This window comes from Celeribacter ethanolicus (assembly GCF_001550095.1).
Taxonomy (GTDB): domain Bacteria; phylum Pseudomonadota; class Alphaproteobacteria; order Rhodobacterales; family Rhodobacteraceae; genus Celeribacter; species Celeribacter ethanolicus.
Window position 1 is genome coordinate 1 of the sequence record NZ_LRUC01000020.1, and the last position, 115343, is coordinate 115343.

107 protein-coding genes and 1 riboswitch (1 of these 108 running past the window's edge) are annotated in these 115343 nt (G+C 61.9%); of the genes, 42 read left to right on the forward strand and 65 right to left on the reverse strand.

Annotated elements, in window-relative coordinates; all coding sequences use genetic code 11:
* The 3 genes from NH195_RS09410 to NH195_RS09420 all read left to right on the forward strand — a co-directional run.
* Positions 1-624 (forward strand): 3-oxoacid CoA-transferase subunit B (locus tag NH195_RS09410; protein ID WP_155846131.1); only part of this gene is annotated, 624 nt, incomplete at its 5' end.
* Positions 625-777: 153 nt separating this feature from the next.
* Positions 778-2130, forward strand: coding sequence for an FAD-binding oxidoreductase (locus tag NH195_RS09415; protein ID WP_066705905.1), 1353 nt, complete (start codon positions 778-780; stop codon positions 2128-2130).
* Between the two features lies 1 nt (position 2131).
* Complete coding sequence (locus NH195_RS09420) at positions 2132-2869, forward strand: SDR family oxidoreductase (RefSeq protein WP_066705907.1); 738 nt, start codon at positions 2132-2134, stop codon at positions 2867-2869.
* 24 nt (positions 2870-2893) lie between these two features.
* Here NH195_RS09420 and NH195_RS09425 read toward each other — a convergent pair whose 3' ends face one another.
* Positions 2894-3739: a lytic transglycosylase domain-containing protein gene (locus tag NH195_RS09425; protein ID WP_066706365.1), complete on the reverse strand. Its 846-nt coding sequence runs from the start codon at positions 3737-3739 to the stop codon at positions 2894-2896.
* 384 nt (positions 3740-4123) lie between these two features.
* Between NH195_RS09425 and NH195_RS09430 the strand changes: the two genes are divergently transcribed.
* The 11 genes from NH195_RS09430 (at position 4124) to NH195_RS09480 (ending at position 14852) form a co-directional block, all read left to right on the forward strand.
* A complete protein-coding gene (locus tag NH195_RS09430; RefSeq protein WP_066705909.1) occupies positions 4124-4366 on the forward strand; it encodes a Flp family type IVb pilin in 243 nt (80 codons plus the stop codon).
* Between the two features lie 281 nt (positions 4367-4647).
* Positions 4648-5490, forward strand: a complete 843-nt coding sequence (cpaB, locus tag NH195_RS09435) for a Flp pilus assembly protein CpaB (protein ID WP_066705912.1) — start codon at positions 4648-4650, stop codon at positions 5488-5490.
* A 257-nt stretch (positions 5491-5747) separates the two neighbouring features.
* On the forward strand, positions 5748-7118 hold the full coding sequence (locus NH195_RS09440; RefSeq protein WP_066705914.1) for a type II and III secretion system protein family protein: 1371 nt from the start codon (positions 5748-5750) through the stop codon (positions 7116-7118).
* Positions 7119-7124: 6 nt separating this feature from the next.
* Positions 7125-7778, forward strand: a complete 654-nt coding sequence (locus tag NH195_RS09445; protein WP_066705916.1) for an OmpA family protein — start codon at positions 7125-7127, stop codon at positions 7776-7778.
* Between the two features lie 201 nt (positions 7779-7979).
* Positions 7980-9233 (forward strand): CpaE/TadZ family protein, encoded by a 1254-nt coding sequence (locus NH195_RS09450; protein WP_066705918.1) that lies wholly within the window; start codon positions 7980-7982, stop codon positions 9231-9233.
* A 36-nt stretch (positions 9234-9269) separates the two neighbouring features.
* Positions 9270-10730: a TadA family conjugal transfer-associated ATPase gene (locus tag NH195_RS09455; protein WP_066705920.1), complete on the forward strand. Its 1461-nt coding sequence runs from the start codon at positions 9270-9272 to the stop codon at positions 10728-10730.
* A gap of 13 nt (positions 10731-10743) precedes the next feature.
* Positions 10744-11715 (forward strand): type II secretion system F family protein, encoded by a 972-nt coding sequence (locus NH195_RS09460; protein WP_198403450.1) that lies wholly within the window; start codon positions 10744-10746, stop codon positions 11713-11715.
* Positions 11716-11727: 12 nt separating this feature from the next.
* The gene (locus tag NH195_RS09465; protein WP_066705922.1) at positions 11728-12705 is read left to right on the forward strand and encodes a type II secretion system F family protein; all 978 of its coding nucleotides are present in this window, start codon (positions 11728-11730) and stop codon (positions 12703-12705) included.
* A gap of 68 nt (positions 12706-12773) precedes the next feature.
* A complete protein-coding gene (locus tag NH195_RS09470) occupies positions 12774-13361 on the forward strand; it encodes a tetratricopeptide repeat protein (protein WP_066705924.1) in 588 nt (195 codons plus the stop codon).
* 131 nt (positions 13362-13492) lie between these two features.
* Positions 13493-14353, forward strand: coding sequence for a tetratricopeptide repeat protein (locus tag NH195_RS09475; RefSeq protein WP_066705926.1), 861 nt, complete (start codon positions 13493-13495; stop codon positions 14351-14353).
* Between the two features lie 7 nt (positions 14354-14360).
* The gene (locus NH195_RS09480) at positions 14361-14852 is read left to right on the forward strand and encodes an A24 family peptidase (protein WP_066705928.1); all 492 of its coding nucleotides are present in this window, start codon (positions 14361-14363) and stop codon (positions 14850-14852) included.
* Positions 14853-14863: 11 nt separating this feature from the next.
* Here the strand turns inward: NH195_RS09480 and NH195_RS09485 are convergent, their stop codons facing one another.
* Positions 14864-16498 carry a DUF998 domain-containing protein gene (locus NH195_RS09485; RefSeq protein WP_066705930.1) on the reverse strand — a complete coding sequence of 545 codons (1635 nt, stop codon included), beginning with the start codon at positions 16496-16498 and terminating at the stop codon, positions 14864-14866.
* Between the two features lie 172 nt (positions 16499-16670).
* On the opposite strand from NH195_RS09485, the gene NH195_RS09490 reads away from it, so the two are divergent.
* On the forward strand, positions 16671-17978 hold the full coding sequence (locus NH195_RS09490; protein ID WP_420795665.1) for a P-loop NTPase family protein: 1308 nt from the start codon (positions 16671-16673) through the stop codon (positions 17976-17978).
* Between the two features lie 87 nt (positions 17979-18065).
* Here the strand turns inward: NH195_RS09490 and folD (NH195_RS09495) are convergent, their stop codons facing one another.
* The 14 genes from folD (NH195_RS09495) to NH195_RS09560 form a co-directional block, all read right to left on the reverse strand.
* Positions 18066-18968, reverse strand: coding sequence for a bifunctional methylenetetrahydrofolate dehydrogenase/methenyltetrahydrofolate cyclohydrolase FolD (gene folD, locus NH195_RS09495; protein ID WP_066705934.1), 903 nt, complete (start codon positions 18966-18968; stop codon positions 18066-18068).
* A gap of 3 nt (positions 18969-18971) precedes the next feature.
* The gene (locus NH195_RS09500; protein ID WP_066705936.1) at positions 18972-19283 is read right to left on the reverse strand and encodes a chorismate mutase; all 312 of its coding nucleotides are present in this window, start codon (positions 19281-19283) and stop codon (positions 18972-18974) included.
* A gap of 58 nt (positions 19284-19341) precedes the next feature.
* Positions 19342-20115 carry a methyltransferase gene (locus NH195_RS09505; protein ID WP_066705938.1) on the reverse strand — a complete coding sequence of 258 codons (774 nt, stop codon included), beginning with the start codon at positions 20113-20115 and terminating at the stop codon, positions 19342-19344.
* 69 nt (positions 20116-20184) lie between these two features.
* Positions 20185-22095: an ATP-dependent zinc metalloprotease FtsH gene (ftsH, locus tag NH195_RS09510; RefSeq protein WP_066705939.1), complete on the reverse strand. Its 1911-nt coding sequence runs from the start codon at positions 22093-22095 to the stop codon at positions 20185-20187.
* A gap of 89 nt (positions 22096-22184) precedes the next feature.
* Positions 22185-23444 carry a tRNA lysidine(34) synthetase TilS gene (gene tilS, locus NH195_RS09515; RefSeq protein ID WP_066705941.1) on the reverse strand — a complete coding sequence of 420 codons (1260 nt, stop codon included), beginning with the start codon at positions 23442-23444 and terminating at the stop codon, positions 22185-22187.
* A gap of 4 nt (positions 23445-23448) precedes the next feature.
* Complete coding sequence (ybgF, locus tag NH195_RS09520) at positions 23449-24285, reverse strand: tol-pal system protein YbgF (protein ID WP_066705943.1); 837 nt, start codon at positions 24283-24285, stop codon at positions 23449-23451.
* 20 nt (positions 24286-24305) lie between these two features.
* Positions 24306-24836: a peptidoglycan-associated lipoprotein Pal gene (gene pal, locus NH195_RS09525; RefSeq protein WP_066705945.1), complete on the reverse strand. Its 531-nt coding sequence runs from the start codon at positions 24834-24836 to the stop codon at positions 24306-24308.
* Positions 24837-25035: 199 nt separating this feature from the next.
* The gene (tolB, locus tag NH195_RS09530; RefSeq protein WP_081423861.1) at positions 25036-26373 is read right to left on the reverse strand and encodes a Tol-Pal system beta propeller repeat protein TolB; all 1338 of its coding nucleotides are present in this window, start codon (positions 26371-26373) and stop codon (positions 25036-25038) included.
* Positions 26370-27548, reverse strand: a complete 1179-nt coding sequence (locus NH195_RS09535) for a hypothetical protein (protein ID WP_066705947.1) — start codon at positions 27546-27548, stop codon at positions 26370-26372. The genes tolB and NH195_RS09535 overlap by 4 nt, the downstream gene beginning before the upstream one ends.
* Positions 27549-27560: 12 nt before the next feature.
* Positions 27561-28031 carry a protein TolR gene (gene tolR, locus NH195_RS09540; protein ID WP_066705949.1) on the reverse strand — a complete coding sequence of 157 codons (471 nt, stop codon included), beginning with the start codon at positions 28029-28031 and terminating at the stop codon, positions 27561-27563.
* Position 28032: 1 nt separating this feature from the next.
* Complete coding sequence (tolQ, locus tag NH195_RS09545) at positions 28033-28728, reverse strand: protein TolQ (protein WP_066705951.1); 696 nt, start codon at positions 28726-28728, stop codon at positions 28033-28035.
* A 135-nt stretch (positions 28729-28863) separates the two neighbouring features.
* Entirely contained in the window at positions 28864-29253 is a 390-nt protein-coding gene (gene ybgC, locus NH195_RS09550) for a tol-pal system-associated acyl-CoA thioesterase (RefSeq protein WP_066705953.1), read from the reverse strand.
* A 29-nt stretch (positions 29254-29282) separates the two neighbouring features.
* A complete protein-coding gene (thpR, locus tag NH195_RS09555) occupies positions 29283-29825 on the reverse strand; it encodes an RNA 2',3'-cyclic phosphodiesterase (RefSeq protein WP_066705955.1) in 543 nt (180 codons plus the stop codon).
* 7 nt (positions 29826-29832) lie between these two features.
* Positions 29833-30462 carry a hypothetical protein gene (locus NH195_RS09560; protein ID WP_066705957.1) on the reverse strand — a complete coding sequence of 210 codons (630 nt, stop codon included), beginning with the start codon at positions 30460-30462 and terminating at the stop codon, positions 29833-29835.
* A 100-nt stretch (positions 30463-30562) separates the two neighbouring features.
* Here NH195_RS09560 and aroQ point away from each other — a divergent pair, with 100 nt between their 5' ends.
* Positions 30563-31000, forward strand: a complete 438-nt coding sequence (gene aroQ, locus NH195_RS09565; RefSeq protein ID WP_066705959.1) for a type II 3-dehydroquinate dehydratase — start codon at positions 30563-30565, stop codon at positions 30998-31000.
* A 3-nt stretch (positions 31001-31003) separates the two neighbouring features.
* On the opposite strand, the gene NH195_RS09570 is transcribed toward aroQ, so the two are convergent.
* From NH195_RS09570 to NH195_RS09610, 9 genes are all read right to left on the reverse strand, one after another.
* Entirely contained in the window at positions 31004-31816 is an 813-nt protein-coding gene (locus NH195_RS09570; RefSeq protein ID WP_066705961.1) for a hypothetical protein, read from the reverse strand.
* A gap of 89 nt (positions 31817-31905) precedes the next feature.
* Entirely contained in the window at positions 31906-32934 is a 1029-nt protein-coding gene (ruvB, locus tag NH195_RS09575) for a Holliday junction branch migration DNA helicase RuvB (RefSeq protein ID WP_066705962.1), read from the reverse strand.
* Between the two features lie 3 nt (positions 32935-32937).
* The gene (gene ruvA / locus NH195_RS09580) at positions 32938-33618 is read right to left on the reverse strand and encodes a Holliday junction branch migration protein RuvA (RefSeq protein WP_066705964.1); all 681 of its coding nucleotides are present in this window, start codon (positions 33616-33618) and stop codon (positions 32938-32940) included.
* Positions 33615-34124 carry a crossover junction endodeoxyribonuclease RuvC gene (gene ruvC / locus NH195_RS09585; RefSeq protein WP_066705966.1) on the reverse strand — a complete coding sequence of 170 codons (510 nt, stop codon included), beginning with the start codon at positions 34122-34124 and terminating at the stop codon, positions 33615-33617. Before ruvC ends, ruvA begins: the two co-directional genes overlap by 4 nt.
* Positions 34125-34412: 288 nt before the next feature.
* Positions 34413-34802: a hypothetical protein gene (locus NH195_RS09590; protein WP_162265861.1), complete on the reverse strand. Its 390-nt coding sequence runs from the start codon at positions 34800-34802 to the stop codon at positions 34413-34415.
* Between the two features lie 64 nt (positions 34803-34866).
* A complete protein-coding gene (locus NH195_RS09595) occupies positions 34867-35739 on the reverse strand; it encodes a 50S ribosomal protein L11 methyltransferase (protein ID WP_066705969.1) in 873 nt (290 codons plus the stop codon).
* A 107-nt stretch (positions 35740-35846) separates the two neighbouring features.
* Positions 35847-36548: a peptide-methionine (S)-S-oxide reductase MsrA gene (gene msrA, locus NH195_RS09600; RefSeq protein WP_066705972.1), complete on the reverse strand. Its 702-nt coding sequence runs from the start codon at positions 36546-36548 to the stop codon at positions 35847-35849.
* 93 nt (positions 36549-36641) lie between these two features.
* Positions 36642-37883 (reverse strand): MFS transporter, encoded by a 1242-nt coding sequence (locus NH195_RS09605; RefSeq protein ID WP_066705974.1) that lies wholly within the window; start codon positions 37881-37883, stop codon positions 36642-36644.
* 71 nt (positions 37884-37954) lie between these two features.
* Positions 37955-38527: a hypothetical protein gene (locus NH195_RS09610; RefSeq protein WP_155846132.1), complete on the reverse strand. Its 573-nt coding sequence runs from the start codon at positions 38525-38527 to the stop codon at positions 37955-37957.
* Positions 38528-38775: 248 nt separating this feature from the next.
* Here NH195_RS09610 and NH195_RS09615 point away from each other — a divergent pair, with 248 nt between their 5' ends.
* Complete coding sequence (locus NH195_RS09615) at positions 38776-39837, forward strand: YeeE/YedE family protein (RefSeq protein WP_066705978.1); 1062 nt, start codon at positions 38776-38778, stop codon at positions 39835-39837.
* Positions 39838-39913: 76 nt separating this feature from the next.
* On the opposite strand, the gene NH195_RS09620 is transcribed toward NH195_RS09615, so the two are convergent.
* Positions 39914-42106 (reverse strand): primosomal protein N', encoded by a 2193-nt coding sequence (locus NH195_RS09620; RefSeq protein WP_066706374.1) that lies wholly within the window; start codon positions 42104-42106, stop codon positions 39914-39916.
* A gap of 119 nt (positions 42107-42225) precedes the next feature.
* Here NH195_RS09620 and fsa point away from each other — a divergent pair, with 119 nt between their 5' ends.
* The 4 genes from fsa to NH195_RS09640 all read left to right on the forward strand — a co-directional run bounded on the left by fsa (position 42226) and on the right by NH195_RS09640 (position 44975).
* A complete protein-coding gene (gene fsa / locus NH195_RS09625) occupies positions 42226-42879 on the forward strand; it encodes a fructose-6-phosphate aldolase (protein WP_066705980.1) in 654 nt (217 codons plus the stop codon).
* A 178-nt stretch (positions 42880-43057) separates the two neighbouring features.
* Positions 43058-43774, forward strand: a complete 717-nt coding sequence (locus NH195_RS09630) for a DUF484 family protein (RefSeq protein ID WP_066705982.1) — start codon at positions 43058-43060, stop codon at positions 43772-43774.
* Entirely contained in the window at positions 43771-44703 is a 933-nt protein-coding gene (locus NH195_RS09635) for a tyrosine recombinase XerC (protein WP_066705984.1), read from the forward strand. Before NH195_RS09630 ends, NH195_RS09635 begins: the two co-directional genes overlap by 4 nt.
* A gap of 77 nt (positions 44704-44780) precedes the next feature.
* Positions 44781-44975, forward strand: a complete 195-nt coding sequence (locus tag NH195_RS09640) for a hypothetical protein (protein WP_066705986.1) — start codon at positions 44781-44783, stop codon at positions 44973-44975.
* Positions 44976-45077: 102 nt separating this feature from the next.
* On the opposite strand, the gene ileS is transcribed toward NH195_RS09640, so the two are convergent.
* Both ileS and NH195_RS09650 read right to left on the reverse strand, forming a co-directional pair.
* Positions 45078-48014, reverse strand: a complete 2937-nt coding sequence (gene ileS / locus NH195_RS09645) for an isoleucine--tRNA ligase (protein WP_066705988.1) — start codon at positions 48012-48014, stop codon at positions 45078-45080.
* A 341-nt stretch (positions 48015-48355) separates the two neighbouring features.
* The gene (locus NH195_RS09650; RefSeq protein ID WP_066705990.1) at positions 48356-48535 is read right to left on the reverse strand and encodes a hypothetical protein; all 180 of its coding nucleotides are present in this window, start codon (positions 48533-48535) and stop codon (positions 48356-48358) included.
* Positions 48536-48824: 289 nt separating this feature from the next.
* On the opposite strand from NH195_RS09650, the gene NH195_RS09655 reads away from it, so the two are divergent.
* A complete protein-coding gene (locus NH195_RS09655; protein WP_066705995.1) occupies positions 48825-49244 on the forward strand; it encodes a group III truncated hemoglobin in 420 nt (139 codons plus the stop codon).
* Positions 49245-49680: 436 nt separating this feature from the next.
* Here NH195_RS09655 and NH195_RS09660 read toward each other — a convergent pair whose 3' ends face one another.
* Complete coding sequence (locus tag NH195_RS09660; RefSeq protein ID WP_066705997.1) at positions 49681-50688, reverse strand: YcjF family protein; 1008 nt, start codon at positions 50686-50688, stop codon at positions 49681-49683.
* The gene (locus NH195_RS09665; protein WP_066705999.1) at positions 50685-52088 is read right to left on the reverse strand and encodes a YcjX family GTP-binding protein; all 1404 of its coding nucleotides are present in this window, start codon (positions 52086-52088) and stop codon (positions 50685-50687) included. The genes NH195_RS09660 and NH195_RS09665 overlap by 4 nt, the downstream gene beginning before the upstream one ends.
* A 108-nt stretch (positions 52089-52196) precedes the next feature.
* Here NH195_RS09665 and truA point away from each other — a divergent pair, with 108 nt between their 5' ends.
* The 4 genes from truA to NH195_RS09680 all read left to right on the forward strand — a co-directional run bounded on the left by truA (position 52197) and on the right by NH195_RS09680 (position 55927).
* Positions 52197-52967 carry a tRNA pseudouridine(38-40) synthase TruA gene (gene truA / locus NH195_RS09670; protein ID WP_066706001.1) on the forward strand — a complete coding sequence of 257 codons (771 nt, stop codon included), beginning with the start codon at positions 52197-52199 and terminating at the stop codon, positions 52965-52967.
* A gap of 103 nt (positions 52968-53070) precedes the next feature.
* Positions 53071-53220 carry a hypothetical protein gene (locus NH195_RS21160; protein WP_155846133.1) on the forward strand — a complete coding sequence of 50 codons (150 nt, stop codon included), beginning with the start codon at positions 53071-53073 and terminating at the stop codon, positions 53218-53220.
* A 197-nt stretch (positions 53221-53417) separates the two neighbouring features.
* Complete coding sequence (locus NH195_RS09675) at positions 53418-55166, forward strand: sugar phosphorylase (RefSeq protein WP_066706003.1); 1749 nt, start codon at positions 53418-53420, stop codon at positions 55164-55166.
* Positions 55167-55267: 101 nt separating this feature from the next.
* On the forward strand, positions 55268-55927 hold the full coding sequence (locus NH195_RS09680; protein ID WP_066706008.1) for a TetR family transcriptional regulator: 660 nt from the start codon (positions 55268-55270) through the stop codon (positions 55925-55927).
* Here NH195_RS09680 and NH195_RS09685 read toward each other — a convergent pair.
* The 14 genes from NH195_RS09685 to NH195_RS09745 form a co-directional block, all read right to left on the reverse strand.
* Positions 55924-56238, reverse strand: a complete 315-nt coding sequence (locus NH195_RS09685) for a DMT family transporter (protein WP_066706010.1) — start codon at positions 56236-56238, stop codon at positions 55924-55926. The two genes, NH195_RS09680 and NH195_RS09685, sit on opposite strands and share 4 nt — an antisense overlap.
* A gap of 21 nt (positions 56239-56259) precedes the next feature.
* Positions 56260-57303 (reverse strand): heme-dependent oxidative N-demethylase family protein, encoded by a 1044-nt coding sequence (locus NH195_RS09690; protein ID WP_066706012.1) that lies wholly within the window; start codon positions 57301-57303, stop codon positions 56260-56262.
* A 12-nt stretch (positions 57304-57315) separates the two neighbouring features.
* A complete protein-coding gene (locus NH195_RS09695; protein WP_066706014.1) occupies positions 57316-58263 on the reverse strand; it encodes a PDR/VanB family oxidoreductase in 948 nt (315 codons plus the stop codon).
* Positions 58260-58853: a dimethylamine monooxygenase subunit DmmA family protein gene (locus NH195_RS09700; protein ID WP_066706016.1), complete on the reverse strand. Its 594-nt coding sequence runs from the start codon at positions 58851-58853 to the stop codon at positions 58260-58262. The genes NH195_RS09695 and NH195_RS09700 overlap by 4 nt, the downstream gene beginning before the upstream one ends.
* Before the next feature lie 80 nt (positions 58854-58933).
* Positions 58934-60067 (reverse strand): aminomethyl transferase family protein, encoded by a 1134-nt coding sequence (locus NH195_RS09705; RefSeq protein ID WP_066706018.1) that lies wholly within the window; start codon positions 60065-60067, stop codon positions 58934-58936.
* A gap of 107 nt (positions 60068-60174) precedes the next feature.
* Entirely contained in the window at positions 60175-60351 is a 177-nt protein-coding gene (locus NH195_RS21165; protein WP_155846134.1) for a hypothetical protein, read from the reverse strand.
* 21 nt (positions 60352-60372) lie between these two features.
* The gene (locus NH195_RS09710) at positions 60373-61752 is read right to left on the reverse strand and encodes an ammonium transporter (RefSeq protein ID WP_066706020.1); all 1380 of its coding nucleotides are present in this window, start codon (positions 61750-61752) and stop codon (positions 60373-60375) included.
* Between the two features lie 423 nt (positions 61753-62175).
* Complete coding sequence (locus NH195_RS09715) at positions 62176-62886, reverse strand: FadR/GntR family transcriptional regulator (protein WP_066706022.1); 711 nt, start codon at positions 62884-62886, stop codon at positions 62176-62178.
* Positions 62887-63128: 242 nt separating this feature from the next.
* On the reverse strand, positions 63129-64013 hold the full coding sequence (gene purU, locus NH195_RS09720) for a formyltetrahydrofolate deformylase (RefSeq protein WP_066706376.1): 885 nt from the start codon (positions 64011-64013) through the stop codon (positions 63129-63131).
* An 81-nt stretch (positions 64014-64094) separates the two neighbouring features.
* Positions 64095-65012, reverse strand: a complete 918-nt coding sequence (gene folD, locus NH195_RS09725; protein WP_066706024.1) for a bifunctional methylenetetrahydrofolate dehydrogenase/methenyltetrahydrofolate cyclohydrolase FolD — start codon at positions 65010-65012, stop codon at positions 64095-64097.
* 42 nt (positions 65013-65054) lie between these two features.
* Complete coding sequence (locus NH195_RS09730; RefSeq protein WP_066706026.1) at positions 65055-65612, reverse strand: sarcosine oxidase subunit gamma; 558 nt, start codon at positions 65610-65612, stop codon at positions 65055-65057.
* Positions 65605-68550, reverse strand: a complete 2946-nt coding sequence (locus NH195_RS09735; RefSeq protein WP_066706028.1) for a sarcosine oxidase subunit alpha family protein — start codon at positions 68548-68550, stop codon at positions 65605-65607. Before NH195_RS09735 ends, NH195_RS09730 begins: the two co-directional genes overlap by 8 nt.
* On the reverse strand, positions 68547-68828 hold the full coding sequence (locus tag NH195_RS09740) for a sarcosine oxidase subunit delta (protein ID WP_066706030.1): 282 nt from the start codon (positions 68826-68828) through the stop codon (positions 68547-68549). The genes NH195_RS09735 and NH195_RS09740 overlap by 4 nt, the downstream gene beginning before the upstream one ends.
* Positions 68829-68837: 9 nt before the next feature.
* Complete coding sequence (locus NH195_RS09745; protein ID WP_066706032.1) at positions 68838-70088, reverse strand: sarcosine oxidase subunit beta family protein; 1251 nt, start codon at positions 70086-70088, stop codon at positions 68838-68840.
* 120 nt (positions 70089-70208) lie between these two features.
* Between NH195_RS09745 and NH195_RS09750 the strand changes: the two genes are divergently transcribed.
* Complete coding sequence (locus tag NH195_RS09750) at positions 70209-71168, forward strand: GlxA family transcriptional regulator (protein WP_066706034.1); 960 nt, start codon at positions 70209-70211, stop codon at positions 71166-71168.
* Between the two features lie 57 nt (positions 71169-71225).
* On the opposite strand, the gene glnT is transcribed toward NH195_RS09750, so the two are convergent.
* The 6 genes from glnT to NH195_RS09780 form a co-directional block, all read right to left on the reverse strand.
* Positions 71226-72542 (reverse strand): type III glutamate--ammonia ligase, encoded by a 1317-nt coding sequence (gene glnT, locus NH195_RS09755; RefSeq protein ID WP_066706037.1) that lies wholly within the window; start codon positions 72540-72542, stop codon positions 71226-71228.
* Positions 72543-72601: 59 nt separating this feature from the next.
* Complete coding sequence (locus tag NH195_RS09760; RefSeq protein WP_066706040.1) at positions 72602-73927, reverse strand: FMN-binding glutamate synthase family protein; 1326 nt, start codon at positions 73925-73927, stop codon at positions 72602-72604.
* 11 nt (positions 73928-73938) lie between these two features.
* Complete coding sequence (locus NH195_RS09765) at positions 73939-74625, reverse strand: GltB/FmdC/FwdC-like GXGXG domain-containing protein (RefSeq protein WP_066706043.1); 687 nt, start codon at positions 74623-74625, stop codon at positions 73939-73941.
* A 4-nt stretch (positions 74626-74629) separates the two neighbouring features.
* Positions 74630-75520 (reverse strand): class II glutamine amidotransferase, encoded by an 891-nt coding sequence (locus tag NH195_RS09770; RefSeq protein ID WP_066706047.1) that lies wholly within the window; start codon positions 75518-75520, stop codon positions 74630-74632.
* Between the two features lie 205 nt (positions 75521-75725).
* On the reverse strand, positions 75726-76382 hold the full coding sequence (locus NH195_RS09775; protein ID WP_066706050.1) for a helix-turn-helix domain-containing protein: 657 nt from the start codon (positions 76380-76382) through the stop codon (positions 75726-75728).
* 23 nt (positions 76383-76405) lie between these two features.
* Entirely contained in the window at positions 76406-77692 is a 1287-nt protein-coding gene (locus NH195_RS09780) for an ABC transporter substrate-binding protein (protein ID WP_066706053.1), read from the reverse strand.
* Positions 77693-77873: 181 nt separating this feature from the next.
* Between NH195_RS09780 and NH195_RS09785 the strand changes: the two genes are divergently transcribed.
* Together NH195_RS09785 and NH195_RS09790 are read left to right on the forward strand one after the other, a co-directional pair.
* Entirely contained in the window at positions 77874-79217 is a 1344-nt protein-coding gene (locus tag NH195_RS09785; protein WP_066706056.1) for an NAD(P)-binding domain-containing protein, read from the forward strand.
* Positions 79218-79325: 108 nt separating this feature from the next.
* A complete protein-coding gene (locus tag NH195_RS09790) occupies positions 79326-81695 on the forward strand; it encodes a trimethylamine N-oxide demethylase (protein ID WP_420795666.1) in 2370 nt (789 codons plus the stop codon).
* A gap of 71 nt (positions 81696-81766) precedes the next feature.
* Here the strand turns inward: NH195_RS09790 and NH195_RS09795 are convergent, their stop codons facing one another.
* From NH195_RS09795 to NH195_RS09820, 6 genes are all read right to left on the reverse strand, one after another.
* Positions 81767-81970, reverse strand: a complete 204-nt coding sequence (locus NH195_RS09795; RefSeq protein WP_066706068.1) for a formate dehydrogenase subunit delta — start codon at positions 81968-81970, stop codon at positions 81767-81769.
* Positions 81967-82698, reverse strand: coding sequence for a formate dehydrogenase accessory sulfurtransferase FdhD (fdhD, locus tag NH195_RS09800; RefSeq protein ID WP_066706071.1), 732 nt, complete (start codon positions 82696-82698; stop codon positions 81967-81969). Before fdhD ends, NH195_RS09795 begins: the two co-directional genes overlap by 4 nt.
* The gene (gene fdhF / locus NH195_RS09805) at positions 82695-85619 is read right to left on the reverse strand and encodes a formate dehydrogenase subunit alpha (RefSeq protein ID WP_066706074.1); all 2925 of its coding nucleotides are present in this window, start codon (positions 85617-85619) and stop codon (positions 82695-82697) included. The genes fdhD and fdhF overlap by 4 nt, the downstream gene beginning before the upstream one ends.
* Positions 85616-87142, reverse strand: a complete 1527-nt coding sequence (locus NH195_RS09810; protein ID WP_066706077.1) for a formate dehydrogenase beta subunit — start codon at positions 87140-87142, stop codon at positions 85616-85618. Before NH195_RS09810 ends, fdhF begins: the two co-directional genes overlap by 4 nt.
* Complete coding sequence (locus tag NH195_RS09815) at positions 87139-87639, reverse strand: formate dehydrogenase subunit gamma (protein WP_066706080.1); 501 nt, start codon at positions 87637-87639, stop codon at positions 87139-87141. The genes NH195_RS09810 and NH195_RS09815 overlap by 4 nt, the downstream gene beginning before the upstream one ends.
* Before the next feature lie 102 nt (positions 87640-87741).
* Positions 87742-88629 carry a LysR family transcriptional regulator gene (locus NH195_RS09820; protein WP_066706379.1) on the reverse strand — a complete coding sequence of 296 codons (888 nt, stop codon included), beginning with the start codon at positions 88627-88629 and terminating at the stop codon, positions 87742-87744.
* A 139-nt stretch (positions 88630-88768) separates the two neighbouring features.
* Between NH195_RS09820 and NH195_RS09825 the strand changes: the two genes are divergently transcribed.
* The 6 genes from NH195_RS09825 (at position 88769) to NH195_RS09850 (ending at position 96645) form a co-directional block, all read left to right on the forward strand.
* Complete coding sequence (locus tag NH195_RS09825) at positions 88769-91129, forward strand: Tex family protein (RefSeq protein ID WP_066706083.1); 2361 nt, start codon at positions 88769-88771, stop codon at positions 91127-91129.
* 67 nt (positions 91130-91196) lie between these two features.
* Positions 91197-91405: riboswitch (cobalamin riboswitch) on the forward strand.
* A 126-nt stretch (positions 91406-91531) separates the two neighbouring features.
* A complete protein-coding gene (locus NH195_RS09830) occupies positions 91532-93388 on the forward strand; it encodes a TonB-dependent receptor plug domain-containing protein (RefSeq protein ID WP_066706086.1) in 1857 nt (618 codons plus the stop codon).
* Positions 93389-93412: 24 nt separating this feature from the next.
* Complete coding sequence (locus NH195_RS09835; RefSeq protein ID WP_066706382.1) at positions 93413-94237, forward strand: ABC transporter substrate-binding protein; 825 nt, start codon at positions 93413-93415, stop codon at positions 94235-94237.
* Positions 94234-95220: a FecCD family ABC transporter permease gene (locus NH195_RS09840; protein ID WP_066706088.1), complete on the forward strand. Its 987-nt coding sequence runs from the start codon at positions 94234-94236 to the stop codon at positions 95218-95220. Before NH195_RS09835 ends, NH195_RS09840 begins: the two co-directional genes overlap by 4 nt.
* The gene (locus NH195_RS09845; protein WP_066706092.1) at positions 95217-95954 is read left to right on the forward strand and encodes an ABC transporter ATP-binding protein; all 738 of its coding nucleotides are present in this window, start codon (positions 95217-95219) and stop codon (positions 95952-95954) included. Before NH195_RS09840 ends, NH195_RS09845 begins: the two co-directional genes overlap by 4 nt.
* A 1-nt stretch (position 95955) precedes the next feature.
* Entirely contained in the window at positions 95956-96645 is a 690-nt protein-coding gene (locus NH195_RS09850) for an adenosylcobinamide amidohydrolase (protein WP_066706095.1), read from the forward strand.
* A gap of 9 nt (positions 96646-96654) precedes the next feature.
* Here the strand turns inward: NH195_RS09850 and NH195_RS09855 are convergent, their stop codons facing one another.
* The 3 genes from NH195_RS09855 to NH195_RS09865 are packed head-to-tail and all read right to left on the reverse strand — an operon-like array spanning position 96655 to position 100625.
* Positions 96655-97713: a hypothetical protein gene (locus tag NH195_RS09855; RefSeq protein ID WP_066706098.1), complete on the reverse strand. Its 1059-nt coding sequence runs from the start codon at positions 97711-97713 to the stop codon at positions 96655-96657.
* A gap of 39 nt (positions 97714-97752) precedes the next feature.
* Positions 97753-99666 (reverse strand): TRAP transporter permease, encoded by a 1914-nt coding sequence (locus NH195_RS09860; RefSeq protein ID WP_066706101.1) that lies wholly within the window; start codon positions 99664-99666, stop codon positions 97753-97755.
* A 5-nt stretch (positions 99667-99671) separates the two neighbouring features.
* Positions 99672-100625 (reverse strand): TAXI family TRAP transporter solute-binding subunit, encoded by a 954-nt coding sequence (locus NH195_RS09865; protein WP_066706104.1) that lies wholly within the window; start codon positions 100623-100625, stop codon positions 99672-99674.
* Between the two features lie 184 nt (positions 100626-100809).
* Between NH195_RS09865 and NH195_RS09870 the strand changes: the two genes are divergently transcribed.
* Positions 100810-101904, forward strand: a complete 1095-nt coding sequence (locus NH195_RS09870; protein ID WP_066706107.1) for a thioesterase domain-containing protein — start codon at positions 100810-100812, stop codon at positions 101902-101904.
* Positions 101905-101914: 10 nt separating this feature from the next.
* Here the strand turns inward: NH195_RS09870 and NH195_RS09875 are convergent, their stop codons facing one another.
* The gene (locus tag NH195_RS09875; protein WP_066706110.1) at positions 101915-103396 is read right to left on the reverse strand and encodes a class I adenylate-forming enzyme family protein; all 1482 of its coding nucleotides are present in this window, start codon (positions 103394-103396) and stop codon (positions 101915-101917) included.
* A 255-nt stretch (positions 103397-103651) separates the two neighbouring features.
* On the opposite strand from NH195_RS09875, the gene NH195_RS09880 reads away from it, so the two are divergent.
* The 5 genes from NH195_RS09880 to NH195_RS09900 all read left to right on the forward strand — a co-directional run bounded on the left by NH195_RS09880 (position 103652) and on the right by NH195_RS09900 (position 108236).
* Positions 103652-104296, forward strand: a complete 645-nt coding sequence (locus NH195_RS09880) for a sulfotransferase family 2 domain-containing protein (protein WP_066706112.1) — start codon at positions 103652-103654, stop codon at positions 104294-104296.
* 198 nt (positions 104297-104494) lie between these two features.
* Complete coding sequence (locus NH195_RS09885) at positions 104495-105622, forward strand: glycosyltransferase (RefSeq protein WP_066706114.1); 1128 nt, start codon at positions 104495-104497, stop codon at positions 105620-105622.
* Positions 105623-105760: 138 nt separating this feature from the next.
* Positions 105761-106006 carry an acyl carrier protein gene (locus NH195_RS09890; RefSeq protein WP_066706116.1) on the forward strand — a complete coding sequence of 82 codons (246 nt, stop codon included), beginning with the start codon at positions 105761-105763 and terminating at the stop codon, positions 106004-106006.
* Positions 105994-106848, forward strand: coding sequence for a hypothetical protein (locus NH195_RS09895; protein WP_066706118.1), 855 nt, complete (start codon positions 105994-105996; stop codon positions 106846-106848). Before NH195_RS09890 ends, NH195_RS09895 begins: the two co-directional genes overlap by 13 nt.
* On the forward strand, positions 106845-108236 hold the full coding sequence (locus tag NH195_RS09900; RefSeq protein WP_066706120.1) for a class I adenylate-forming enzyme family protein: 1392 nt from the start codon (positions 106845-106847) through the stop codon (positions 108234-108236). The genes NH195_RS09895 and NH195_RS09900 overlap by 4 nt, the downstream gene beginning before the upstream one ends.
* 301 nt (positions 108237-108537) lie before the next feature.
* Here NH195_RS09900 and NH195_RS09905 read toward each other — a convergent pair whose 3' ends face one another.
* From NH195_RS09905 to NH195_RS09920, 4 genes are all read right to left on the reverse strand, one after another.
* Positions 108538-109644 carry a sensor histidine kinase gene (locus tag NH195_RS09905; RefSeq protein WP_081423866.1) on the reverse strand — a complete coding sequence of 369 codons (1107 nt, stop codon included), beginning with the start codon at positions 109642-109644 and terminating at the stop codon, positions 108538-108540.
* A gap of 175 nt (positions 109645-109819) precedes the next feature.
* The gene (locus NH195_RS09910; protein ID WP_066706125.1) at positions 109820-112660 is read right to left on the reverse strand and encodes a sensor histidine kinase; all 2841 of its coding nucleotides are present in this window, start codon (positions 112658-112660) and stop codon (positions 109820-109822) included.
* A 296-nt stretch (positions 112661-112956) separates the two neighbouring features.
* Positions 112957-113274 (reverse strand): Hpt domain-containing protein, encoded by a 318-nt coding sequence (locus NH195_RS09915; RefSeq protein ID WP_162265862.1) that lies wholly within the window; start codon positions 113272-113274, stop codon positions 112957-112959.
* Between the two features lie 100 nt (positions 113275-113374).
* The gene (locus NH195_RS09920) at positions 113375-114349 is read right to left on the reverse strand and encodes a response regulator (RefSeq protein WP_066706131.1); all 975 of its coding nucleotides are present in this window, start codon (positions 114347-114349) and stop codon (positions 113375-113377) included.
* A 159-nt stretch (positions 114350-114508) separates the two neighbouring features.
* Here NH195_RS09920 and NH195_RS09925 point away from each other — a divergent pair, with 159 nt between their 5' ends.
* Positions 114509-115006 (forward strand): response regulator, encoded by a 498-nt coding sequence (locus tag NH195_RS09925; RefSeq protein ID WP_238379739.1) that lies wholly within the window; start codon positions 114509-114511, stop codon positions 115004-115006.
* Positions 115007-115026: 20 nt separating this feature from the next.
* Here NH195_RS09925 and NH195_RS09930 read toward each other — a convergent pair whose 3' ends face one another.
* Positions 115027-115343, reverse strand: partial view of a LuxR C-terminal-related transcriptional regulator gene (locus NH195_RS09930; protein WP_066706133.1) — the 3' portion only. 250 nt of this gene lie beyond the right edge of the window; only the last 317 of its 567 coding nucleotides appear in the window; its start codon lies off the right edge, out of view; its stop codon occupies positions 115027-115029.

The following is a 115343-nucleotide window of genomic DNA, read 5'->3' on the forward strand; positions in this document are numbered from 1 at the left end:
TGGGACCGCAATCAAATGGCCGCGCGCGCGGCGCAGGAACTTCAGGACGGCACCTATGTGAACCTCGGGATCGGCATCCCTACACTGGTGCCAAATTTCATCCCCGAAGGCGTCTCCGTGACGCTTCAGTCGGAGAACGGCATGCTCGGCATGGGCCCGTTTCCCTATGAGGGCGACGAGGACCCGGACCTGATCAACGCCGGCAAGCAGACCATCACGGAACTGCCCAACACCGCCTATTTCGACAGTTCTTTCAGCTTCGGCATGATCCGGGGCGGCAAGATCGCCATGGCAATTTTGGGGGCGATGGAGGTCGACGAGAAGGGCGATCTGGCGAACTGGATGATCCCCGGCAAGCTGGTCAAAGGCATGGGCGGCGCAATGGATCTCGTGGCGGGCGTGGGCCGTGTGGTGGTGGTGATGGATCACACCAACAAACACGGCGAGAGCAAACTTCTGCACCAATGCACCCTGCCGCTCACCGGTCAGGGCGTGGTGGATCGGGTGATCACCAATCTCGGCGTGCTGGATGTGGTCGAGGGCGGGTTGAAGATCGTCGAACTGGCCGAAGGCGTGTCTGAGGCAGAGCTGCGCGCCGCGACCGAGGCGAAAATCGTCAACTGATCTGAGTCTTTTCACTGCACTCAAGACAAGACGCGGCTCCCGGACGGGGCCGCGTTTTCTTTTGCAAAGATTGTTCGGAAATCCGAAACAGCACCACACTATCGCCCCAATTGTTATGTATTCAGCGGAGAAATCAGACACAGTCACAAGACCATGATCACAGAGCAGCCCTCCCCCAAATCAGAGCCCCCGACGGTCTGGAACCCCCTCACCTATACTGGCTGGGGCCGGGCGCGTTCCGCCGCGGGTCAAATCGCCCGCCCCGAACGTCAATCCGTCCTCGCCAGCGCTGTCGCCCAACGCCCCGCGCCCGCCTTCGGCCTGCGCCGCTCCTATGGCGACGTGGCGCTGAACGATGGCGGCAATTCCTATGACATGACCCGGCTCGACCGGGTGTTGGAATTCGGCACGGACAGCGGTCTCGTCACCGTCGAGGCCGGGATGCCCATCGGCGATCTGGCGCGGCTCACGGCCCCCAAGGGCTGGCTCCCCGCCGTGATGCCCGGCACCGGCTTTGCCACCGTCGGCGGCTGTATCGCCAATGACGTGCATGGCAAGAACCACCACACGCAGGGCAGCTTCGGACAACACGTGACCGAGATCACGCTTTTGCAAGGCGAGACCTCGCGCACCATCACCCCGGACAGCGGTGCGATCTGGCTGGCCACTCTCGGCGGGCTCGGCCAGACCGGGGTGATCGCCAAGGCAACCCTGCAACTCATGCCCTGCCCCGGCGAGATGATGCGCCTGACGGAACGGCGAATCGAGAACCTCGACGCCTTCCTGCGCGCCTTCGACGACAGCCAAACGCCCTACACGGTCGGCTGGATCGACGGCACCGCCACGGGCGATGCGCTTGGCCGTGGCATTCTTGAGGAAAGCGAACTGGTGACAGGGGTGGACAGCTCCGGCGAAGGCACAGTCTCGGTGCCGATGAATGCGCCGGGCTGGGCGCTGTCGTCTCCCATCGTGCGCCTGTTCAACGCCGCCTATCTCCGCAAAGTGCCGACCGGGGGCCGCACCTCTGTCAAACCGATCCACAAGGTGTTGTTCCCGCTCGATGCGCTTCACGACTGGAACCGGCTTTATGGCAAGCGCGGCTTCAACCAGTTCCAATGCGTCCTGCCCACGGATCGGGTCGACGTGCTGCGCGCGATGCTCGAAAAGATCGCCGCCTCGCATCTCTGTTCGCCGCTGGCCGTGCTCAAGAAGATGGGGCCGGGGCGTGGCGGCTATCTGTCCTTCCCGATGGAGGGCTATACGCTGGCCATCGACGTCCCGAACCGGGACGGATCGCAAGAGCTGATCGCCGAGCTGACCCAGATGACGCAGGACGCGGACGGGCGGATCTATTTCGCCAAGGACGGTGTCGCCGATGCGGCACAGATCATGGGCATGTACCCGGATCTGGACCTCTGGGCCGAGACCGTCAATGCCGCCGACCCAACCCGCGCGTTCGAAACCGATCTGGTGCGGCGTCTGAACCTGCGCGGGAAAGGGGCCTGAGATGCAACACATCTGGATCATTCTCGGCGCCACCTCCTCCATGGCCCGCGCCACGGCCCGCCGTCTCGCGAAAGACGGCGCGGTGCTCCTGCTCTGCGGTCGCGACATGGACGACCTCTCCGCCACCGCCAGCGATTGCCTTGCCCGTGGCGCAGCCAAAGCCGAAGCCCTGCGCTTCGACGCCCGCAACAGCGCCACTTTCGCACCGATCATCGACCGCGCGCGCGCCGAGGACGGCACGCTCAACTGCGCCGTTTTCGTGGGGTCCATGCCCGAGCAATCCGCCATCGACGCCGATCCGACCCTGATCGACGGCGTGGTGCAGGACAGCCATATCGGCCCCGCCACCTTCCTCTCCCTGCTCGCCCCGCATCTCGAAGAGCGCGGCCAAGGCACGGTGGTGGGCGTCACCTCGGTGGCGGGAGATCGCGGCCGGATCGGCAATTACGTTTACGGCTCCGCGAAAGCGGGCTTCGCCACCTATCTCTCCGGCCTGCGCAACCGTCTGACGCGGGCGGGCGGGCATGTGGTCACCGTCAAACCAGGCTTTGTCGATACGGCGATGACCTGGGGCATCGAGGGCATGTTCCTCGTCGCCTCCCCCGACGCGGTGGCGAAAGACATCCTCAAGGCCGTGCACAAGAAAAAGAACGTAATCTACACGCCGTTCTTCTGGCGTTACATCATGCTGATCATCCGGTTGATCCCGGAATTCATCTTCAAGAAACTTTCGATCTGACGAGAGGGCTTTCGAGCCGTCTTTTCAGTTCTGCGCCCGCACCGCATTGGTCGCAAACACGCACCCATCCGAATACAGCTCCGGCGGAGTGAGACACAGCCCCTTGGCCACCTGCCAGGCCGCCAGAACCTTGGGCACATAGGCGCGGGTCTCGGCATAGGGCGGCGGGCCACCCGCAGCCTTCACCGCATTCTCTCCGGCATTATACCCCGCCAGCGCCAGCGCCACGTCGCCGTTGAATTCGGTCAGGAGCCAGTCGAGATAAGCAATGCCGCCCTTGATATTCTGATCCGGATCTTTGGCATCGACGCCGAACCGCTCCGCCGTCGCCGGAATGAGCTGCATCAGCCCCTGCGCCCCCGCCCCGCTCACCGCCTCCGCATTGCCGGAGGATTCGACCGCCATCACCGCCAGCGCCAGCGCGGGGCTCACCTTCGTCCCGATCGAGTGCAGCAAAAGCGAGGCGCCGTAGCGATTGGCGATGTCCGTGACCTGCTGAAAGCTCGGGCTGGGAACCGACTTGCCGGGATCGAGATCGAGCGCGGCCAAGGCCGCACCGAACCGTTCGGGGCCTGCCCCCGCAAGATCGTGCGGCACAGCACTCCAGTACCAGTCCAGCAATTCCGCAGGCACCGGGGCAACCGGATCGGGCACGGTCGGCGGGGCGGTCACGGTTTTCATCCCCGGCCTGATCTGCACGTCGATGAGATGCCCGGCCCCGCCGGAAGGCACTCCGATGCGTTTCGGACGCACCTCGGGCCAGGGCGGCGGCGCGCTCGCCTCCTCGGCACGCAAAGCAGAACCGCCAACAAGACAGCTCAGACTCACGACAAGCGCGCAAAACCCGGCGCGGTTCAGGAGAAACGACATGATCATACTGCTCTCAAGGGGCGGTCCGGTCCGGAACACTGGCCGCTTTTACCACCAGTTTCGCAAAAATCTCGCCCGAGAGCCAGAATTTTAGACGATTCCACCACCAATCTTATGCCAAGGTTAACCTGAAAAACCGCTAAAAAGCATTTTCAGACAAAATAGTTAAAATTTTTTTAACTTTAAAATCAATAAGTTAACCCTCACCTCTGCAAAATTCACGCCGTTTCCAAAAACGTACCAATCCTGCCCAACTCTCGCCCCAGTTGGGGGGCCATATAGGGTCATCGAAAGCGAGACGGAGCGCTGAGGCAAGGGAAACGCCAAGCTCGAAATCGCCAAGACGTGGAAACCAAACTGAACACATCCTCGGAGGGATATAAAATGGAATTCTTCAAGCTCTACAAACGCTTCTCCCGTGACGAAGACGGTGCCGTGACCGTTGACTGGGTCGTGCTGACCTCCGCCGTCGTGGGCCTCGGCATCGCCGTTCTGACCACCGTTTCCAAAGGCACCACAGCCCTCGGCGACAAAATTTCCACCGACCTCGCTGGCCGCACCGTGATCGACTACACCGCCACCGACACCGCGACCGACCCGGTCGCCGATCCGGCCCCCGACGCATAATCTACGTTTTCCGACACGTATCGGACTGCATGACACAACCGCGCCCCTCCCGGGCGCGGTTTTCCTTTCGGGCAAACCGTCTCTGGATCCCGGGCACCTTTGACGAACAGCCATCGGAATTCGCACCGTTTGTTCGGGAATCGGCAAAAATTCACGACTGCGCCGCGGTGAAACCACCAATTTGCCGTATTTCGATGAAACTCTGATCGGGTGTTCCCGGGGGACTGGACCGCGAAGCGGTCGGCATGCCCGGAAGTGGGGCCGCAAGTAGAGGGAAAGTCATGCGTATTATTTTCGGATTGGTCCTTGTGATCGGCGTCGCCCTGGCCGGGTTTGCCGTTCATATGACACGCGGGTACCTGTCGACCTATCAGGCCGAGCTGGACCGTGAGAAAGCCATGCGCGCCAATGTCGTCCAGACGACGGACATCTATGTCGCGGTCAAACCCCTCAGCTATGGCGACCCGCTTCTGCCGAACATGGTGAAAAAGATTCGCTGGCCAAACGACGCCATGCCGAAAGGCGCTTTCCTCACGGAAGAAGCCCTCTTCCCGGAAGGCCCGGACGTGCCGCGCCGGGTGTTGCGCAACATCGAACCGATGGAGCCCCTGCTCGCGGTCAAGCTCACCGCCCCCGGCGAAGATGCCGGTGTGGCCTCCCGTCTCGCCAAGGGCATGCGCGCCTTCGCGATCCGCGTCGACGTGGCCTCCGGCGTGTCGGGCTTCCTGCATCCGGGCGACCGTGTCGATGTCTACTGGACCGGGCGTCTGCCCGATTCCGGGCGCGACGTGACGAAGCTGATCCAGACTTCGATCCCGCTGGTCGCCGTCGACCAGATTTCCAACAGCGATCCGCAGACCACCAACATCGCCCGCACGGTGACCGTCGAAGCCACGCCGACGCAGGTCGCGACACTGGCGACGGCGCAAAGCACAGGACGTCTGTCGCTCGCCCTCGTCGGCCGTAACGACGACACCGTGATCGATAGTGTCGAGGTCGACAAGAACACGCTTCTGGGGATCGAGGAACAGGTCTACACCGCCGCCCCGAAAGCCAAGGTCTGTACGGTGCGCACCCGCAAAGGCGGCGAAATCATCGTAATGAACATTCCCTGCACGGAGTGAACGCCGCCGTCACGGCCCATCACCACGCTCACGAAATCCCGGATGGCGGCATCGCCGCAGCCGGGATTTTTCGATTTGATCAAAGACTTGCCCTGAGATGAGGTGAAAACCGGCCCTGCCACTTGTGGCTTCTCCACATCACAAACACCCGCCAAGAGATTGATTCTTGCAAAAAAAGTTAAATTAACGCATTGTCTGTCCAAATGGGTCGCAAAGAACCCGATGGATTGAGGCGTGGTCGACAGAGGCAGGATCACATGAAAACGTTGAATTTGATCAAGGCGGCCCTCGTCGGGCTTGCCGCACTCGGCGCTACCCCGACCGGGGCTTTCGCAGAGAAACTCCGCGTCATGACCGGAGCCCCCTCCGGCGTTCTGAACGTGCCGATGAACCGCGCCGTGGTTGTCGAAAGCGACGAACCCTTCGCCGAGATTTCGATCGCCAATGCGGCCATCGCCGACATTTCGACCCTGTCCGAACGCTCGATCTATGTGCTGGGCCGCGCGCCTGGCATGACCACCATGACACTTCTTGCGCCCGACGGTTCGTTGATCACCAACGTCCAGGTCCAGGTGACGCCGGATGTCACCGAGTTCAAGGAACGTCTGCGCCAGATCATGCCGAACGAGAGCATCGAAGTGCGCACCGCCAATGACGGGATCGTCCTGTCGGGCACGATCTCCTCGGCCATCATGATGAACCGGGCCATTGAACTGGCCGAACGCTATGCCCCGAACCGTGTGTCGAACATGATGAACATCGGCGGCACGCAACAGGTGATGTTGAAAGTCCGGTTCGCCGAGATGTCCCGTTCGGTGTCGAAAGATCTGAGCGCAGCGCTCGGTGTCGATTATTCCGCCGGAAGCGCGTCCGGCACAACATCTCTCGGCCCGTCGATGACCGGCGACGGCCTCGGCCAGCTCATGATCGGTGGCGCCATCGGCAACACGCAATTGGCCATCGCCATCGAGGCACTCGAGGAAAAAGGCGTCGTACGCACCCTTGCGGAACCGAACCTGACCGCCCTCTCGGGACAACAGGCGAAATTCCTCGCCGGGGGCGAGTATCCGATCCCCGTGCGCGACAACGATGGCGTGTCGATCAACTACAAACCCTTCGGCGTCGAGCTCGAGTTCACGCCCCGCGTGGTCAACGGCGATCAGATCAACCTTGAGATGCGCGCGGCCGTTTCCGGGGTCGACAGCTCTGTCAACTACACCGTCGACGGCTTCACCCTGAACTCCTTCAAACGCCGCGAAACCTCCACGACCGTGGAACTGCGCGACGGCCAGAGCTTTGCCATCGCCGGTCTGTTGCAGGACGATTTCGAGGATCTGGTCGGTCAGGTGCCATGGCTCGGTGACATACCGGTGCTCGGCGCGCTGTTTCGCTCGACCGATTACACCCGCCGCCAATCCGAGCTCGTCATCATCGTGACGCCGCATCTCGTGACGCCGGTGAATGGCATGGCGCTGAGCCTGCCGACCGACCGGGTGAAAATCCCCACGGAGGGTGAGCTTTTCCTCTTCGGCAAGACCTATGGCGGCACCACGGCCCCGAAAACCGGCGCAGCCGCGGAAGTCGCGAAGCAGGATTTCTCCGGCTCCTATGGCTACGTGATGGAGTAAGACGACATGCGGATTTCCCTGAAACTTTCCCTTGCCGCCACCGCACTTCTCGCCTTGGGTGCCTGTTCCGACCAGAACGCGCTGAACTACTTCAACCAGGAGGCCGGCGGCTATCTCGACAACGGCACCTTCGGCAATGCGACGATGAACAACACGCTCGCACAGACTGGCCAGTTGAAGTATGTGATCGACCTGAACGAGCGCTTTGCCGCCAGCGTGCCCACCACGGTGAATTTCGAATTCAACTCCGCGACGCTCGACGGTGCCGCCCGCGACGCGATCCGAAAACAGGCGCATTTCATGGCGCAATTCCCGGAAGTGCGCTTCCGCGTCTACGGTCACACCGATCTCGTCGGCTCCAACGCCTATAACAAAGCGCTGGGACTGCGCCGGGCGAAAGCCGTTGTTGCCGAACTGGCGCGCAATGGCATCTCCCGCTCGCGTCTCGAGGCCATGGTGTCCTTTGGTGAAACCCAGCCCCTGATCGTCACCCAGAGCCCGGAGCGCAAGAACCGCCGGACGGTCACGGAAGTCTCTGGTTTCGTGGAGAACTCCCCGTTGATCATGGATGGGAAATATGCCGAGATCGTCCGTCGCGGCTATCTCAGCAGCGCGCAATCTCGCACCAGCATTTCCGCCAGCGGCAGCGTCGACGGCTAAACGATCGTCGCGGAATAGCGAATTATTACGCGATTTCGGCCCTATTGTTGCCCCAATACCCCGGCACCTTATCCCCAATGGGAGCAGTATGCCCGACAACCGAGTCGGGCAAACGCGCCAGGGGATCAGGGCCGGGTTTCTCGTTTGAGGCACTCTGAGCCTCGGTAAGCCTGGCGTTCGAGATAAAGGACGCTTTGAGCAATGACGAGTGAAGCTCTATTGCAAAACGACCCGGCCCCGCTTGTGGCCTGTACCGTCAGCCGGGACGTACAGAACTTCGATCTTCTGATCGAGGACATGGAGGCTGAACTGGGCGAAGCCTGGGGCGATCTCTCCTTTGAAGACGCGCGGCAGTTTTTCCGCCAACCGGAAAGCGGCGGGCTGAAATTCGTCGCCATGGCGCTCGATCATGAGGACGAGAGCCTGTTGGCGATGATCGCGGATCTGATCAAGTCGGCCAAAGCACAGAATATCAAGGTGATTCTGGTCGCCGACGAAATTTCCCCCATGGTCCTGCATCAGTTGTTGCAACTGGGTGCCGAGGATTTCATCCCCTACCCGCTGCCGGAAAACGCCCTGCATGAGGCGATCGAACGGCTGGATGCGCCGCGCAAGGTGCCCGCCATCGACTTCGTGGATGCCCGCCCGACACATGCCGGCCAAGGCGGCGGGGCGCATGGTATCGTGCTGCCGGTGCAATCCATTTCTGGCGGGGCCGGCGCCACGACCATTGCGGTCAACCTCGCCTGGGAACTCGCCAATATCGAAAAGAAAGGCCCGCAGCCGCGTGTGCTTCTGATTGATTTCAACCTGCAATACGGCTCGGTTTCGACCTATCTCGACCTGCCACGGCGCAATGCGGTCTATGAGCTTTTGTCCTCCACCGAGATGATGGATGACGACGCTTTCAAGGGCGCGTTGATGAATTTCAACGACAAGCTTTCGGTGCTGACCTCGCCGCCGGACATCCTGCCGCTCGATTTCATCGATGCGACCGATGTGCAGCGTCTGCTCGACATGGGCCGCAAACATTTCGACTATGTCATTCTCGACATGCCGACGACGCTGGTGAGCTGGACCGAAACGGTGCTCAACGCCGCCGAATTCTATTTCGCGCCGGTCGAGCTGGATCTGCGCTCGGCCCAGAACATCCTGCGTCTGCGCAATGCGCTCAAGGCGGAGGAGCTGCCTTTCGACAAGATGCGCTTCCTGTTGAACCGGGCCCCGAAGGCGATGGATCTTTCCGCGAAGGCCCGTTTGAAACGCATGGCGGAGAACCTCGAAATCGACATCGACGTGCAATTTCCCGATGGCGGTCGCCCGGTGCGCGATGCCTGCGATCAGGGCATGCCGCTTGGTATCGAAGCCGCGAAAAATCCGCTGCGCAAGGAAATCCAGAAACTCGCGGCCTCGCTGCATGCGCGGCAGACCCAGCAACTCGAAGCGGCGCAATGAAGCCTGTCCACGGGCATGAGGTGAGAGAGCAAGACGATGTTTTCGCGATATAAAAAATCCGATGGTCAAAAGGTCGCCCCGGTCAGGACCGCAACCGCTGCCCCGACCCCGACCGCCGCGCAAGATCCCGCCCCGGCGAAAGCGCCCGCCCCGGCCGCCAAGGTTCAGCGTCGCGAAGCCCCGCGCAGCGCGCAGGTTGCGCCGCAGGACAAGGAACGCCGCCGCAAGGAGCGTCTGGGCGACATCAAGGTCGAGATGCACAAGCGCCTGCTTGAGGACCTGAACCTCGCCGCTCTGGAAACCGCGCAGGAAAAGGACCTGAAATCGGAGATTTCCGACATCACGGCGGAATTCCTCGCCGATCAGGGGCTGGTGCTGAACCGCGACGAACGCATCCTGCTCAATCAGGAGCTCTACGACGAAGTGCGCGGCCTCGGGCCGCTCGAGCCGCTTTTGAAAGATGAAAGCGTCAACGATATTCTCGTCAACGGCCCGCATCAGATCTTCATCGAACGCGCCGGCAAGCTCGAACTGTCGGACATCACCTTCAAGGACGAAAAGCACCTTCTCAGGATCATCGACAAGATCGTCTCCGCCGTGGGGCGTCGGGTCGACGAATCCAACCCCTATGTCGACGCCCGTCTCAAGGACGGGTCGCGTTTCAACGCCATGGTGCCCCCCGTTGCGGTGGACGGTTCCCTCGTCTCCATCCGGAAATTCAAAAAGGACAAGCTCGGCATCGACGATCTCGTCCGGTTCGGCGCCTTTACCGAGGAAATGGCCGCCTATCTTCAGGCCGCCGTCTCCACCCGTCTCAATGTCATCGTCTCCGGCGGGACGGGCTCCGGGAAAACCACCACGCTCAACGCCCTCTCGGGCTTCATCGACAACGATGAACGCATCCTGACGATCGAGGATACCGCGGAGCTTCAGCTTCAGCAGACCCATGTCGGCCGGATGGAAAGCCGGCCCGCCAACGTCGAGGGCAAGGGCGCCGTCACCCAGCGCGATTGTCTCCGCAACGCGCTGCGGATGCGTCCCGACCGGATCATCGTGGGTGAAACCCGCGGCGAGGAGGTGATCGACATGCTTCAGGCCATGAACACCGGCCACGACGGCTCGATGACCACGATCCACGCCAACTCGGCGCGCGATGGGGTGTCACGTCTCGAAAACATGATCGCCATGGCCGGGATCGAAATGCCTCTCAAGGCGGTGCGTTCGCAGATCGCCTCCGCCGTCAACCTGATCGTGCAGGCTTCGCGCCTTCAGGACGGTTCGCGCCGCATGGTCTCGATCACCGAAATCACCGGCATGGAGGGCGACGTGATCTCCATGCAGGAGGTGTTCCGCTTCCAGCGCACCGGCCTCACCCCCGACAACAAGATCATCGGCCATTTCACGGCGACCGGGGTCCGCAGCCACTTCTCGGAACGCTTCCGGATGTGGGGCTACGACCTGCCGCACGCGATTTTCGAACCGACCAACCCGCGTTAAGGAGCCTCCCCCCATGATCATTTCCCTGGAACCGGTCATTTACGGCGTCATCTTCATCGCCGTGCTGCTTCTGGTCGAAGGCATCTATCTGACCGTGTTCGGCAAGTCGATCTCGCTGAACTCCCGCGTCAACCGTCGCTACGAATTGCTCGAGAAAGGCACAGGCGACCGCGAGGAGGTGCTCAACCAGCTCCGCAAGGAGATGAGCCAGCACCTCAAGTCGCGTCAGGTTCCGCTCTATTCCGTGCTGGCCGAAAAGGCGCAGAAGGCCAATATCGCCTTCTCCCCCACCCAGCTTCTCATGGTCATGGTGCTTTTGGGCATGGTCGCCTTCGTCGGTCTGTCGATTGGCACCTCGGCCTCCCTGCCGATCCGCATCGCCGTCTCCGTCGGCATGGGCGTCGGCGCTGTCTATGTCTGGATCCAGGGCAAAGCCAAGAAACGTCTGAGCCTGATCGAGGAACAGCTTCCCGACGCCGTCGAACTCATGGTCCGCAGCTTGCGTGTCGGCCACCCGTTCTCCAATGCGCTCACCATCGTTTCCAAGGAGGTCCCCGATCCTCTGGGCACCGAAATGGGCGTGATCGCCGACGAGAGCGCCTATGGGCGCGACGTGGGCGAGGCGCTCAAGGATATGGCCGAACGGCTCGACATGCAGGATTTGCGCTTTCTCGCCGTCGCCGTGTCGATCCAGCAGCAATCGGGCGGCAACCTGGCCGAAGTGCTCGACGGTCTGGCCAAGGTGATCCGCTCGCGCTTCAAACTCTTCCGCCGGGTCAAGGCGATCACCGCCGAGGCGCAATGGTCCGGCAAGTTCCTCTCGGGCTTCCCGCTTCTGATGCTGCTGGCGATCAATCTGATGAAACCCGACTATTACGACCGGGTGAAGGACACATCCGCCTTCATCCCCGCCTGTCTCGTGGTCGCGGGCTTTCTCACGGTCAACATCTTCGTGATGAAATCGCTCGTGAACATCAAGGTCTGAGGAGGACACGCCATGCAAGAGTTCTTTACCTCGCTGCTCGGCGATCAGCTCGGCCCCTTCGGGCCGCTGATCCTCGTTGGCACGCTGGGCACCGTGCTGATCCTCGTCGCCCTGCCCGCGCTTCTGAACCGCAAACGCGACCCGATGGACCGGCTCAAGGCCCAGGCCCAGGCCAGCAAGGTGGCAAACAAGAAGGCCGCGCTGCGTTATGAGGACAAGAAAGGTGCGAAGCTCGAGAAATACTCCGCCTTCCTCGAACCGCAGGACGAGGAGGAGTATTCCGCCGCTCAGCTCAAGATGATCCAGGCGGGCTATCGCGGCAAGAATGCCGTGCGTATGTTCCACTTCGCGCAATTCGCGATGGGCATCGGCGCACTGATCCTGGGCCTGCTCTTTGCCCTGCTGAAATCTTCGCAACAAGAGGTGACGCCGCGCTCGCTGGTGTTCATGGTGCTGTTCCCGGCAGTAATAGGGTACATGCTGCCGAAATACTGGGTCACCCGCCGCGTCGAGGCCCGCAAGGAAGAGATCACCAACGGTTTCCCCGACGCGCTCGATCTCATGCTGGTCTGTGTCGAGGCCGGTCAGTCGCTCGATCAGGCGATCATCCGTGTGGCCAAGGAAATCCGCTCCGGCTTCCCGGCGCTGGCCGACGAATTCGAGATCGTCTCCTATGAGATCAAGGCCGGCAAGGACAAGACCGTCGTGCTGCGCGACATGGCGGAGCGCTGCGGCGTGCCGGATGTGGCCTCCTTCGTGACCGTGCTGATCCAGTCGCAGCAATTCGGGACATCCATTGCCGACGCGCTTCGGATTTATGCCGGTGAAATGCGTGACAAACGCGTGATGCGCGCAGAAGAGGCCGCAAACAAGTTGCCTACGAAGATGACCCTTGCCACAATGATGCTGACCGTGCCGCCGCTGCTGATCATCCTGATCGGACCGTCGGTCTATGACATCTACGTCCTGCTGTCGGAAGCCAGTTTCTGAGCCCCTTGCCCGGGGGGCGCGAACAACCGGTTCCGGTCACAGGACCACACAAGAAGGCAAGGGACAGCATGTCTCGACATCTCACGCGCGGCCGCCGATACGCCATCGGGGCTGCGCTTTTCCTCTCTCTCATGGCCGCTTGCGGCTCCGAAGACATGCTCAAGCCGCTCAGGGACAACGGCGATTATGCCCCCACAGGCGTCGATGCCCACGCGGTCTCGGTCGACGGGCTGATCGTCGGCCACCGTCTGATGGCGGCGGGCGAATACGAACTGGCGCTCAAGGCCTATTACCGTGCCGCAGCCCATCAGGGCATGACCGTCGACACGCTCTCGGCCATCGGCTCCGCCAAGCTGCGCCTCGGGCGTCTCGGCCAGGCCGAGGCCGATCTGCGTCGTGCGATCGAGCTGGACGACGCATTCGTTCCCGCCTGGAACAACCTCGGCGTCGTGTTGATGGAGCGCGGCGTCTATGGCGAGGCTGAGCGGGTGTTCCGCACCGCCTTTGCGCTGGACAGTGGCCAATCTGCCGAAATTCGCGAAAACCTGCGCTTGGCGCTCGCAAAACTCGAAAACCCCACGTATAGTGAGGAAAACGAGAGCAATTTCACCTTGGTGCGGCGCGGGACGAGCGAATACGAAATCCTTGCACGCTGAGATCGTCTGAGATCCGAAAACGGACCGGCGGTCGGAACGAGGCGAAAACGAGTTGAGGCAAACTGGGGCAACAAGAGGCGCGTCGTCACAAGGCGGACTGCCCGGCTCCGAGACAGAGGATGGCAGGCACCATGCGCAACCTTCATGTGATCACGCTCGCGCTGGCGGGCTCCGTGGCCCTGACGGCCTGTCAGAAACCCTTTGGTGGCGATGTGCGCCGCGCCGACACCTCCGTGAACGCCATTGACGGCGCCGGTCTCTCCGACATCATGCTCAACGCCGCCGATCCGGCCGAGGCGGTGAGCTATTTCTCGCGTGCAGTGGGGGAAAACCCCGACCGCATCGACCTGCAACGCGGGCTGGCGAAATCTCTGGTGCGTGCGGGCGAGACCCAGGCTGCGGTCAGCGCCTGGAAAAACGTCGTTGCGCACAAGGCCTCGACAATGGACGACCGCGTGGATTACGCCGATGCGCTGATCCGCACCGGAGCGTGGAAAGAGGCCGAGGCCCAGCTCGACGCCGTGCCGCCCACCCATGAGACCTACAAACGCTACCGGCTCGAGGCGATGATCGCCGACAGCAATCAGGAATGGAAGAAGGCTGACAGTTTCTATCAGACTGCCGTCGGCCTGACGACCCGTCCCGCCGGTGTGCTGAACAACTGGGGCTATTCGAAACTGACCCGTGGCGAATACAGCGAAGCGGAAAAACTCTTCGCACAGGCGATCACCTATGACTCCTCGCTGTTCACCGCCAAAAACAACCTCATCCTCGCCCGTGGCGCGCAGGGCAAATACGACCTGCCGGTGATGGAGATGACCCAGACAGAGCGCGCACAGCTTCTCTACACGCTGGGGCTTGCGGCGGTGAAGGCCGGGGACGTCACCATCGGCAAGGGGCTGATCAAGGACGCCATCGACACCCATCCGCAGCATTTCGAAGCCGCCGTGCGCTCGTTGCGCGCGCTGGAAGCGAACGTCTCGAACGGCTGACCCGCGCATGCTGACCCTGCCCTCTCAGGCCGCGCTCTGGTTCCTTTTGCCGGTCGCGCTGGTGTCCTTCGTCGCCGCGTTCAACGACCTGAAACGCATGAAACTGCCGAATGCCGTCGTTCTGGCCCTTGCCGCGATCTATGTGGTGATGGGACCGTTTCTGCTGCCGTTCGATCAGTATCTCTGGGGCTTTGCCCATGCCGCGGTGATGTATGTCGTCGCACTCTTTGCCTATGCCTATCTCGGCGTCGGCGCGGGCGACGGGAAATTCGCCGCCGCCATGGCGATGTTCATTCCCCTCGCGGATCTCGGCGCCGTTCTGACGCTCTTTGCCGCTTTCCTGCTGGGCGCCTTCTTCGCCCATCGCCTGTTGCGTGCCCTGCCGCCGGTGCGGCGCGCCACGCCGGACTGGATCTCCTGGGAGCATCGCAAATTCCCAATGGGGCTGGCGCTTGCCGGAACGATGATCAGCTATCTTGGGCTCGCGATCCGTTTCTGAGGTCGCAGGCCTTATTCTTTCACCACCGGATAAACCAGCATCATCGGATCGCGCAGCGGCGCGCGCAATGTCAGCCCCGCACTCTCCAGCCCGGCCAGCACACGGCGCGCCACTCCCGGATCGACCGGGCAGGTCGGCACGATGATGGCATCCGCGTTCTCCACCCCCGGCGTGCCGGAATAATACCACGGCGCACCGCCTTTCAGCGGGGCAAAATCCCCGAAAATCCAGATCGCGGAGGCAAGATCGGCGACAAAGAACTGGCTTGTCGCCGGAAAATTGAACGGCGGTTCCTTCAGCCGGTCCGCCATATAACGATGCACGGCCAGATCTCCTAACTGAAGCGCACAATGCGGCATGCTCTCGCCGAGGAATTCGAGCGGCGCGAACACCTTCTCGTCACCGGCATAGGGGGCAAGTTCCGGATGGCGCGCAGCAAGGTTTTCACGCGTCAGCATCATCGACGCCCGCCGCTCAGAAACAAACAGATCATCCAGACCCGCGCGGTCCGCGAAAGGCGGCACATAACCTTCCGTTTTCACAACGAGATTATGAAAAGGGCTGGTGACGATATTCTGCAACGAGGGCGCGATGAGGGCGAAGGCCACAAGCGCCAGCGCGGCAATGGCACCGCGCGCATCGGTGTTGAACAGAACCCGCCGCCCGCGCTCAGGCCGTTCCGCCAGAAGCAGGATGCACAAGAGGATGAGCCATTGCGGATCGTTGCCGAAATTCTGGTAGGTGACATAGACGAAGCCCGGCGCCAGCAGCAAAAGCAACAGCCCCGTACGGTCGCGCCCCGCCTGTCGCAGCACGATGATCGACAGGATCAGCGTGAGCGTCCCGATCAGGAACCGGGGCGCGTTTAACACGTCAACGAAGGACACGCCGGGGGCCGCACGGTTCCCCGAACGGGTGACCGTCAGCAGATCGGCGACATAGGCCGGAAAGAACTCCGTGCCGTAAATCGCCACCATCGCCAGAGCGACGGCGAGACCGCTCATCAGTCCCGCGAACAGACTGCGCCAGGCCCCGCGCAGCACGAAGCCAAACGCCACCGGCAGCACGAACCCCACGAAATAAGTCGGCTTGATCAGCGCCAGAACCGCCAGCATCAGCCCTGCGATCACGCCGTCAATCAGCGGGGCTTTGTCCCCGTCCCGTTCCGGCAGCACCGCCAGAAGCACCGCGATGAAGGACGCGACCCAGGCCCAGCGGTTGTAATACATCGCCACGGAGATCGCGGTGACATTCTCGCCATGCACCAGAGCGAGGATCATCGCCACCGCCACCACGCCAAAGCCCCAGGCCGCAAGCCCCGTGAGCCGTGAAAGCGCGACACGCGCAACCAGCGGTGCGAACAGCACGGCGATCAGAACCTGCGCAGCGACAAAGGCCTGCCCGACGCCCAGCCCCGCATCCATCATCCAGCGGATCGGCAGAAAGGCGAAAATCCCGATGGGAGTGGAGAAATCCAGATGCGGCACCTGCCCCAGCCCCATGCGCAGCAGCACGTCCACCATATGCGTGGCGTCGCCCTCGTGTTGCGTGAGATAGAGCCCGCCTTTGGCAAGCCCTGCCCCGCCCAGAACAAGGATCAGAACCGCAAGAAATACGATGTATCTTATCGGAGAAATTCGCCCCATCTGCCCTGCCTTATTCATTTTTGCGAAAGGTTATGGCCAAACACTCCGCATTGCAAATCCGTGCCGGTGAAACCGCGCGAAAATCTTGGCTTTATGTACGGGTCTCCGTAGACTGTCGGCAAAAGCACAAGCCTGCGAACAGGCACAACAGAGGGCAGCCACCATGACCATGATGGAACCGACACCGAACGTGATCGCACCCGTCGCACCGAAGCGCGCCGAGGAGACCGGCCTGTCGCCGGTGATGATGCGCGACATCGTGTTGAAAACCATGTTCCGCACCAATCTCGAACAGGTCTCGCGCCTCTCGATGGCGCTGTGCCTGCCGGTGTCGATCACGCAGGATCTGGTTGACCGTGCCCGCGAACAGGGGCTTGTCGAGGCCACCGGCACGATGCATGCGGGCGCGGGCTCCGAGATGGGATTTCGCCTTTCCGATACCGGCAAGGCGCGCGCGCTCGATGCGCTGTCGCAGTCGGAATATTACGGTGCGATGCCGATCCCGCTTGAGATTTATGCCGAGCAGGTGAAACGCCAGTCCGTGCGGAACATGAAGGTGACACGCGATGCGCTTCTGGGCGCGATGGGCCATCTGATCCTGCCCCCGAACCTTCTCGATCAGCTCGGGCCTGCGGTGGGTGCGGGGCGTTCGATCCTGATGTACGGCCCGCCGGGCAACGGGAAATCCTCGATTTCCAACGGCATTCGCGACGCGCTCGGCGATCTGATCTATGTGCCGCGCGCGATCGAGTACAACGGGTCGGTCATCACGGTTTACGACCCCCTTATGCATGTCAAACGCGAGGATGCGGAGGACAATCCCAATGCGCTCAGGAAAACCTCCAATCGCTTCGACCGGCGCTATGTGCGCTGTGAGCGGCCCTCTGTTGTGACCGGCGGTGAGCTGTCGCTCAACATGCTCGATCTGGTCTACAACCCCACCGCACGGACCTATCAGGCGCCTTTGCAGCTCAAATCCACCGGCGGGATTTTCATCGTCGACGACCTTGGCCGCCAGGAAGAACCGCCACAAAAGCTCGTCAACCGCTGGATCGTTCCGCTCGAAGAGAGCAAGGATATTCTGGCGCTCCAGTCCGGTGAAAAATTCGAAGTGCCGTTCGACACGCTGGTGATTTTCTCTACCAACTTCCACCCGAACAAGATCTTCGACACCGCCGCCCTTCGCCGGATTTTCTACAAGATCAAGATCGACGGGCCGGATCAGGCGGGGTTCCTGAAAATCTTCGCCATGGTCGCGCGCAAGAAAAAGATGCCGCTCAACGAGGAGGCGCTGGTCTACCTGCTCAAGGAAAAATACCCGACCATCGACAATGTCTACGCCAACTATCAGCCGGTCTTCCTGATCGACCAGATCATTTCGATCTGCGACTTCGAGGGCATCCCCTATCAGATGACGCCGGAGCTGATGGAACGGGCCTGGGCGAACATGTTCGTCGAAGAAAGCGAATTCGCGCACTAGTTTTGGACTTTAAGCCATCAGAAAGCCCTGAGCACAGCAAAAGAGGCCCCGCAGGGCCTCTGATCATGTTGCAGAATGTGGGCGCGCTCAGGCGGTCAGCCCCTCCGGCTCCGCCAGCCCGTGCGTGCGGCAACAGGCGGTGAGCGTGTTGGCCAGAAGGCAGGCGATGGTCATCGGTCCGACGCCGCCCGGCACCGGCGTGATCGCACCTGCAACCTCTTTCGCCGCGTCGAAGTCCACATCGCCCACGAGCCGCGTCTTGCCCTCGCCTTTTTCCGGCGCCGGGATGCGGTTGATGCCCACGTCGATCACGGTCGCGCCCGGTTTGATCCAGTCGCCCTGCACGAAATTCGGACGCCCCACGGCGGCCACGACGATATCGGCGCGTTTGACCACCTCGGCGAGGTCTTTCGTGCGCGAGTGCGCGATGGTCACCGTGCAGCTATCTCCCAAAAGAAGCTGTGCCATCGGCTTGCCGACAATGTTCGACCGGCCGATCACCACCGCAGTCTTGCCCGACAACTCGCCCAGATGATCGCGCAGCATCATCAGGCAGCCCAGAGGCGTGCAAGGCACCATGCTCTTTTGCCCGGTTCCCAGAAGCCCGACGTTGGAAATATGGAACCCGTCCACATCCTTCGCCGGGTCGATCGCGTTGATCACGAGGCTTTCGTTCAGATGCTTCGGAAGCGGCAGTTGCACAAGGATGCCATGCACCGCCTTGTCGCTGTTCAATTGTTCGATCAGTGCAAGAAGATCGGCCTCCGACGTGTCCGCAGGCAGTTTATGCTCGTAAGAGTGCATGCCGACCTCGACCGTCTGCTTGCCCTTCGAGCGCACATAGACCTCGGAGGCGGGATCGTCGCCAACCAGGACCACGGCAAGGCCGGGGGTCACACCCTGCGCTTCCTTGATCCGCGCCACATGGGTCGCAACACGTTCGCGCACGGAGACTGCGAACGCCTTGCCGTCGATCAGGGTTGCCGTCATGTCCTACTCCTTCGTCTCACGCCCGAGCACATGCTCTTCACGGGCAATCATCTCTTCGATCATCAAGGCCCACATCTGGCGCGCCAGAACCGGGTCGAACCCGCTCAGCCGAGCGCGAGCCTCCACCTTGTCGAGCACATCGAGCACCCGGGCTTCGATCCGCGCCGGAAGCCCCTCGCCCGGCTTGATCTCGGCCGCACGGTCGATATGCGCCTGACGCACAGACAGAAGATCGACGAGCCTGCGGTCGAGTTCGTCGATCTGGCCGCGCAACTCGGCCATCGTACCGATCTCTTTCGGTGATTTCAGCATCATAGTCATCCCTTGTGGGCCTTTCGCGGGCCTTTATCATGCCCGCGCCCTCAGCGAAAGCTCAGGCCTTGTGCAGCGTCACGAAGAGCCGCTTGAACGGGAACCAAGCCCGGCCCTGACGGTCGATCGGATAGGCGGCGTTCAGCTCTGTGTCATAGGCGTCGAGATAGGCATCCAAACGCCCCTGCGCCCCGAAATGCTCGAGATAGGGGCGCAAATAGGTAGCCTGGGTGAAATGCCGCACCGGATGGCCGAAGGGCGCTTTGATCTCCTGCATATATTCCGTCATCCAGACCCGGACCTCACCGAAGGGCTCCAGAATGCTGACATAGCTGCGCGGCGGCAGCACATTGGAATTCGCATCCGTATCGGGGAAGGCCTCCGGATCGAGACGGTTCGCCACTTCGCGCGCGAGCACATGGGACGGCGCATCGTGCTGGCTCGGGACCTGCATGGCAAACCAGCCGCCGGGGGCGAGAAACTGCATCAGATGCGGCAGAACGCTGCGGTGATCCGGCACCCAGTTCAGCGCCGCATTGGTGAAGATCAGCGCCAGATCGGCGCCAAGGTCCTGACTGGCAAGATCGCCGCTCCGCACTTCGGCATAGGCCCCCGTGGCTTCTGCCGCCTCACGCATCGCCTGCGACTGCTCGAGACCATATAGCGCATGGCCGGAAAAGCGGTCCGCCAGAAGACCGCCGACACCGCCCGAGCCACAGCCGAGATCCATGATCGCCCCGTCGGGAATCTCCCCCACGGCGGCGAGAAGATCGCGGGCGGGCAGAAGGCGCAGATCGTAATATTGCGCGTATTTCGTGGGGCTCCAGTCGCTCATGCGGGTCTCCTCAAGCAAAAACCGCGCCCCGGAAAGGGACGCGGTCTCTGTCTAACAGGCTTTCGGGCCTCAGGCCATGGGTTCAGGCTCCATGCCGCCATCGCCTTTGGGCTTTTTCTTGGTCTTCGGGATCGCCGTGACCGACGCCTCACCGGATCCCCCGGAGCCGCCCTCGTCCTCGTCCGCCTGCGGCGGCAGACCGGCGATCACGCGTTTGATCTCTTCACCGGTGAGGGTTTCGTATTCCAGAAGCCCCTGCGCCAGTCGTTCCCATTCCTCTTCGTATTCCGAGATGATGCGATACGCCTCGGCATAGCCTTCGTCGATGAAGCGTTTGACCTCTTCCTCGATCAGCTCCTTGGTATGGGCCGACACGGAGAGCCCCGTGGTGTTGCCCTGATAGCCCTCGGCAGCCTCGGCATAGTCGATGTTCCCGACCTTGTCGGACATGCCGTAGCGCATCACCATGGCACGCGCGAGTTGCGAGGCCTGCTGAATGTCGCCAACGGGGCCGGAGGACACTTCCTCTTCACCGTATTTGAAGATCTCGGCGGCTTTCCCAGCCATGGTCATGGCGATGCGCTGACGCGCCTCGTCCTTGAAGAGCTGGAGCTTGTCCATTTCCGGCAGGCTCATCACCATCCCAAGCGCACCACCGCGCGGGATGATCGTCGCCTTGTAGACCGGATCGCATTTCGGCAGCTTGAGTCCGACGATGGCGTGACCGGCCTCGTGATAGGCGGTCTTTTCCTTTTGCTCGTCGGTCAGAACCATGGAGCGGCGCTCCGCCCCCATCATCACCTTGTCCTTGGCCTGTTCGAAATCTTCCATCGTCACCTGACGACGGCCGACACGGGCAGCCATGAGCGCAGCCTCGTTCACGAGGTTGGCAAGATCCGCGCCGGAGAAGCCGGGCGTGCCGCGCGCGATGATGCGCAGATCGACATCCGGGCCAAGCGGCACTTTGCGGGCATGGACGTTGAGGATTTTCTCGCGGCCTTTGATGTCCGGGTTCGGCACAGTGATCTGCCGGTCGAAACGACCGGGACGCAGCAGTGCCGGATCGAGCACGTCACGACGGTTGGTCGCGGCAATGATGATCACGCCTTCGTTCGATTCAAAGCCATCCATCTCAACGAGCAGCTGGTTGAGTGTTTGCTCGCGCTCATCGTTCCCGCCGCCATAACCGGCACCACGGTGACGACCGACCGCGTCGATCTCGTCGATGAACACGATACAGGGCGCATTCTTTTTGGCTTGTTCGAACATATCCCGAACACGCGACGCACCGACACCCACGAACATTTCGACAAAGTCGGAACCGGAGATGGTGAAGAACGGCACGCCCGCCTCCCCCGCAATGGCCCGCGCCAGAAGCGTTTTACCGGTGCCCGGAGGGCCCACGAGCAAAGCGCCTTTCGGGATTTTGCCGCCCAGAGCCGAGAATTTCTGCGGATTGCGCAGGAATTCGACGATCTCTTCCAGCTCTTCCTTGGCCTCGTCGATGCCCGCGACATCGTCAAAGGTGACGCGGCCTTGCTTTTCGGTCAACAGTTTCGCGCGCGATTTGCCAAAGCCCATCGCCCCGCCTTTGCCGCCGCCCTGCATCCGGTTCATGAAATAGATCCACACGCCGATGATCAGGAAAATTGGCAAGAAGGAGATGACGAACGGCATGATGCCGCTTTCTTCCTGCGGCTTGCCTTCGACGTTCACATCCTTGGCCAGAAGCTCGCTCACGAGGTTCTGATCGCCCGGGTTGATCGTATATTTCTGGCGGCTGTCCGCACCGGTGAAATAGACTTTCTCCCCGTCGACTTTGACAGAGGTGACCGTGCCGTCATCCACTTTCGTCATGAATTCGGAATAGGGGACGACTTCCGACGACATGCTCGACTGATTGCCGCCCAGCACCTGAAACAGGGCCAGAACCAGCATCAAGAGCACGAGCCAGAAGGCAAGATTGCGTGCATTGCCCAAAGGGGATCTCCTTGATTGATCATTCACGCCCGACCGAACCCGGTCGCGCGCGCGGGGTTCCCTATAAAATAGGGATCATGAGGCCAAGTTCAATGCGATAAAAGCGCAGTATGGAAACCGCCCTTCGCCGGAACGAGACGCGCTGTCGCCGGACCGTGACCCGCCAGAGGGGCCGCGATCAGCGTATTGCCCACAAACAGCGCCGGAGACGCGATCAGGCTTTCACGCGGCGGCGCAGTCGCGGGCCGCTCGCCCAGTTGCAACAAGCCGTCTTCCCCCAACGCACGCACGATACCGTCTTGATTTTCAACGCTTTCGACAATCCAGCGCCCATCCCAAAGCGCGCCGGGCAAGGCCACGGTGCCCGCCACGGCGGCATGCTCGCGCGTGAGCCGAAAGCTCTCCTTGCCACCCAAAAGCCGCACGCCATGCAGCGTCGCATCGCGACCGCGCATCATCGCGGAGAGAAATTCCTGCAATTTCATGCCCCTTGGGCCGTAATCCGCCGAGGAAATCCACCGCAGGGCCGCTTCCACCAGACGCCGGTTCACCTCCGGCGCGCCCTCGGCAAACCGTCGCCGGTCGAGGATCAGATCGCCACGATCTTCGGTCACGCAATCGAGCGCATGGTCGTGAGTCGCAAAATCCAGAGCGGAACGCACCTGTGACAGGTGATCCATCACCCGCCCCACCACATGCGCATCAATTCCGAGCTTCGTCAGTTCCGCCATCGCGCGCCGCGCCTTCACCCGCTCATAGGCCTCATCGTCATTCGACGGATCGTCCACCCAGGGCTCGCGCAGCTCCCGCAGATATTGCCGAAGCTCAAACCGTTCCTGCATCAACAGCGGCCGCACCCAGGTGATGCCGTCCGACACCCGCCGTCGCTGCATCCCCGTCAGCCCGTCGATCCCCGACGCCCGCGCCAGACGCATGAAAAACGTCTCCGCCTGATCGTCGGCGGTATGCGCCAGCGCGATGGTGGAAATCCCCTGCCCCTTGGCCCAGTCCGCCATGAGCCGATACCGCGCACGTCGCGCCGCGTCCTGAAGATTTCCGTCCGCCGTCTTCCCGGCCCAGTTCAATGTCGTGTGCCTGATCCGAAGCCGCTCGGACACCTCGGCCACGAACCGCGCTTCCTCTGCGGCCTCCGGGCGCAGCCCGTGGTTCACCGTCACCGCCTGAAGCCGCACTTTCTCTTCGCGCGCCCACTCACTCAGCAGATGCAGCAAAGCCATACTGTCTCCACCGCCGGAGACGGCCACGGCCAGATGATCGGGTTTCTCGAAGGCAAAGGCGGTGGCCACGAAATGGCGCAACATCGCCCGGTTCGTCTCCACCCCGGTCATGTGCTTACGGGCAGCCGAAGCCGCGCGCCTCCGTCGGAGCCTGCGCCGCAGCGGTCGACCCCGGGAAACGGGCACCAACCTCACCATACATGACACAGGCCTTGTCGGTCTGGCCCAGCTTGCCCAAAGCGCCCGCCAGTTTCAAAAGCGCATCGGGCGCGCGCTCGCCTTCCGGGTTGCCGGAGAAACTGTCGAGATAGGCCCGCGCCGCATTGGCGGTATCGCCCGCCGCCGTCAGAGCCTCGCCCCGCATGTAATGCGCTTCGGCGGTCAGGTAACCGCCGGTGTAGGTCTGGGCAAAGGTGGCAAAAGCGTCGGCAGACGCCTGATACTGGCCTTGGTCATAAAGCGCCTTGGCGGCATCGAAATCGCTCTGTTCGGTCATGGCAAGATTGCTGCCGTCATCCATATTCGCCCCCGGTCCCGGAACGATCACATCTGTGGCCCCGGTCTCAGCGGTTTCACCGCCCAAAGGGCTCAGCGGCGGCAGGTTGCCGACATCGCAACCGCTCTCCAGCTCGCAAAGCCGGAAATTCAGGTCGTCCAACTGGTTGGTGCCGTCCTTGACCACCCGGTCGATGCGGAACTCCAACGCTTCGAGCTTCGCCGTCAGATTGGCCAGAGACGCCTCCATCAGATCGACGCGTTGAAGCGTATCGGTACCCGCGAACTGCGTGTTCGGCGCGCCGGTGGTGGAGAGCTCGCGCTTGAGCTTGTTGATCTCGACGGACAGCACAGCCGCCTCCTGACGAATATCCGCCAGCGTCTGCGCATCCTGCGCCCAGAGAGCACCGCCAACGCAGCTCAGCGCCAGCGCCGCGCCAAAGATCGTCGCTTTCATCGCAAACTCTCCCTTTTCGCTTACATGCCTGCGCCAGCGGCGAGCACAGTCACCGCGCGACGGTTCTGGCTGTAGCAGCTTTCATCCGAACAGACGGCGAGCGGGCGCTCCTTGCCGTAGGGGATGGTTTTCAGGCGCGAGGGGGCGACGCCTTGGCTGATCAGGTAATCCTGAACCGAGGCGGCGCGGCGGGCGGAAAGCGCAAAGTTGTATTCGCGGGTGCCCTGTTCGTCGGCATGGCCTTCGATGATCGCGGTGTATCCCGGGTTGCTGTTCAGCCAGTTGGCCTGACCGGCCAGAATGGTGCGCGCCTCATCCGAAACCGTAGATTGGTCCACGGCAAAAAGCACGCGGTCGCCCACGGTCTGGTTGAAATAGGCGATCGAGGTCGGATCGGACACCGACCCGTCCATCAGGCCATTGGCACCGACGCCATTGGCGGAAGAGCTGCCGTTGTTGCCGAAACGGCCGGGGTTGGTACAGGCGGAAAGGCCAAGGGCCGCGACAAGAAGAAACGCGCGGGAGGCTTTGGAGGTCAGAAACTGGGACATGGATGATCCTTTGGGAGGCTCGGAACTGCTCTGGTTTGGACTATAGCAGCCTCCCCTGGACTTGGGGAGGGTGCAGAATTTCACTTAAACGTTTTGCCCATCCGGGCGGCGCAGACAACACATCGGTGCGCCATGCCCCCGTGGAACGGGGTCCGACAAAAGTCCGACGCAAGGCCGACACTTATCCGACACGCAAATTTCACTTCAACAGCGGCGACCAGGCCGGATCGGAAGCGCCCGCCGTGGTCGGCACACGTTTCAGGTTCCGCCCGGAAATGTCTACGGTGTAAAGCGCGCTTTCGCCGCCCGTGCCCTGACTTTCCCGGGTGAACATGATCACCCGGCCATTGGGCGCCCAGCTCGGGCCTTCGTCGAGGAAGGACGCGGTCAGCAGGCGCTCTTCAGAGCCGTCGGTGCGCATCACGCCGATGTGGAACCGACCCTGATTTTGTTTCGTGAAAGCAATGAGATCACCGCGCGGAGACCACACCGGCGTGCCATAGCGCCCGATCCCCGAAGAGATCCGCCGCGCCTCACCGCCGCCCGCGGGCATGATATAAAGTTGCTGCGTGCCGGAACGGTCGGATTCGAACACGATCTGCGTACCATCGGGCGAAAAACTCGGCGCGGTCTCGATGGCAGGCGTGTTGGTCAGCCGGGTGATCTGCGACGAGGCGATGTCCATACGGTAGAGATCGGTGTTCGACCCCGTGGACATGGAATAGACGATGGAGCGTCCGTCGGGCGAGAACCGCGGCGCAAAGGTCACGGATTCGGCCGGAACCGGCAGGCGCGTGCGCGTCACCGTGCCGACGTCGAGCATCATGATCTGCGGCGTGCCGGTTTCATAGGAGGTGTAGAGCACCCGGTCGCCCGTGGGGGAAAAACGCGGTGCGAAGACGATGTAATGGTCGTCGGTCAGGTACTGAAGCCCCGCCCCATCGTAATCCATCACGCCTAGGCGTTTCTTGCGGTCGTTCTTCGGCCCGGTCTGCGACACGAAGACCACGCGGCTGTCGAAATAACCGCCCTCGCCGGTGATCCGGGAATAGACCACATCGGCCACCTTATGCGCGATCCGGCGCCAGCTCGTGGTCGAACCGCCGAGTTGCAACCCGGAACCCAGCGGCGCTTCGGCATAGACGTCGAAGACCCGGAACTTGACCGACAGGTTGCCCGCGCTGTCCATGCTCACAGCCCCGGTCACCAGCCCCTGCGCGTTGATCGCTTTCCAGTCGGCATATTGCACGGCAGCGCCGAAATTCGTCACCTGCGAGATATAGGCCGAGGACGGAATTTCCCGGAACAACCCGGTGCCCACGAGATCGGCGGCGATCACTTCGGAGATCTGCCGGGCATAATCGGCGGCCTGCGGCGTCTCGGCCACAAAATCCGGCAGGGCGAGCGGAAGGGGTTCGATCACACCGCGCGTGATGTCGAGTTTCAGCGGCCCCGGATCCTGCGCCAACGCAGGCGCAGTGCTCCCCAGGGACAGCGCGGCAACGGCAGCACAGGCAAAAGCGGTCAGGCGTTTCATTTAAACCTCATCTGTTCGGGATCGAACGTCATTTCGATATTGCGCCAATGGGCATATTTTTCCACCGGCAAGGGGAATCCTTTAGCCCCACAGCGGATAATCGCGCGTCGGGCCACCTCGAAAGCGGCTGTCGCGCCCGCCTCCGTGCCGCCCGTGTGGGACAGGAGCTTGATGGAACCGCCTTGCGGGGTGCCGTCTTCATTCATCGCGACACTGACCGTGATCACGGTGCGCATCGCATCGGTCGACATCGCGCCGACGTTCCAGCATTGCGACACGGCCACACGCATGCCCTCGCGCTCCCCTGCCGTGAGCGGTGGACCGACCGGACGTTCGGGGGCGGCGGGGCTTCCGACGCTCTCGGCGGCAAGGGCGGCGGCGGCCGCCGCTGCGGCTTCGGCCACGGCGTCGGAGCTGTCTTGTTTCGGCTCGGCTTCCGGCTCAGCCATCGGCGTGGCGGGTTTCGGCGTCTCCTGCGCCTTCTCCGCCGCTGCCGCCTGCGCCGCCAGATTGGCCGGGCGCGATTTCGGACGCGGCGAGGTCGACATACCCGAAGGCTTCTCGGCCTCGGTCACGATCTCTGTCGTCGTCTCCTGTGGCGCGGCTTCCTCGACCTTCTCTTCGACCACCTCGGGGCTCTCGCTTTCCTCATTGGCGGCTTCGACCGGCGCATCGGAAATTTCCGGCTGCGGTTCGGGCGCAGTCACCACCTGATCGGCGATACGCGGCACCGGGCGTGGCGTCGGTTTGCGATCCGGAATGTCGGGCAGGCCCGCACCCGGATCCTCGAGCGAAATCTCCGGTTCGGCCTGCGGACTCGGCGGCGTCGGCTGCACCTCGACCGGCGGCGTCACAGCCTCCGGCGTGACGGGCTTCGGCTCGGGCGCGGTGGGCGGCGGTGTCTCCGGTGTACTCGGCGAGGGCTTCGTCTCTGCGGGCTGGCTCACTTCCGGCGCGCTTTCCGTTTCCGGCGCGCGCATCTCCGGGGCCACCTCATAAGTGTCGGGCGCCGTGCTCTGCGCCACGAGGGCGGCGTATTCGCTCTCGGAGATCAGCGCCACCTCCTGTACGGACACGTCCGAAGGCTCCTCGGGATGCAGGAACAGCCCCCCGAACAGCACATAGGCAATCAGGCCGATATGGCCCGCGCCGGAGATATATTGGCCCGCGTTCACGCGTTTTGCCCCTTAGTTTCCGGACCCGTCGAGACGTGGCCCGCCCTGCTCGGTCACAAGACCGATGGAGCGAAACCCGCCCGCGTTCAATGCTCCCATCACCTGAGCCACACGAGCGTAGGGCACCGATCCGTCGGCGCGCAGGAAGATTTTATCGTCCTGACGCTCGGCGGCGATGGCTTTGAGCTTGGTCACAAGATCCTCTTCGGGGGTCTCGTTCGCCATCAAGAGAACCTGCCCATCGGCGGTGAGCGTGATGGTCAGCGGTTCCTGTTCTTCCTGCGGCAGGGCCGTTGCCGCCGTTTCCGGCAGCTCGATGGGCACACCCACGGTCATCATCGGCGCGGCCACCATGAAGATGATCAGCAAAACGAGCATGACGTCGACGAAAGGCGTGACGTTGATCTCGCTCATCGCGGCGGGGCGACGACGGCGCCCTCTGCGACCGCCTCCCCCCGATTTCTGAATGACACCGGCACCCATCTTAACTGTCCAGCTCGCGCGACAGGATGGTGGCGAATTCGTCGGCAAAGGCCTCGTAGCCGCCAAGGATACGTTCGCTGTCGGCGTTCAGCTTGTTGTAGAAGATCACCGCCGGAATAGCCGCGAGAAGACCGAGCGCGGTTGCCAAAAGCGCCTCCGCGATCCCCGGTGCCACAACGGCAAGGTTGGTGGACTGCGCCATGGCGATGTCTTCGAACGCGGTCTTGATCCCCCAAACGGTGCCGAAGAGACCGACGAACGGCCCGGTGGAACCGACGGTCGCGAGGAAGGACAGACCTTTGGTCATCTCTTCGCTCTCTTTGGCGATGGCCACATCCATCGACCGGTCGATCCGCGACTGGGCGCCTGCGATCAGCCCGCCATCTGCGCGATGCGAGCGACGCCATTCGGTCATGCCCGCAGAAAACACCCGCTCCGGCGCAGACATCGGCCCGCCGGAGATCTGGTCATACAGCTCATCCAACGGCTCGCCCGACCAGAAGGCCTGATCGAAAGCCGCCGCCTCGGCACGGGCTTTTTTGTAGGAAATGAATTTCTGGATGATGATCGACCATGACCAGAAAGAGGCCACGATCAGCATCAGCATCACGATTTTCACGGTGAAGGTGGCGCGCATGAAAAGCGCGAGCAAGGAGAAGTCGATCTCCTGCGCCATCGCAAGGGTTTGTTGGTCCATGAACCTGCTCTTTAATCGCCTTTATGGGCCGCATTTGCACGGCTCTCATCATTACCCCCGATTCTATCGCATCGTCAGGGGGAGCGCCAACACGAACATGTGAGGCGAGGCAGGAATTTGCGGAATTTCGACAGTTCAGTGCAGATTTCGGCGGAGATTTGCCGGAAGACGCGCCGGATGACCGGTTGCGGTGAGCGCCACGATGGTCACCTGTGCCGAAAACAGCACATCCTCGCCGCGTTTGACCACCTGGGTCATCACGATCCGCGCCCCTGTCATGGCCTCCAAAGCGGTTTCCACAGTGAGATCGTCATCGAATTTCGCAGGCGCGAGGTAATCCGCCTCGACCCGGCGGACGGCAAAGACGATCCCATCCTCCTCCTTCAGCTTGACCTGATCAATGCCCAGATCGCGCACCCATTCGGTGCGCGCGCGTTCAATAAACTTGAGGTAATTGGCGTAATAGACGATGCCCGCGAGATCGGTGTCCTCGTAATAGACATGGACGGGAAATCTGTGGGTCATCGTCTTGGCCTTTCGTTTTGGTCACGACCCTATTGGCCGAGCGGATAGCTCGCAAGGGTCTCATAAAGCGCGCCTTCATGGCTCAGGAGAGACTGGACCATATCAAAACTAGCGGGGCGGAACGCGGGGGCATGAAAGTCCCCGTTCACCATAAGAAACCGTTCAAGCTCATCGCGCTCGCCAAAGCCCAGCCGTTGAAACCGGCGCAGGGTGACATGCGGGCGGAACCTTTTGTGCGACAGTTCGATGCCAACCGCCCGCGCTGCCTGCCGGACTTTCTTGTGCAAATCGCTGAGCGCCTCATTTGGCCGCACGGCGGCAAAGAGCAGGCGCGGCTTGTCGCTACCGAAGAGGTCGAGCCCGTCGATGGCGATCTCAGGCGCAGACAGATACAGCCCGGACAACGCCTCATGCAGATCGGCCAGAAGCTCTTCCGGCTGCTCATCGAGAAACGCGAGCGTGATATGCATATTCTCCGCCGGCACGGCCCGCCCGAACCGAAGCCCCGCCGCCAGTTCTTCAAGCCGGTCGCGCAAATCTTCCGGCAGAGGAATGCCGACAAAGACTCTCACCGGCCTGTCATCCCGCAATCACCCGCGCGTAGAGCCTAAGCGCATGTGACGCCTCCCGCGCAGCATTGGGCAGCATCGGATCGTAGGCCGCACGCAGCACATTAGCCACATCCGGGCGCACCACCGTGCCCTCGGGCGCAACGGCCAGCGGGCTGTCCTGAGTGAATTCCACATCCGACCACAGAAGCATCGCCTGCACCGCCTGGCTCAGCGCGATCACCTCGGCAGGCACCTCATCCATCGCGCCGCCCATGCGCACGAAGGTAAAACAGGCCTTGATCGCACCTTGGTCGTCAAACCGAAACGCCCGGTACTGATGCGCGCCGCGCTCTTGGAGTGTCGCCACCCGTGCCTCCAAATCGGGGATCAGATCGCCCATATGCGGCACATCCAACAGCTCCGCCCAATCGGACAGGAAAAACACCATGAGGTTGCTGCCCAACTCCGGGTCCATTTCCTCGATCCGGTGCCCCGCGATGGCGACACAGGCTTCGATGGCGGATTTCACCGTCACCAGCGTCTCTTCCTCGACACCAAAGACAACCGGCGCAATCGGCCGCCCCCAGCGCGCAAAGACATAGTCGCCGTTCGAACGGGTGAAAAACTCTTCGATACGTTCCGGTGTGATCTCGCTCATGTGGCCCTCTCGCGTCTCTTGCCGTCCTTTTGCTACAGCGCGACTTGCGCGGCAACCCCTGCCCCGCGTAACCTCCGACACAGACAAGACGAGGCACATCATGAGCAAGACGATCTACATCCTGAACGGTCCCAACCTGAACCTTCTGGGCAAACGCCAACCGGAGATTTACGGCCATGACACGCTCGAAGATGTCGAGGCGCTTTGTGCCGCCGAGGCCGCAACGCATGACCTCGACGTGGTTTTCGCCCAGTCGAACCATGAGGGCGAGATCATCGAGCTGATCCATGAAGCCCGCGAAAAAGCCGCCGGCATCGTCATCAACCCGGCGGCCTACACGCATACTTCGGTCGCCATTCTCGACGCGCTCAACACCTTCGAAGGCCCGGTGATCGAGGTCCATATCAGCCAGGTCCACAAACGCGAGGCCTTCCGCCATCATTCCTATGTCTCGATGCGCGCCGATGCGGTCATGGCCGGGTTCGGGATCAATGGCTACCGTCTGGCCGTGGCGCAGATGGGACACCTTCTGGGCTAAATCTCACTCGGTGTGATCGACAAACACCTGAATGATCGCCTGCGGCAGCGGCTGGTTCTGGGCATCGCCATAAAACCGCAGCCCCGCGGGCGGCTCAAATTCCGAACGGTCGATCACCGCCACCATGGCATGCCCATCCCGGCTCATCGCCAAGGCGCCTTCGAGAGAACCGCAGGCATCGGTCTTGCAACCACTCGCCACAAGCCAGTCGCCTTGCCACTCCAGCAAGCTCGCCTGCTCAAAGAGCGCCCGAAGATCGAGCAGGCCCACCGGCCCTACGGTCGCAAGAAACCGCCCCTCCCAAGCCGGATCGTTGACCAAAAGCTTCGGATGCTGCCCCTGCCACTCGGCGACCTGCGTAAAGCCCAGCGATTTCGGAGGGCCCAGCTCCTCATGAAGCTCATGCCCCACGAGCCAATAGCGCACATCCCCACTCTGACCTGGCTCCGTCGCCGGAGAGATCACCTCGATCCCGCGCTCTGTCACCAAGGCTTTGCCGTCGTCGTGACAGGTCCCGAACATGTCAGAAACCCAAACCGGCTCGCTCCCGGCATCGACATAAACCCATTGCTTCGGACAGCCCGTCCCGCCGGAGGCCAAGAGGATCAGCAACACATCCCCATCCTGCGCCGCAATGTCGAGGTGATCCGCCGCTTGCGGCAAATCGACCGCCTCATCCGCGAGATAAAGCGCATCCGTGTCAAACGGCCCGAGCGGCAAGATCTCGGCCACGCCCACCGAGGTCTCCACCTGATCTGCCGCCAAAGCGACACACGGCAAAGCGCTCAGAACGAACGACAGAACGAAAAGACGCATGGCCCCTCACCTCAAAGGAATTTGACCCATTTGCGCGCAAACGCCCCGGAAAGGTCAACCCCATCCGTTTCCTTTGCTGCCGCAAATACTCACTTTCCGAACAGGTCCGACTGGTCCGGCGCTTTCGGAGCCTCAAGCCCCAGATGTTTCCACGATTTCTGCGTCAACATCCGACCGCGCGGGGTGCGCTGAATGAGGCCCTGCTGCAAAAGATAGGGCTCGATCACATCCTCAATGGCATCGCGGCTCTCGGAAAGCGCTGCCGCCAAAGTCTCAACGCCCACAGGCCCGCCGCCGTAATTCTCCGCGATCATCCCGAGATAGCGCCGGTCCGCACCATCGAGGCCGATCAGGTCAACGCCCAGCCGCGTCAGCGCCCCGTCGGCCAGAGATTTGGTAATCCGCCCGTCGCCCTCGACCACCGCGAAATCCACCACCCGGCGCAAAAGTCGCCCGGCGATCCGCGGCGTGCCGCGGGCGCGTTTGGCAATTTCATGCGCCCCGTCCGCATCCGCAGGCACACCCAAAAGCCGCGCCCCACGGGTGACGATCTCGTGCAGCTCTTCGGTGGTGTAAAACTGAAGCCGGGTCGGAATGCCGAAGCGGTCCCGCAAAGGTGTGGTCAAAAGCCCGAGCCGCGTGGTCGCGCCCACCAGCGTAAAGGGTTGCAACTCGATCCGCACGGTGCGCGCGGCGGGGCCTTCGCCGATCACCAGATCGAGCTCGAAATCCTCCATCGCCGGGTAGAGCACCTCTTCGACCACCGGGTTCATCCGGTGAATCTCGTCGATGAACAACACATCGCGGGCCTCAAGATTGGTCAGGATCGCCGCCAGATCGCCGGCTTTGGCCAGAACCGGCCCGGAGGTCATTTTGAAATTCACGCCCAATTCGCGCGCCATGATCTGTGCCAGTGTGGTTTTGCCGAGGCCCGGCGGGCCGTGGAACAGCACATGATCCATCGCCTCTTCGCGCATCTTGGCAGACTCGATGAACACGCGCAGGTTGGCGCGGGCTTCCTGTTGGCCGATGAATTCCTCCAGCGCCTGCGGGCGCAGGGCGCGGTCGGCATCCTGCGGCTGTCGCTCCGGGCGCAAAGTGGGATCGGGGCTTTCCATCTCTTACCCTTTCGGCGCCAAAAGGCGCAGCGCGGCTTTGATCAGGGTGGAGGTGTCCGCCTCCGGCGCGTCCTGCGCGGATTGCGCCACGGCCTGCGCCGCATCAGACGGAGAATAACCGAGGTTTTGCAGGGCGGACAGGGCTTCGGCCTCTGCCGATGCATTGGCCTTCGCGGGCGCTTTCTTCGGCGCAGGTTTCGCGGCGGGAGAGGCGCTTTCGATCACTTCGGAGGCTTCGGGGGCTTCCAAAGCCTCCGAAAGTTTGCCGCCCATCGACATCACCACCGGCGCCTTGTCCTTCAGCTCGTTGACCACCCGCTGCGCGATCTTCGGGCCAACCCCCGGAGCGGCCTTGACCGCCGTCCAGTCGCCCAGCGCAATCGCCCGCCCCGTCGCCTCCGGTCCAAGCGTGCCAAGGATCGCCATGGCGGCTTTCGAGCCGATGCCCTGAACGGAAATCAGCAGGCGATACCATTCTTTTTCCAACAAGGACGTGAAGCCGAAAAGTTGCAGATTGGTCTCCTGCACCAGCATATCGGTGTAAAGCGCGACCGGCACACCGCGCCCCGGCAGCGACATGCGCGTGCGCTCAGACACATAGACGATATAGCCGACGCCGCGCACGTCGATCAGGACGTGATCCGTGCCGATATAATCGATGACACCCGTGAGTTTGCCGATCATGAGGCGGCCTTTCTAAGCGCGTCTTGCAGCCGCGAGGAGGATTGCGCGTGATAGGAATGGGTGATCGCGATGGCCAAGGCGTCAACGGCATCCGGGCCTTCGAGTTTCGCTCCGGGCAATTGCAGCTTGATCATATGTTCGACCTGTTGCTTGGCGGCGTGGCCGACGCCGACGACGGTCTTTTTCACCGCGTTGGGGGCATATTCGCCGATGGGGATGCCCGCACGCGCCGGAACCAAAAGCGCAACAGAGCGCGCTTGGCCGAGTTTCAGCGTCGCGACGGCGTCCTTGTTGACAAAGGTCTGCTCGACGGCGGCGCTGTCGGGACGGTAGGTCTCGACGATGGCGGTGAGCTGATCGAAGAGCGACAAAAGCCGCGTGGCGAGATCGTCGGAAGAGGCCGAGCGGCAGATGCCGTTGGCGACATGGCTGATACGGGGCCCTGCGACATCAATGATGCCCCAACCCATATTGCGCAGCCCGGGGTCGATGCCCATCACACGCATGGTCTCACCTGCTCGTTTTATTCGTTACGAATTGGTTAGCACGAAACGAGAACATTTGCCAAGGCTGGTTTGCCTGAAGCCCCTCGTTTCCACCGGAGCGCTGATCCGCCGCCAAAGGTGGCGAGCCCTGCGACCGCATGACCGGCGATCAGCCCGCCCACTGCGGAGGCTCCGCCGCGAGCAGATATAAAAAGTGAAAACCCGCACCGGAGGGCGGTGCGGGTTTTGACGTGGCAGGGATCGGGCGGCATGGAGGGAAACAACCATCCGACCCCCGATGAATATTTCTCAGCTCAGAAGCATTTTGCCCTGAAGCGCCAGCCAGACGGTGATCTGGTCGGCATGCATGACCCAGGCCGCGGCGCGCTCAACCGCCGTCCCCTGCGCCAGTTCATCAACCCGCATCGCATAAGACGCAGCTCCGAGGCTCGCATAAAGTGCCGCCTTGAAGGCAATCACCCCGGCAAGGGCGAAAAACACCAGATAGAGCGGCCGCCGCATCCCGCGACGACGCGGGCGGGCGATGATAAGACCATCCTGGTTAACCGAATAAACGACACCGCGCTTGAGAGCACGCCTGCGCGCCTCAATGCGAGTGAGCCGTTTCTCCAATTGCTGCGAACCGGCATAAGCCATGGCAGCCTCCTCGTGAACATCGGCCCCCACCGACTGAGACATTCTTGCGGCGAAATGTGGCGAAATTGGGGCAAACGGGGCGAGAAGGTGGTTTTTCCCTTTGCTTTTAGGCAGTTCGCGCCATCGTTAGCGTCGTCCAGTCAACAATCTCCTGACGTTCGACAAGATTGAACCCGGAGTGTGTATAAACCTCGACAACCTCATCGGCCTGCGGATTGAGAATCCCGGAGAGAATCACATGCCCGCCCGGTCGCACGTTCGCCGCCATGTCGGGAGCGAGCGCCACCAGAGGTCCCTTGAGGATATTGGCGAAGACCAGATCGAAGGGGGCTTTCTCGGACAGAACCGGGTGATTGAACCCGGCAGCTTCGAGACAGATCACCCGACCGGCAAGATCGTTGGCACGCACGTTGCTTTCGGCCACTTCGACCGCCACCTCGTCGATGTCGGAGGCATAGACCGTCTTGTCGGAGATTTTCGCCGCCGCCATCGCGAGCACAGCCGTGCCACAACCGATGTCGGCCACGTTGTCGAAGCTCTGCCCCTCCGCCATCAGATGATCGAGCGCTTTCAAACACCCAAGCGTGGTGCCGTGATGCCCGGTACCAAAGGCCATGGCCGCCTCGATCAGCAGGCCGATCTTGTCGGCGGGCAGCGTGTCGGCGTCATGCGAGCCGTAGACATAAAAGCGCCCGGCCTCCACAGGGGCCAGATCGCGGCGCACCTTGGCGACCCAATCGGTTTCCGGCAGTTCGGAGATGACGAAATCCGGCGCATCGTTGGCCTTGGCCAGAAGCGCCAGAGCGATCTCGTCGGGGGCTTCGGTAAAATAGGCGCCGACCTCCCAAAGGCCCGATCCGTCCTCGATCTCGAAGACACCGACGCCGGTCGGTTCCGGATCGAGAAATTCGAGCGCGTCGCCGATGGCTTCAGCGGGGGCTTTGCCCTTGGTCTTGGTGAAAGCGGTAAAGGTCGGCATGGCGGCACTCCGGACTTGGGTTTTCTCTAGGAAGTTTCCCCTGGGTGGTTTTCCCTGCCTTAGCCGCCCGGCGGGGTTTTCACAACCCGCCGCCGGCTCTGGCCGAATTACGCGGGACTGTCGGGCCGCTCCATCTCTTCGTTCCACTGCACGGAACGCTCCATCGTCAAACCGACCGGGCAACTCACCCCGGTGCCGCCAATGCCGCAATAGCCATTCGGGTTCTTCGCGAGATATTGCTGATGATAGTCCTCCGCAAAGTAGAACTCGCCCGCAGGCAAAACCTCGGTCGTGATCGCTCCAAAGCCCTTGTCCTGCAACAACACGTTATAGCCCGCAAGGCTCGCCTCCGCTTCACGGCGCTGCGCGTCAGAGGCCCAGTAGATGCCGGAGCGGTACTGCGTGCCGCGGTCATTGCCCTGACGCATGCCCTGGGTCGGATCGTGGTTTTCCCAGAAGGTCTTCAAAAGCGTCGCGTAACTCACCTTTGTGGGATCGTAGACCACGCGCACCACCTCGTTGTGGCCGGTCTTGCCGGAGCAAACTTCCTCATAGGTCGGGTTCGGCGTATAGCCCGCGGTATAGCCCACCGCCGTGTTCACCACTCCCGGCACCTGCCAGAAGATGCGCTCGACGCCCCAGAAACAGCCCATACCGAACACCGCCTCCGCGCAGCCTTCGGGCACCGGTGCCACAAGCGGCACATGCAGAACGAAATGCTCTTCCGCCGTTGGGATCGCGTCGGGACGCCCCGGCAACGCTTCATCGGGCGTGGGCATGGTGAGTTTCCTGGTCAGAGCGGCAAACATGGCAGTCCTCCGTATGTGCGGTTTGTCCTGCAATATAGTCCGCAATCGGCCCTGCGCCAATCGTCCCGTCATCACACACGAATGGCCGGAGGCTCACTCCGCCGGAGCCACCTCAGGCACGCGCGGCAAAAGACGCCATTCATTGCCCTTTTCCGGATGCCGCGGGATCAGCGCGGACAGCCCCACCGACCCCATCGCCAGCGCCGCCGCCAATCCGAAAACAGCACCCGGAGACACCACCCAGAGATAGCCCAGAAGTGCCGGCAGGAAGACCGCCGCGATATGGTTGATCGTAAAGGCCACTGCCGCCGTCGGGGCGATGTCTTGGGGATCGGCGATCTTCTGGAAATAGGTCTTGAGCGCGAAAGCCAGACCGAACAGCATGTGGTCGATGACGTAAAGCGCCGCGGCCACGAGCACGCCCCAGCCCAGCCAATAGATTCCGCCATAGGCCATGAACACCAGCGTCAGCCCGATATATTCGAGCATGAGAACAAAACGCTCCCCCTTGATGAAGACGATTTTCCCCATCATCGGGGCAATGACCATATTGGCCAGATAATTGATCAGGAACAGCGCCGTGATCTGTTCGACCTCGAGACCGAATTTCTCCACCATCATGAAGGCCGCGAAGACGACGAAAATCTGCCGCCGGGCCCCCGCCATGAACTGGAGCGCATAATAGAGCCCATAGCGACGTTTCAGGATGAGCTTCTTGGCCTGCGGATTGGGCGCTTCGAACTGTGGGTAGGCGTAAAGCGCGAAGAGCGCCACGAGCGCGGTAAACCCGCCCGAGACCAGATAGACCAGATTGTAGGACAGATCGAAGGCCTTCCACGTCAGCACGAGAAGCCCGTAAGCCACCAAAGAGGCCGCCGAGCCCGCCGCCAGCAGACGTCCGAGCACAATGGGCGCGCGGTCTTTCGGCAGCCATTGAAGCTGAAGCGACTGGTTCACAGTCTCGTAATAGTGAAAGCCGATGGAGGAGAGCATGGTGATGGTCAGGATCCCGCCCAATGAGGGGAACCATGCGGTCACCGCCGTCGCCGCCCCCAAAAGCAGAAGCGACACCACGCCCAGAACCTGTTCGCGCACGATCATGATCAGCGCGATCACCCCGATGGCCAGAAAACCGGGAATTTCCCGCACCGTATGAAGCCAGCCGATCTGGACCCCCGTGAACCCCGCCACCTCGATGACGAAATTGTTCAGAAGCGCGTTCCATGTGGCAAAAGCCACAGGCATGGCGAAGGCCATCAGGAACAACAGGGACTCCGGCCGCCGCCAGCGCGGCAGGTGGGAGACGTCGGAGAGGGAGATGGGAGCGTTTTTCATGTATACGCAATAAAAGACGCCGTGAGACCTGCCCAGAGAGATTTCCTGCACAGGGTGCCGAGTGCGAACGCTCAGCTCCCGAGTTTCCTGATCACATCCTCACGCAGATACTCCCAAAGCCCATTGTGATCCCAGCGCTCCCGGTTGTGAGTCAACCACTCGCGCAAGATGGGCTCCTCCTGTACCGTGCAGTCCCCATCGCGAAACTGGACCAGGAGTGCTGACACAAGATCCAGCCCTTTCGCAGACCGAGTTTCGTTTGGCTCACAAAGTTCCAATGCCTCAAGGAGCGCCTGCGTATCATATTCTGCAAGGATCAAATCTTCATCCTGAGAAAGGAAGTACTCATCCTCATGTGCGATCCAATAGGCCAGCGCCTCCGGCGACACACCAGAATACGACACACTTGAGCCCCACGTATCCTTCCCCCCACACCAGATACATGAAAACGGAATTTCCATACGCACGCTTTCGAGATGACCGGCAACCTCGTCCAGAAACCGTTCGTTCTCCCCCTTGCAATCCCTGCATGTCCACATCTGATGAACGGAATAAGCCGTTTGGGCCGTTTCCCGGGTTTTGAAAATATCCACCCCCTTGTCACGGACCCACCTGGCAATCCGCGCTTCTTCCATGCGGCGCATGTTAATCGCGTCGGAGCCCCGCCGTTTGGTCTCGGCGGAATCTCGTCTTATTTGCCTCCCGACATCGCGCTTTCTTCGCGCATAGTTTCGCAACTGAGAAAACAACGATCTCAAAACACTTCACCTTCCAATACCTGCGGCATTACTGATTACATTGGCATGAAACCTGATCAAAGCCAAATCGTTGCATCGCGAACAGAGCCCTTTAAACTTGCACTAAATCTGTGTGCGGAAGGAGGAGAAAAACCATGGATATTCTGACCCTTGTCGAGGGTATCGGGGAAAGCCCGACGACCGCTCTGTTCGGCCTGTTGACCGGGCTTATTTTCGGCGTCTCGGCGCAACGCTCACAGTTCTGCCTGCGCGCAGCCACGGTCGAGTTTGCCCGAGGTCGCCTCGGCCCGAAGGTCGCCGTCTGGTTCCTCACGCTCTCCACCGCCATCGTCTGGGTGCAAGGCGCCCAGCTTATGGGCCTGTTCCGCGAAGCCGACGCCCGCGTCATGGCGGTGCCCGGGTCTTGGTCCGGGGCGATCATCGGCGGGCTGATGTTCGGCGCGGGTATGGTGATGTCGCGCGGCTGTTCGGGACGTTTGCTCGTGCTCGCCTCCACCGGCAATCTGCGCTCGGTCGTCTCGGGCCTGATCTTCGCCGTCACCGCCCAGATGAGCCTTCATGGCATCCTCTCGCCTTATCGCGACCGGCTCGCCTCGCTCTCGATCACCGGGAGCGAAAACATCAATCTCCTGAACGCACTTCACCTTCCAAGCGGCTCCGGCCTAGCCCTCGGCCTCGCCTTTGCGGCCCTCGCGCTCTTTCTCGCCGTCAAAAACCAAATCGGGCCGAAAACATGGATTTTCGCCTCGGGCGTGGGCTTTGCGGTCGCGGTCGGCTGGTATCTCACATGGCAACTGGCGCAGGTCGCCTTCGATCCCGTGCCGGTCTCTTCGGTGACATTCTCCGGCCCCTCGGCCAACACGCTGATGTTCTTTCTCAACCGCAACGCCGTTCTGGAATTTGACGTCGGCCTCGTTCCGGGCGTGGTGATCGGCGCTTTTGCCGCCTCGATGATCGCGGGTGAATTCCGCTGGCAAAGCTTCGATTCCGTCCCCGTCATGCGCCGCTCGATGATCGGGGCGGTGCTCATGGGCTTCGGCGCGATGCTGGCGGGCGGCTGCGCCATCGGCAATGGCGTCACCGGCAGTTCGGTCTTCGCCGCCACCGCCTGGCTCGCCCTGTTCTGCATGTGGATCGGCGCGATTGCCACAACGCTTTTGATAGACAAGCAAGCAGATCCAGCACTGGCCTGTTAAACTTTCTTTTGTCTAAAAATATCCCGGGGTGAGCTTGGCGCGGGGCACCCGTGCCAAGTGAGGGGCAGCGCCCCTTTCACCAGAACGATTGCGGATCAATATCAACCTGCAAACGCACATTGGCGGGCAGTTTCACCTGCCCGATCCACTCCGAAATCGCCACCTGGATCGGCGCGCTTTTGTCGGCCTTGACCAAGAGCCGTATGCGATGCCGCCCGCGCACCCGCGCAATCGGCGCAGGTGCCGGGCCGAAAAGCTGGGCGTTTATCCGCTGCAAAGGCCCGGCAATGCGCGCCAGATGATTGGCAACATCGGAGACCACAGCCAAATCCGGCCCCGACAGGATAATCCCCGCCATCCGGCCATAGGGCGGCACGCCCGCCATCTTGCGTTCGGCGGCCTCGGCGCGCCAAAACCCTTCCTCATCGCCCGCGAGAATGGCCCGGATCACCGGATGCTCCGGCTGATAGGTCTGGAGCAAAGCCACGCCCTTTTTCTCCGACCGCCCCGCGCGCCCCGCCACCTGTCGCATCAGCTGAAACGTCCGCTCGGCGGCGCGCAGATCGGAGCCTTGCAGTCCCAGATCGGCGTCGATCACGCCCACAAGCGTGAGGTTCGGAAAATTGTGCCCTTTGGCGACCAATTGCGTGCCGATGATGATATCCGTGTCGCCCTCGGCAATCAGCCGGATTTGTTCCTTCAAAGCCCGCGCCGAGGCAAAGAGGTCCGACGACAGCACCGCGCATTTCGCCTCCGGAAACCGCTCCGCCACCTCTTCCGCCAGCCGTTCCACGCCGGGCCCGACGGGGGCAAGACGCCCTTCGACGCCACAGGAGGGGCAGGCCTCCGGCATCGGTTTTGTTTCGCCGCATTGGTGGCACACGAGGCGTTTGAGGAACCGGTGCTCGACCATCCGCGCATCGCAATGGTCGCATTGGATTTGATAGCCACAGGCCCGGCAAATCGTCACCGGCGCATAGCCGCGACGGTTGAGAAACAGGAGCGACTGCTCGCCCTTCTCCATCCGCTTGCGCACCGAGCCGACCAGCGCGTCAGAAATAAACCGCGTCGCCGGAAGTTTCTCGCTCCGCATGTCGATCGCGTGCATATCGGGCATCACGGCGGGGCCATAGCGGCTCTCCAAATCGAGGCGCTTGTACTTCCCGGCCTCGACATTCGCCCATGTTTCCAGCGAGGGCGTCGCAGAAGCCAGAACCACCGCCGCCGAACAGAGCGACGCACGCAAAACCGCCATGTCGCGGGCGTTGTAATGCACCCCGTCTTCTTGCTTGTAGGAGCCGTCATGCTCCTCATCGACGACGATCAGCCCGAGGTTCTGAAACGGCAGGTAAAGCGCAGAGCGCGCCCCGATCACCACCTGCGCACCGCCTTGGCCGACCATTTTCCAAACCCGGCGACGTTCGGTCATGGTCACGCCCGAATGCCATTCGGCGGGGCGTGCGCCAAAGCGTTCCTCGAAGCGGGTCAGAAAGGCGGAGGTCAGCGCGATCTCCGGCAAAAGCACCAAAGCCTGACGCCCATGGCGCAGACATTCGGCGACGGCTTCGAGATAGACTTCGGTCTTGCCGGAGCCGGTGACGCCTTTGAGAAGCGTCGTGGAATAGTGTTCAGCGGCCACTGAGTCGCGGAGCGCAGCGGCGGCTTCCGATTGCGCCTCGGTCAGGTCTTTGCCGGGGGCCTCCGCATCGAGACGGCGATAGGGCAGATCGCGCGGCGTGTCCTCTTCGAGGATCGCGCCCGAGGGCAGAAGCCCCTTGATCACCGACGTCGTCACATCCGCCGCATCCGCCAGTTCCTTGAGCGTAAAGGCCAGCCCGCCGTATTCTTCCAAAGTGTCCAGAACCTTGCGCCGCGCGTCGGTCTCGCGCGGCGGGCGGCCCTCGCCCCGCCGGTACACCTTGCGCATCGACGGCGGGTTCATCAGCCCCGGCGCACGGGTCGCCAGCCGCAGCATGGCGGGCATGGGCGTCAACGTGTAAGCCGCGACTTTCTCTAGGAAAAGCCGCATTTCTTCGCGCATGGGCGCAACATCGAGAACGGTCGAGACAGAGCGCGCCTTGGAGAGATCGAAGCCCCCCGCCCCCGCCCCCCAGACACAGCCCAAAACCTTGCGCGGCCCCAAAGGCACTTCGACATAGGCGCCAAGCTCGACCCCGCCCTCGGGCGCTTTGTAATCCAGCGTCCGATCCAAGGGTTCGGTGGTCAGCACGGCGACAAGCGCGCCTTCGGGGAAGAAATCGTCATTCATGGCCCAGAGATAGGAGGTTTGCACCTGGCAAGCCAGCCCCCGCAAGCTCACACCCCCTTTCTCTGTGAACCACATTGCACTATGAACGCGCTAACAGTTTGGCGAAAGGAGAAGCGCCCATGAAATTCTTTGTCGATACCGCTGATGTCGATGCGATCCGCGAGCTCAACGATCTGGGCTTTGTCGATGGCGTCACCACCAACCCGTCGCTGATCAAGAAATCCGGCCGTGACATCCTCGAAGTCACCAAAGAGATCTGCGACATGGTGGACGGCCCCGTCTCCGCCGAAGTCGTGGCGCTCGATTACGACAGCATGGTCATCGAAGGCCGCAAGCTTGCGACCATCGCCGACAACGTGGTGATCAAACTTCCGCTGACGCTCGACGGCCTGAAAGCCTGCAAGACGCTCTCCGGCGAAGGTCACCAGATCAACGTCACGCTCTGCTTCTCCGTCAATCAGGCGATCCTCGCGGCCAAAGCCGGTGCGACCTTCATCTCCCCCTTCGTCGGTCGTCTCGACGACATCAACCTCGACGGGCTGGAGTTGATCGAGGACATCCGCACGGTTTACGACAATTACGGGTTTGAGACCGAAATTCTCGCCGCTTCGATCCGCAGCGTGAATCACATTTCCGATTGTGCGAAAATCGGCGCCGATGTGATCACCGCGCCGCCCGCCGTGATCAAGGCCATGGCGAACCACGTTCTCACCGACAAGGGTCTGGCGCAGTTCGTGAAAGACGCCGAAGACGCCGGGATCAAGATCGTCTGATCCGATCCGCTCAGAAAAATCAAAGAGTCCCCCGCGCCACAGGTTCGGGGGATTTTTTATGCCTGACGCGAGGACGGCCCCGCCTGCGGCCACAAACAATTGCGCCCGCCCCCGGTTTTCGGGCATAGTCGAAACAACGACCGGAAAACCGGCGGATCGAGACAGTAGACGAGGCACCATGAGTACCCAGCTTCCCCGGGCGATCACGCCCTTGGCCGATGAATTGCGCGAAAAGATCATCTCCGACCCGGATATGGTGCTCGAAGATCTGGACGTGATGCGCGCCCTGATCGCCGCCAATGAGCGCGGCACCGGAGCCAATGTGGTCGATCTGCGCGGGCTGGCGATGGAGCGGCTCGAAGAGCGGCTTGGGCGGCTCGAGGACACCCATCGCGGCGTGATCGCCGCCGCCTATGAGAACCTCGCCGGGACCAATCAGATTCACCGCGCCGTGTTGCAGCTTTTGCAACCGACGCAATTCACCGAATTCCTCAACGCGCTCTCAGGCGAGGTGGCCCAGACGCTGAGGATCGACAGCGTGAAACTTCTGCTCGAAACCAAGGTGACCGAGGAAGAGCCCGCCATTCATAAACTCGGCAAGGTACTACTGACCGCCGAGCCCGGTTTCATCGAGACCTATATCACCTATGGCCGCAATGTGCCCGTGCGCCCCGTCACCCTGCGGCAGGTCTCGCCCGAGGCCGATCTGATCCACGGTGACGGCTTCGTCCATTCCGAAGCGCTGATGACGCTCGATCTCGGCCCCGGGCGTCTGCCCGGCCTGCTCATCTTCGGCGCGGAGGACCCGCATATGTTCCGCCCGACGCAGGGCACCGATCTTCTGGCCTTCTTCGCCGGTGTGTTCGAGCGGATGATGCGCCGTTACCTCGGATGAGCCTCGCGATTTCAGACGGCTTGCGGGATCGGCTTTCGAGCTGGCTCGATCACGAGCGAGCGCTGAAATCCGCCTCGGAGCACACGATCACCGCCTACGCGCGCGATGTCTCCGGCTGGCTGTCGTTTCTGGCCGGGCATGAGGGCGGCACCTTCGGCGTGGCCCAGATCGCCCGGCTCAGGATCACCGACATGCGGGCCTGGATGGCGCATGAGCGCAGCCGGGGCGTGGCGCCGCGCTCGCTGGCGCGGTCCTTGTCTGCGGTCAAGACTTTCACTCGCTGGCTGGCCGAACGCGACGGGTTCGATCCGACCGCGATCCTGTCCACCCGCTCGCCGAAATTCCAAAAGAAACTGCCACGCCCGCTGTCTCCGGATGCCGCCCGCGATATGCTGGCGACGGTCGAGATGCAGCATGACGAGCCATGGATCGCGGCGCGCGACGTGGCCGTGGTGACGCTGCTCTATGGCTGCGGGTTGCGGATTTCAGAGGCTCTGTCGCTGACCGGGAATGCCCTGCCTTTGGGCGAGGTGATCCGCATCGTCGGCAAGGGCGACAAGGAGCGGATCGTGCCGGTCCTGCCCGCCGCGCGCCGTGCGGTAGCCGAGTATGTCCGGCTTTGCCCCTATGAGATGACGCCCGACGCCCCGCTGTTTCGCGGCAAACGCGGCGGCGGGCTCAATCCCCGGCTGATCGCCAAGGTGACGGAAGCCGCGCGCATGCAACTCGGCCTTCCCGCCTCCGTCACGCCCCACGCCATGCGCCACTCCTTTGCAACGCACCTCTTGAATGCGGGCGGCGATCTGCGGGCCATTCAGGAGCTTTTGGGCCATGCCTCTCTGTCGACGACGCAGGCCTATACGGCGGTCGATGGGGCGCGTCTGCTCGAAGTTTACGATGCCGCCCATCCGCGCGCGAAAAAGGCGTGACGCTTTAATCCTCCTCACCTTTTGTTCACCTCTCTCTGCCTATGCTGAGCTAAGATCAGGGGAAAACGGGGAATGACATGTCAGAGACTGACACGGGACCGGAGGGTGAGCGACCGAAACTGCAAGAGGTCGCAACCGTCACACGCATCACTCAGGAAGATTTCCTTGCGCAACTCGCGCAGATCGTCGCGCTTTACGATCAGGACGGCGATGGCGTTCTGACCGATGAAGAATGGAAATGGGTGGAGGACGCGTTCCGCGACGCAGGGTGAAAAGTCAGGCACCTCCCTCGAAGGGCGAGAAATGAAAAAACGGGGCCGAAAGCCCCGTTTCAGTGTGTTCGATACTGGCCGCGCGCCTGAAACGCGTGACGTTTAGCCAAGCGCCTCGTCGCAGCGCCCGCAGACACCCGCGTGACCATGGGTGCCCACATCCGGCAGGATTTTCCAGCAACGCTGACATTTCTGCCCTTCGGCCTTCTCGAAAACGACGCCGATCCCCTCGACCTCGCCTTCGAGGCGGAAGGCCTCGTTCGGCGCCGGATCGCCCGTGAGCGTGATCCCGGAGGTGATGCAGAGATCGTCAAAGTCGATGGATTTCAGCGCCGCCAGAAGCGCCTGATCCTCGACATGCACCGTCGGTGCGGCTTCGAGAGACGCGCCGATCACCTTGTCACGACGCTGCACTTCGAGGGCGGCGGTCACGACGCGGCGTGCCTTGCGGATACCGGCCCATTTCGAGGCCAGAGCCCCATCAAGCCAGCCCGGCGCGGCCTCGGGGAAGTCCACGAGATGCACGGAGCTTTCGTCCCCCGGGAAGCGTTCCAGCCAGACTTCCTCCATCGTGAACACGAGGATCGGAGCGAGCCAGGTGGTCAAACGGTGGAACAGGATGTCCAGCACGGTCAGCGCCGCGCGACGACGATCCGTGTCCCCGTCGCAATAGAGCACGTCCTTACGGATGTCGAAATAGAAGGAGGACAGATCGACGGTCGCAAAGTTGAACACCGCCTGCCAGACGCCGGAGAAATCGAAGGTTTCGTAGCCCTCGCGCACCGTGGTGTCCAACTCGGCCAGACGATGCAGCACCCAGCGCTCCAGCTCCGGCATGTCGCGACAATGCATCCGGTCGGCTTCATCGAAGTCTCCGAGCGAGCCGAGGATAAAGCGCATGGTGTTGCGCAGACGACGGTAGCTGTCCGCCACGCCTTTTAGGATTTCCGGCCCGATCCGCTGATCGGCGGTGTAATCCGTCTGCGCCACCCAAAGCCGCAGGATGTCAGCGCCGTATTGTTTGACGATCTGCTCCGGCACGATGGTATTGCCGAGAGATTTGGACATTTTCATGCCCTTCTCATCCAGCGTAAACCCATGCGTCACAACGTTTTTATAGGGCGCACGGCCTTTGGTGCCGCAGGCCTGCAAGAGAGACGAATGGAACCAGCCGCGGTGTTGGTCGGTGCCTTCGAGGTACACGTCGGCGATGCCATCAGGCGTGCCGTCCTCGCGGTCGCGCAGCACGAAAGCATGCGTTGAACCCGAGTCGAACCACACGTCCAACACGTCGAAAACCTGTTCATACTCATCCGGGTTCACGACATTGCCGAGCACGCGCTCCTTGAAGCCCTCTTCGTACCAGACATCCGCGCCTTTTTCCTCGAAAGCGGCGGAGATGCGGGCGTTGACCTCGTCATTGCGCAGAAGGAACCCGTCCTCGGTCGGCAACAGACCTTTCTTGGTGAAGCAGGTCAGCGGCACACCCCAGGCACGTTGACGCGAGAGCACCCAGTCCGGGCGGTTCTCGATCATCGAGTACAAGCGGTTGCGCCCGGTCTGCGGCGTCCATTTCACCAGTTGGTCGATGGAGGTTAGCGCGCGGGTCCGGATCGTATCGCCATAGGTGTCCATACCGTCATCGAGTTTACGGTCGACCGCGACAAACCATTGCGGCGTGTTGCGGAAGATCACCGGGGCTTTCGAACGCCACGAATGCGGGTAGCTGTGCTTGATCTTACCGCGCGCCATGAGACCACCCACTTCGGTCAGCTTGGCGATCACGGCGGCGTTGGCATCGCCCTCCCAATCGCCTTTCTTCGGCTTGTCGCGCAGGATGCGCTTGCCGCCGAAGAAGGGCAGATCTTCGCGGAAGCTGCCGTCGTCCATGACGTTATAGGTGATCACCTGCTCGAGCATGCCGAGATCGCGGTAGAGCTCGAATTCTTCCATCCCGTGCGACGGCGCACAGTGCACAAAGCCGGTGCCCTCGTCATCGGTGACAAAGGGCGCAGCGCGGAAGTCGCGCAACCCGTCCCATTCGCCATTGCTGCCCTCGGCCCCTGCGAGGGGGTGCAACAGCGACAGGCCTTCGAACTCAGAGGTCGGCACATCGCGCACGCGGGTCCATTGATCCTCGGCGAGGCGCGCCTTGGCAAAGCATTGCGCCGCGAGTTTATCGGCGAGGACATATTTCTCCCCGACCTTGAGCCAGCATTCGTCCGGCGTGCCCGTCACCTCATAGAGGCCGTAGTTGTAATCGGCACCGTAGACCACCGCCTTGTTCGACGGGATGGTCCAGGGCGTGGTGGTCCAGATCACGACATAGGCGCCCTGAAGGTCCGCACCCTCATTGGCGACGGCGAACTTCACCCAGATCGTCGGGCTTTCCTTGTCGTGATATTCGACCTCGGCCTCGGCCAATGCAGTCTCTTCGACCGGCGACCACATCACGGGTTTGGAGCCTTGGTACAACGTGCCGTTCATCAGGAATTTCATGAACTCCTCGGCGATCACCGCCTCGGCATGGAAATTCATCGTCAGGTAGGGATCGTCCCACTTGCCGTAGACACCCAGCCGTTTGAATTCCTCGCGCTGGACGTTCACCCATTCATCGGCAAAGGCGCGGCATTCCTGGCGGAAATCCACCACCGGGACCTCGTCCTTGTTCTTGCCCTTTTCGCGATATTTCTCTTCGATCTTCCATTCGATCGGAAGGCCGTGACAATCCCAACCCGGCACGTAACGCGCGTCAAACCCCATCATCTGATGCGAGCGCGTGATGATGTCCTTGATCGTCTTGTTCAGCGCGTGGCCGATGTGCAGATGCCCGTTGGCGTAGGGAGGGCCATCGTGCAGCACGAAGGATGGGCGACCGTCCGCCTTACCCTTGGCGCGAAGCGTCTCATAGACGTCGATCTTGGCCCAACGTTCCAGCCAGCCCGGCTCGCGGTTCGGCAGGCCCGCGCGCATCGGGAAATCGGTTTTCGGCAGATTGAGCGTGTCTTTATACTCGGGTGTGGTCGTCTCGGAACACATGTTTTTGTCCTTGGGAGGAATGGTCGGAAAATTCGAGGGCGGCGCGGGTCTCCATACGCCTTGTCCCGGCGGCTCGTAGGATCTTTGAGATCAGAGCGCCGGGCTGATAATTCGAATAATGATCGCGACCATGAATGTCATAAGCGCCTTATAGGACGCGGCTTGCGGGCGGTAAACCCGTCTTAACAGGGGCCGTATATGAAAACCGGATAGGAAAAAGGGACGCCGCAGACCCTGTCTGAGGCATCCCTTTCTCATGTGCTGTCTGGCGAGAGGGCGGCGTGGCTGGCCCGGGTGTTTCCTAGCGTGCTTCGGTCGCTGTCTGGCTGGAGCGCGTAATCTCAGGCGGCGTTTTGTTCGAACTGACCGCACCAGTCGTCGGATTTCACAACCGGCCACATGCCTTTGTGTTCCGCTTCGGTCAGGAAGGTCGGCGGGTTGAAACGGCATTCGCCTTTGGCGTCGGTTTCAACAGCCTTAAGCTCAAAGAAGGCACAGGTTTTGCAAGCGGTATCAGACATGGCGACACTCCCCGATCCGGGTTCATAGGTTTTGGCTATTGGGCTGAAGCGGCTGGGAGAATGGCTGCCTGCGATGGGTGGCTTTTCGTCCTTGCTGAGAGTGATTTAGGCGCACGGAACAAAGAAGTCAAGAAAATATTCAACAAAATCAAATGGTTGACATATTTTCTCAACTATAAAAACACTCAGGAATGGAAAGCAAAACAGTCGGAATAAGCGCGACATTCCGGCACTGGTGGAAAAAGACCATCGAGAATATACCTTTAGCGAAACGCTCAAGGAGCCCCCGATGTCAGAGCCTCGTTCCGCCCTGCCCCCGAAATTCGAGATCAGCCATGACGAGATGGACCGCGTGCTCACACGTTTCTATGCGGGTGTACGTCAGCACCCCGAGCTCGCCCCGGTGTTCGGCGCCCATGTCGAGGATTGGCCCGCGCATGAGGAAAAAATCGGCCGCTTCTGGCGCAATGCGATTCTGCACGAACGGCAATACGACGGCTTTCCGCAGCGCGTCCACCTGATGGCGCCGGAGGTGAAAGAGCATCATTTTGCCATGTGGCTTGGGCTTTTTGACGAAACGCTGAATGCCGAGCTGGACCCGGAGACGGCGGCCAAATGGTCGGAAATGGCGCATCGCATCGGGCGGGCCTTTCGCATGGGGATCATGCAGCGCGACCAACCGAAAGACGCGCCGCCGAAGCTGTTTTGAGCCTTATTTATCTTCGGCGGACAATCTCATGAATATAAAAACGATTGGGATCGCCTTTTCGCTTGGCATCTTTCTCGGGTGGTCGGCACGTTACATGCTCACGCCATGGAACATCCGTGAACAGGCCTCTCTCTTCGCTTGGGGGGGAACGCCTGAAATCCATGAACGGCGTCGGGCGGGACGGGAGCCTATCCGGAGATCGGGACCTATTTGACGAACGTGGGGACTGCCTGCCCAACGCGGAGCTCGCACTGCTCTTGATCGAACAAACTGAACTCACCGCCATTTACCGTTGCCATGAAATCATCAAAGGGACCGAAGTCGTCGGAGAACGCGTCGTCCAATCCTTTAGAGAGGCCTACGGATCTTATTCGGCCGGCTTTCTGCCAGCGGCGAACGATCCTGGTATGGGTGAAATTGCGGGAATGACTTTCCGTTAGCCAGCGCCCTTATCGAACAACCCCGTCAAAGCCCGTTTCACCGCCCCCGATACAGAGGGCTTCTTGGCCTTCATGAACGGCAGCGGGCGACAGACTTCGATGGCGGCCACGCCGACGCGCGCGGTGAGTGCGCCGTTGACCACGCCTTCGCCGAACCGCCGCGAAACCTTGGCCATCACGCCACCGCCGGCCATGGTGCCGATCAGGTCATCGCCCACGGCCACCGCCCCGGTCGCGACCAGATGGGTGAGCACGGATTTCGTCACCCGCCAGGACCCGAGCGTACCCGAGCGTCCGCCGTAAATCTCCGCAATCCGGCGGATCATCCGCAGGTTCGCGGTCAGCGCGGTGAACACGTCCGCCAAAGCCAGCGGTACAAGGGCGGTGACAGCGGCGACCTGACGCGCGGCGGCTTCGACTTCGCGGCGGGCGCTCGCGTCGAGCGGGACAAGGAGTTCCGTTTCCGCCAGCCCCAAAAGCCCGTCAGCATCGAACACCTCGGCCTCACGTTCGCGAAACCTGTCCTTGCCCCAGTTCAGCTCCGAACGATGGGCGTAGACCGACAAAAGCTTATCGGTGACGCCTTTCGCGGCTTTCAGATCGGCGGCCCCCATCGCGTCCACTGCCGCCTTTTGCAGCGTGTCGATGCGTTTGAGCCGCGCGAAGGCCGACAATTCCCGAAGCGCAATCGCCGCCAGAACAAGGACAAAGGCCCCCGTCAGCCCCAGTGCGACATAGCCCAACACGGGATGCGCGGCGATCAGCCCCATGATCGCATCATAGGTCACGATCGAAACGGTGAAGGCAAAAAGCGCTGCAAACAGCCGCCAGAACCAGCGTGCCAAAGCCGAGGGCTTGCGCGCCGCCAAAACCGCCACGCGCTGCATTGCCGCAGGCCGCGCGAGATCGGGAACGGGATCGGCGGTGGAGGGGGTGATCGTCGGCTCCTCGTCCAGCTCGATCAGGATCGGGCCACGTTTTGCACCGGGGTTTTGCTCAGTCATAGCTTGTCTCCGATCAAAAACTCGGCGGCACGGTCGAGCCGGATATGCGGCGGTCCTTCGCCGGGGCGCAGCGTCAACCGCGCGGGGCGGAATTTCATGATTTCGTATTGCGCATCCAGCCAACGCTCCGCCCCCTTGCGCGCAGGCGACAGGATATGGGCCGGGTCTTCGGGCAATTCGCCGGGATAAAACGCAGCCTGCTTGCCGCCTTCGGTCATGCCGCGCACCACATCGAGGCTCTGGCCCTGATGCTCCATGGTCTCTTCGACCGTCGCACGCAGCGCAGCCAAGGACATGGCCTGCGTCGAAGCGCCTGCGAAATCGGCACGGTCACGGGCATCGCGCACCAAGGCCTCCATGATCGCGGTCAGGCACGGGTGTTGGTTGTGGTGGATGTGGTCGGCCTTTGTGGCGGCAAAGAGGATTTTTTCGACCTTGTGCTGCCCGAGCAAAGACATGATCCGCCCCACCCGTCCGGGCCTGAAAGCCGAAAGTATGTCGGCCATGGTCCGACGCAGATCTTCGACGGCTTTCGGCCCGGAATGAATCGCGCCCAGCGCATCGACCAGAACCACCTGCCGGTCGATCCGGGAGAAATGATCGCGGAAGAAAGGTTTGACCACCTCACGTTTGTAGGCCTCGAACCGGCGCTCGAATTCGCGGTGTAGCGAGCCGCGCGGGGCCTCGCCCGCGGGCAGAGGGGCAAAGGTCAGGACGGGTGAGCCGTCCAACTCGCCGGGCAGCAAAAACCGTCCCGGCGTGCAATCGGAATAGCCCGCCGCGCGGGCGGATTGCAGGTAGGCCGTGAAGCTCTGCGCGAGAGCCTTGGCCGTTGGCTCATCGTGTTTTTTGTCTGGCTCACAGGTCGCCAGCAAAGCCACGAAATCCGTTCCCTCCGCGCGATCCCGCGCCGCTTTCAGCGCCTCGGCGGACCACTCGGCAAATGATTTCTCCATCAGGCCGAGATCCAGCAGCCATTCGCCGGGATAATCGACAATGTCGAGATGCACAGTCTTTTGACCCGTCAGACCGCCCAAAAGCCCCGCAGGCCGCACCTTGAACGACAGCCGCAGCTCGGAGACCGCGCGGGTGCTGTCCGGCCAATGCGGCGTAGGCGAGGTGAGAGCGGAAAGGTGGCTTTCATAGTCAAAGCGCGGCACGGTGTCGTCCGGCTGCGGTTGCAGATAAGCGGCGGTGATCGCGGTCGCCGGTCCGAATTGCGGCATCCGGCCCCGGTCCAGAAGATTGGCCACGAGCGAGGTGATGAACACCGTCTTGCCGGAGCGCGACAGCCCGGTGACGCCCAGCCGGATCACCGGTTCGAACAGCGCCTCATGGACGCCGTCCTGAACCGTCTCGACGCCACGCAAAATCCGGTCTGCCAGGGTATTGAGGATCAAATCCGCCGCCTCTCGTCCGATGTTTACCCGCTCAACATAGGCATTCAAAGCCCCGGTTGTAAGGGAGAAACACTGGACGCGCGCTGCACGCCGCGCTATGGCCCGCATATGCCCAGATACGCCCTTTTGATCGAATATAACGGCGCGCCTTTTGCCGGTTGGCAACGCCAAAAAGAGCATCCTTCCGTTCAACAGGCGGTGGAGGAGGCTTTGCGCAAACTCGAACCGGACTGTCCCGGGATCGGCGCCGCCGGGCGCACGGACGCGGGGGTGCATGCGACCGCTCAGGTGGCGCATTGCGATATGGCGAAGGACTGGGACCCGTTTCGCCTCAGTGAGGCGTTGAACCATCATCTCAAACCCCATCCCGTGGCGGTCCTCAAGGCGGCGCGTGTGGCGGACGACTGGCACGCACGGTTTTCGGCGATGGAACGGCGCTACATGTTCCGGCTGATTACGCGGCGCGCGCCTCTGGTGCACGACGCGGGACTGGCGTGGCGGGTCAATCACGATCTCGACCGCGACGCGATGCAGGCGGGGGCGGATCGGCTGATCGGCCTGCATGATTTCACCACCTTCCGCTCGACCATGTGTCAGGCGGACAGCCCGGTGAAGACGCTGGACGAGGCCCGTGTCGAGGCCAGCGACATTCCCTACGGGCAGGAATTTCGGTTCTATTTCCGGGCGCGGTCTTTCCTGCACAATCAGGTGCGGAGTTTCGTCGGCACCTTGGAGCGTGTCGGTTCCGGCGCCTGGTCGCCAGAGGATGTGACAGAGGCCCTGGAAGCCAAGGACCGCGCCGCCTGTGGGCCGGTCTGTCCGCCGGAAGGGCTGTATCTGGTGGGCGTGGGCTATCCGAAAGATCCCTTCGTAAAGTGACGCAAAGTCACCCACAATCTCCCGAAAGCCGCCCCGCGCCCGCCGCATTTCCGCCCGATTTCCCTGTCAGCACTCAACATGCGTCTACTTCAGGAGTGTTGCCATGGACCTGTCCACCATCACCTTCGACCAGCTCGCACTGGCCATCATGACCACCATCGCGATCCGCGAGGTCATGATCGTGGCGCTTCCCGACCGTATCGCAGGCCCCGGTGGCTGGCTCATCGACACGAGCCTCGGCGACCGCGTCTAACCCCGAGTCGCCCAGCCTCGGAGCCCCCATTTTTGCCGAAACCGTTTCGACTGCCTGCTTTTTGAGCGGTTTTGAAACGTCTCTCTGCATTCCGACGAATTTTGCACAGCAAAGCCGGGATTTCCCCCGTCGTTGCATTGAACCCGTGCAAACGGTTTGATTTACCAAAGTGAAAGAGCAACAGAAGGGGACGCCCGATGGCAAAACCGTCTTCGCAATTCAGCACGCGGCTGCGCGCGCTGATCGGCCAGATTTATCCGGAACAGAACAGCAAGCGGCTCGCCGAAGAGATCGTCGTGGCCTTCTGGCCCGAGGGCACCAAACCGCGGGCGCGGGCGCGGGTGCCGGGCAACAGCCTCTGGAACGAGACCGACACGCTGGTCATCACCTACGGCAATTCGCTGATTGACGGCCAGCACAAACCGCTAGATCTGCTCTACGACTTCCTCAATCGCTATCTCAAGGGCACGGTGCATGGCGTGCATATCCTGCCCTTCTTCCCCTTCACCTCCGACGACGGGTTCGCGGTCACCGATTACCGTCAGGTCAACAGCCAGCTTGGCGACTGGGCCGACATTCAACGCATCGGCGGTGAGTTCCGCCTGATGTCCGATCTGGTGTTGAACCACGTCTCTTCGATGTCGACCTGGTTCACCGAATATCGTCAGGGCCATGAGCCCTATGACAAGTTCTTCGTCGAAGCCTCCCCCGAGGACGATCTGTCGATGGTCACACGCCCCCGCACCTCGCCCCTGCTGCGCGAGGTTTCGACGGTCAACGGCCCGAAACATGTCTGGTGCACCTTCTCGCACGACCAGATCGACGTGGATTTCAAGAACCCCGAGGTCCTGCTCGAATTCCTGCGGATCATGCGGCTGCATGTCGACAACGGCGTGCGCATCGTGCGGCTCGATGCCGTGGCCTTTATCTGGAAGGAACTCGGCACCTCCTGCATCCACCTGCCCCAGACCCATGCCATCGTGCGGCTCATGCGCCTTCTCTGCGATTACGCCGAGGAGCGCGTGGTTCTCTTGACCGAGACGAACGTGCCCAATGCCGAGAACCTGAGCTATTTCGGCAACCGCAACGAAGCGCATATGATCTACAACTTCTCGCTGCCGCCCCTGCTGCTGCATGCGCTTTTGTCGGGAAGCTCGCTCTATCTGAACCAATGGCTGATGCGGATGCCGCCGGCGCAGCTCGGGTGTGCCTATCTCAACTTCTCCGCCTCCCATGACGGCATCGGTGTGCGCGGGGCCGAGGGGCTTCTGGCGCCTGAGGAGCTTGGTCAGGTGATCCAGCGCGTGCGCGACTCGGGTGGGCTGGTGTCGATGCGCTCGCTGCCCGACGGCTCGGAAAAACCCTATGAGCTCAACATCACCTATTTCGACGCGCTCAAAGGCACGATCGCGAAAGGTGAGGACGGCAAGCAGGTGGCGCGGTTCCTCTGTTCGCAAACCATCGTCATGGCGCTCGAAGGCGTACCTGCCTTCTACATCCATTCGCTGATCGGCACACATAACGATCACGCGGGCGTCGAGAAAACCGGCGTCAAACGTGCGATCAACCGGCATCGCTGGGATTATCCGGAACTGCGCGCCCTGCTCGACGATCCCGAGAGCCAGAACGCCCGGGTGCTGGCCGAGATGAAACGCCGGATCGGCATTCGCATCGCGCAAAAGGCCTTCCACCCGAACGCCACGCAATTCACCATGCATCTCGGCGAAGACCTGTTCGGCATCTGGCGTCAGTCGCCGAACCGCGATCAGTCGATCTTTGCGCTGCACAATGTCACCGACCGCATGGTCGAAGTGCCGCATATTTCGATCAACCTGATCGACGGAGAGGCCTGGTATGATCTTTTGAGCGGTGAAAAGATCGACCTGACGAAGCCGAACATCACCTTCGCGCCCTATCAGTGCCGCTGGATTTCCAACCGACTCTGAACCGGCTTGCGTAACGGAACCGCCTGCAAAGCGATTGACCTCCCTCCCGGCGGGCGCTAGGGGCAGGGTCATTCCACCGCCACAGGACCGAGCCGTTTGACATGTCCCTTTCCCTTGACGCAACGCTGGCGCAGCTAAGCAGCAGCGACAGCCCCAATGAGCTGTACGGCGTCACCGCCCCCTCCGCGAAAAGCCGGGCGACCGTCGAAAAGGTTCTGGAAGAGGCGGAGGCGGTTCTGGCCGAGGAGGGCGTCGCGGGGCTCACCTTCCGGGCGCTTGCACGGCGCTGCGACATGCGGCTGAGCAACCTGCAATACTATTTCGCCACACAGGAAGACCTGCTGACCGCCGTCACCCGCTATGTTCTGGTCCGGCGCCTGTCGGAGCTACAGGCCCGCGGGCCGCTGGGCCTCATCGAGACGCCGCAGCGGTTCACCGCCTATATCGAATTCCGCATGGAACGCGCCGCCGATCCGAAGGCCCAGGCGATCACCACGGGCCTCAGGGATCTGGCCCTGCGTCAGGATGGCCCCGCCCGGCATGTGGCACAGATCTGCCGGTTTCACACCGGCGTGCTGGAAGACATGATCGCCCTCCTCGCCCCCGACGTTTCAGAGCAGGACATTCGCCGCAAAGCGGCGATGATCGCGGCACTGGTCGAGGCGGTCGGGCCAACCTGCGGCCGGATGTTCGACCTGCCGGAGGAGCTGCGCCCGGCAATCCTGTCGCAGGCCCGCAGCATCGTCGGCCTTCCGGCTTAAGCCGACAGTTTCATCAGCCCCATCCCGGCCACGATCAGCGTGGCGGCGGCGATGCGCGTGAGATTGAGCGCCTCGCCATGCAGCACGACCCCGGCGATGAACGCTCCGATCGCGCCGATGCCGACCCAGACCATGTAGGATGTGCCCAGCGGCAGGCTTTTCATCGCGATGGACAGCAGACCGAAGGAGGCAAGCATGGCGACAATCGTCACCACGCTCGGCCAGAACACCGTGAACCCATTCGAGGATTTCATCGCGGTCGCCCAGACGACTTCCAGAAGCCCTGCGATGGTCAAGAGAATCCACGCCATGTTGCGTCCTCTTCTGCGTCCTTATGCATCCGGGAAAATCCCCGGCGACGTCGGCGCACCATCATCGAATTGCGACAGGTAGTCCACGATGATTTTCTGGTTCACCGCAAAGCCTTTGTACTCCGCCAGAGCCGGGTCGATGTCGCGCAGCACGCGGTGCAGGCGGCGGCCCCATTTCGGGTTCGACGCAATGTCTTCGAGGTTCATCAAATAGCACCGGATCGGAAACGCCAGCGCATTGGAGCGCGGCAGGCGGAAAAACGTCTGTAGCTCAACGCGCAGAAATTGTTTCTGGCCGACGTTTTCCGGCGTAATCGTCCGCTTTTCCGGGCCCCATTTGTGGTAGTTCTCGGGCGAGGTATCGAGACGCGGATTGACCGTCATCGTCCAGTTCAACCGGCGATAATGCTGGCCCTGGCCCACCGCCAAAAGGAATTTCAACGCCTTGTCGAACACGCCCATCTTGCGGGCTTTCGGCACCGGCGCGTGCCATTCGAAAAAATTCATGCCCACATCGAAATCCAGCGACCAGTCGGCCTGGGACGTGATCATCCCGGCGTCCATCCAGAGATTGTTGTCGCGCTCATGCAGCAACGCAAAATCGCCCTGCGTCTGCCGCGTGATATATTCCATCGGTCCGCACGGGAGCGTGGTCGCGTCCAAGAACGTGAATTTCTTCTCAATCCCCAACGGCTTGTTGATCCAGTGCCAGTCGTTGCCATCACGATGCAGCGTGAAAAGATCGGGGTAATCCCGCGCCTTCGACACCATGATGAGTTCGAGCAAATCCCAGCCCGCCAACTCCATATGCGGCAAGGACTGACAGCGCAGCGGGTCTTCGGCCAGCGTGATCTCGCGATCCTTCATCTCCGCCACATAATGCTCGTCCACATCGAACATCTTTTCGAACGGCGTGTCTTTCGGGCCGCCCGGATGCTGTTCGATGTTGACCGAGTACATGTAGCTGTCCTGATCGAACGGAAAGGGAAACCGGCGGATCGCCTCGGGGGAATTGTGATAGGTGTAATCGCCCCGGAAGGTCTCGTCATTGAATTGCATGGTCATGGGTCTGTCTCCTCACAGGTCCAGTTCAAGTCGCGTGCCTTTGAAACGCGACATGCAGGGCATGATGTCTTGTTGTGCGGCGCGCTCGTCGTCCGACAGCCAGTGATCGTTGTGCAGAATGCGCCCGTCACAGGCCGTCACTTTGGTATGGCAACGCCCGCAAGCCCCGCCGCGGCAGGAATAATCAATGTCCACCTTGGCGGCTTCCAAAGCCTCCAAAAGGCTCTGATCGGCTTTCACATGCACGGTCTTGCCGGAGGATTTCACCACCACGTCAAAGGGTTCGCCCGGCGGGGGCGCGGTGAAGGCTTCGGAATGCACCGCAGCTTTGGGCCAGCCCAAGCGCGCGGTCTGATCGGCCACCGCCGTGATCAACCCGTCGGGACCGCAGGTGTAGACATGGGTTCCCAGAGGTTGACCGTCGAGAATGGCGCCAAGGTCCATGCGCGACCCCTCTTCCGAGATATGCACATGGATATGCGCGGCCTGCGGCAAAAGCTTGATCCCGGCGGCCTCTTCGCGCGACCGGGCGGCGTAATGCAGCTCGTAGGGTTTCTGCTCCATGTCGAGCTGACGCAGTTGCGACAGGAAAGGCGTGATGCCGATGCCGCCGCCGATCAGCACATGCTTGCGCGCACGCAGGTCGAGTTGGAACAGGTTCGAGGGCAATGAGACAGTGATGTCATCGCCTTCCGACACTTTCGTGTGCATGTAAAGCGAGCCACCCCGCCCCCTGTCCTCGCGGCGCACGGCGATCTCATAGGCGCTGCCGTCATAAGGATCGGAGATCAGCGAATAGGAATTGCGGCGGATGGTGTCGCCTTCGGGCATCTCGACGGTCAAATGCGCACCACCGGAGAAGACCGGCAGAGTGGCACCCGTCGGATCCTCGAAGCGGAAGCGTTTCACCAAGGGCGAGAGTTGTTCAACCGCCGTGACTTTCAAACACAGTTTTTTCATGCCTGAATCTCCACGACCTCGGGCACGACACCCGGGGTTTCCGCATCGACACAGACGCCTTGGAACACGCCCAAACGGCGCGAGAAATGATCGCGCACGAAGAGCGTCAGCCCGCAATGGGCGCAGGTAAAGGGATCCGTGGTGACATCTTCGGTGATGCCCTTGCAATGCACGCATTGCATCCGCCGCGCGATGGAACCGCGATGCTCCATCTGGATCTCATCGACCGGCATCCCGGCGGCAAACGCTAGGGCGGAGACATGGCCGATCAACCCTTCGGAGCCTGCGAGATAGATCTGCGTGCCCATCCGCGCCGTGTTCAAAAGCTGGGTCACCAGCGGCGTGGCGGCGTCGAAATCGGGGGCCTCATGCAGGGCAACAGGTTTGACATCGCCAAGAGCGGCGGCGTCACAGCCAACCAGCACCACATGGGCGTGATCCATGACGGAGGCGTCAGAAGCGGCCAGATCGAAGAGCGCGGCAGCGCCTGCCTCATCCGCGACCATGATCGCGGGGGCGGCACCTTGCGAGACAAGCCCGGCGTAGGTCGGCCGGCTGTCGATGGACGGGGAAAATTCAGTCTTGGGCATTACGGGTCCTGTTGGTCTCAGGAGGCGGGCACGGGATTGCGCCCGCCTCGTAAGTCTTTGTGCTGATTTATATTTGGGGCTTAACCCTTGGCGGTGCGACGTTTCTTGTCGACGTCGTAGAAGGGCATCGGATGCGCGATGGCCTTGATCTCGCCATCGGGGTTCTTGACCGTGAGTTCGGTGCCTTCGACGGCGCACTCGACCGGCATACGCGCGATGCCGACGTTGTGCTCATTGAGGGGCGAGTACATGCCGATGGTCACGACGCCCACCTCTTGGCCGTCTTTCAGCAAAGGCGCACCTTCGGCGGCGGGCGTCGTACCCTCGAGTTTCACACCGTAGATTTTGAAGCGCTCTTTGCCCTTCAGACGGTAATGCTCCTCGGCGCCACGGAATCCGGTCTTGCCCGGCGAGACGGTGAACTCGAGACCCAACTCCCACAGCGTGTCGCCATTGGACTCGTCTTCGAACGGGTACATTTCCGAGTTGTCATAGGGGAAGAACAAGAGATAACTCTCCGCGCGCAGCCAATCGAGCGTGGTGAAGCGCGTCGGGATGATGCCCATCGCTGCGCCTTCCGCCACGATGGTGTCCCAAATTTCGACGGCATCCTGACGGCGGCAGAAAATCTCATAGCCGCGCTCGCCGGTGTAGCCGGTGCGGGAAATCATCACAGGCTTGCCGAAGAGCGTCGTCTGGATGTGGCTGAAATAGACCACATCACGGATGCCCGGCACATGTTTTTCAAGGTAATCGACAGCCATCGGGCCTTGCAGCGAAATGTCGTGCAACTCGTCGTCGAAGAGCACGGCGACATTGCGCCCGGCGGCGTATTTCGTCAGTTGCTCATGCCCCGCGCCGGAGCCATGCACGACCATGAAATTCTGCGGCCCGAGACGGTAGATCACACAGTCATCGACGAATTTGCCGGCATCATTGAGCATGGTGGCATAGGTCGATCGACCGGGTTTCAGTTTTTCGATATTGCGGGTCGTGGCCTTGTCGATCACGTATTGGGCGTGCGGCCCCACAACGTAAACCTTCTTGAGGCCCGAGACATCCATGACGCCCGCCTTGGTGCGGATCGCCAGATACTCCTCCGTCTGATCCTTGTCATAGCTCCAGGCGGTGCCCATGCCGCTCCAGTCTTCGAGATCGGAGCCAAGGGCGCGGTGCCGGTCCGCCAGTGCGGAAAATCTCCATGATGCGATCATTGTTTTTATCCTTAGGGTCGTATTTTGAATTCTGTTTGATGGGAACCGGCGACGGGTTGCGCCGCCGGTTCAGGGGAAGGGTGTGAAGCCCTGTCTTGAGACCGGGATCAGTCTTTCTTCTCGGTCGCCTTGTAGGCATGTTCCTCGTGGCGCCAGCCGAACACGATCGCGATCACGACCATGGCGAGGCAGGCAAAGAGCCAGAGACCTTCGACGGAGCCGTAACCCGCGTAAATCGCGCCGGTGATGCCGTCCCAGGAGGTTGCGTCAAAAGGTGCTTCCATTTCGATAGTCCTTTCTTGAGATCACTCAGCCGGGCTGACCGACGGGTGAAGCGCTTCGGGGTAGGCTTCGGCAGGCACTTTGACCTTGTCGAGCCCCATGATCTCGGCTTCTTCCGGCACGCGGAGCTGACCGGTCACCTTCAGGATGAAGGAGATGGCATAGCCCGGCACGAACCCGAGAGCGCCCATCACACCGGCACCGACAAGCTGGCCGAGGAAGGAGGTCTCGATGACATCTTCGCCGAACATTGCCGGGTAGCCCTGGGCCGCGATACCGACCGCCAGAAGTCCCCACATGCCGAGGAACCCGTGCACAGCGAAGGCCCCCACGGCGTCGTCGATGCCGCGACGTTCGATGAAGGAGGCGACAAAGGGCATGGCGCAGGCACCGATGAACCCGATCGCAAACGCCATCGGCGGATACCAGAGGTCGAGACCGGCAGCACAGGAGATGATCCCGCCGAGAGCCCCGGACATCATCCAGAACGGATCGCGGGTGATCATCCAGGCCCCGATGATGCCACCGGCAAAGCCCATCAGCGTGTTGAAGGTCATGCCGGAGATGGTCATCGGCGTGCCGTAGATCGTCGCTTCGATGTCCGTGCCCCAGGACCAGGCTTCGCCCGGAACGATGACACAGCCCATCAAAAAGCCCCAGAACCCGGCGATGATCAGCATGAGGCCGATCAGCGTCATCGGCATGGAGTGACCCGGGATGTGGTTGGCGGAGCCGTCGGCATTGAACTTGCCGATCCGCGGCCCGAGGTTGATCAGGACACCGAGCGAAAAGAAGCCCGCGATCATGTGCACGACACCTGCGGCGCCGAAGTCATGATAGCCGAACTTGGTGACCAGCCAGCCATCCGCGTGCCAGCCCCAGGCAGCCGCGAGAATCCAGACGAAGGCGCCCAGAACGATGGCCAGAACGACAAAGCCGGTCAGCTTGATGCGCTCGATCACGCCGCCCGAGAGGATGGATGCGGTCGTTGCGGCAAACAGCACGAATGCCCCCCAGAACACACCGGAGGCACGGTCGTCGAGATTGGGACCCATGTATTGGCTCCACGGCAGGGCGACGTCATTGGCATAGGCCAGACCGGACGTGCCCATCGCACCTTCGGACAGCGTCAGACCCGTCGGGAAGGCCCAGTAGATCCACCAGCCGACGAAATAAAAGAACGGAACGATCATCGCGAAGGCGAGGATGTTCTTGATGCCGGAGGCCAGCGCGTTCTTCGACCGCGATGCGCCCATTTCATATGCGAGGAACCCGGCGTGGATGAGTACCATCAGCGGGATCGTCAGAAAGTAGAAAGTCTCGGAAAACGTGCCATTTGTCGCGGCATGGTTTCCCTGTAGCTCCGCAACCGCGGCAGCCAAGGATGCAAGATCCTGTTCCAAGTCGTTCTCCCTGTCCTGTTGAACTTGATTGGAATATCAAGCCAGCTTGGCCCGGTTTTGGTTTGGACCAATTGTGCGAACTGGCTCACTCAGTGAGTTCATGAAAGCGGAAGGGATCACCATGGGTCAAAGTTTTTTCCTCTGAGGAATTAATTTTGACACGGGCTGCGCCACTTTTTAGGTCAAACGACCACCCTTATTTGACGGAGTGCTGAATTTCTGGGCGCAGATGGAATGTCGCCAGACCCGGCTGACAAAGCGAGAGGGAATACGGCCGCAGAGAAAGCCCAGGGCCACCGCCCCGACAGGACGGAAACGGCTCGAAGATTCGCCCGCTTTCTCGGATCAAACGGTCAAGAAATAGCAAGGAAACCCGAATTGCCTTCCTCGCGGATTGGTAGGGCCAATCCCAAAGGAAAAACGTCAGCCTTCCTGGAGCAACAGCCGCTGATCCTCGATCAGGGCAAGCTTCATGAATTCGCTGGCCTCTTCGATGTCCCGCGCCGCAATGGCGTTGAACAACCCGTTGTAGCCCTGCTGATAGATCGCAATCCGGGTCGGCGTCAGGTGACGCCGGTACATCGCGGTGCGGAACGACTGCCGCCGGGCATCGAGCACGAGATTGTAGCAGGCGATCACAAGCGGGTTGCCCGTACCCTCCGCGAGCAGCCGGTGGAACTCTTCCTCAAGCCGCACGAAGGCCGCTGCATCGGTCTGTACCGCTTCCATTTTCGACAAGACGACGGAGAGCGCCTCGATCTGTCGCGGCGACATGTTGACGATCGCGAGCCGCACCATTTCCGGCTCGATGATCCCCCGCATCACCTGCAATTGCAGCGGTCCGGTCTCTGCGGCAACCGGCGACAGCGCCTCCCCCTGTCCGTCAGGATCATAGGTCACGAAAGAGCCAGACCCTGCCCGCCGGCGGATCATGCCGCGCGCTTCGAGCTGATCCAGAGCCTCGCGCACCGTGTTGCGCGCCACCCCCAGTTCCTGCGCCAGTTGCCGCTCCGACGGCAGGCGTTCTTCGGTCGCGTATTCCTGCGTCACGATCCGCGTCGACAGCGTCTCGATCACATATTTCACCGTCGCCCCGGGAAGCGAGGTCGTGGGAGGCAGGGCAGAATTGGGCACGCGGTCAGTCCTTTGCGGTTTCCGACTATTAGACCAATTTTTTACAACTGGTCCAGAGAGAGCGTGCTGGTTCAATCGCCCAGAATGCGAAAGAGGCGCGGAAAACCGCGCCTCTTTGGGGAAGTTCTAGGGGGTTTGGTCTTTGACGAGAGTTTGCCCGGCGCCCGCAGGGGTGCGGGCGCGTTCGGCGCTTCTATCGCTCCACCGGAGCGATGGATCGGCCCCTTAGGGCCGACCGCGCCTCACCCCATCCGCTCACTGGAATAGGACCCCGGCGAGGCCTGGAACACTACCGTTTTGTTGCCGTTCAGGAAGACCCGATGGTTGGCATGCGCATGGATCGCACGGGCCAGAACCTGGCTTTCCACGTCACGGCCCAGAGACACGAAATCGTCCGGACTCTGCGCGTGGGTGATCCGCACGACGTCCTGCTCGATGATCGGCCCCTCGTCGAGATCGGCGGTCACATAGTGCGAGGTCGCCCCGATCAGCTTCACGCCGCGCGCATAAGCCTGTTTGTACGGGTTAGCGCCCTTGAACGACGGCAGGAAAGAGTGGTGGATGTTGATGATCCGACCCGACATCACCTTGCACATCTGATCAGACAGGATCTGCATGTAGCGGGCCAGAACGATCAGCTCGGCGCCCGAATCCTCGACCACTTTCATGATCGCACCCTCGGCCTCCGGTTTGTTCTCCTTGGTCACACGAATATAGTGGAACGGAATATCGTTGTTCACGACAACCTTTTGATAATCCATGTGGTTCGAGATCACCGCAACGATTTCCACCGGCAGCGCACCGATGCGCACACGGTAGAGCAAATCGTTCAGACAATGGCCGAAACGGCTCACCATGATCACGACTTTCATCTTCACGCTCTCGTCATGGAAGGCATAGGTCATGGCGAAATCTTCAGCGATCTTGGCGAAGTCCTTTTCAAGCGACGCCTGCGCCACGCCCTCTTCCGAATTGAAACTCACGCGCATGAAGAACTGGCCGGTTTCGGTGTCGTCGAATTGCGAACTGTCGGTGATGTTGCAGCCGTGCTCCGCGAGGAAGGTGGCGATGGCGGCGACGATCCCGCGCGTCGTGGCGCAGGTCACGGTGAGGCAGTATTTCGTCATCTTTTTCTCCAGATGCAAGGCGCTCCCCTGATGCGCGCCCTCGATGTTGGTGTGTTGTTTTTGTTATGTTTTATTATTGATTTAGGCGGTAAGCCCGTCGGGCTCGGGAAGCTCATGGGCGCGGCAGGCCGCCGTCACGGTATTGGCCAAGAGGCAGGCGATGGTCATCGGACCCACCCCACCCGGAACCGGCGTGATCGCCCCGGCAACCTCGACCGCCGTATCGAATTCGACATCGCCGACAAGCTTGGTCTTGACGGTCCCGTCTTCGCGCAGACCTTTTTCCGGCGCCTCGACCCGGTTGATGCCCACGTCGATCACGGTCGCACCGGGTTTCACCCAGCTGCCCTTGATCATCTCCGGACGCCCGACAGCCGCCACGAGAATGTCGGCGCGGCGGCAGACCTCTTCGATGTCCTTGGTGCGCGAATGCGCGATGGTCACGGTGCAGCTGTCGCGCAGCAACAGTTGCGCCATCGGTTTGCCCACAATGTTCGAGCGCCCGACGACCACGGCATTGAGGCCCGACAGGCTGCCAAGCTGATCGCGCAGCATCATCAGACAGCCGAGCGGCGTGCAAGGCACCATGCTCTTTTGTCCGGTGCCCAGAAGACCCACGTTCGAAATATGGAACCCGTCCACATCCTTTGCCGGGTCAATCGAGTTGATCACCAGATCGCTGTCGAGATGGTCCGGCAGCGGCAATTGCACGAGGATGCCATGCACCGCCGGATCGGCGTTGAGCTGCTCGATGAGCGCCAGAAGATCGGCCTCCGACGTGTCCGCCGAGAGTTTGTGCTCATAGGAATTCATCCCGCATTCCACGGTCTGCTTGCCCTTGTTGCGCACGTAAACCTGGCTTGCCGGGTCTTCGCCGACCAGCACCACGGCCAGACCGGGCGTGATGTTGTGAACCTCTTTGAGGCGCGCCACATGGGCGGCCACTTTCTCGCGGACGGTCTCGGCAAAGGCCTTCCCGTCGATGATCTGTGCAGTCATTGGTTATCCTCCAATCGGTTCCGAGAACCTCAGTCCGAAAACTCAGTCCTCAAGGCGGCGGGCGGCCACGGCCAGTGCGTGCCAGAGCGACCCCGCCAGGGTACGCATCCCGATCACCGCGAGCCGGTCCTCGGCCCGACGGATCAGGAAAACCGTCATATGTTCAAGCCCCGTGCGCGTCGCCTGCCCCGGCCCGAAGGCCTTCGGGTCGATGTTGACGAGCTTGGCCATCAGCGCCTCGATCGGCCTCGCGCCCTGCGTCGAGGCGATCTCGAACGCGGTGAACCCGTCCGTTTGCTCGGTGACGGAACACTCCGGCACCTCGGATTTCAACATCGCGGCGAAATCCACCTCGGCCTTGCCCGCAGCTTCGATCATCCATTGTCCGCGCCCGGTCCAGAAGGCGGCATAATCGCCCATGGACACGGCTTTGCCGACTCCCGGAAGCATCAGGCCAAAGGGCTGAGGCACCTCCTGCCCGGCCCGCAGGCTCAGGGAGGCCAGACCGAGATCGGCGTTTTCCGTGGTGGTCAGCGCGCCGAATACCTCGGTCCGCGCCACCGTGCCGCCCAGGGCGGTGATGGGGGTCAGATCAGTCACGGAGACGTCCTCCTTCAGGGTCCACGAAATGGGCAGAGACCACTTCGACCTTCAATTCCTTGCCTTCCAGCGGGTTGGCCGCGATCAGCACCTCGCCCATCCGTTCTGCGCCGTTCTTAAGGAACCCGAGCGCGATATAGCTTTCGAGATGCGGCGAGTAACAGGACGAGGTGACCCAACCCTGATCGCTGGTCATCGTCTGCGCCTCACCTTGGGTGAAAAGATGCGACCCGGCCATGACCTGCGTTTGCGCCTCGAGCGGTTTGAAACCGACAAGTCGACGTTTTTCCGCAGCCATGCCTTCGCGCCGCGACATCACGGCGCCGATGCTGTCTTTCTTCGCCGACACCATCTTGCCCAGCCCCAGCATCTGCGCCGTGGTCTGACCGTTGAGTTCGGCCCCCGCCGCGTGACCTTTTTCGATCCTGAGAACCGCCAGTGCTTCGGTGCCGTAGGGCGTCGCGCCAAGGTCCGCGCCCTGCTCCATCAGCCGCTGCATCAGAGCATGGCCGTAGCGGGCAGGCACCGCGATCTCATAGGCCAACTCGCCAGAGAAGGAGATGCGGAACAGACGCGCCCGCAAACCGTTGCAGATCGTCAGCTCAGAGCAGGCCATGAAGGGAAACGCCTCGTTCGAAAGGTCGAACCCATCGACGATCCGGGTAAGAAGCTCGCGCGATTTCGGCCCCACCACGGCGATCTGCGCCCAGGCGTCGGTGGTCGAGATGAGCTGCACATCCAGCTCCGGCCAGAGGCATTGATGCGCGAATTCCATCTGGCGATACACCAGCCCTGCGTTGGCGGTCGTCGTCGTGACCACATAGTGATCCTCCGCCATCTGCGCACAGGTGCCGTCATCATAGGCGTGCCCATCTTCGCGCAGCATCAGACCGTAACGCACCATGCCGACCTTCAGCGCGCCCATCATGTTGGAATACATGCGGTTGAGGAACTCACCTGCATCCGCACCCTGCACATCGACCTTACCAAGCGTGGTCACATCACAGAGGCCCACCCCGGAGCGCACGGCCAGAACCTCGCGGTCCACGGTCTGCCGCCAAGTGGTTTCGCCAGTGCGCGGGAAATATTGCGCCCGCATCCATTGGCCCACTTCGACGAACGCGGCGCCTTGGGCTTCGGCCCAGTGATGAGTCGGCGTCAGGCGGCGCGGACGGAACAGCGGCCCGGTGTCACCGCCGCCCAAGACGGCGAGAGACACGCCGGTATAGGGCGGGCGGAAGATTGTGGTGCCGGTTTCGGGGATCGACTTGCCGGTCAGCTCGGCCATCACCGCCAGAGCCGAGATGTTCGAGGTCTTGCCCTGATCGGTCGCCATGCCCAGCGTGGTCCAGCGTTTCAGATGCTCGACCGGCTTCATATTTTCCTTATGCGCCAAGGCAATATCTTTGACGGTCACGTCGTTCTGGAAATCGACCCAAGCGCGCTTCGTACCGGGAACGTGCCAGAAGGCAGCCTGCTCGGACGGCATATTCTCCGCCTTCGGAAGCGCAATTTCAGAGGCCGCAACACCGATCTCGGAAAGCGCCGTGATCGCGGCTTTCATACCATCCGTCAGCGCCTCTGCGGTGCCACCCTTGCCTGCCGCAGCGCCTGCCGGGATCAGGCCTTTCGGCCCATCCGGGCTCGGAACGAAGGCCAAAAGATCGTCATTCCAGACCGGACGCCCGCGGTGGTGCGAGGCCAGATGCACGTTCGGGTTCCAACCGCCCGCGACACCAAGCGCGCCGACGGAGTGCCATTCGGACCGCCCGTTGCGGGTGACCTCAATCGACGTGAGGCCCAGACGCCCTTTCGTCCCGGTCACAGTAGACCCAGCAAAGACCTCATAGTCGCCAAACCGCGGCGCCGCCTCACGGGCGTCGATCACGCCCAGAACCTTCGCGCCCCTGGCGATCAGATCCATCGCCGTGCGGTGCCCGTCGTCGCCATTGGTGAAAATCGCAATCGCGTCCCCGTCCCGCTTCACCGGGCTGACGGCCCAGCGGTTGGCATAGGCGCGCATCGCCCCCGCCAGCATCACACCCGGACGGTCGTTGTCGGCAAAGGGGATATGCCGCTCCGTCGCGCCCGCCGCCAGAACCGTGCGCTTCGCGGTGATCCGCCAAAGCGTCTGGCGCACCTTGTCGCCCGGAACGGCCAAGTGATCCGACACCCGCTCCACTGCACCGAAGATGCCGTGATCGTAGACGCCGAACACCGTGGTGCGGGTCATGATGCGGACATTCGGCAGGCTTTCAAGTTCGGCCTTCGCGCTTGCGACCCAGTCCATCGCATTTGCGCCATCAAGCGCGTCGCTCTCCGACATGAGACGCCCACCAAGGGCGAAATCTTCATCGGCAAGGATCACATCCGCGCCCGCACGCCCCGCCGTCAAAGCCGCCGCAAGCCCGGCCGCACCGGCTCCTACGATCAGAAGATCGCAATGCAGGAAACCTTTATCGTAGTCGTCCGGGTCCGGCAGCATCGAAAGCGATCCAAGCCCTGCCGCCTTGCGGATCATCGGCTCGTAGAGCTTTTCCCAGAACGCTTTCGGCCACATGAAGGTCTTGTAATAGAATCCCGCTGCAAAGAACGGCGACAGCAAATCGTTCACCGCCAAAAAATCGCGGTGGAGCGGTCCTATGTGGTTTTGCGAGCGTGCCGTCAGCCCGTCGAACAGTTCCGCCACTGTGGCGCGCGTGTTCGGCTCCTGCCGCGCGCCGGTGCGCAGTTCGACCATGGCATTAGGTTCCTCGGAACCTGCCGCCACAACGCCGCGCGGTCGGTGATATTTGAAACTCCGGCCCATGAGTTGGACGCCATTGCCCAGAAGGGCGGAGGCCAATGTGTCGCCTTGGAAGCCTTTGTAAGCCTTGCCGTTGAAGGTGAAATTCAGCGGCGCGTTGCGGTCGATCAGACCACCAGTCAGACGGGTCATTCTGCCGCTCCCAGTTTCACGTTCGAGGCCAGTTCCGCCCCGAGAATTTCATGCGTGGTGGTGTCGCGCGTCACGACAAGCCAGCTTCGGTCGCCCTGTTCGTGGAACCAAAGTTCGCGGTGCACGCCCGCCGGGTTCTCGCGCTGGAACACATAGTCGCAGAATTGCGCTTCGGCATTTTCCGCCGTCGCATCGGGCCGGTGCATCAGATTGGCGTCGCCCAGATAGGTGAATTCCTGACTGTCGCGCAGGCCGAGAAGGGGATGAGGGATCAGCATCTTTTCACCTCAATGCAGGTTGGGTTGGGCGCCAACGCCCTTTTCGTCGATGACATAACCGCGCTCGAACCGGTCGAGCCGATAGGCGGCGGCGGTCTCATGCGGACGGCCGGTCGCAAGCAAATGCGCAAAGGCATAACCGGAGGCGGGCGTCGCCTTGAAGCCCCCGTAACACCAGCCGGCGTTGAGATAGAGCCCGTCGATATGGGTCTGGTCGATGATCGGCGAGCCGTCCATGGACATATCCATGATCCCGCCCCAGCTGCGCAAAAGCCGCGCGCGCCCGATCATCGGCATGAGCGCCATGCCGCCTTCGAGCACATCTTCGACCACCGGCAGGTTGCCGCGTTGCGCATAGGAATTGTAACCGTCGATGTCGCCACCGAACACCAGCCCGCCCTTGTCGGACTGGCTCACATAGAAGTGCCCCGCGCCAAAGGTGATGACGCCCGGAATGGTCGGCTTGAGCCCTTCGGAGACGAAGGCCTGCAACACATGGCTTTCGATCGGCAGGCGCATTCCGGCCTTGGCCATGACCCGCCCCGAGGACCCGGCGACAGCCACGCCGACCTTCTTGGCCCCGATAAAGCCGCGCGAGGTTTCGACACCCAAAACCTTGCCACCTTCGATCTTGAACCCGGTGACTTCGCAATTCTGAATGATGTCGACGCCGCGCATATCGGCACCGCGGGCATAGCCCCAGACCACCCCATCGTGGCGCGCCGTGCCCGCGCGTTCCTGCATCAAGCCGCCCTTGATCGGGAAGCGCGCATTGTCGAAATTCAGGAAGGGCACCATCCCTTTCAACTCGTCACGCGACAACAGCCGCGCGCCCGCACCGACCAGCATCATCGCATTGCCGCGACGGCGATAGGCATCGCGCTGAGCGTCGGTGTGGATCAGGTTGATGATCCCGCGCTGCGACACCATCGAGTTGAAATTGGTTTCCTGCTCCAGATTTTCCCAAAGCTTCATCGAGAATTCATAGAACGGCTCGTTACCCGGCAGGAGATAGTTCGACCGGATGATCGTCGTGTTCCGCCCGATATTGCCGGAGCCGAGCCAGCCCTTTTCCAGCACCGCAACCTTCAGCTCACCAAAGGTTTTCGCCAGATAAAAGGCCGTCGCAAGCCCATGTCCGCCTCCGCCGACAATCACGATGTCATAGGCGGGTTTCGGCTCCGGGTTGCGCCACAATGGCGTCCACCCTTTGTGCCCGGTCAGGGCCTCTTTCACGACTTTGAAACCAGAGAATTTCATGCAGGTGCGCTCCTTCGTCTGATCCTGTTCTAGCGGGGATTTTCGCCCTGTACATCCATATTCAAGTCGTATATTTTCAAATTCAGGACGTATTTTCATATTTCTCGACAGGCCCTGAACATGAAGAGAATCGCCTTTCTGCTGGTCGATGGATTCGCCCTTTTGTCGACCGCATCCGCGCTCGAACCGCTGCGTGCGGCAAACCTGTTTTCGCCCACCTTGCGCTATGAGGTGACCCTGCTTTCAAGCTCCGGCGGCATGGTCAAATCCTCCGTCGGCGGCGCGTTTGAGACCCGCTCTTTTCGGGATCTTTTCCCCCGTTTCGATCTGGTTTTCGTCGTTGCGGGTGGCGATCCTGCGCGCGTCAACGACCCAGCACTTTTTGCCTGGCTGAGACAGGCCGACCGGTCCGGCGTGGCGCTCGGCGGCATCTCCGGCGGGGCGGTCATTCTGGCCAAGGCCGGACTTCTGGCGAACCGTCGTTTCACTGTCCACTGGCACCATTACAACGATTTCGACAAGCTCCCCGGCGACTGGCTTTTGGAGCGGCGATTGTTCGTGATCGACCGCGACCGCTACACCTGCGCCGGTGGCTCCGCGCCGCTCGACATGATGCATGCCATCATCGCCCGTGACCACGGAACCGCCTTCGCCCAACGCATTTCCGACTGGTTCATCCAGACCGAAGTGCGCGGAGCGGATGCGCCGCAACGGTCCTCGATCACCGGGCGCTATGGCGTCATCCCGCTCCCGGTCGAGGCCGCTTTGGAACTGATGGAAAGCCATATCGCCGACCCTCTCGGTCAGGATCAGATCGCCACGCTCGCAGGCCTTTCGACCCGGCAATTGCAACGCCAGTTTCGCGAGACGACGGGCCGGTCGATCATGGAAGAATATCGCCGTATCCGTTTGGAAACAGGGAAAGATTTGATCACCTCGACCCGCATTCCATTGACCGAGATCGCCCAGATGACCGGGTTCTCCTCGCAGGCGCATTTCTCCGATGCCTTCCGCAAACTCTACGGCACTGCCCCCTCCACCCTGCGAAAACGGGAGGCCATAAAAAAAGGCCCGGCATAAGCCGGGCCTTGGGGAACAGTGGCGGTTCTGGGGCCGCCACTCAGGGAAGTTCTTGGATCAGATGTCCAGCGTGTTGTCTTTTTCCCAGCGCGAGAAATGCGACACGAAGGAATTCCACTCGCGGTGCTTCATCTTGATGTAAGAGGCCGAGAAATCGTTGCCCAGCATGGCTTTCAACTCCGGATCGGCGTCATAGGCGCGGATCGCGTCCAGCATGTTGAGCGGCAGTTTCGGCGCGCCTTCGATCTTGTGACCTTCGGCATACATGTCGATGTCGTAACGCGGGCCGGGGTTGGCTTTGGAGCGGATCCCCGAGAGACCGGCAGCGATGATCACGGCCTGCAAGAGATAGGGGTTCACCGCCCCGTCCGGCAGGCGCAACTCGAACCTTCCGGGGCCCGGCACGCGGACCATGTGGGTGCGGTTGTTGCCGGTCCAGGTGACGGTATTGGGCGCCCAGGTCGCGCCCGACATGGTGCGCGGCGCGTTGATGCGTTTGTAGGAGTTCACCGTCGGGTTGGTGATCGCCGCCAAGGCTTCGGCATGTTTCATGATCCCGCCGAGGAAGTAACCGCCCTGCTCGGAAAGCCCCACTTCACCGACCTGCCCACCGGCATTGCCCGCGAATGCGTTGGTCTTGCCGTCGAGGTCCCACACGGAAATATGCGCGTGGCAACCGTTGCCGGTCAGGCCCTGAATGGGCTTCGGCATGAAGGTGGCGCGCAGACCGTGTTTCTCGGCGATGGATTTCACCATGAACTTGAAGAAACTGTGACGGTCGGCGGTGATCAGCGCGTCGTCGAAATCCCAGTTCATCTCGAACTGGCCGTTGGCGTCCTCGTGGTCGTTCTGATACGGACCCCAGCCCAGCTCCAGCATGTAATCGCAGATCTCGGCGATCACGTCATAGCGGCGCATCACGGCCTGCTGGTCATAACAGGGTTTCTCCGCCGTATCGAACGGGTCGGAAATCTGATCGCCCTCGGGGGTGAGGATAAAGAATTCGGCCTCGATCCCGGTCTTGACGCGCAGACCTTCTTCAGCGGCTTCCTTGATCAGTTTCTTCAGCACGTTGCGCGGCGCCTGTTCGACCGGCTGATCTTCCATGATGCAATCGGCGGGCACCCAGGCCACTTCCGGCTTCCACGGCAATTGGATGACCGCATCCGGGTCCGGCACGGCCAGCATGTCGGGATGCGCCGGCGTCAGGTCGAGCCAGGTCGCAAAGCCCGCAAAGCCAGCCCCGTCTTCCTCCATACCCGCGATCGCGGAGGCCGGCACGAGTTTGGCGCGCTGGCCACCGAACAGATCGGTGTAGGAGATCATGAAATATTTCACGCCGTTCTCTTCGGCGAATTTGGCAAGTTTGCTCATCTGTATTTTTCCTGTTCCCTGTCGGAGAAAGAGGGGCGCTTGGCCCCTCTTCGTGGGCCTCAGAAGCCCGGTTTCCCCGGGTACCAATTGGTCCCGGCGAGCGGAATTTGCGCCATGGCAGCGGCTTCCATGGTCAGCGCACACAGATCCTCGGGTTCGAGGTTGTGCACGTGGTTGTGACCACAGGCCCGTGCGATGGTCTGGCATTCCAGCGTCATCACGTTGAGGTAGTTGCGCAGCATCCGCGCCGCTTCCACCGGGTTCACGCGCTTCATCAGCTCGGGGTCCTGCGTGGTGATACCTGCCGGGTCTTTGCCCTCATGCCAGTCATCGTAAGCGTCGGCAGTGGTGCCCAGAGCCGCGTATTCCGCGCCCCATTTCGGGTCCTGCTCACCGATGGCAATGAGAGCCGCCGTGCCGATGGAAACCGCATCGGCCCCAAGTGCCAGCGCCTTGGCCATATCCGCGCCGTTGCGGATGCCGCCAGAGACCACAAGCTGAACCTTGCGGTGCATGCCCAGATCCTGAAGCGCCTGAACGGCGGGGCGGATACAGGCGAGGATCGGCTGGCCGACATGCTCGATGAACACATCCTGCGTCGCCGCCGTACCGCCCTGCATCCCGTCGAGCACGACCACGTCCGCGCCCGCTTTCACGGCCAGAGCGGTGTCGTAATAGGGGCGTGCGCCGCCGACCTTGATGTAGATCGGTTTTTCCCAGTTGGTGATCTCTCGCAGCTCAAGGATCTTGATCTCGAGATCGTCCGGGCCGGTCCAGTCCGGGTGACGACAGGCGGAGCGTTGGTCGATGCCGACCGGAAGGTCGCGCATCCCGGCGACGCGCTCGGTGATCTTTTGACCCAGCAGCATGCCGCCGCCGCCCGGTTTCGCGCCTTGGCCGACCACGATCTCGATGGCGTCAGCACGACGCAGATCGTCCGGGTTCATGCCGTAGCGCGACGGCAGGTATTGGTAAACGAGCTTCTCGGAATGTCCGCGCTCTTCCTCGGTCATGCCGCCGTCACCGGTGGTCGTCGAGGTGCCCGCCATGGTCGCGCCGCGACCCAGAGCCTCTTTCGCCGGACCGGAGAGCGCGCCAAAGGACATGCCCGCGATGGTCACCGGGATTTTCAGCTCGATCGGCTTTTTCGCAAACCGCGTGCCGAGGGTCACGGAGGTGTCGCATTTCTCGCGATAACCTTCGAGCGGGTACCGCGACATCGACGCGCCGAGGAACAGCAGGTCATCGAAATGCGGCAGGTGGCGTTTGGTGCCGCCGCCACGAATATCGTAGATGCCGGTGGCCGCCGCGCGGCGGATCTCGGCGTTGGCGGCGTTGCTGAACGTGTAGCTGTCGCGCGGCGGGGTGTGGGGTGTCTTTTCCATCGGTGCGCTCCTCAGTATTCGCCAGCGTGGTCGATGTTGAAATTGTAGAGTTTGCGCGACGAACCGTAGCGTTTGAACTCTTCCGGTTTGGCATCCGCCCCGGCTTTCTCAAGAAGGTCCTTGAGGATCTCGATATGCTCCGGGCGCAGTTCCTTCTCGACGCAGTCGGCGCCCAGCGATTTCACGGAACCGCGCACGAACAGGCGCGCTTCATAAAGCGAGTCGCCCAGCGCATCGCCCGCATCGCCCAGAACAACGAGGTTGCCCTTTTGCGCCATGAAGGCGCACATATGGCCGATGTTGCCGTGCACGACGATGTCGATGCCCTTCATCGAGATGCCGCAGCGCGAGGACGCATTGCCCTTGATGTTCAAAAGACCGCCGTGCCCGGTGGCGCCCGCATATTGCGAGGCGTCGCCTTCGATGGTCACAACGCCGGACATCATGTTTTCCGCAACACCGGGGCCGGTGGAGCCTTTGACCGTGATGGTGGCTTCCTTGTTCATCCCGGCGCAGTAGTAGCCCGTGGACCCGTTGATGGTCACGGAAATCGGACCGTCGAGACCGACAGCCACGGCATGCGCGCCGCGCGGGTTGGTCAGTTCGAAATCTTCATTCGCCTTGCCCTTGGCAGCGGCCTGAAGCGTGGTGTTGACCTCACGGAGTTCCGTTGTGGCCAGATCGAGCGTGGTGGTCATTGGATCAGCGCTCCCAGAAGTAAACAGTTGCAGGTTCCGGTTCCCAGACGCGGGCATTGTCGATGCCCGGCAGGTCGGCGAAGGCGCGGTACTCAGACGCGAAGGCGACGTAATCCTCGGTTTCCGCCATGATCGCCGGTTTGCAGGCGATTGGATCGCGCACGACGCCAAAGCCGTTCTTGGTACCGGTCACGAAGGTGAAGAACCCGTCGAGATCTTCGATGGTGCCTTCGAGCGCTTCACCCAGCGTTGCGCCATCGGCGATGCGCGACGAGATGTAGGCCGCGCCCACTTCGGTGTCGTTTTCCGAGCGGGTAAACACGCCTTTTTTGGCAAGCGTGCGGCGCATCTGGTTGTGGTTCGACAGCGAGCCGTTGTGCACGAGGCACTGGTCGTCGGCGGTCGAAAACGGGTGCGCACCCATCGTGGTCACAGCGGACTCAGTCGCCATGCGGGTGTGGCCGATGCCGTGGGAGCCGCCCATCGCGCGCAGACCGAACCGCGCCGCGACGTCTTTCGGCAGGCCGACTTCCTTGTAGATTTCCATGGAGGCGCCGGAACCCATGATGCGAAGACCCTTGTCTTCGAGCACCGCGATGGCCTCTTTCGCCTTCGCTTCCGGCAGTGTCAGAACCGCATGGGTGTCGACCACTTTGATCGTCACCGGCGCATCGACCACCGCACACACGGCGGCGTCGAGATCGGCAAACGCCTCGGCGGGCGTGTCCGATTGAACGGTGATTTTTACCATGCCGTCCGTCTCATCGCCATAGATCGCGATCCCGGCGCTATCGGGGCCGCGTTCGGTCATGGTGATGAGCATATCGGTCAGCATATCGCCCAGTTGCGGGCGCAGTTCATCCTTTTTCAGGAAGAGGCCAACAATGCCACACATAGGTTCCTCCATTGTGGGTGAGTTCATCAGGCGTCCAGCGCCGTCACAACCTCACTAATGGGAAACCTATTTTCTCTTCAAGAAAGTTTTTATCCCCATTGGAAGAAAATCTCACCGACAGGAAAATTGCTCTGTTTTTATGCAAACAGGCGGCCGATCCGCATCAGCCGCCTGAGAATTGTGCGAAATAGAAAATACAGGACACTCAGCGTGCCTGCGGATAGGTGATGATCGACAGATATTTCGCCGGAAGCTCGACGATCTCCTCCGGCCCGTGCGGCGCATCCGAATCGAACAGAAGCGAATCCCCCGGCTCCAGATCGTAGATCTGATCGCCATGGCGATAGTTGACCCGCCCCTCCAGCATATACAGAAGCTCGATGCCCTCATGCTGGAACGCCGGGAACCGGTCGGAGGCGCTGTCGAGCGTGATCAGATAGGGTTCGACCACGACGCCCGAGTTGTTCGACCCGATATGACCCAAGAGATTGTATTGATGCCCCGCCCGCGTCCCCGCACGCTCGATCTCGACACCCTCGCCCGCTTTGACATGCATGCAGCCGCGCTCTTCCTCATAACCGGAAAAAAGCTGCACCAAAGGCACGCGCAACGCATGGGCCAGCGCAGAAATCGTATTCAGAGACGGCGAAATCACCCCGTTCTCGATCTTCGACAGCATGCCGACCGACAACCCGGTCTGCGCCGCCAGGTCCGCCCCGGTCATCCGCGCCCGCTTGCGCAGCTCGCGCACCTGCCGTCCGATCGCCACTTCGAGGTTCTTTTCCCGCTGCTCCTTCACCGCATGCGGGTTCTGCTGCAATGCATTGTCCTTGGCTTTCAAATCCAACTCCTGTCGTCCCATATGCTCTCTCTTCTCTATCTCGCTCATTCATCCGCCAGCGCGCGCGCCAGATCCGGCTTGCCGCGCTGGTGCCAAAGCTGGCCGACGGCCCCGAGTTCGGTCATCAGCTCTTCGCCATAGGTTTCCAGCCATTTCAGCACCGACCCGAATTCCTGAATGCGCGCCCGCCCCTCGCGGATCGCCACCACCGGCCAGTCGCCCACCAGCGCATTGTCGATGCCGTAGACCTCCATGCCCCACCAATTCGCCAGCCCGAACACATGCGGCATGCGCCGCCCGCGCTTCAGGGCCGCCAACACGGAGGCGCTGACAAGGCTGTCCGCCGTCTCGACCGCCTCATGCCAGAGATCGAGGATCGACGCATATTCCCAGCTCACCGCCGCCCACTCTTCTGGAAAGCGCTCATTATAAGAGTCGAAAAACGCCTTCGGCCGGTGAAAGAAAAACGCCGTATCCGCTAGTTCCGGATCGTCGAAATCCGGGAACTGGAAGGTGAAACGCTCCATGAAAGCGTCCGAGGTGCGCGTGATCAGGCTTTGGTAATTGTCGCAGGTACAGGCAAGAATCTCGCCCCGGAACCCCGCCTCATAGGCCGCGACGGTCAGCGCCTCGATCATCGGCGGTGCGGAGGAACACCAGCACAGCACATCCGGCGTCTCGGCCAGCATCTCCGCCACGATCTCGCGCGCGTCCCCGGCCTCCGCATCATAAAGCACTTCACTGACGATCTCCCGCCCGGCGACATCGAAGGCCGCGCGATAGGTCGCAAGCGACGGCAGCCCCATGAGATCGGTTTGGGAGCAGAGCGCCACGCGTTTGGCCTCGGGCCGGGTGCGCGCGAGCCAGTCGACCCCGGTGACGTTGAAAAACGGGTGCACCTCCGCGGGCGCGATGAGATAGGGGTGATCCGGCGACAGGTCCGACGGCAGAAGCGTCGCGGTCAGCACCCGACGCTCCATCAGATAGGCCAGCGCCAGCCCCAGATCGCCGCCCCCGAGCGTCAGCACAAGCCGCACGCGTTGCGCCTCCACCATCTGCCGCGCCGCCTCGAGTGTCGCCGCCGCGCCCTGCGCGCTGTCCTGCACGATCAGTTCCACAAGATGCCGCCGGCCGCCAACCATCATGCCGCCATGGGCGTTGATCCAGTCGACCCAGAGGCGACAACCATCTATGCCGGGCCGCCCCCAACGCTCCTCCGCCCCGGACATCGGCACCAGCGCTCCAACCCGGATCGGCGCGCGGTCCTGTACGCTCAATCGCGGCAGGCTGCCTGCGACGGCCAGTCTCTGTGCCAGCGAAGCGCTGCTCATTTTTTCACCTCCCGCTCAAAAATAGGTCAAAAGACCGAGAGAATTCCCGATTCGCATATTCCTCTAAGGAAAATTCATTGACCAGTAGAAAATTTTTGGACCAAACCGGAGTCAATCCAAAAGAACCAATCTTGATTATTGGTCCATACCAACACACGCTCAACCAACGGGAGTTTTCAATATGACCAAACGAGTCGCCGTCATCGGCGCGGGCCCCTCCGGCCTCGCTCAACTGCGTGCCTTCCAATCCGCCGCCCAAAAGGGCGCCGAGATCCCGGAAGTCGTCTGTTTTGAGAAGCAATCGAACTGGGGCGGGCTGTGGAACTACACCTGGCGCACCGGCGTCGATGAGAATGGCGAACCTGTGCACGGGTCTATGTACCGCTACCTCTGGTCGAACGGCCCGAAAGAAGGTCTGGAATTCGCCGACTATTCCTTCGAGGAACATTTCGGCAAGCAAATCGCCTCCTACCCGCCCCGCGCCGTGCTCTTCGACTATATCGAAGGCCGCGTGATCAAGGCCGACGTGCGCAAATGGATTCGCTTCTCCTCCGTCATCCGCTTCGTCGAATATGACGAAGACAAAGGCGATTTCGTCGTCACCGTGCACGACATGGTCGAGGACCGCGTCTACAAGGAGCGCTTCGACAATGTGATCGTCGCCTCCGGTCATTTCTCCTCGCCGAACGTGCCCGAATACCCCGGCTTCGAACAGTTCAATGGCCGCATCGTCCACGCCCACGATTTCCGCGACGCCCGCGAATTCGAAGGCAAGGACGTGCTCCTCGTCGGCGCCTCCTACTCCGCCGAAGACATCGGGTCTCAGTGCTGGAAATACGGCGCCAACTCGATCACCACCTGCTACCGCTCCGCCCCCATGGGCTTCAAATGGCCGGACAACTGGGAAGAAAAACCCGCCCTGCAAAAGGTCGAAGGCAAGACCGTCTTCTTCGCCGATGGCACCACGAAAGACGTCGATGCGATCATTCTCTGCACCGGCTACAAGCACTATTTCCCGTTCCTGCCCGACGATCTGCGCCTCAAAACCAAGAACCGTCTGGCGACCGCCGATCTCTACAAAGGTGTCGTCTACGTCCACAATCCGAAGATGTTCTACCTCGGCATGCAGGACCAGTGGTTCACCTTCAACATGTTCGACGCGCAGGCGTGGTATGTGCGGGACATCATTCTTGGCCGCATCGAGGTTCCGACCGACAAAGCCGTTTTGGAGGCCGACGTTGTGGAACGTGTGGAGCGCGAAGACGCCGATGACGATGTGAAATACGCGATCAAATATCAGGCCGATTACGTCAAGGAACTGGTGGCCGACACCGACTACCCGTCCTTCGACATCGACGGCGCCTGCGAGGCCTTCTTCGAGTGGAAGAAACACAAGGCGAAAGACATCATGGACTTCCGCAACAACTCCTACCGCTCGGTGATCACCGGCACCATGGCGCCCGTCCACCACACGCCCTGGAAAGACGCGCTGGACGACAGCATGGAAGCCTATTTGCAGAACTAACCGGTCTTCGCGTCCGGGTGACCGGGCGCGCACCTCCCTCCCCTGATCCGGGGGCAAGCCTCCCCGCACCCCCGGATTTTTTTATTCTGACCGATGGAGACCCCGTTGATCCTCGATCCTTCCGGCCTTCCCTTTCGTTCTGGCCCGCCAACGGCCTCTCTCCCGCGTCGTGCCGGTGCCTACCGGCTCGCCTCCAACGAGGAACGCCACACCGTCCAGGGCGGTGGGGCGTCTTTGCTTGAGCTGAAGCCCGGTGATCGGATCACCGTCACCAACACCGAGGGCGGCCAGCGCTGTGAAATGCTCGCAGCGCACACGGACGGCAGCGTTGACGCGAGCGTCTTGGGCTGGTCCGCTGACGCCTCCGGCGACGATCTGCGCACCACCGTCAACAGCGCCCTGCCCGGCATGGCGCGTCTCCGTTTGGGCCTTGCGAAACGTCAGATCGATCTGGCAGGCGCCAAGACCATCGGCCTCTTTTCCACCAACAGCCCGGCGGGCGAAGGCGTCAGCTTCACCGCGCAGGAACCGGGCTGGCTGTTGATCACCGCCCCCGCACCGGAACCCGATTTCGAGGCGCAAAACACCGCCACGCCTTTGACCGTGACACTCACCCGAGCCGAGGCCCGCCATGAGGGCAGTTTCGTCCTCCCCGACCCGCTCGCCGACACTTTGCAAGACATCCGCATCGCCTCCGCCACGGCCAAGGCCTATACGGTCAAAAAGGGTGAATTCATCCAGATCATGGATGTAGACGGCCGCCAATGTACCGATTTCCAATGTTTCGACGCGCGCAAGGTCGACAAGGGCATTTTCCACCCGCTCGACGTCACCACCACCCGCACAATTCAGGGCCATGCCTACCCGATGCCCGGTCTGCATTCGAAATATTTCGACCACGATCTGACGCCCTTGGTCGAAGTCGTCCAAGACACCTGCGGCCGACACGACGCCTTTGGACTGGCGTGCAACGCAAAATATTACGACGATATCGGCTACCCCGGTCACACCAACTGTTCCGACAATTTCAACGCCGTTCTCGACCCTTACGGCATTCCCGCCCGCCCAGGCTGGATGGCCGCGAACTTCTTCTTCAACACTGCGATCGACGAACATGGCGTGATGCTGGCCGACGAACCGTGGTCCCGCCCCGGCGACTATGTGCTGCTCCGCGCCCTGACCGATCTCGTGTGCGTGTCCTCCTCATGTCCCGATGACACCTCCGCCGCCAACGGCTGGCACCTGACCGACATTCATGTGCGCACCTATGCCGCCGAAGAACGCTTTTCCCGCGCCACCGCCTGGCGCCCGACCCCTGACGAGGACCCGATCATGACGCGTGAAAGCGGTTTTTACGATTCCTTTGCCACGATGACCCGCGACTTTGCCGACTACAACGGGTTCTGGCTGCCTAACTCTTTCCCGGAATGCGACCCCGTGGAGAGCTACTGGGCCTGCCGCGAAGGCGTGGTGGTCATGGACCTCTCCGCGCTCAGAAAATTCGAGGTCACCGGCCCCGACGCCGAGGCGCTGATGAACTGGGTTCTGACCCGCAACGTCGAAAAACTCGCCATCGGCCAAGTCGTCTATTCCGCCATGTGCTACCCGCACGGCGGCATGATCGACGACGGCACGCTCTTCCGTCTGGGCGAACATAATTTCCGCTGGATCGGTGGCTCGGATGAGGGCGGTGTCTGGATGCGCGAAGAGGCCAAACGCCTTGGCCTCAACGTCATGATCCGGTCTTCCACCGATCAGATGCACAACCTTGCCGTCCAAGGGCCAAAATCGCGTGATTTGATCCATGAGCTGTTCTGGACCGCACCACATCATCCTGATTTGATGGAAATGGGTTGGTTCCGCTTCACGCCCGCGCGTCTTGGTGACCACGAAGGCATTCCCGTCGTGATCTCCCGCACCGGCTACACCGGCGAGCTGGGCTATGAGATTTTCTGTCATCCGAAACACGGTGCCGAAATTTTCAAAGCGGTCTGGGAGGCCGGACAAAAAGTGGGCATGAAACCCATGGGTCTCGCCGCTCTGGACCTCGTCCGGATCGAGGCCGGGCTGGTCTTTGCCGGCTACGATTTCTCCGATCAGACCGACCCCTTCGAGGCCGGTGTCGGCTTTACGGTGCCGCTCAAATCCAAGACTGCGGATTTCGTCGGACGTGATGCCCTGTTGCGCCGCAAGGAAACGCCCTCGCGCAAATTCGTCGGCCTTGAGATCGACGGGCAAAATGCCGTCGCGCACGGTGATTGCATCCGTATCGGCCGTGCACAGGTGGGCGAGATTTGCTCCGCCATGCGCAGCCCGCGCACGGGTCAATGGATTGCACTTGCGCGCATCGACGTGGCCCATGCCGAAGAGGGCACAGAGGTCGAGGTTGGCCAACTCGACGGCCACCTGAAACGCTACTCGGCGCGCGTCTCGCCCTTCCCCCATTATGATCCAAAAAAGGAACGCCCCCGCTCCTAAGCCTCAAAAACAACAAACCCCGCCATATAGGCGGGGTTTTTAAATGGCATTTTGATCTTTCGGTCGATCCCTTAGAGCGTCTGACCGGCCTCAATCACCAGAGCATGCAAGCCTTCGCCACCCTGCCCCAGATAGGTTTTGAGCTGATTGAGCATCCGCGGCTCCCAAAAATCCTTGAGATGCGCGGCCACACCGGCGGCCTGATCCCCGCCTGGCTGGGTCGCAAAAAAGCTCGCGATCTGATTGGCCATCAGCACCATTTTCGCATCGGTCATGCGCAGTGTTCCTTTTCATCCGTATAGGCCACCACCGCCTCGCGGCGCAGCACCATCAAAGTCAGTCCTGTGTCTTGTGCCAGCTCCACCGCCGCGCGTGTCGGCGAGGACAGAGCGAAGAGCCCGGAAATCCCGGCACGCACGCATTTTTGCACCAGATCGACGGAAAGCCGCGAGGTGATGATCACCGCGCCTTGGCTCACATCCGTTCCGGCAAGTGTGCCAATCAACTTGTCGAGCGCATTGTGCCGCCCGACGTCTTCGCGCAAGGCAATGAGCCCGTCGGAGGTAAAGAACCCGGCGGCGTGCATCGCGCCCACCTGATCACGACGCTTTTGTCCAGCATTCAGCGCATCCAACGCGGCGCGGGCATGGGTTTCCAACCCCGACGCCATCGGCGTCACCGTCCCCGGAAAGGCGGTCGCTTCATCCAGGCTCTCAATCCCGCACAACCCACAGCCCATCGGTCCGACAGAAGCCCGCCGCCGCGCATCCATCGCCGCCGAGCGGTCCTCGGGAATGCGCCCGCGCACCTCATAGCCGTGAGCATGTTTGATCGCCGATATTTCGGTGACATCTGAGGCCACGGAGACGATTCCCTCGGACACAGCAAACCCGGTCAAAAACTCAGGTAAATCAAAGGGCGACGCCATCATGACAGCCGCCGTCGAGCCGTTATACACGAGCGCGACGGGGGCTTCTTCAGGGAGGGCGTCGACCGTGGTCATTCAGCGGCCTCGATCCGGCGCGATTGCTCGGCCTGCGCGTTGTAGCGCTCCTGCCATTCGCTTGGTCCATTGGAAGGCGACACCTGCACTGCCGTCACCTTGTATTCCGGGCAGTTCGTTGCCCAGTCGGAGTAATCCGTGGTGATGACATTGGCCTGCGTGTCCGGGTGGTGGAAGGTGGTGTAGACCACGCCGGGGCTGACCCGATCAGTGATCTTGACCCGCAGAGACGTCTCGCCAGAGCGCGACGCCAGCCGCACCCAGTCGCCATCGCGCAGGCCGCGATTTTCGGCGTCATGCGGGTGGATTTCCAACACGTCCTGATCGTGCCAGACGGAGTTCTCCGTCCGCCGCGTCTGGGCACCCACGTTATACTGGCTGAGGATGCGACCCGTGGTGAGCAAGAGCGGGAAACGCGGCCCGGATTTCTCGTCCGTGGCGATATACTCGGTGACGATGAACCGCCCCTTGCCGCGCACGAAACCGTCGACATGCATCAACGGCGTGCCGTCCGGGTGGTCCTCGTTACAGGGCCATTGCACGGAGCCTTTCTCTTCGAGCACCGTGTAATCGACGCCCGCGAAGGAAGGCGTGGTCGCGGCGATCTCCGCCATGATTTCCGCAGGATGCGCGTAGGACCAGGGCTTGCCAACGGTCTCTTTGAGAACCGCATTGGCGAGCAGTTGGGTGACTTCCCAATCCTCATAGCCGTTCTTCGGCGCCATCACTTTACGCACGCGGTTGATGCGGCGCTCGGCGTTGGTGAATGTGCCTTCTTTTTCCAAAAAGCTCGATCCGGGCAGGAAAACATGTGCGTAATTTGCAGTCTCGTTTAGGAACAGATCATGCACGATGACGCATTCCATGGCGGCAAGACCGGCGGCTACATGTTTGGTGTCCGGGTCGGATTGCAGGATGTCTTCGCCCTGACAATAGAGTCCTTTGAAGGTACCGTCGACCGCCGCGTCCAACATATTCGGGATGCGCAGACCGGGTTCTGCGTCCAGTTCGACGCCCCAGGTGTCTTCGAAAATCTTGCGCACTTCCGGCTGTTTCACATGGCGATAACCCGGCAGTTCGTGCGGGAAAGAGCCCATGTCGCAGGAGCCCTGCACGTTGTTCTGACCGCGCAGCGGGTTCACACCGACGCCTTCGCGGCCGATGTTGCCGGTCATCATCGCGAGGTTGGCGATGGCCATGACCGTGGTCGAGCCTTGCGAATGTTCCGTCACGCCGAGGCCGTAATAGATCGCGCCGTTGCCGCCCTGCGCATAGGCGCGCGCGGCTTCGCGGAGTTTGGCGGCAGGCACGCCGGTGAGCGCTTCGGTCGCCTCCGGCGAATGACGCTCGTCGGAGATGAAAGCCTTGTAATCTTCCCAGGCGTCGACGTCACAGCGTTCCGCGATGAAGGTCTCATCATAGAGCCCTTCGGTCACGATCACATGACCCAGCGCAGAGACCACAGCGACGTTGGTGCCGGGCTTGAGCGGCAAGTGATGCGACTCGTTCAGGTGCGGGGTTTCCAAGAGATCGATGCGACGCGGGTCGATCACGATCAGCTTGGCCCCTTCGCGCAGACGTTTGCGCAGGCGTGAGGCAAAGACCGGGTGCCCATCCGTCGGATTCGCCCCGATCACCACGACGACGTCGGACTTTTCAACCGAGTCGAAATCCTGCGTGCCCGCCGAGGTGCCGAAGGTCTGGCCAAGACCATAACCGGTCGGCGAATGGCACACGCGCGCGCAAGTGTCGGTGTTGTTGTTGCCAAAGACAGCGCGGGTGAGTTTCTGAACGAGGTAGGTTTCCTCGTTGGTGCAACGCGACGAGGTGATGACGCCGATGCTCTTCTGACCGTATTTCTGTTGCAGGCCGACGAGTTTCTTCGCCGCGAAAGACAGCGCCTCGTTCCAGGACACTTCGCGCCACGGCTGATCGACGCTCTCGCGCACCATCGGGCTCAAAATACGGTCCTTATGGGTGGCATATCCGTAAGCAAATCTGCCTTTCACACAGGAATGACCCCGGTTCGCCTTGCCGTGTTTATAGGGCACCATGCGCACCAATTGATCGCCCTGCATCTCCGCTTTGAAGCTACAGCCCACGCCACAATAGGCACAGGTGGTCACGACGGAACGGTCCGGCGTGCCCATCTCGATCACGGATTTTTCTTGCAAAGTCGCGGTCGGGCAGGCCTGAACACAGGCGCCACAGGACACACAGTCGGAAGCCAAGAAATTCTCCGCGCCCACGGCCACGCGGCTGTCAAAGCCACGGCCCTCGATGGTCAGAGCAAAGGTCCCCTGCACCTCTTCGCAGGCCCGCACACAGCGGTTGCAGACGATGCATTTCGACGGATCGTAGGAGAAATAGGGGTTGCTATCGTCTTTGGACAACCATTCGGGATTGGCCTCGCCCGACGTATTGCGCGCTTCGAAATGGTTCGCGAGCGGCGCGTTTTTCGGCGCCTCATAGCGCACATCGCGCAGGCCGACGGCGCCCGCCATATCCTGCAATTCGCAATCGCCATTCGCCGAACAGGTCAGGCAATCGAGCGGGTGATCGGAGATATAAAGCTCCATTACGCCCTTGCGAATGCGGCGCAGTTTGTCGGTCTGGGTGTGGACTTTCATCCCGGCATGCACGGGCGTCGTACAGGACGCAGGAGTGCCACGGCGGCCTTCGATTTCGACCGCGCAGAGACGGCAGGAGCCGAAAGCCTCAAGGCTGTCGGTGGCGCAAAGCTTCGGCACCTGAATGCCCAGTTCAGAGGCCGCGCGCATCACGGAGGTCCCCTCCGGCACGGTGATCTCCATACCGTCGATGGTCAGCGTGACCGGCTTGCCCATCTTGGCGGGGGTGCCGCGGTCTATGTCGTCCTGAATGCCGGTCCCATTTTCCCAGGGAATGATGAAATCTTTCATTCTGCGGCCTCCTTCTGAGCGGTGTTGGGCGCGAATTCTTCGGGGAAATGGCGCAGTGCGGAGAGCACCGGATAGGGCGTGAAGCCGCCCAGCGCGCAGAGCGAGCCGTCGGTCATAACTTCGCAGAGGTCTTCGAGCAGAGGAATGGCGCTGGCGTCGCCCTCTTTGATGCGGTCAATCGTTTCCACACCACGCACCGCGCCGATGCGGCAAGGCGTGCATTTGCCACAGCTCTCCACCGCGCAGAATTCCATCGCGAACCGCGCCATGGCAAGCATGTCCGCCGTGTCGTCAAACACCACGATGCCAGCATGTCCAATCAGCGCCTTTTGCCCATCGAACTCTTCGTAGCCAAAGGGCGTATCGAATTGATCCGTATGCAGATAGGCCCCCAAAGGCCCGCCAACCTGCACCGCCTTGACCGGACGCCCGGAGGCAGTGCCGCCCGCGACCTCGTTGACCAGCGTGCCGAGCGGCATGCCGAATGCGGTCTCGAACAGCCCGCCGAATTTCACATTGCCCGCGATCTGGATCGGCATGGTGCCTTTCGAGCGACCGAGGCCGAAATTGGCGTAATGTTCGGCGCCCTTGGCGAAAATCACCGGAACGGTCGCCAGAGAGATCACGTTGTTCACCACAGTCGGACGCCCCAAGAAACCCTCGAGCGCCGGAAGCGGCGGCTTGGCGCGGACCACGCCGCGTTTGCCTTCGAGCGAGTTGAGAAGCGAGGTTTCCTCGCCACAAACATAGGCGCCCGCACCGACGCGGACCTCCATGTCAAAGGCGCGACCACAGCCCAGCACATTGGGGCCCAGCACTCCTGCGGCCCGTGCAATTTCAATCGCCTGCCGCATCACGGCGACCGCATCCGGGTATTCGGAGCGGGTGTAGACGTAGCCTTTGGTGGCGCCACATCCCAAACCCGCGATGGCCATGCCTTCGATCAGTGTGAAGGGATCGCCCTCCATGATCATCCGGTCGGCAAAAGTGCCGCTGTCGCCCTCGTCGGCGTTGCAGACGATGTATTTCTGCGGCGCATGGGCAAGGCGCACCGTGTCCCATTTGATGCCGGTCGGGAACCCCGCACCGCCACGGCCACGCAAGCCAGAGGTTTTCACCTCGTCAATGATCGCGTCTTGGCTCATGCCAATCGCACGCTTCAGACCTTCGAGACCGCCATGCGCCTCATAATCATCCAAAGACAGCGGGTCGATCACACCGCAGCGCTCAAAGGTCAGGCGGGTCTGACGGGCAAAGAACGGGATGTCCTCGACCGTGCCCAGCGTCTCAATCTGACCGTCCAGAAGGGCGGCGACATCTTCCTCGGCAATCGGCCCATAAGCCAGACGCTCTCCGTCTTTTTCGATCTCGACCAGCGGCTCCAGCCAGATCATGCCACGGGTGCCGTTGCGCACGATCTCCGCTTCGAGCCCGCGCGCGGCGATCTCTTGCGTCAGTTTTGCGGCCACCTCATCGGCGCCGAGCGCCTTGGCGGCGCTGTCCATGGGGACGTAAATCTTCATGCCGACACTCCAATATTCTTGGCCGACAGAGCTTTTTCAACGCGGACTTCATCAGCGCGTGCGATCAGTTTTTCGTCCACCATCGCGGCGGGGGCACAGGCGCAGAGGCCCAAACAATAGACCGGCTCCACCGTCAGCTTGCCGTCCGGCGTGGTGCCATGCCAGTCCAGACCGAGTTTCTCCAAAAGCCGCTCCGCCAGAGCCGTGCCGCCCATCGACTGACAGGCCTCCGCCCGGCAGATTTTCAGCACATGCTTGCCAGCGGGCTTTTCGCGGAAATCGTGATAGAAGGAAATCACGCCCTTGAGCTCAGCCCGCGTGATCGTCAGCGCTTTGCAGAGCGGGGCATGCGCCGCCTCGTGAATCACCCCGAACTCCTCCTGCAACGCGTGCAGCATGGGCAAAAGCGGTCCTTCGAGATGGGCGTGCCCCTCAATAATTTGCGAGATGATCTCCGCAATAGCCCCGTCATCTTGCGGGGAGCTGGCTGGCGTCATGGCTGACCTCTTCGGATACGACCGTATACATTTTCCCCATGAGAGCACGGCATACATCACGAAATCAATATCGCTAAACCGTCAAACGATAGTCAAATCCTATCAAACAAGATCCGACACGCGCCCCGCTTCGGCCAGCAAAGCGGCCAAAACCGGTGTATTGGGATCACGGTGCGGCGCAATCAGGCCAACACGGTGCCCGACCTCGCCGCCAGAGAGCGGAATGAGGTCCAGAGGCTTGCCTTCCGTCAAAAACCGCGCGATGCCTTCTGGCAGGACAGTGACCCAGCCGCCGCTCTGTACATGGGCGATCAGCACCACGGTGGAATTCGATTCGGCGCCCACCTGCGGCACCACGCCAGAGGCGCTCAGGTTTCGGTCGATGATGCGCCGGTTCTGCATCTCCGGCGACAAAAGGCACATCGGCACCCCGTCGAGATCGCTCCAATCCACCGACCTGCGCCCCGCAAACACGCCGCCCTCGGCACTCACCACCATGTAGCGCTCCTCGTACAGAGGCACGGCACTGACCCGACCCAGAGGTTCGTTGTCGAGATAGGTGAGCCCGGCGTCCGTCTCGAGATCGTCCAGCATGGTGAGGATTTGCGACGAAGGGCGCGACAGGATCGTCAGTTTGACATTGGGATGCGCCGCGCTGAACACCGCCGAAATCCGCGCGGCCCAGGTGAGCGCCGTCGGGATCGCGGCGAGACGCAGCTGGCCCGACAACCCGTGTCGCGTTGCCCGCATTTCATCGCGAAGCTGGCGACTGTCGGCGACGATCTTGCGCGCCCACACGAGCGCGCGTTGCCCCTCCGGCGTCAATCCGCCGAAACGCGTACCGCGAAAGATGAGTTGCACGCCTAATTGGTCCTCAAGCTGCTTGATCCCCGCCGAAAGGCTCGGCTGGGTGATCCCAAGCGAGAGCGCCGCACGGCCGAAATGGCCCTCCTTGGCGACGGCGATGAACATTTCGAGCTTGTTGAGCATGGCGAAAACCTGATCGAAGAGGTGCATTACGATAGGCATATCATATCGACTGTGGAGAGGTCACGTTTCCGCTCGATCTCTCCTCTTGGCGAGGCTCACGGGGCGGGCTAAGACTGACCTCCCGACAGGAGGACCAGATTTGAGCACGCCCACCGATCCGCAAACATCTGCGCGCATTTCGCGCACCATCGCCACAGACATTGCCGCCTCGACGGCGCAGGTCACCGCCGCCATCGGGCTTTTGGACGAGGGCGCGACCGTGCCCTTCATCGCGCGCTACCGCAAAGAGGTGACAGGCGGTTTGGACGACACGCAGTTGCGCCTGCTCAACGACCGGCTGTCCTATTTGCGCGAACTCGAAGCCCGGCGGGTGACCATCCTCAAATCCATCGAAGATCAGGGCAAGCTGACCGACGATCTCAAACGCGCCATCGCAGGCGCCGAGAGCAAATCGACGCTCGAAGACATTTATCTGCCCTATAAGCCCAAGCGCCGCACCAAGGCGATGATCGCGCGTGAGAACGGGCTGGAACCGTTGCTGGAAGCGATCAAAGCGGACCGTTCCGCCGATCCCGAAACGCTGGCCGAAGGGTTCATCTCTGAGGCCGTGCCGACCGTGAAAGACGCCCTCAATGGCGCGCGCGACATCGCCACCGAAGAGCTGTCGGAAAGCGCCGATCTCCTGGGCAAGCTGCGCGATTTCATGCGGCGCGAGGCGCTTGTGACGGCGAAGGTCATCGCGGGCAAGGAACAGGAGGGCGCGAAGTTTTCCGACTATTTCGACCATTCGGAGAAATGGTCCGACATCGCGTCGCACCGCGCCTTGGCGATCCTGCGCGCCGCCAAGGAAGAGATCGTCACTATGGAGATCGCACCCGAGCCTGAGGCCGGTGCCGACCGCGCCATTGCCATGGTCGCGTCTTATCTGGGCACTTCGACCGAACAACCGGGCGATCTGTGGCTGCGCACCGTGGCACGCTGGGCGTGGCGGGTGAAATTCGCGATTTCGCTGCATATCGACCTGTTGGGCGAGCTGCGCCAACGCGCGCATGAGGATGCGATCACCGTGTTCTCCAGGAACCTCAAGGACCTTTTGCTGGCGGCCCCTGCGGGCGCAAAAGCCACCCTCGGCCTCGATCCGGGCATTCGTACCGGCGTCAAAGCCGCCGTGGTCGACGCCACGGGTAAACTTTTGGAGACCGCGACGCTCTACCCGTTCCAACCGAAAATGGATGTGCGCGGCGCGGAGGCGAAGATCATCGACTTGGTAACCCGTCACGGCGTCGGCTTCATCGCCATCGGCAACGGCACGGCGAGCCGGGAGACCGAAAAACTGGTGGGCGAGACTCTGAAACTCCTGCCGCCAGGGGTGAAAGCCCCAACCAAGGTTGTGGTCTCCGAGGCCGGCGCCTCGGTCTATTCCGCCTCTGAACTCGCGGCTCAGGAATTCCCCGATCTCGACGTCTCCCTGCGCGGCGCGGTGTCGATTGCCCGCCGTCTGCAAGACCCTCTCGCGGAGCTGGTGAAAATCACGCCCGAAAGCATCGGCGTCGGCCAGTATCAGCACGACGTCGACCAGCGCCGCCTGTCGCAAGCGCTCGAAGCGGTGGTCGAAGATGCGGTAAACGCCGTGGGTGTGGACCTCAACATGGCCTCAGCGCCTTTGCTCGCACAGGTCGCGGGTCTCGGCCCGTCTCTGGCACAGAGCATCGTCACCCATCGCGACATTCACGGCGCGTTCCCGTCGCGCAAGGCGCTTTTGAAAGTGTCTGGTTTGGGCCCGAAAGCCTTTGAACAATGTGCGGGGTTCTTGCGCATCCGCGAGGGAGATGAGCCACTCGACGCCTCCTCCGTGCACCCCGAAGCCTATGACGTGGCGCGCGAAATCGTCAAAGCCTGTGGCCGCGACATGCGCGAGATCATGGGCAATCCGACGGCGCTCAAAGGGCTGCGGGCCGAGCAATTCGTCACCGGCGACTTCGGCCTGCCCACCGTGCGCGACATTTTCACCGAGTTGGAAAAACCGGGCCGCGACCCGCGACCCGAGTTCAAGACCGCGACGTTTACCGACGGGGTCGAGGACATCAAGGATCTGAAACCCGGCATGCGGCTTGAGGGCACGGTCACCAACGTTGCCGCCTTCGGCGCCTTCGTCGACATCGGCGTGCATCAGGACGGCTTGGTGCATGTGAGCCAATTGGCCGATCGCTTTGTGAAAGACCCGCATGAGGTGGTGAAGGCAGGGGACATCGTGTCGGTGCGCGTCACCGAAGTGGACATCCCGCGCAAACGCATCGGCTTGTCGATGCGCAAGGACGGTGGCGCCACACAAGACCGGGGCAAACAGGACCGCGGCGCACAACAGCCGCGCGGGAGTGCAGGCGGCAAAGGTGGATACGGTGTCAAACCCCGTGGCGGCAACGCGTCCAAACCCCGAGCCTCCGAGAGCCAGGGTGCCTTTGGTGCGGCGCTTCTCGATGCGATGAAGAAGAAGCGTTAAACGCCCTTCCGCAACGTGACGATACCAAAGAACTGGCCGGAGAATCTTGACTTCTCCGGCCAGTTCGCTTTTCTGCACCCGTTCAAGTTCCGGCCCAGCCGGATGAAAAGGGAACACGGAACGGTCCGGCACAATCGCGCGCGTCCGAAGCCGTGGCTGCCCCCGCAACTGTGAGCGGTGAGCGAAGCCAACCAGAGCCACTGGGATTTCCCCCGGGAAGGCTGGCTGTCGCTGCGATCCGCGAGCCAGGAGACCTGCTTGGATGATCACCCTTTCCCGGACGCGGGGCGCGTCACGGAAGCGGCATATCCGCAGCGGTGACGCTCTCACTGTCTGCGGAGATCTCCTCCGATGGACGCGTTTCAACCGACGGGGCATCCCCCGTTCCACGAGGATTGACATATGTCTGTCAAACACAGCCTGCGCGTGTCGCTTCTGACCACCGTAGCACTCACCCTGCCGCTTTCGGCGCTCGCCCAAAGCTTCGAAGAGACCCCCTACCAACTCGACGAGATCATCATCTCCGGCAGCCTCACCCCCGTCCCCGCCAGCAAGACCGGCGCGACGGTGGAAAAACTCGACGCCGCAGCCATCCCGGACGCCGCAGTCCCGGCACTCACCCTGCTCGACAGGCTTCCCGGTCTTTCTTACTCCAGCAACGGCGGCATCGGGTCCTCCTCCTCGCTGCGCATTCGCGGCCTGCCCTCCGCCTATGTTGCCACACGCATCAACGGCATTGATGTCACCGACATGACCGGCAACAAAATCGCCTATGACTTCGGCGGGCTGACCGGGTTCGGCATCTCCTCCATCGAGGTTGTCAAAGGCTCGCAATCGGCGCTTTACGGCTCCGAGGCCGTCGCGGGCCTCATCGACATCCGCACCGACAATGCTGTCGCACCGGGTTATAACACCACCGTCGAACTCACCGCAGGCAGCGACAACACATATGCCGCGGGCCTTTCCACCAAAATGGAAAGCGACAGCGGCATGCTCTATTTCAACCTGTCGCATATGAAAACCGACGGGTTCACCAACCGTCCGGGCAATGACGAAAAGGACGGGTTCGAGGGCACCAACCTCACCTTCGGTCTGGAACAGGATCTCAGCGATGTCGTGACCGTGGGTCTGACCGGCCTCTACACGACGTCCGAGGCGGATTTTGACCGCTCCGCAACGGACCCCAGCGGCTACACCACCAACGACAGCAAGGGGCTGCGCGCCTACACCCGGTTCGACACCGGTATGGTTCAGCACGAAATCGGCGTCTCCCTGTTCGACATCGACCGCTCCGACCCGCTCGCCCCGGTCGGTTACACCCGGGACTTCTACGGCAAACGGCGCTCCGTCGACTATCTTGGCAGTGCCGAACTGTCCGCCGCCTCCACCCTGTCCTTCGGTCTCGAATACACCGAAGAGGACTTCACCCTGAACGACCTGCAAGCCGGCGGCTCGCTCACGGAAACCAAGGGGGGCGATGACACCTTCTCCGCCAAGGCCGAATGGCTCTTGGCGCCGATGGACACGCTCGATCTCTCCGTGGCGCTGCGCTATGACGATCACTCCGATTTCGGCGATCACATCTCCGGCCGTCTTGCCGCCGCCTGGGAAGTCGCGCCCGACTGGACCCTGCGCGCCGTACTCGGCACCGGTTTCCGCGCGCCCTCTCTCTATGAACGCTACAGCTCCTACGGCAAGGAAGACCTGAAAGAGGAAACCAGCCAAAGCGCCGAACTCGGCCTCGAACGTCGGTTCAGTGACACGGATTTCCTCAAAGGTACGCTGTTCTACACCGAGATCGAGGACCGGATCGACTACGATTTCGCGACCTCGACCTACAATCAGGTCAAGGGCACCACGACCTCCAAAGGCGTCGAGCTTTCCGGCCAGTATGCCTTCTCCGATCGCATCTCCCTTTTCGGCAATTACACCTATACCGATGCGAAAACCGCCGGGGCCCGCGCCGAACGCGTCCCGCGTCACGATCTGGTCGTCGGCATCGACGCCCTGCTGAACGACCGCATCAGCGGCCAGTTCACCGTACAATATGTCGCCGATGTCGTGCCGAGCGCCTATGCCCCCGCCGATCACAAGGTGGGCGATTACACGCTGGTCAACGCCGGCATGACCTACAAGCTCAACGATGCGACCGCGCTGTCGCTGCGGATCGAGAACCTCACCGACGAGGATTACGAGACCGCCGGCGGCTACAACACGCCGGGGCGTTCCGCCTATCTCGGTCTCAAAGCGTCCTTCTGAGTGCGTTTTTCCGGGATCATAACCTTGACCGTCGCCCTCTTATCGGGGGCGGCGGGTTTTGCCGGGGAGAGCGCAACAGCACCCGCGCGTGTCGTCTCGGTCAATCTCTGCACCGATCAGCTCGCCATGATGCTCGCGGCTCCCGGCCAGCTCGTCTCGATCACCGCCTATTCCCGCGACCCGAACTCGTCGGTGATGGTCGCAGAGGCGGAAAGCTATCCGGTCAATCACGGTCAGGCCGAAGAAATTTACCTCTTGAACCCCGATCTGGTCGTCGCCGGTCAGTACACTGCGCGGGCCACCGTCTCCATGCTGCGGCGTCTCGGCATCGAGGTCGTCGAATTCGCCCCCGCGCGCTCCCTCGATGACATCGAAGCCAACGTCCTGAAGATGGGCGCAGCCCTCGGGCGCGAAGAGGAAGCACGCGAGATCGCCGACGATTTTGCCCGACGCTTGTCCGACATAAGTCCGACGCAAATCCGCCCCACCGAAGAGCGCCCCACAGCCGCCACCTATGCCGCCAATGGCTACAGCACCGGCGCCGAAAGTCTCGCAGGAGAGATCATCGACGCCGCCGGGTTCCATACCCTGGCCACGGAGCTCGGCCTGCCCCATGGCGGCTTTCTGCCCCTTGAGGCGTTGATCATGGCCGATCCCGATCTGGTGATCTCGGGCCGGGGTCAGGCTGGCTATGCCCGCGCCGAGGAGGTGCTGCATCACCCGGCCCTGACGCAACTGACCGGCGGTCACATGGCGATGCAGGATCGCGACTGGGTCTGTGGCCTGCCCGCCGTGATCGGGGCCGTCGAGCGGCTGCGCGAGGAGCGCGAGAGGTTGGAAACCCAATGAAATATCCCGTTCTGATCACAGCTCTGAGCCTGCTTGTCGCCCTGCTTTTCGCGCTGTCCCTGGTTGTCGGGGTGATCGAAGTCGGCCCTCTGGAAAGCCTCGCAGCACTCGTGCGCGACAGCGACGGGCCGCTCAGCATGGTGATGCGCGAAATCCGTTTGCCGCGTGCGTTTCTGGGCATCATGGTCGGCGTGAGCCTCGGCCTGTCGGGCGCGGCGATGCAGGGCTATCTGCGCAATCCGCTGGCCGAACCGGGCGTGATCGGCATCTCCGCCTCCGCCGCCCTCGGCGCCGTCATCGCGCTGCAAAGCGGCTTTTCCGCCCTCTTCGCCCTCGCCCTGCCGCTCTCCGCCCTCGCGGGGGCTGCGGCTTGCGTGCTCCTCATCCTGCTCCTCGCCGGACGCGGTGGCGGCACGCTGTCGCTCATTCTCGCGGGCATCGCGGTCTCGGCCCTCGCTTCCGCACTTACGGCCCTCGTGCTCAACCTCTCGCCCAACCCGTTTGCCGCCAACGAGATCGTCTTCTGGATGATGGGCTCGCTCGCAGACCGCTCCTTCCTGCATGTCTGGACCGCCCTGCCGGTGATGACCGTGGGCTGGCTGCTGCTATCGCTCACCGGTCGCGGGCTCGACCGGCTGACCCTCGGCGAGGAAGCCGCCGCCTCCATGGGCGTCAACCTCAGACGTCTGCGCCTCATTCTCGTTGCGGGCGTCGCCGCCTCCGTCGGAGCCGCCACCGCCGTCGCAGGCGCCGTGGGCTTTGTCGGCCTGGTCATCCCGCATATTCTGCGCCCTCTTGTCGGAGCCCGACCGGCGCGGCTTTTGCTCGCCTCCGCTCTGGGCGGCGCCGCTCTCGTTCTGGCTGCCGATGTTGCGGTGCGGCTGATCCTGCCGGGGCGCGATCTGAAACTCGGCGTCCTGATGGCACTGGTCGGCGCACCGGTGTTCTTCCACCTGATCTGGCGCATGCGGGGGCAGCCATGAGCCTTTTGACCGTCCAAGACCTCACCGTCCGGCGCGGTTCCCGTGCCACGCTCGATCAGGCGTCTTTCTCGATCGCACCGGGCGAATTCGTCGGCCTCATCGGCCCCAATGGCGCGGGCAAATCGACGCTCCTGCGGGCCGCTCTCGGGTTGATCCCGGCTGCGGGACGGAGCTCTCTGGCCCGCCTTTCCCCCGCCGCGCGCCCCAAGGCCGCAGCCTGGCTGCCACAGGCGCGCGAGATCGCCTGGCCGGTCAGCGTCGCGCATCTGGTTTCTCTGGCGCAGAACGAAAACCAGAACGCCCCCGAGGTCATCGCCGCCCTCAACCGCATGGACCTCATGGCCTATGCCCAGCGCCCCGCCACCGGCCTGTCGGGCGGCGAACAGGCCCGTGTGCTGATCGCCCGCGCGTTGGCGCAGGACACCCCGCTTTTGCTCGCCGACGAACCCACCGCCGGGCTCGATCCAGCGCATCAGATCGGCACGATGCAAACCTTTGCCACCCTCGCGTCTGAGGGCCGGGGCGTCATCGCCTCGCTGCACGATCTGGGGCTTGCCGCGCGCCATTGCACCCGGTTGATCGTGATCTCCGAGGGCCGGATCGTCGCCGATGGCGCGCCGCGCAATGTACTGACCGAGACGCTTCTGGCCGAGGTGTTTGCGATCCGCTGCCTGCTCTCGGACACGCCCGAGGGGCTTGTGGTGCAACCGCTCGCCCAGCTATCAAAGCCCTGACATGGCTGACATCTTCCTCACCCCGCATCTCACCCGCCCCTGGCTGATCGCCGATCTCGGCGCGCCGATGCGGGTCTTGAGCTTTGCGCCCTACCGCCCCGGCTTCGTCACCGCGCGACACATCGTCTGGCGCGAGTTGAAGAATGCCGATCTGCCGGTCGGGCTCGAGGTAGATGACTGGATCGCTGCCGAGATGACGCGCAACGGACATGCCGATGCCATCGGTCTTCTGACCTCGCGCAACATCACACGTTTCAAACGCACCGAAGCGACGGTCGAGGACGTGCGGGTCGCCGCTCTTGCGACCGTGGGCCTCGGCAATGCCGAACGCATCGGCGCGCGTACGCCCCGTGACTGGGCGGTCGAAAGCTACGGCACGATCAATGTCGCCATCCAGACCAACACCCCGCTGCGCGAAACCGCCCAGATCGAAGCGCTGACCATCGCGGCGGAGGCCCGCACCGCGGCGGTGATGGACGCGGGCCTGCGTTTGGCGGGCGGGCCGGTGACCGGCACGGGAACCGATTGCCTTGCGCTTGCCGCCCCGGCCGGACAGGGCGCCTATGCCGGGTTGCATACCGCCTTGGGCGAAGCAATCGGCCAGGCCGTTTACAGCGCCGTGTCGGAAGGCGCCGCCGAATGGGTGCGGGAAAATCCTCTGATGATGCGCAAGGTGTTCAGTGGCGCATGAAGGCCCCGCTTAACCCCGCCCTCCCCTGAACCACGACAGGAGCGGCACATGCAACCGCTGCATTCGTGTTTCGAGAAGGTGCAAACGCGCCTCGTCCAGCTCGAACAGATCGGCAATCCGTTCCAATGACCCTACGTTAAGCGGGCGTTCCGCGATCCGCTCATAAGCCAGCCCCGCGAAGATCACGCCATAGCGGTCGCGCAACCAGAGCAGATCGGTCGAGCTTTCATCCAGATCGGCCGCAACCTCCGGCAGGAGCTTCGGCCTCTGCGCCCCGGGCACGCGTTTATCAGCGGTCAGAAGGCGTTTGCGATAGCGGTTTCTCGCACGCAGCACGACATTGTCCTGACCGGCGAACCGCACGCGCTGCACCTGCTGCATCAGATGCGCGGCCTCGGCGCCCATGCTCTCGTTGACGCGCGCGCCTGTCTCGCCCCCCTGCCCACTCAGAGCAAGTTGCGTGGTCAGGAAATCGGTCACGACATCGCCCTGCACAAGCGCGTCCCGATCATAAGCGCGCACCGAAACACGACCGGGAAAGGCCGCCTCCCAAGTCTCGAGCGTCTCCCGAACCCGCATCGGGGCAAGCGGTGGAAGTATTGCCGAATGCCGGACACGTTGCAGCGCGAATGAGGCATAATGTTTCGAAGGCTGGCGCAGATAGGCCACGACCTGCACCTCGGAAAAGGTCTCCCCTAATCGCGCCAAAAGGGTCTCGCGCCCCTTGAGGCCAAGGCGCACAAAAAGATATTCGGTCGAGAGCACGACGGTCTCGGGTGCGGTTGCGGCGATTTCCGCCTCGAGGGCCTGCCATTCCGTCTCGAACAGCCGATCGGCCTCGGCCTGCACGCGCCCGATCCGGTCGATCAAAAGACGCGGCCCGTGGTTCGCGAAATCGAGCGGCAGGACGAGGAAACCGTGCGACGTGCCCTTGCCGGGATAGAGCACCCCCTGCGCCCGCAGAGAAGACCGGGACGCCGCAAGCCAGCTCTGAAGCGCGGTCGAACCCGTCTTCGGCATTCCGACATGCAACACCAGTTTCGGCTTCGGCTTTGAAGGAGACGTCATGGGCATACCCTGAACGGAACGTCGGACATCTGACCCGCCTCAGACCTTGCCGAGCCGCGCCGCCCAGCCTTTCAGGACCAGCAGACCGCAGAGCGCGAGGATCGCTGCCGCAACGGCGACGGACACAGCCCCAAGAGGATCGAACACGGCACAGACCGCCAGAGCCAGAGAGACGGCAGCCAGACCCGTGGTCAGTCGGCTCTCCCCGGCCAGAAGCGCATCCACCGCCAGAATCGCGACGAAGGCACCGACGAGGCTGGCAGCCACGGTCCAGAGATCGCCTACGAGCAGGAGACCCGGCGCATAGACGAAGAGGAACGGCAGGACATAGATGATCCAGCCGAACCGCATCGCCGCAAAGGCGGTTTTCGTGAAGGACTCGCCGGAGATGCCGCTGGCCGCAAGCGCCGCGAAGGCCACGGGCGGGGTGATCATCGAGACCACGCCGAAATAGAGCACGAACAGATGTGCCGCCATCAAGGGCACGCCAAGCGCCACCAGCCCCGGTGCCAGAAGTGTGCCGACGATGATATAGACCCCCGTCGTCGCCATCCCCGCGCCCAGCACCATGGCGGACAATGCCGTCAGGATCAGGGACAGCAGGAGGCTGGTTTCGCCGATCTCCCGAATGCCGAGCGTCAGGCTGACATCGAGCCCGGTCATCCCCAACACACCGAGCACCACCCCAAGGGCCGAACCCGCGATCACCAGCGAAGCGGTGGTCTTATAGGCGCCCTGGGCGGAGGACCTGATCCGGCGCCAAAGCTCGGCAGGCCCATGCAGAATCCACCCCGAGAGCAGCGCCGCCGCGATGCCTGCGATGCCCGCGAGTTCCGTCATCCTGTCGCCCTTGAACATCACCGTCACGATGGCGATCACCGGCAGAAGATGCCAGAGATCGCGCCAGGTCAGGTCCGGCATCTCGTCCTGTGCGGTCGTGGCGGACGGTTCGGCCCCCTCGGGCAGAGGCGCGCCCTCGATCCGCGCGGCCATCCAGCTCGCCTGCACGAACATCACCGTGTAACAGAGGATCGCCGGAACCGTTGCCGCAAGCGCGATGCTGCCATATGACAGCCCGGTCAGATCGGCCATGAGAAAGGCGGCGGCCCCCATCACCGGCGGGGTGATCTGACCCATGGTCGAGGACACCGCCTCGATCCCGCCCGCCTTGGTGCCCGGAAGGCCGAAGCGGCGCATGGCCTGAATGGTAAAGGCGCCGGAGGTCAGCACATTGGAGCTGGCGCTGCCGGAGACCATGCCGAAAAGACCCGAGGAGACAATGGTCGCCTTGATCGCCATACCCTTGCCGCGCCGCGACATCTTACGGGCAAGCGCGTCGATCGCCGCCGTGCCGCCGGAGATCTCATACACCGCACCGAAGAGAATATAGATGGTCACCGTGCCTGCGATCACCCCGAGCGTGCGACCGAGAAAGCCGTTGCCGCCGAACACCAGATAGACCGTGTAACGTTTCAGATCGACGGGCGCGGCGTCGAACGGCGCAGGGAAGAACTGCGCCAGATAGCCGACACCGAACACGCCGAACAACAAGAGCCCCATCATCGGGCCGCTGGCCAGGAACGAGGCCAGCAGGGTGACTGCGATCAACAGCACCGAGACGGTGAGCAGCCTTGGCGTCGGCATGATGAACAGCGCCGCCTCGCCCGCGAAATGGCGAAACAGGAAGAGCCCGACACCAAGTGCGGCGCAACCGGCGAGGAAGAACCCCGAACGCGGCAGAGCGGCGGACAGGTTGCGCGCCCGGAGCCACAGGGTGAACCCGAGCGCGAGCGCAAGCTCGACCGCAAGAAACTGGTCGACGACAAGATTGGACCGCAGCCAGTCGAACGGGTCAATCGCCCAGAGACATGGCAACAGCACAACAGCGAGACCGGACAGGGAAGTCAGCCCCCGAAGCCCCCTGTCCGAAAGTGTCCTGCGATCGGTCGCCATCTCGCTTACTTGATCTGGCCGTGTTCTTGATAAAAGGCCATCGCCGCCGGGTGATAGTCGAGACCGATGTCGACATACATCGCCTCGGGATCGAACCAGTCGAGGCTGGCCACGGACTCGACCATCGTCGCCTTGCCCTCGTAGAGCCCCTTGAGCAGCGCCGTCACCGTCGCATCGTCCTCATCGGCATGGGTGTAGATGAAATAATCGTACTGAAGGATCTGGGTCGGTGCCTTGATCGTCGTCAGCGCGGGCTGCGGATCGAGCATCTGAAGACTCGCCACCGGCATGATTTCCCTGATCTTCACGGCGGCATCCTCGCCCCCCCCGAGTTGCAACGCCCGCAGACCGCCCACGTCACGCGACACCTGTTCGTCGCGCGGCGTGCCGATCACATGGATCAGAACATCGGTATCTCCCGCCACGAACGCCTCCGCCATGGCGGTGAAATTCGCGACCTGCACCCGTTCGACATCGTCATAGCTGAGCCCGCCCGAGGCCAGCAGCGCCGTGATCAGCGCCTCGCCGGTCACGGCCTGAACGAAGCCTGCGGGCACTCGTTTGCCTTTCAAATCGGCGACCGAGGCAATGCCGCTGTCTTCGCGCACGCCGAGCGTCATACGCATCGGCAGAAGCCGCGCCACAAGCCGCAGGTTGTCCATCTTGTGGTCCTTGAACCGGCCTTCGCCGAGCATCGCCTGACGCACCGCGATGGCGTTCTCGAGACCGAAATCGACCTCGCCCGCGTTGATGAACGGGCTAGCCTGGCTGGTGCTGTCATAGGGCTGCGGCCGCAGATCCATGTCGCTGTCTTCATTGGCCGCCTTGCTGATCGCGAGCGCGTAATTGTAGGTGCTCGATCCCTGGCCAGCGGACGCAATGGTGCTGGGTTCTGCGGTGGCAGCCATGGGAACGCAAATCCCCAATGCCATCAGCGCGGTGACGACTTTCCTGAACATCTGAATCCTCCCCTGAGAGGTCTGTTGTTGACGTTAGGGAAGATGCAACAGGCCGTACAAACAAATCAACGACAATATCCCCCGTTCCGAACTTGCCTGCGAATTTGACATCCGTTAGCCTCCGAAACCATCAGAACAGGCCAGAGGCGGGGGGTCGCAATGGCGAAACGGTTTGGCGCAGGACATGCTTGATACGACCGCGCGCGATGCGCTCCGGCTCGCTTATGACTTCGCTCCGCCTGAAACGGAGCGCGAACGTCTGGTCTGTGGCATTTTCTCCGATGTCATGAAGGTCGCTCCCGTCGGTCTCGACGACGATTTCTACGATCTCGGCGGCGATTCCCTCATGGGCGAACAGATCAGCCTGATGATTCAGGAAAAGACCGGCAAGGATTTTGCCGTCTCCGCCCTCTTCGACTACCCCACGCCCCGCCTCATCTCCGAATTTCTGCAAGACGGCAAGGCCGAGATCGCTCCGAACTCGCATCCGATTTTCGTCGTGCATGGCAAGGGCGGCTACACCGCGCCGCGTCCCGAATTCTATGCCGGTCTTTCGCAGGGCACGAAGCTCGTGATGTTCGAGCTTCCCGGCATCCGGACGCGCACGGACTATCCGCGCGACATTCCCGCCGTCGCCGCGGCCTATGTCACGCAGATCATGCGTGACTACCCAACCGGGCCGGTGCTGCTCTCCGCCTTCTGCGCTGGTGGCCTGATCGCCATCGAGATGATGGCCCAGCTCAAAGCCGCCGGGCGCGAGGTGCCCGGTCTCGTGCTGCTCGACCCCAGCGCGCCGCGCCGCGTGCTCGACCGGCACAGGCTTCAGTCGAAGATCGAGACCGGCAACGCCAATACGCTCGACCGGCTGCGGCATCGGCTGCGCTATACGCCCCGCACGCCGAACGCATTCGACCGTCTTCGGGACCGGATCGAACGTGGCCTGCGCCTGCTCGCCACTCTGGACGATGCGCGCAAGGCCTCGCGGAAAAAGCAGGGCGCGTTCTGGAAATACCGGGACGCCGGGTTTCGCATCCTGCCGCGTGCCAGCCTGATCGTTGCCTATCGTTTCGCATGGCCCGCCCCCTACACCGGCAAGGTGACGATCATCGCCTCGCAGCAACGCGCCAAGGCCTTGGCCTCCGAAACCTCGGTCTGGCAGCGCTTCATCCCGAACCGCACCGTCGAGGTGCTGTCGGAAACCCATGGCGACATCGGTCAGGCCAATGCGGGCGCCGTGGCCGCGCGGATGGAACAGCTTCTGCTGGAACCGCTGGCCTGAAACTCCCGCCTCAGCTTTCGAGCGAGGCGCGCAGTTCCCGGCGCAGCACCTTCCCGTTGGTGTTGCGCGGCAGGCTGTCAAGGAAGATGAATTTTCGCGGCCGCTTGTCGGGCGCAAGCTGCACCCGGCACTCCGCAGCGAGATCGCCCTCCGTCACGCCGGATTTGGCCACGACGAAAGCGGCGATTTCTTCGCCGAACTCGACGCTGGCAAAGCCGGTGACGGCGACATCCGCAACACCCGGGACGGCCTGAAGCACCGTTTCGATCTCCGCCGGATAGACATTGGCACCGCCGCGAATGATCATGTCGGAGCTGCGCCCGACCACGGTCAGGAAACCGTCCGTCGAGACTTTCGCAAGATCCCCGGTATAGGCCCAGCCGTCGCGGATCTTGTCGCCGGTGTCGCGCGCACGGTTCTTGTACATGCCCTCGGCCATGCCATGGCTGCGGACCCGCAGCGCGCCGACCTCGCCCGCAGGCAGCGGGGTGTGGTCCTCATCGACAATCTCGAGCCGCACGGTCGGCAGGACCCGCCCGTCGGTGTGGCTGTGGCTGGCGACATCCGCCCCGGCGAGCACCGAACAGGTGCCGGACACGGAGGAGGAAAAGCAATGCAGGAACCCCGGCGTCAACTCCTGCCAGGCCCGCAGCTTGTCATGCGCCTCCATGCCGGAGCCGCCGCAATAGAGCATTTTCAGATCGGGCATCAGCGGCTTTCCGGTCCCGTTCGACAGGCCGAGCATGGCCTTGACCGTGGCGGGAACCGCGAAGAGGAAGGTGATGCCCTGGGAGTTCACCTTTTCGATCAGTTCGTCGGCCGCGAAGATCGGCGGATGGAAACACACGGTCGCCCCGCGCATCAACTGCCCGATGGTATGGTTGCGCGAGGCGGAGAAGGACAGCGGATAGGCGTTGAGGAATTTGCCTTCGAAAGGATAATGCGCCTCGAACCCGTATCCGAAGGAACGCAACTGGATGGTCCGGTGACTTGCGACGATGCCCAGAGGCCGCCCTGTCGTCCCGGAAGTCAGGGAGATGAGCGCCGGGTGGCTTTCGGTCCCTTTGCGTTCGACAGGAGCATCCGAATGGCGGGCGGCGGTGTCTTTCCACCCCGCATCGCAGGCGATCGACCGATAGGCACCATTCGACAGGTCCCGATCTTCAAGAAGAGCTGCCAGGTCGAACTCTTCGCTCAGACGCCCCCGCTCATCGGCCCGGTTGCGGAAATCTATCGGCACGGCCACCGCATCGAGCATCCAAATCGCCACCATCGCGAGCACCGTATCGACACTGTCACGCAGCACCAGCCCGACCTGATCGCCCGCTTTCAGCCCTTCGGCCTGAAACTGCCGCGCCCATTGCGCGGAGGTGGCCACGAGCCCGGCGAAGGACACGCTGCGCGCACCGGAAACGAGGGCGGGACGTGCTCCGTACCGCGCCCCGAGGGCATGAAACGTGTCGGCGAGATTGCTGTGGTTTTGCTGTGACATATGAGGGTCCATCTGGCGAGGTGTCGAGGCTTGGCATCGGAACGGGTGACTTCGGGGAAGCCTGCATCAGAAAACACAGCTCTCCCTGCCGGGGAAACAGATTTTCGCAAAATGCACAGATTTTCCGGACTTCCTGCGCCAGCCGGTCAAGACCCGGGCACGAAACGGCTCCGGAAACGCCGTGACAAGCCTTCGGGCGCACGGTATCCTGCGCAGTGAAATCTCCAGGAAGCACCTAGGAAAGCACCCGGCGGCATGCCCTTATATCACATTAACGGCAAGCTGATCCTGTTCATGCACATTCCGAAAACCGGCGGAACATCGGTCGATCACTGGCTGCGCAGTCTCGGCACCCCCATCCTCGGCTCCATTGGCGCAGAAATCGACTGGCTGCCCTGTGTGCCGCAACATCTGCACGCCGAAGCTCTTGCGAAACTCGTGCCGCATGGCGCCCCCGATTTCGCCTTTGCCATCGTGCGGCATCCGGAAAAGCGGATGGTCAGCGAGTTCTTTCATCGTCACAAGGACAAGCGCACCCGACAGATCGGCCCCTATCTGCGCAGGCGGTCTTTCGATGAGATGACGACGGGGCAGATGAGCCGCTATTTCGAAACCTGGCAGGACCGCGCCTTCGCCAAGTTTCGCAAATACCCGTTCTGGGACGACAACCATGTCCGCCCGCAAAGCGCCTTCACGAACTGGCCGGGCCTGCATGTCTTCCGTTTCGAAGACGGGCTGCAAAGCGTCTACGACCGGGTCACCGGGGAGCTTGGCCTGCCCCGTGTCGGCGAGGTGCCGCGCCTGAACACCGGCCGCAAACATGCCCTCGTGCTGACCGAAAGGGCCAGGACCCGCATCCGCGCGGTCTATGCCCAAGATTTCGACACCTGGTACAGTTGAGTCCGCGACGCCCAACGGCTTTCCACCAGACTGCAAAACACACTTGCCAAACGCCTGTGTGACGTTCTAATTGCATAAGATTGCTGACGTAACGTCAATCTCTTCAGGTCCATTGAGACGCACAGCTCGTCAAAACCTGCCGGACGGTCGTCATACTATTTCGCGACGACACGACCAAACCCGTGGGGACACCGGGACATGAAAGCCTGCATCGCAACCGGCACCTATCATGCGGCCGGGGAGACCTTCGTCAATCGGCATATCGCGGAGCTGTTCGGCGGCAATACCTGTGTGCTGTTCAACACCGCCAAAGGCGACAACCCGTTGCAAAAGCCTAACATGTCCCGGCGCAACCGGTTCGAGGCCTCGCCACGCAAACTCTGGCAAACGCTGCGAGAGCTGCCGCGCTATGGCACCACCTCTTTGCCGCACGGCAAGGCGCGGTCCCGTGTCGAAGCCTTTCTTCGCGATCAGAAACCCGATCTCATTCTCGCCGAATTCGGCCCCGAAGCCGTCGCCTTGACCCCTCTCGCCCGTGCGCTCGACCTGCCCCTTTTCGGGTATTTCCGCGGCTACGACGCCTCGAAACTGCTGCGCGATCCGGGCAAACGGCGCGCCTATCGCAAATGCATGCCCCACTGGCACGGCGTCTTCGCAGTTTCGCAATTCCTGCTCGACAATCTCGCGGCCCATGACATCGCCCATCCGAGAAGCGCGGTCATCCCAAGCGGCGTCAACACCGAGCTGTTTCATCCCGCCGAGAAACGATCCGCGAGCTTTCTCTACGTCGGACGGCTGATCGAAAAAAAAGCTCCCGACCTGGTGCTGCGGGCCTTCCTCGACGCCGCCACACGCGTTACGGACGCCCATTTGACGATCATCGGAGACGGCACGCTTTCCGCCCCCTGCCAGGCTCTGGTCGCAGCGCGCGGCATGCAAGATCGCGTCACCTTCACCGGGGCCCTGCCCCATTCGGAGGTCTGTACCCTGATGTCCCGCACAGCCATTTTGCTGCAACATTCCGTGACCGCGCGAAACGGCAACACCGAGGGCCTGCCGACTTCGATCCAGGAAGCCATGGCCTCGGGCATGGCCGTGCTCTCGACCCGCCACGCGGGCATCCCCGAAGCGGTGGTCGAGGGGGAAAACGGTCTCCTGGTGACGGAACATGACGAAGCAGGCTTTCGCGACGGCATCGTCGCGCTGGCCAACGCCCCCGAGACGGTCGCCCGCATGGGGGCAGACGGACGCAGACGGGCGGTTGCACAATTCGACAACCGAACTCTTCTGGCAGCGCTGGAGGCACGGCTCACCGGCTGGTTGTAGATCGCAGCGGCCAGCACACAGAACTTGACGGATGTGGCGGGCTTCGCAAAGCTGCCGTGACATCACCGACTAGGACGCCCGCATCCCGCCCTGCACGTACCTTTTCGCCATGTTTTACGATCACGCAGGAGACCCCATATGGATGACACCCAGATCAGAACCGCCATTCTCGACGCCGTGGCCAAGGCCGCGCAAGTCGACCAGGCAACCCTGACCGACACGACGCCTCTGGGCGCAGGCGGGCTTGGCCTCGACTCCATCGCCATGCTGGACCTCGTGCTGGACCTCGAGGACGTCACCGGCCTGCAATTGCGCAGCGAAGCGCTGGGGGGTGACGATCTGGCAACGCTGGGAGGGCTGGTCCGATATATGTGCTCTCTCTGATCCACCGGCCCAAGCGCTACCTCGCGGCGGAGCACGCTCGCGCCCCCGGCACGCTCGCCGACAAGCTCACCCAGTTGCGCGAGATGGCCAAGGAGCGCCCGCCGCATCCCAGGCTTTGGAAACGCGCGAAACATTTCTGCCCGGGGACCCGGTCCGAGCGGCGCGACTGGTGCGCCCGGGTCTGGTGGGGGATCGCGGCGGGCGAATTGCTCCGCGTCCACCTCTATGACCGCGCCAGCCGTGCCCAGGCGATGGATCTCGTTCTCCCGCCGGACCTCTCCGCGCTCGATCCCGCCAGAACCGGGCGCGGTGCCATTCTGGCCGCCGCGCATCTCGGCCCGCCGAAATTCGCGATGAATCTGGTGCTCGACCGCTTTGCCAAGCCCCTGATCGTGACCAACACACAGGACATGCCGGACTGGCAGCGCGCCGAAGAGGGGGGATTTCTCAACCCCCGCGACCCTCAGGCCCGGGCACAAATCCTGCTCCGGGGCGCCGTGCAACTGCGTCGCGGCGGCGTGTTCTTTGCCGCCCCCGATGGCAAGCAGACCCGGGACACACTCGGCGTCGAAGGCTTCGGTCAACACTGGGAGTTCTCCGTCGGCCTGCCCGCGCTCGCCCGGAAGCTCAAGGCCGACAGCTTCGTGTTCCTGGCGCTTTGGGAGGGGGAGCGGATCGCCCTGCGCTGCACCCCGATCACAGTACCGGCGGAGCTTGCCCCTGAAGACCATCACCGGGCCTGGATCGAGGCGTACTGGCGCAGCCTGTCTTCCGTGATTGCAAGCTCCCCCGAAAATCTCCGCTTCCTCGCCCCGCCGCTTCGCAAGGAGTTCACCCGATGATCTGGCAGCGTTTTCTCGACACCGCCGCACGCCATGCCACGGCCCCCGCCCTGATCGGCGATCAGGGCACCTTGAGCTACGCGGAGCTTGTCGCCCAGGCAAAGGCCGAAGCACACAAACTGCCGGACCGTCCCACCGGCGCAGCGCCTGCCCGTGTGCTTCTCGTGTCGGCGGAGCCGGTCACACTTCTGGTGCGGGTGCTGGCCTGCTGGAGCAAGGGGCTGGTCCCCGTCCTGCTGCGCGACGGGCAAACCCCCGAGAGCCTTGCGCGCATCCGCGAGATCGCCACCCCCGTCGCGATCCTCTCCGACGAGACGCCCGCAACCCGCCTCCCGGACAGCCCGCAGGACCGTCCCCCTTTCGGTCCGCGCGACGAGGCGCTCGTGATCTGCACCTCCGGGACCACCGGGATCCCCAAACTCGTCGCGCTTTGCGCCGAAGGGGTGGCGACCACGGCCCGGGCCATCGTCGAAGACCTCGGATTTGCCGAGGGGGACATCATCGCGGTCGCCACGCCGCTGACCTATATGTACGGGCTGATGGGGGCCTCGGTGAGCGCCCTGCTGTCCGGGGCTGCGCTGCGCATGTTCCTGCCCGGTCAGCCGCTGACCATCGTGCAGGCGGCGATCCGGCGCGAAAACATCACGGTTTTGCAGGGTCCGCCCTCGCTGATGCGCCTGTTTCTGGCCTATTGGAACGGCACGCCCTTCCCCTCCGTGCGCCTCGTGACCACCGGCGGCGAATACATGAACGCGGATCTGGTCGACAAGCTCTCGCAAGCCTTTCCCCAAAGCGCCTTCCGGCTGGTCTATGGCATGACCGAGGCCGGACCGCGCATCTCGCACATGCGCACCGTCACCCATCACGGCGCGGGCCTGCTGGTCGGGCGTCCGTTCGATCATTTCGACTGGCGCATCGACCCGGTGGCGCAGGAGGGGCTGCCGGATGGGGCCGGCCGTCTTGCGCTGCGCGGGCCGAGCGTCTGTCTGGGCTATATTCAGCCCGGCAACCAGTATGAGGGCGTCGGACCCGACGGTTTCTTCCGCTCCACCGATCTGGTCTGCGACCGCGATGGCCAGTTGGTGTTCCTCGGCCGCTACGACCGGCTGTTCAAGACCGGCGGCAAGCTCGTCAACCCGCTCGAGATCGAGGACCTGCTGATGCGGCATCCGGCGGTGCATGACGCCGCCTGCCACGCACAGGAGCACCGCCTGCTGGGGCTGGTCCCGGTGGCGGAAGTGGTGCTGGAAAGCGGGGCAGACACCGATCTTGCGGCGCTGAAGCTGCATTGTTCCACCCTCGAACACCATGCCAGGCCGCATCGCATCGACATCGTCCCCGCGCTCGAAATGGCCGCGTCCGGGAAAAGGGCCGGTCGCAAGCCATGAACCGTGTCGTCACGCGTAGCTCCTCGTCGCGCCTCTCAAGACGCACAACGCTCCCCGGCTGGCACTCAATCCGGCTCCAGACAAGGTTCATGCGCCGCCCATGCCGACGGCCATAAGGTGACTGTGGGCACATCGTTCACGCCCAGCCGTCGTTCCTCGCGCAGAACGACACATCTGGTTCCACCGGGGTCACAGACCGAGCTGAGCTTCGCGATGCCCCGCACACCCTCATTGACAGAAGAACCCTTCCTGGAAGACAGGCGCTTTCCTTCCCGGACATGGACCTTCTTCGTGAGCGAGATCAAAAGGACGGCAGGCAGACACAGAATGTCGTGCCCTCACCGCTTTGCGTCTCAAACGAAATCGTGCCGTTCATCTGTTCGACCAGCGTGCGCACGATGTTCAGCCCCAGACCGGAACTGCTGGCACGTTTGTTGTTGTCCCAGCTCGCCTTGGTGAAGCGTTCGAAAAGCGTGTCGCGCAATGCCATGGGAATGCCATCCCCATGGTCGCGGACGAACACCGCAATCTGCGCATCGGCTTTCTGCGCCCAGATTTCAACGGACTGACCGCGTTCGGAGGCCTTGACCGCGTTCGAAAGCAGGTTGGACAGAATCTTGGTCAGTTGCGCCGGCACGGCCCGAACCTGAAGCGCGGCATCGGTCGGGCGCATTTTCACATCGACTCCGTGATAGGCGCCATAACCCTGATGGGTCGCCACCAGCCCCTCGAGCAGACTTGCGACCCCGATGTCCTCGCTCTCGGGTTTCGGCCCCGCCTGAGCGCTTTCATTGAGATCGAGGATTTCCTGAATGAGTGCAAGCATCCGGTCGCTGTTGGCCCCCGCGATGTTCAAAAGCGATTGCGCCTTGTCCGACAGCGGCCCGACCAGCCCGGATTTCATCAGGTCCAACGCCCCCTTGATGCTGGTCAGAGGGGTGCGCAATTCATGGGTGATGACGGAATTCACTTCCCTGCGCAGACAGTCCGCGCTTTCCTGTTCGGTTTCGAAATGGAACATCGCAACGAAATATCGGTTGCCCTGCTCATCCGATGTCGCCATCACGCGTCCGTTCAACCGTTTGTCGCCGAAGGACGGATGGGTGCGGAAGGCCGCACTTCCGGTGGTTTGCGCCTGATCCAGAGGACCGCCCTCGGCCATCAGATCGTGAAAAAAACCGCCTTCGCAGAGATGTTCGGCCGCCCGTGCCGCCGATCCATCGCCCAGCATGTCGCGGGCTGCGGCGTTCATGTAATGCGGCGCCTCCATCGTGCGCTCGAACACGAGCACGGCATCGGACATCCCGTCCCATAGCGCCCTGTTCAGCTCGGAGCCGGCCTGTGCGAAGCACGCCGCATCCTCGCCGAACGCATAGCCAGCCATACCGTATTTGAGCTTACATGTCATACGATTACACCCGAACTGTTCAAAACCGCTGGTTCAGGATGACCCGTTACCGCACGCTTTTTAGAATGCCCTTCACACAAAGATAATCCTGCAGGTGAATTTAAACCTGGCTATGGTTAATTTGTGATAAAAATGTGTCCCGCGAAAAATAATTACAATCCAGACGTGTAATTCCTTAGTTCGCGTCGCACCACAGCGGCAGAGCGAATGTCATCGTCGAGCCGACGCCGAGTTCGCTTTCCGCCTTGATCCAGCCGTCTTGCAACGCAACGAGATCCTTGCAAATCGCAAGACCGAGGCCGACGCCGGGGTTTTTCCGGTTGGTCCCGGAAGCGGCCTGGGCAAAGCGATCGAAGATGATGCCGATGCGATCCTCGGCGATCCCGACACCGGTGTCCCGGATCTCGAAAATCGCCATGTCGCCCTGCACCCGGCTGCGCACCGTGATCTCCCCCGCGTCAGTGAACTTGAACGCATTCCCCAGAAGATTGGTCAAAATCTGCCGGAAGCGGATTTCATCCGCCCGGATATCCGCCCCGACCAGATCCAGCGTGATCGACAGACCTTTCTCCTCGGCCAGAGCGTGCATCTGGTCGACCACGGATTCGACGATCCTGGTGCTGTTCACCTTGTCGTGGTTGACGCGCATGGTGTTGGCCTCGATACGCGCGATGTCGAGCATATCGTCGATCAGCGCTTTCAATTGCGTCCCGGAGGCCTGAATCCGCGTGGTGAACCGGGCGATATCCGCTTCAAAGCCCTTGAGCGCGGTCGAGATGCTTTCATCTCCCCCTTCAGAGAGCGCCGTGCGCAGGGCGGCATAGCTCGGCAGTTTCTCGAAATTCGCAACGAAGCTGTTGAAGCCCAGAACCGCCGACAGCGGCGTGCGCAACTCGTGACTGATCACATTGAGGAATTGCGTCTTGGATTCGTCGGCCTGTTCCGCTTCCCGCAGGGCGGCATAGAATTTCGTCACATCCTCGGCAATGCCGATATAGCCGGTAAACACGCCCTGCTCGTCGAAGCGCGGCTTGCCGCTGATCCGAATCCAACTGAGGCGATCCGGGCGGAAATGATAGCTGTAGACGACGTCCAGAAAAGGCTCATGCGCCTGCATCTTGGCGACGAGTTTCTGGAGCGTGTCTTCACTGCCGTGTGCGGATTTTACGAAATAGCTGCGCGGCTTTCCGATGTAATCCGCCGGATCGACGCCGATCATTCGGGCGAACCCCTCCGAGACATAGGTCATCCGCATGTCGGCATCCTGTTCCCAGAACCACTCCGCACTCAGATCGGCCACATCCTGAAGACGGGCCTCCGCCTCGTCACGTTTGCGCAGTGCAGCGCGCAATTCACAGTTCGACGTTTCAAGCTCCCGCTGATGGCGGCGCAGATCCGAAATCTCCACCCGGAACATGACCAACCCGCCCTCGGATGTGCGTCGGGTAAAGTATTTGAACCAGCGGTCTCCGTTATAGCGCACTTCAAGCTCGGAGGTTTCTCCAGTCAAAGCCGAGAGAATCTCTGTCTCGTCTCCGGTCCGAACCCCATTGAGGAGCACCTCGTCGGAAATTTCCAGCCGCCGGTGGATCAGGTCCGTCAGAGGCCGCCCGACCATCAGGTTGCGCTTCATCCCGTCGAGCCGGTCCCCGGCGACGGTGTTGAACATGATCAGCCTGTCGTCGCTGTCGAACAGCCAGAACCCGACAGGCAGCGCATCAATGGCATCGTTCAGCCGCTGTTCGGCAAGCGTGGCACGCTCGCGACTGCACAGGACTTCGGTGATATCGTTGAGAATGGCGACACGCCCGCCCTCGGGAGTCTGATGTTCGAGAAGCTGCATCCATGTGCCGTCGCTCAGCGCCACGGTAAAGCCGGAGCCCTTTTGCGGGCCCCGCAAAAGCTGCCGTGCCAGCCACTCCTCTTCGTTGCCGATGGCATCCGTGTAAAGGCCGACTTCGAGCCCTGCACGCAAGATGCTTTCGAGAGAGGCGCCGGTCACGATGGCATCGGAGGCCGCGCCATGCAGATCGCGATACCGGCGATTGCACAACTCAAGATTGTCATCCTTGTCGAACATCACAAAACCCGACGGGGCGACATTCAGCGCCGTGCGCAACTGAGTGGCGATGCGCCAGTTTCGACGTCTGAGGCTATGAAGATACCGTGCGAAAATCAGCGTCAGCGCCCCGCCGATCACCGCGCTCAGTCGGATGAAGCTCAGCTTAGCCGGGGCGATTTGCGCCTTTTCCTTCGGGGCCATTGAAACCGTCCATGTGCTGCCGGGAAACGGAAACTCATAGACGGCCTTGGCATTTTGCGGCGTCGTCTCATCGCCCACGATGAGCGCCTGCTTGCCGAGCGAAGTCTCGGCCTCAATCGCGATATCGTAAAGGGAGGCGTATCGGGAAAGGCCGATTTCCTCCATGAAAGGCTCTGCCGCGAACACGATCGAGGCCACCCCGATCATGCCCTGCGCCCCCTGCCGTCCGCCGCGGACGAAAACCGGTTCGCGGATGATGAAGCCCTGATAGCCCTGAAACAGGCGCGTCGGCCCCTCCACGAAGGTTTCGCCGGTGCGTTCGATCAGTTGCAGAACCTCATATTGTTCCGGCAGAGCCGCCAGGTCGCGCCCGATGAAGGTGCTGTTGTCCGAGTAGGGATGGACATGTGTGATGGTGGTGCCCTGCACCAGAGCCATATTCACGACCGATGCATCCTCGGTCTTGATGAACGTGCAGAGTTCCGAAAATTCCCTCGCCGAGATGTCCGGAGAGAGCGACAGGGCACCGGCAAGGCCACGCGCAAACAACAGCTTCTTGTTGACCGATTGCTGGATCTGTGTGGCGATGACCGACTGGTCGCGATACATGAGATCGGTCTGCTCTTCGGTCGCCTCAATCGAAGCCGTTCGGATCGCTCCGAGATAGATCAGCACACAAATCCCGATAATCGCGGCGTAGGAGGCACCCTCGATCAACAGGTTCATGTATTTGACGCGGTTCTTATCCGGCATTTTGCGCCATTTTATTTGTCATATGCAATTTTCTGCTCGTTTCAGCTCTTTTGCGACCGATTATAGGCTGCTCTTTTTCATTTTAGTAAAGAACAACTCGCGCTTAACGTGCATTACCGAGCGTTAAGCAGGATGACAAATGTTTTTCTGTCAGCAACTGTGACATGGAAGACAACATCCGCGCGACCACGCGGCGGCGCAGCCCCTCGCCCTTCCCCCGAAACAGCTCTGGCCCCCACAGGGGTCATCTTCGGGGTCATCTTGCCGGGAACGTCAGATTCGGAGGAAAGCCTGTGTCACATTTCGTCGACGACGGCGTCTTCCATCAGATCGAGCAGGGTCTCGATCTCGCGTGACAGGATGGTCTGATGCCGGTCGGACCGCTCGAAACTGGACACCAGATCATGGATCGCTCCGGCCCGTTTCCCGATCTCGGGAAATCCGACGGTTGCCGCGATACCGCTCATGCGGTGGGTCAGGAAAGCGAGTCGATCCAACGCGTCCCGGTCGCCCGGACATGCGCCGATCCGGGCCTGAAGCCCTTCGATCTCCGGCATATTCACGATCAGATCGTCAATGAAATTCTGCCGCGTACGCCCGATGGCCTCGGCCAATCTTTGTCTGATTGCCGCGTCAGAAAGCGATTTGTTTGGCATGCAATCCCCCCGAGCCCTTCCAGTCTTCCACCTTGCCCGGTTCCGAGAGTGGCCTCAATCACGCGACAAGGAAAGTGCTTTTGAACTTGCTGCCCGACGTTCTATCGGCATCGACCTGAGCCAAGGCGCGCGCAATCATGTGCTGCGGATCGGTTTTGAACATCGACATCTTGGTCGGTGTCCCCACCTTCACGCGCAGTTCCATCGGAACGGTATCGCCTTCGACCAGGCCGAACTCCCGCAGCTTCATGGCCAGATCCAGTTCGATCTGCTCCACGTCGAAATGCAGGGCGCGCGGCAGAAGCGCCACGAATTCACCGTTGCCCAGATAGGAAATGATGACGTCGAAACTGCGCAGCGTCTCAAAGATCGCCTCGGCGACATCGGTCAGGATGCCGTGGAATTCCAGCGGCGTCGTGAGCGTGAAAAGACTTTCAGGTTTGTCGATGCGAAATCCGATGGCCCCGAACATGAAGCGCTTGATCCGCGACAGACGGTGCAGATAGTTCTCGAGTTCGAGGCTGCCGATCACCCGCGGCACATCGTAGATGGCGATCGGATCGGCGAGATCGAACCGCATCTCTGCATCGGCGATGCTGTTCATGCCGAGCCGCAGAATCTGCTCACGTCGCGTTGCGTCCATGGAGCGTTGCTGTTCAGCGAACAGCAACTGGGCCACGCGCAGCCGCGCCCCGAGTTCCGTCGTGTCGATCGGCTTGGTGAGATAATCCGTCGCCCCGCGCAGGAAGGCCGCGTCGACATGCGCCTTGTCCTTCATCGCGGTGAGCATGATGACAGGCGTATTGCGGTGCTCCAGCGTGGCACGAATGCGACCGCAAAGTTCAATCCCGTCCATACCCGGCATCTGGATGTCGAGGAAGAAGGTGGAAAACTGATGCCGCCCCTCCCGGATCAGGCTCAGCGCTTCTTCGCCACTTTCGGCACAGAGGAAATCTTCATACCCGAGAGAGGGCAGGATGGCGCTCATCACCTCCAGGATATTGCGATCATCGTCCACGACCAAAAGTGTCATTTGTCTCTCCAGCGAAGCGAAACCGTCAGCCTTGTCGCGATTGTCCCCAGGGACGCAACAGCCTCGGCGTTGAAAACAACCTTAGGAAGAGATTTGTCGCCAATTTGGGTCAAATTGTGTCAAAAGTGAGAATTCGCACCCTGACCTGCACTTTCCGCTATGGCCCCGGTCGCTTTCCAGAACATCGTTTGCCGAATTGCCGTTTCGGGAGCATTCCAGCGGCGTGAATTCGCTTGTCTGGCCTTCGGCACCCGATATACTCCGCGCATGAAGGAATTACACCGCATCATGCACGTGGAAGACGATCCGGACATTCGGGAAATCACCCGCATGTCGCTCGAACTCGTCGGAGGCTTCGACGTGATCCAGTTCAAATGCGGCAAGGACGCGGTGGAAAATCTCCCCACCGAGGCGCCCGACCTGATTCTGCTGGATGTCATGATGCCCGTCATGGACGGGGTGGAAACCCTGAAAAGACTGCGCGAGGTTGCTGCATATGCCAAGGTGCCGGTCATTTTCGTAACCGCCAAAACATCGCGTGCCGATTTTGGTCATCTCAAGGCCGTTGGCGCCCAGGACATCATCCTCAAGCCGTTCGAACCGATGGAATTGCCGGGCCAATTGCTGAAAATCTGGGAAAGCTGTCAGGCCGCATAGGCTGAGACCGACTCCGCGCCTCAGGTCTGCACGATCATCTTGGCGACAAGCTCGGCGGCGTTCTGCACCCCCAGCTTCTTCATCACCGCACTACGATGCACCTCGACCGTCCGCGGCGAGATGCCCATCGCCAGCCCGGTTTCCTTGCTTGTGTAACCGTTGACGATATAGCGCGCGACTTCGCGTTCCCGCGGTGTCAGCGTGGCCGAGTTCGGCGGGCGATGCTCAAGATGCTCAAAGGTCCAGACCATGAGGCGGAAAGGATCCGTCGGCGTCAGGGTGCGACCCGAAGCCCGTGTCCAGATGATCTCGCCGCTGCGGCACTGCATGAAACGCT

Coding starts and splice junctions, on each gene's coding strand:
- ileS (WP_066705988.1), bottom strand. CDS start 48,014: ATGTGTTCCGAGACGACCACACCCGAGTATAAAGACACGCTCAATCTG.
- purU (WP_066706376.1), bottom strand. CDS start 64,013: ATGACGAAATACTGCCTCACCGTGACCTGCGCCACGACGCGCGGGATC.
- NH195_RS09740 (WP_066706030.1), bottom strand. CDS start 68,828: ATGCTGATCCCTCATCCCCTTCTCGGCCTGCGCGACAGTCAGGAATTC.
- NH195_RS09560 (WP_066705957.1), bottom strand. CDS start 30,462: ATGAGCGAGATCACACCGGAACGTATCGAAGAGTTTTTCACCCGTTCG.
- NH195_RS09785 (WP_066706056.1), top strand. CDS start 77,874: ATGACCAAACGAGTCGCCGTCATCGGCGCGGGCCCCTCCGGCCTCGCT.
- NH195_RS09890 (WP_066706116.1), top strand. CDS start 105,761: ATGGATGACACCCAGATCAGAACCGCCATTCTCGACGCCGTGGCCAAG.
- NH195_RS09455 (WP_066705920.1), top strand. CDS start 9,270: ATGTTTTCGCGATATAAAAAATCCGATGGTCAAAAGGTCGCCCCGGTC.
- NH195_RS09765 (WP_066706043.1), bottom strand. CDS start 74,625: ATGACCACCACGCTCGATCTGGCCACAACGGAACTCCGTGAGGTCAAC.
- NH195_RS09680 (WP_066706008.1), top strand. CDS start 55,268: ATGTCCCTTTCCCTTGACGCAACGCTGGCGCAGCTAAGCAGCAGCGAC.
- ruvC (WP_066705966.1), bottom strand. CDS start 34,124: ATGCGTGTGATGGGCATCGACCCCGGGCTGCGCAATATGGGTTGGGGC.
- NH195_RS09640 (WP_066705986.1), top strand. CDS start 44,781: ATGTCAGAGACTGACACGGGACCGGAGGGTGAGCGACCGAAACTGCAA.
- NH195_RS09480 (WP_066705928.1), top strand. CDS start 14,361: ATGCTGACCCTGCCCTCTCAGGCCGCGCTCTGGTTCCTTTTGCCGGTC.
- NH195_RS09815 (WP_066706080.1), bottom strand. CDS start 87,639: ATGACGCCAGCCAGCTCCCCGCAAGATGACGGGGCTATTGCGGAGATC.
- tilS (WP_066705941.1), bottom strand. CDS start 23,444: ATGACCGGGGTGGAGACGAACCGGGCGATGTTGCGCCATTTCGTGGCC.
- NH195_RS09920 (WP_066706131.1), bottom strand. CDS start 114,349: ATGACACTTTTGGTCGTGGACGATGATCGCAATATCCTGGAGGTGATG.
- tolB (WP_081423861.1), bottom strand. CDS start 26,373: ATGAAACGCCTGACCGCTTTTGCCTGTGCTGCCGTTGCCGCGCTGTCC.
- NH195_RS09735 (WP_066706028.1), bottom strand. CDS start 68,550: ATGACCCGTCTGACTGGTGGTCTGATCGACCGCAACGCGCCGCTGAAT.
- NH195_RS09485 (WP_066705930.1), bottom strand. CDS start 16,498: ATGGGGCGAATTTCTCCGATAAGATACATCGTATTTCTTGCGGTTCTG.
- NH195_RS09820 (WP_066706379.1), bottom strand. CDS start 88,629: ATGCTCAACAAGCTCGAAATGTTCATCGCCGTCGCCAAGGAGGGCCAT.
- NH195_RS09775 (WP_066706050.1), bottom strand. CDS start 76,382: ATGGGACGACAGGAGTTGGATTTGAAAGCCAAGGACAATGCATTGCAG.
- ybgC (WP_066705953.1), bottom strand. CDS start 29,253: ATGACCCACAGATTTCCCGTCCATGTCTATTACGAGGACACCGATCTC.
- NH195_RS09655 (WP_066705995.1), top strand. CDS start 48,825: ATGTCAGAGCCTCGTTCCGCCCTGCCCCCGAAATTCGAGATCAGCCAT.
- NH195_RS09675 (WP_066706003.1), top strand. CDS start 53,418: ATGGCAAAACCGTCTTCGCAATTCAGCACGCGGCTGCGCGCGCTGATC.
- NH195_RS09810 (WP_066706077.1), bottom strand. CDS start 87,142: ATGAAGATTTACGTCCCCATGGACAGCGCCGCCAAGGCGCTCGGCGCC.
- NH195_RS09850 (WP_066706095.1), top strand. CDS start 95,956: ATGGCTGACATCTTCCTCACCCCGCATCTCACCCGCCCCTGGCTGATC.
- fdhD (WP_066706071.1), bottom strand. CDS start 82,698: ATGACCACGGTCGACGCCCTCCCTGAAGAAGCCCCCGTCGCGCTCGTG.
- NH195_RS09615 (WP_066705978.1), top strand. CDS start 38,776: ATGGATATTCTGACCCTTGTCGAGGGTATCGGGGAAAGCCCGACGACC.
- NH195_RS09855 (WP_066706098.1), bottom strand. CDS start 97,713: ATGACGTCTCCTTCAAAGCCGAAGCCGAAACTGGTGTTGCATGTCGGA.
- NH195_RS09450 (WP_066705918.1), top strand. CDS start 7,980: ATGACGAGTGAAGCTCTATTGCAAAACGACCCGGCCCCGCTTGTGGCC.
- NH195_RS09880 (WP_066706112.1), top strand. CDS start 103,652: ATGCCCTTATATCACATTAACGGCAAGCTGATCCTGTTCATGCACATT.
- NH195_RS21160 (WP_155846133.1), top strand. CDS start 53,071: ATGGACCTGTCCACCATCACCTTCGACCAGCTCGCACTGGCCATCATG.
- folD (WP_066705934.1), bottom strand. CDS start 18,968: ATGACGGCAACCCTGATCGACGGCAAGGCGTTCGCAGTCTCCGTGCGC.
- NH195_RS09650 (WP_066705990.1), bottom strand. CDS start 48,535: ATGTCTGATACCGCTTGCAAAACCTGTGCCTTCTTTGAGCTTAAGGCT.
- NH195_RS09760 (WP_066706040.1), bottom strand. CDS start 73,927: ATGGAAAAGACACCCCACACCCCGCCGCGCGACAGCTACACGTTCAGC.
- cpaB (WP_066705912.1), top strand. CDS start 4,648: ATGCGTATTATTTTCGGATTGGTCCTTGTGATCGGCGTCGCCCTGGCC.
- NH195_RS09900 (WP_066706120.1), top strand. CDS start 106,845: ATGATCTGGCAGCGTTTTCTCGACACCGCCGCACGCCATGCCACGGCC.
- NH195_RS09460 (WP_198403450.1), top strand. CDS start 10,744: ATGATCATTTCCCTGGAACCGGTCATTTACGGCGTCATCTTCATCGCC.
- NH195_RS09425 (WP_066706365.1), bottom strand. CDS start 3,739: ATGTCGTTTCTCCTGAACCGCGCCGGGTTTTGCGCGCTTGTCGTGAGT.
- NH195_RS09465 (WP_066705922.1), top strand. CDS start 11,728: ATGCAAGAGTTCTTTACCTCGCTGCTCGGCGATCAGCTCGGCCCCTTC.
- NH195_RS09685 (WP_066706010.1), bottom strand. CDS start 56,238: ATGGCGTGGATTCTCTTGACCATCGCAGGGCTTCTGGAAGTCGTCTGG.
- NH195_RS09420 (WP_066705907.1), top strand. CDS start 2,132: ATGCAACACATCTGGATCATTCTCGGCGCCACCTCCTCCATGGCCCGC.
- NH195_RS09840 (WP_066706088.1), top strand. CDS start 94,234: ATGAAATATCCCGTTCTGATCACAGCTCTGAGCCTGCTTGTCGCCCTG.
- NH195_RS09610 (WP_155846132.1), bottom strand. CDS start 38,527: ATGCGCCGCATGGAAGAAGCGCGGATTGCCAGGTGGGTCCGTGACAAG.
- ybgF (WP_066705943.1), bottom strand. CDS start 24,285: ATGAAAGCGACGATCTTTGGCGCGGCGCTGGCGCTGAGCTGCGTTGGC.
- NH195_RS09875 (WP_066706110.1), bottom strand. CDS start 103,396: ATGTCACAGCAAAACCACAGCAATCTCGCCGACACGTTTCATGCCCTC.
- NH195_RS09865 (WP_066706104.1), bottom strand. CDS start 100,625: ATGTTCAGGAAAGTCGTCACCGCGCTGATGGCATTGGGGATTTGCGTT.
- NH195_RS09590 (WP_162265861.1), bottom strand. CDS start 34,802: ATGTCTCAGTCGGTGGGGGCCGATGTTCACGAGGAGGCTGCCATGGCT.
- NH195_RS09415 (WP_066705905.1), top strand. CDS start 778: ATGATCACAGAGCAGCCCTCCCCCAAATCAGAGCCCCCGACGGTCTGG.
- NH195_RS09500 (WP_066705936.1), bottom strand. CDS start 19,283: ATGATGCTGAAATCACCGAAAGAGATCGGTACGATGGCCGAGTTGCGC.
- aroQ (WP_066705959.1), top strand. CDS start 30,563: ATGAGCAAGACGATCTACATCCTGAACGGTCCCAACCTGAACCTTCTG.
- NH195_RS09630 (WP_066705982.1), top strand. CDS start 43,058: ATGAGTACCCAGCTTCCCCGGGCGATCACGCCCTTGGCCGATGAATTG.
- NH195_RS09700 (WP_066706016.1), bottom strand. CDS start 58,853: ATGCCCAAGACTGAATTTTCCCCGTCCATCGACAGCCGGCCGACCTAC.
- msrA (WP_066705972.1), bottom strand. CDS start 36,548: ATGTTTGCCGCTCTGACCAGGAAACTCACCATGCCCACGCCCGATGAA.
- NH195_RS09870 (WP_066706107.1), top strand. CDS start 100,810: ATGCTTGATACGACCGCGCGCGATGCGCTCCGGCTCGCTTATGACTTC.
- NH195_RS09440 (WP_066705914.1), top strand. CDS start 5,748: ATGAAAACGTTGAATTTGATCAAGGCGGCCCTCGTCGGGCTTGCCGCA.
- NH195_RS09830 (WP_066706086.1), top strand. CDS start 91,532: ATGTCTGTCAAACACAGCCTGCGCGTGTCGCTTCTGACCACCGTAGCA.
- NH195_RS09845 (WP_066706092.1), top strand. CDS start 95,217: ATGAGCCTTTTGACCGTCCAAGACCTCACCGTCCGGCGCGGTTCCCGT.
- ruvB (WP_066705962.1), bottom strand. CDS start 32,934: ATGGAAAGCCCCGATCCCACTTTGCGCCCGGAGCGACAGCCGCAGGAT.
- NH195_RS09745 (WP_066706032.1), bottom strand. CDS start 70,088: ATGAAATTCTCTGGTTTCAAAGTCGTGAAAGAGGCCCTGACCGGGCAC.
- tolQ (WP_066705951.1), bottom strand. CDS start 28,728: ATGGACCAACAAACCCTTGCGATGGCGCAGGAGATCGACTTCTCCTTG.
- pal (WP_066705945.1), bottom strand. CDS start 24,836: ATGTCCCAGTTTCTGACCTCCAAAGCCTCCCGCGCGTTTCTTCTTGTC.
- NH195_RS09595 (WP_066705969.1), bottom strand. CDS start 35,739: ATGCCGACCTTTACCGCTTTCACCAAGACCAAGGGCAAAGCCCCCGCT.
- NH195_RS09910 (WP_066706125.1), bottom strand. CDS start 112,660: ATGCCGGATAAGAACCGCGTCAAATACATGAACCTGTTGATCGAGGGT.
- NH195_RS09660 (WP_066705997.1), bottom strand. CDS start 50,688: ATGACTGAGCAAAACCCCGGTGCAAAACGTGGCCCGATCCTGATCGAG.
- tolR (WP_066705949.1), bottom strand. CDS start 28,031: ATGGGTGCCGGTGTCATTCAGAAATCGGGGGGAGGCGGTCGCAGAGGG.
- NH195_RS09490 (WP_420795665.1), top strand. CDS start 16,671: ATGGAACCGACACCGAACGTGATCGCACCCGTCGCACCGAAGCGCGCC.
- NH195_RS21165 (WP_155846134.1), bottom strand. CDS start 60,351: ATGGAAGCACCTTTTGACGCAACCTCCTGGGACGGCATCACCGGCGCG.
- NH195_RS09860 (WP_066706101.1), bottom strand. CDS start 99,666: ATGGCGACCGATCGCAGGACACTTTCGGACAGGGGGCTTCGGGGGCTG.
- NH195_RS09885 (WP_066706114.1), top strand. CDS start 104,495: ATGAAAGCCTGCATCGCAACCGGCACCTATCATGCGGCCGGGGAGACC.
- NH195_RS09925 (WP_238379739.1), top strand. CDS start 114,509: ATGGCCCCGGTCGCTTTCCAGAACATCGTTTGCCGAATTGCCGTTTCG.
- glnT (WP_066706037.1), bottom strand. CDS start 72,542: ATGAGCAAACTTGCCAAATTCGCCGAAGAGAACGGCGTGAAATATTTC.
- NH195_RS09470 (WP_066705924.1), top strand. CDS start 12,774: ATGTCTCGACATCTCACGCGCGGCCGCCGATACGCCATCGGGGCTGCG.
- NH195_RS09770 (WP_066706047.1), bottom strand. CDS start 75,520: ATGTGTGGCATTGTTGGCCTCTTCCTGAAAAAGGATGAACTGCGCCCG.
- NH195_RS09445 (WP_066705916.1), top strand. CDS start 7,125: ATGCGGATTTCCCTGAAACTTTCCCTTGCCGCCACCGCACTTCTCGCC.
- NH195_RS09750 (WP_066706034.1), top strand. CDS start 70,209: ATGAAGAGAATCGCCTTTCTGCTGGTCGATGGATTCGCCCTTTTGTCG.
- NH195_RS09605 (WP_066705974.1), bottom strand. CDS start 37,883: ATGAAAAACGCTCCCATCTCCCTCTCCGACGTCTCCCACCTGCCGCGC.
- NH195_RS09430 (WP_066705909.1), top strand. CDS start 4,124: ATGGAATTCTTCAAGCTCTACAAACGCTTCTCCCGTGACGAAGACGGT.
- NH195_RS09705 (WP_066706018.1), bottom strand. CDS start 60,067: ATGATCGCATCATGGAGATTTTCCGCACTGGCGGACCGGCACCGCGCC.
- truA (WP_066706001.1), top strand. CDS start 52,197: ATGCCCAGATACGCCCTTTTGATCGAATATAACGGCGCGCCTTTTGCC.
- NH195_RS09505 (WP_066705938.1), bottom strand. CDS start 20,115: ATGAGCGACTGGAGCCCCACGAAATACGCGCAATATTACGATCTGCGC.
- NH195_RS09475 (WP_066705926.1), top strand. CDS start 13,493: ATGCGCAACCTTCATGTGATCACGCTCGCGCTGGCGGGCTCCGTGGCC.
- NH195_RS09570 (WP_066705961.1), bottom strand. CDS start 31,816: ATGCGTCTTTTCGTTCTGTCGTTCGTTCTGAGCGCTTTGCCGTGTGTC.
- NH195_RS09905 (WP_081423866.1), bottom strand. CDS start 109,644: ATGACATGTAAGCTCAAATACGGTATGGCTGGCTATGCGTTCGGCGAG.
- ruvA (WP_066705964.1), bottom strand. CDS start 33,618: ATGATCGGCAAACTCACGGGTGTCATCGATTATATCGGCACGGATCAC.
- NH195_RS09635 (WP_066705984.1), top strand. CDS start 43,771: ATGAGCCTCGCGATTTCAGACGGCTTGCGGGATCGGCTTTCGAGCTGG.
- folD (WP_066706024.1), bottom strand. CDS start 65,012: ATGACTGCACAGATCATCGACGGGAAGGCCTTTGCCGAGACCGTCCGC.
- NH195_RS09620 (WP_066706374.1), bottom strand. CDS start 42,106: ATGAATGACGATTTCTTCCCCGAAGGCGCGCTTGTCGCCGTGCTGACC.
- NH195_RS09695 (WP_066706014.1), bottom strand. CDS start 58,263: ATGAAAAAACTGTGTTTGAAAGTCACGGCGGTTGAACAACTCTCGCCC.
- fsa (WP_066705980.1), top strand. CDS start 42,226: ATGAAATTCTTTGTCGATACCGCTGATGTCGATGCGATCCGCGAGCTC.
- NH195_RS09690 (WP_066706012.1), bottom strand. CDS start 57,303: ATGACCATGCAATTCAATGACGAGACCTTCCGGGGCGATTACACCTAT.
- fdhF (WP_066706074.1), bottom strand. CDS start 85,619: ATGAAAGATTTCATCATTCCCTGGGAAAATGGGACCGGCATTCAGGAC.
- NH195_RS09780 (WP_066706053.1), bottom strand. CDS start 77,692: ATGAGCAGCGCTTCGCTGGCACAGAGACTGGCCGTCGCAGGCAGCCTG.
- NH195_RS09795 (WP_066706068.1), bottom strand. CDS start 81,970: ATGACCGATGCGAAAATGGTGCTGATGGCCAATCAGATCGCGAGCTTT.